A 115,343-nucleotide genomic window follows, 5' to 3' on the forward strand; every position below is an offset into this window, starting at 1 on the left:
AGTTTTTGTGGAACAGGATGTGGACTTGTCGTCGAAGTGGAAGATTCAAAGATTAGCAAAGTCAAAGGATATAAGGAAAACCCATCCAGCCATGGGGAAACCTGTGTAAAAGGGGCGCTCGGGTGGGGGTATATTCATAGTGACCGGAGATTAACTCAGCCGTTAATCAGAAAAAATGGCGAGTTAACACCTGCTAGTTGGGAAGAAGCATTGAACTTGATTGCCACGAAATTTGCAGAGATCAAAGATAAACATGGACCAGATGCTTTCGGTTGTTTTAGCTCATCAAGGTCGACCAATGAGCTGAACTACCTGGCTGGCAAATTCATGCGAACAGTGATCGGGACCAATAATATTGACAGCTGCAACCGAACCTGACACGCTCCGAGCGTCACCGGTCTGGTGACTGTGTTTGGAATGGGCGCTGCTACGGGGTCTTATGATGAACTTGAAGACACCGAAGTGATTGTGGTTTGGGGAAGCAATACGCAAGAATGTCACCCGATCATTTTTAATCATATGCGGCGCGGGATTAAAAAAGGGGCCAAAATGGTCGTCATTGATCCTCGTCAAATTGATCAAACGAAATTGGCTTACAAGTGGCTGCCGGTTCGGGTTGGAACCGATATTGCTTTAGCGAATGCAATGGGGCATGTCATTATCGAAGAAGGGTTGGTTCATCAGGATTTTGTTCAAAAAGCGACCGACCAATTTGAGAAATATAAAGAAGAAGTGAAAACCTATACGCCAGAATTTGCGGAACAAGTGACGGGCGTTCCAGCGGAGGATATCCGGGAGATTGCGCGGCTTTATGCAAAAGCAGATAAAGCTACAATCTGTTGGACATTAGGGATTACCGAACATCATAATGGAACGGAAAATGTGTTTGCACTCATAAACTTAGCGTTGTTAACGGGTCATATCGGCAAGTATGGCTCTGGGTTAAATCCGCTGCGCGGACAAAACAATGTTCAAGGCGGTGGAGATATGGGCGCTTTGCCGAACCGTCTTGTTGGAGGCTGGAATTACGATGATCCTAAAGGAAGAAAACTGCATGAACAAGTATGGGGCACTCCAGTTCCAGAAAAAATCGGCAAGCACCAAACGTTAATGCTTGAAGCGATGGAGAATGAGGAAATAAAAGCAGTTTATGTAATTGGCGAAAATCCGGTTCAATCGGATGCGAATGGAAATCATGTTGAAAAAGTGTTTAAGAATCTTGATTTTCTTGTTGTGCAGGACATCCTTATGACTCGAACGGCGATGCTCGCTGATGTCGTGCTTCCGGCAACAGGTTGGGCGGAAAACGACGGGACGCTGATCAACTCGGAGCGTCGGATTCAACGGGTTCGTCCGGCTCTAAAAGGCCCAGGTGTGTCTCGCCATGATCATCAGATTGTCCAAGATATTGCTAAAAAAATGGGAGCGAATTGGAAGTATCAATGTGCAGAAGACATTTGGGAGGAAATTCGCAAGCTTGCTCCGAATTTTGCTGGTGTCACGTATAAACGGATCGATGAAGAGGGAGGTCTTCAATGGCCATGTCCTGATGAACATCATCCTGGGACCACATATCTCCATAGTCGATTGTGGTCCGATGACGTTGGGATGAAGGCAAAATTTATGCCGACGCATTATCAACCACCTGCGGAAGAACCGGATGCAGAATATCCGTTGATGCTAACGACTGGGCGCAGACTTCAATTTTACAATACCGGAGTTCAAACGCGAGATTATAAAAAAGTGAAAAACGCCGAAGAAGCATTAGAGATTCACGCCGACGATGCGGCGAAATATGGGTTCATAGACGGGGAGCAAGTAAAAGTCAGTTCGCGAAGAGGCAGTCTGGTTACAAAAATCAAAATTAGTAAAAAGCAACCAGTAGGGTTAGTGTTTATGTCCTTTCATTTCCCCGACCAAGCGAGTACAAATGTGTTAACCAATTCCGCAACGGATCCGCTTGCCGGAACCGCTGAGTTTAAAGCTTGTGCTGTGAAGATTGAGAAATGTGCTCTTCTTAACGAACCTGACCATATAGTGGAGTAACAATGTGGGAAAGGACGCATAGAGATCCGTTCCAATTTTCAGTTAAGGTCTAGTTATTGGAGCAATAAGCAATCTGTTTAACCACTTTACTGTTTTCGATCCTTCATTTATAATTTTGTATATTAATAGAAAATTGAATAAAAGCAGTAGGTGCCCTTAGGGGAGAATAGGGAATGAAGTGTAAATCTTCAGCGGTCCCGCCACTGTAAAGGGGAGTTTTATTAGAAATGCCACTGGAATCATTCTGGGAAGGTGAATAAAACAATGATCCTAAGCCAGGAGACCTGCCTATTTGCTACAATATTATAGATAATGGAAAAGTCTGTAGTTTATTTGCGATTGAAATAAACTGCAGACTTTTTTTATTTATAAAGCTCTTTTCTCAAAGATTGTTGCTTTTTAAATAAATTTAGAATAATTAGCTATGATTCCATTCTAAAGTTCGTTACATGATGAGAAAAGAGCTTACTAACTAAGTAGTCACTTAGTGAAATGCTTACTTGACGTTAAAATCACCTTTAGGATCTTAACAACAATTTTACGAGAACAGCTTTTTATAAAAAAGGAGAGACAAGAATGAAATTATTGGAAAACACCATTGATAGAATTGAAAGTTTGGACGAAGAGATGATGGCCAAGGCAAGGGAAAGAGTGGATAACTTGGTTAAGCCTTCTAAAAGCTTGGGGAAATTGGAAGACATTGCTGTCCAGTTAGTTGGAATTACCAGAAAGATAAATCCCGTTATTGACAAAAAAGCAGTCATTGTGATGGCGGCTGATCATGGTGTTTATGAAGAAGGGATTTCAAGCAACCCTCAAGAGGTCACATTCGCACAAACCTTATTGTTCCCAAAAGGATTAACAGGTGTGTGTGCGATCGGTAAGGTTTCAGGGGCGAATATCGTTGCAATAGATATTGGGGTAAAAGGGGAAATCCCAGATGATGCCGGAGTAATCAAACGGAAAATAAAACATGGTACGGACAATATGACAAAAGGTCCTGCCATGACAAGGGAAGAGGCGATCCAATCGTTAGAAGTAGGAATTGAAATCGTGAATCAAGAAACCCAAAAAGGGATCCATTTACTTGGTACGGGTGAGATGGGGATTGGCAACACGACTGCAAGTACAGCCATTTTATCTGTTTTAGGTAATTGCGACCCTTTAGAAATTACGGGCAGGGGAGCTGGGGTTGGTAGAGGTGGTATTGAACATAAAGTAGAGGTTATTAGGAGAGCCATTAGTATCAACAAGCCAAACCCAGCTGATGCGATCGATGTTCTTGCCAAGCTAGGAGGGCTGGAAATCGGCGGAATGGCAGGGGTGATGCTTGGAGCTGCGGCGAATCGAATTCCGGTCGTGGTGGATGGCTATATTTCAACAGTTGCTGCCATAATTGCAGCGTCTATTGAACCGAAGGCGAAGGAATATTTCATCGTCTCCCATGCATCCGCAGAACCAGGAGCTAGAATGGCTAGTGATCTATTAGGAATTGAACCAATGTTAAATATGGGGATGTGCCTTGGGGAAGGATCTGGAGCAGCTTTAGCGTTCCCGATTGTAGAGGCTGCAGGAAGCGTGATCAAACATATGGCTACTTTTGACGAGGTTGGCTTACCAATTTAATGTAGGGTTCGGAACATTACCCAGGGACAGAGACTGTCCCTGGTTCCCATTTTCCTATTTGCCGCTTTTCAATGTGGAAACTTTCGGTTTACTTTTTAAAAGCTCCTTATAACTTTCGCGGTAGTGCCATACTAATATTCCCTCTAGAACTGTAACGAATAAGGCCAATAGAAGCAAATCAGAATCGACAAATAGGTGAAAGGCTACTATATTGACAATGATGCTAGCTAAAATCATTAATGTAAGGGGAACAAACCTGCGAATCAATAAGAAGACCCCAGCGATGATTTCTACTCCTTTCTCTAAAGCCAGGAAATAACCTTCTCCTAAAAACTCCATAGCTTCGGGACTGGTTGGAGCAAATGCTTCAAAGCCAAATAACACAACGTATCCATTTAACCCTGCACCTAAAAAAATGATTCCTAACAACAATTCAGCCAACCGAATCCATGCAAACATCTTTTTTCCCCCTCTATTTTTGAAGTAATAGTTCCTTAAGAGTTTTATTTATTATACATTCTGAAATTTTATAAAACGATCCACACATTCATCTTTATATGCAAATGGATATACAACTAATACAGATTATAAAAGAATTAAACTATTAAGTTTTAAGAACACTTTTGATCATCCTATTAAATGTCGATAAGGTTGTAGGAGTACCTAAGAAAGGACATGGGCATATGTCCCGGTTAATATCGGGATGATAGTGCCTTGTCGTTTCTGAATCTAAAATCAAAATTCGACAATATCTGAGGTTTGCTGTCTTTTTATTATTATTTAGATTATAATAGTTGTGAATATTCAGATGAACTAAAGAAATAAGGAGTATTGATTATGTTAAATTCAGACTTGGATCGGCGGTTAGAACCGCGCATTAAAGAATTATATGAATTACATAAGAAACGTTCTGCCAATATTGATTGGAGCTACCATGAATTTATTCCGTGGGACAAGGCGATGTCATTTAAACGAGTGCCATGGGATGAAAGTCAGGTCACTCTTCCAGAAGGTGTGGTTGTTGCAATCGAAACCGCGTTACTGACAGAAGTGAATTTGCCTTGGTATACTTCGCATTTGGACTACACGTTTAAGAATTCAATGGATGTCATTAATGATTTTGTTCATACTTGGACGGCAGAAGAAGACCAGCATTCGAACTTACTAGAAACCTATTTGTTGGTAACACGAAACGTCAATCCTGCGAGATTGCATGAATTACGAAAGCGGGTAGTTGAAAACGGATGGTTTCCAGACTTCACGAACCCACTGGCGACAATGGCCTATACGTCATTGCAAGAGTTAGCTACTCTCGTTTTCTATAATAATGTAGCTAGAATCGCAGGTCCGCACGACAAGGATTTAGCTACCTTGCTTCGACGTTTAGCGAAAGATGAAGCCCTTCATTATGCATTCTATCGCGACACAGTGAAAGCACATCTTGAGCTTGACCCGAATTTCCTTGTGTTTTTTGAAGATGTGATTATTAATTTCTCCATGCCGGGTGCTGTTATGCCGGACTTTAATGAGAGAATGAAAACCATTGCAATCGATGCGAATTATGGACCGTTGCAATACTTTGATCAAGTATTGGATGTTGTTGTGACGTATTGGGATATTGCGAACTTGCAACCTACGAGCGCAGAGGCCAAACAATCACAAGAAAATATTTTAAACTATCACGGGCGTTTAAAAAGAATCAGAGATCGCCAGTTAGCCAAAAATAATAAGTAGATGTATGAAAGGTTATGAATCATGAAAACAAATTGTGAATTATGTGGAAAAGAAACGAAGGACAAAGTCAGTTATTTAGAACTAGAAACGTGGGAATTTGATTTTTTAAAGAAAGAGCAAAAGGATTTTTACTCGATCTGCTACGATTGTTTTGACAAACATACCAATGATTTTATTGACAAAGAAATTGATCTTGAATTGAGAAAAAAACGTGCTCTTGCAGTGGATAGAGAAATCCAGGAAGAAATTGAAGCGATTCTCGAGGTTGAAAGTTAATTCTTTGGCTATTTCTTGAGGCTCGTGCTGCCTCCAAGTCCATTGTTTTTTCTACTTTTTTCCTAGGTTAACTTGTCGTTGCAGAGTTCAAAAAGAGTCTCCTTATTAGGAGGCTCTTTTTAGGTTGTAGAGCGAAGGGACGGGGGGGAGGTACTGTCCCGGTCTCCTGTGACGCCCTTAGGGAACAAAATTCGTGAGAGTGTTTTGCAACGTAACTGTTGTCCATTCATATTTCGATGACGGAACAAGATACTTTCCTTATTTAGTAAAAGAAAGTTGGGAGTTTTAGGGTAAAATAAATTTAATAGAGTGGTGAAAGGATGTTCTTAAACGAACGGGCAGGAATGTCTTATTAAAAGGCTCTTTTCTCAAACTTTGTTGTTTTTAGAGATAAAAGAAAAAAATCAGCCGTGTTTTCGCTGGAAAGTAACTTTAAATCAGAAGAAAAGAGCCAGCAAACTTAGTATGAACGAAAAAAATTGCTTATTTTGCGTTAAAATCGGCTTTAGGATTTTAACAACAATCTTTACGAAAAGAGCCTATTAAAAATAAGGACAGTATTTTGATTTTATAAATAGGGAGAACACTTTTTATGGGGAAAATAAAGGCATGGGCGAAAAAATTAAAACAGCAAATCTTTGTCCTTTACTTCGCTTACAAAGATGAAAGAGTACCTTGGTATGCGAAAATATTTTCAATTTGTGTTGTAGCTTATGCGTTTAGTCCGATTGATTTGATCCCTGACTTCATACCGATATTGGGATATTTAGACGATGTTCTTATCGTTCCATTAGGTATCTTGTTTGCATTGAAGATGATTCCTACTGAAGTACGATCAGAATGTGAAGAGAAAGCAAAAGAAATGATGAAAAATGGAAAACCGAAAAATTGGGTTGTAGGTTCACTCATTATTTTGTTTTGGTGCATCATTTTGTTGTGGGTTATCCTAAAAGTTTATCAGATATTCAACTAGTGGGTGCGTTGATCCAGGAGGGTCAACGTGTTTTTTTGTTGAAGGACTAATTAAGAGATTCATTAAGCAAGATGTACGTAGTAGTGGTAAAATTATTTTATAATTTTAAAAAATTTAAAATACATGTAGGAGGAAATAGAAAGAATGGGGAAAATAGATTATTCAATTGTAGATGTTTTTTCACAAGGGAAATATACAGGAAATCAACTTGCTGTGTTTAAAAATGCTGAAAACATTTCGAGCCGTGAAATGCAACAAATCGCCAAGGAGATTAATTACTCAGAGACGACGTTTATTTTATCAGATACAAAAAAAGACAATGGTTATGATGTTCGTATTTTTACACCTAATGAAGAGGTTCCTTTTGCTGGACATCCGACGTTAGGAACAGCATATATCATCCAAAATGAAATAGTAGGGGAACCAATAGAAAAACTCGTTTTAAATTTTAAAGCAGGACAGATTCCCGTATCGTTCGATCAACAAGAAGAAATACTATGGATGGAACAGAATCAACCAACATTTGGTCGGATTTTAAATAGTAATCAGGTTTCTGAGGTTTTGAGTTTAGATAAAGAATACATAGATGATCGATTTCCTATCCAAGAGGTTTCGACAGGACTTCCTGTGATCATTGTCCCTTTAAAATCTTTAGAAGCAGTTAAAAACGTTCGAATCAATAAAGAAAAATACTTTGAGTTAATTGAACACACGGACGCAAAAGCCATTATGGTCTTCTCTCCTGAAACCTATAGTGATAATAATCATTTAAACGTTCGAGATTTTGCCGATTATTTTGGGATTCCAGAAGATGCAGCGACTGGAAGTGCGAATGGATGTTTAGCTTCTTACCTAGTAAAATATCGGTATTTTGATAAAGGTGAAATAAATATCCGGGTAGAACAAGGATATGAGATTAGTAGACCATCATTATTGTTTTTAAGGGCTAATGATGAAAACGACAAAATCAGAGTATCTGTAGGAGGAAAGGTAGAAAAAATCGCTCAGGGCGAATGGTTTCTATAATAAAGGCACTTTTTTCAACCTTAAGTGAGTGCGAGAAACAGATTACTTTTTCCCTATTCCAACTATTATTTTGTGAAAAAATGCACTTAACATATTGGGTGCTAGTGAGGAGAGGTGTTGTTACGGCAGCATCTTTTCTTGCTGTAAGAGCCAATGTGAAATAAGAGTTGAAAGAGTAATTCGTAAAAAACTTTTAAAAGGAGTGCTGAAAATATGAAATTAAAGATTTTAGATTCAACTTATTCCGTTGTGAAATTGCCTCCAACTGAGACAATACCATTGTGGGCATTGAACGCCGATGTGTTTTCTATTACCCGAACAGATGAAGAACTGTCTATCGTGTGTCCCTCTGAATGTTTAGCAATAAATGAAGCATTAAAGGATGTTGAAAAAGATTGGAAGTGTATAAGAGTAGAGGGAGTCTTAGATTTTAGTTTAACTGGAATATTAGCTTCATTAGCGAATCCATTAGCCGAGAATAAAATTAGTATCTTTGCAATCTCAACCTTTAATACGGATTATTTACTTATTAAAGCCCATTCAATTGAAAAGGCAAAAGTCGTATTAGAGAATGAAGGTCACATTTTTATCGATTTTTAAAAAGTTTCTTGCACCATTTTCTCTATTTATGAATAACGAATCGACCATTTTGATTAGAGACAGTTTTCTACAATTACGATGATGAGTAAGAAAATGAAATTGAATGGTTAGTCAGAGGGAAGAAAACTCCAATTCAGACGGTGGGACAAAGTGCCTGTCTCTATGTCCCACCGTAAGGAAAAGGTAGGATAATTAATTGTCAGAATATTAATTCTATTGATGGATTTACTTTAACTGTAAAAAATTAGAAGATTTAAATGGTTAGACTGAAATTCATGAGATTCTGGGGGGATGAGGATGAAGAAAAGGCAATTATGGAAAGTGTTAAGTTCGGCTGCATTGGCAGCTACTCTTTTGGTACCGCAAATTGGCTTTGCGGAGGGAGCAAAACCGATTACAGAGGAGACGGCATCTGTACAAGGCTACATTGATTATGAGGAGCTTAAACAGAAGCTTAGTCAAATTGAAAAAACCTCTAATGGGCTGGTAACCGTAGAATCTGCAGGAAAAACGAATCAAGGGAAAGATATTTTCACTGCCAGAGTTGGAGAAGGGGATAAAGTTGTTTTAGTCCAAAGTGAAATTCATGGAAATGAAAAAACAGGGACAGCAGCATTATTGAACATTCTGCAATATTTAGGATCGAGTCAGTCTCCTGAAGCGAAAAAAATTAGGGAAGAAGTAACCATTGTGGCGATCCCGATGATGAACGCAGATGGTTCTGAATTGGATCGACGCGGGAATGTGATGTCATGGGAAGAGGTTGTTGAAGATTTCTCGCAATTGCAAAATGCAAAGCCTACATGGAATTATTACACCCGCACCCTTCAGGGAGATGACTATTCGGGGAATCCAGGCTTCGATGTAAATCGCGATTTCCATCCTGATTTAGACTATGTTCCGGATCCGAAGGACTTTCCTGGTTCCTCAAGCACCCCTGGATGGTATATCACGCCTGAAGCACAAACCGTGCGTGATGTGTACAAGAGTCTGAAAGAAGAGTTTGGAAATGTAGAAGTGTTCATGGATTTGCATCACCAAAACTTCTATACCGTTGAAGGCACGGATAAAGAAGTCACCATGTCGATCTCAGCTGATTTTGTTCCAGATCCAAACTCGGAAAGAGGAGCGAAATACAGTGAGTATGCGGACCAGTTCCGCTTTGACTTTTCACGTCAGCTGAATGTGGCCTTATATGATGCGATACAAGAAAAGGGCAATTCCATCTTTACTAATATTTCCTTGTACGACCAGGGCTTAGATCTTCCGGGTACTGCGTTGGGCGCCTTTTCCTTGAATGGAAGTGGAATCGTCATCTTTGAGGTAAAAGGACAAACCCAAAACTTTGGGCAAAAAATGAAAGGCCAACTCGTTAAGACCGTTGAAACAGGCCTTATGGGAGTGATCAATGGAGTCGCGGACGGCAGTGTATATGAGCTGAATCCGGAAGATTATCAGGATATTCCGAACAGGGTGAGGAAGTAGTTTTTTTTTAAGGCGAGGATGGTGCGGGGAATCTTCATCATCGTATAAAAAGAGTTGCTTATAGCAAAATGGGTTTGTTGTAATACTCAAATATGTAGATTAAATAGCTATTAAAATAAATGGCTCAGTTCACGATACTGAGCCATTTTTACTATCCATTTTTCCGAACACCCTACAATATTCTGCTCCCTATTCACCATAAAAGAGCGGACCCTAGAAGGGGGAGAGTAGTGGTTAATCAATAAGCGGAGAAATTTCCCTTAATTATAAAATGGACATGAAAACAGCTGAAATAGACGGAAAAATTCCGACTATCGACTCGTAAAACGTAAAAATGAGTATTTTTTCTTTGCTTAAGCGGAAAACCTCCGCTTATAGACGCTGTACCGAGCTCATTTCAGCAGGTTAACCGGAAATTCTCCGTTTATTTTAAAACTTTTTGTAAGTAAGATCCGGTCTTCTACTTCCGATTAGTTTCCGTTTGTTTCACTTTTCTTACGTTCAATAAGCTATTGAATGACATCGAGCAATTACCACAAACGATTAAATACATTTACCAGCTAGTGAGGTTTTGCGGCAAGGATCATTTCGAACAATTTCATCAGTATTGAACACACTAATAAGATTGAAAGAATGATTGAGCTCAATCTGTTCCAGATGGTTTAGAATAAATGCCAAAGCGAAGACCATCTTTTTAGTGATAAAATCAAGACAATGTTCATGGAGCTTTTCCTAAAAAAAGGGGGCATTTCGGGGAATCAACCCCTTTTTGAACGACTTCAGCTACAAACAGGCAGTTTCATTCAAGAAGGGAATAAGGTTATAAATCTAGAAAATACATATCATTCGTTGTTTGGAGGTGAGGATAATTAGAATTCATATCCTTGGTGGTGCAGGTTGTGGTAAATCTTTTATCGCTGAAAAATTAAAAGAACAACTTGGTATTCCTCATTATGATTTAGACGATATTTTTTGGGATCATTCTTCAGGAGACTATGGAGTGAAGGCCTCAAAATTACAAAGGGACAGCCAATTACAACAGATTATTGAACAGCATTCTTGGATTATTGAAGGAGTGTATTTTGGATGGTTGGCACCCAGTTTTTCGAGGGCGGATAAAATATTTATTCTTAAAACCCCATTATCGATCCAAGAAGATCGAATATGGAGTAGATATGAAAAAAGAAAATCTGGAGTGATTCAATCTACGAAAAAAGAAACACTTCAAAGTGTAAAAGAGTTAATAAAATGGAATAGAAACTATAACGAAACATCCTTACCGAATTTTATTAATGATAGTGTTTATAATGATAAATTCATTCAAATTTATGATAATGAAGAAATTTTTAATTACATCTCTTAGTTATTAGGTTAATCGAGGCGATGCTTAAAGAAGCATCCCCTTGCCTGTCTAAATCAATAATTCTATTAATGTTGGAGGTTCTAAGGTTACTTTTTAAACTTTTCAGGAAACTGTTTTACAACTCCCGAAGAGATTGTATCTGCCATTAGGATAATGTGTGTGAGTCCTTCGTCAATGGCAACGATTCTTGCTTCCCAATTTTTTGCTAAACTTGCAGTTAAAGGCTGCCTCTTATGCTTCCTGTATAAATCCAGTCTTATTATTCCGCTAAGTTGGGAAAAAATTGTGACGACGAGGTAAGATTTGAGTGATTTCCAGCAATAACTAACTTCAAAACCAAGTTTTTTTATAGGAATAATAGTGTATAATAATCTCAATATGAATAGTGGATGAAGAGGGGCTGGCCATTGAAAATGGACAATGAAAAAGTTTTATATAAAGGGAAACGATATACGGTGATTTATAAATATAGCTCGGGTTACTGGGAGATACGAGAGGAAGGGAACTTCAATCGTATTGAACTCGTTCATCAATCGGAGGTTAAAGGAATTGAGACAGAAAGGGTTCGGTGTGAAAATAGCCAACTTTAATTGCGGTTATCAAAAGGTTATTATCGGCGAGTGGATCACCCTATAATAAATGGAGGAATCGGAAAGGGATCAAATATGAAGGTCATGCTACTCGTAATGAAATTGAAGTAACGCCAATGATGAGCTATTTCTATAGCAAGGACCGATGGTGCAATGATTGTAAGTGTAGTATGATATTTGAACATTTTCACATTGCCTATTTTAATAGATCCTTTATGAACTGGTTTTCCACTCATTTAAAAAACAAGTTAAACATTCGTAATACCGTATATTCAACGATCGGGTACAGTACATTATAATAATAAAAACAAGTCTCTCACATTCTTGCATGCTGAAAGGACAGAATAGAAAATTGAAAATAAGCATCATAATTAAATACAACTCCCCAGCTGGTGAGGTATTGCAGCGAGGATCATTTCCTCTTCAAGGCAAAAGACCTGAGTCGGTAGCCAAAGACTGGTGGAAACAAATTCAAAAGAAAGTGTACACAGAAGGTTTAGTTGAAGTTACGGCGAATGGTGAAGATATAACGGATAAAGTGAGGACCTTACTAGGGAAGTAAGGTTTTTTTATTTTTATACTTTTACTTTCGATAGTTGTATGTAGAGCAAGATGGTTTGCAGGATAACCAGAAAGACTGGTTTGAAAGATAGGAAGAAAACTAATATTTTTGTAGTTTTTAATAAAAAATTTTACTTAACTTCTCCTAAAACCGTAATTTTGAGTCAATTTGGTCCCTAAAAAAAGAATGAAAATTTAAAAAAGGTAGGTTGACATTTTTAATAACGGAGGTATACTAAAAACATAAGTTAACTTAGTAGACAAGTGAACAAGTATATAAGTTAACAAGGGAGTAAGAAAAGTAGTTAATAAGAAATGTAAGCCTTTTAATTCGTATTAATAAGTCATTATTTAAAGAGGTGGCCCAAATGAACAATATAAGCGTCCAGAAACTAAAGGAAAAAGCAATTGAAATGAGACAGACAGCGATCACCATGATACATAAGGCACAATCAGGGCATCCGGGAGGCTCCCTTTCTGCTGCGGATATTATGACAGCACTGTATTTCAAAGAAATGAAGGTAGATCCGGAAAATCCGAATTGGGAAGATCGTGACCGTTTTGTTCTATCAAAAGGCCATGTTTGCCCAATCCAGTATGCGGCCTTGGCATTGAAAGGCTTTGTACCATACGAGACGATTTATACTTTAAGGGAGTATGGTTCTCCATTCCAGGGACATCCAGATATGAAGAAGTGCCCGGGAATCGATATCTCAACAGGATCACTTGGTCAGGGACTTTCCTGCGGTGTAGGAATGGCCATCGCAGGTAAGAGGGACGGCAAGGATTATCGCGTATTCTCCCTGATTGGAGATGGAGAGTGCCAGGAAGGTCAGATTTGGGAGGCTGCCCAGACAGCAGTTAAGTATCAGTTGGATAACCTGGCCGTTTTTGTTGACAACAACAGGCTGCAGATTGACGGCTTTTGTGATGAAATCATGCCGCTTCAGGATTTGGAAAATAAATTTGCCGCATTTGGCTTTGAAACGAAGCGTATTGATGGACATTCTATGGAACAGATTGTTGAAACTCTAGATGAGATTCGCGATGTGAAAAATGGAAGGCCAAAATGCATTGTTCTAGATACAGTGAAAGGAAAAGGAGTCTCCTATATGGAAGACATCGCCGACTGGCACGGAGTTGCTCCTAACAATGAAGAATATCAGCAAGCAATGGCAGAACTCGCAGGAGGTTTAAAATAATGAGTATATTGGAGAAGGACCTCACAGTAAAAAAAGCGACAAGACAAGGTTTCGGGGATGAAATTGTCGAGATCGGTAAGGAAAATAAAGATGTTTATGTTATTGATGTCGATATTGCCAAGTCATGTAAAACAACCGATTTTATTAAGGAGTTGCCAAACCAACATATCAATGTCGGAATCGCTGAACAAAATGCAGCCGGCTTAGCAGCAGGCCTCGCGACAACCGGGAAAATTCCTTTTGTAAGCACTTACGCTGTCTTCGGATCTTTACGGATGGCCGAGCAAATACGTCAAGAGATTTGCTATCCAAACTTGAATGTTAAAATCGCCTGCTCACATGGCGGCCTGACTCCAGCCAATGATGGCGGAAGCCACCAGGCAATTGAAGATATGGGTGTACTACGCAGCATTCCAAATATGACGGTCATTATGGGTGCAGACTATTACTCTACTAGAAAATTAGTTAGGCAGGCAGCAGAAATCTACGGACCAGTCTATCTCCGTTTTACTCGTGATACTGTACCGATGATTTACGGCGAGGATGAGGAGTTCACAATCGGAAAAGCAAAGAAAATCAAAGACGGCAAGGATCTTGCCATCATTGCAAATGGAGATACAGTTCATCTTGCTATTCAAGCGACAAAGCAATTGGAAAACGAAGGCATTTCAGTGAAACTGCTGGATATGCATACGATCAAGCCGATTGACCGCGAAGCAGTCGTGGAATGTCTCGGAATCGGAAAAATCATCACGGTGGAGGACCACAATATTTTAAATGGTCTTGGCAGCGCCGTATGCGAGGTAGTCGCGGAAGAAGGCAACGGTATTGTCAGAAGAATCGGTGTCCAGGATCAGTTCGGGCAATCTGCTCCATATGAAAAGTTGTTGGAGCTGAACGGGATCACGGTCGAAAACATTGTCAGCACCGCGAAGAACTTAGTTAAGTAAGTACAGAAATCAGAAGGGGAGAGAAAAGACATGTTTGAACTAAAAGATAGAGTAGCCATCGTGACCGGAAGTGGATCCAAAAGGGGAATAGGAAGAACAATTGCACTTACGCTTGCACAGCAGGGAGCGGCAATCGTTGTTGCTGACCTGAACAAGGAAGGCATCGAAGATACAGTTGCTGCGATTAAAGAAGCCGGAGGAACAGCACTAGGAGTAGAACTGAACGTTACCAGCAAGGAATCCAATGAGGCCATGGTCGAAAAGGTACTCGAAGTATTCGGCAGAATCGACATCCTTGTCAATAATGCTGGAATTTCCCAAAAAGCAACCGTTGAGGAGATGACGCTTGAAGACGTGACAAGAATCTTCAGTGTGAATATGTTTGGGTTATTCCTTTGCACACAATCTGTATTGAAAACAATGAAAGAACAAAAGTTTGGTAGAATTATCAACTTATCTTCCGTATCGGCCAAGCGAGGGGGAGGAGTCTTTGGAGGAGCCCATTACTCTGCATCCAAGGCCGCTGTACTGGGATTCTCTAAAAACCTGGCCCGTGAAGTTGCGCAGGACGGGATCACCGTAAATTCCGTAGCACCTGGGCTCATCAATACCGACATTTGGAAATCTCTCCCTAAGGAGCAGGCAGATGCGGTGATTAGTGGGATCCCGATGGGAAGACCTGGTGAAACGGAAGAAATTGCTACAACAATTGCTTTTCTAGCTTCAAAGGAAGCCTCCTATATCACTGGTGAAGAGATCGACATTAATGGTGGTTCCCATATGGATTAATGGCTGTTACTAATATGCAGGCCTCCATAGCGGAGTGCCTGTATATAAAAATACAAAAATAGCAACCTGTTACAATTGTTTTTTATGTAAACGGTATCAAATTTGGGTGGGAAAATGGACAATCTATATCTCCTACCGATGATCACTTTCAGAAAGGGCATTTAAGATTACAAAGTCATCGGTCAACGGCTGAACATCTTGATGATGCTCTTGATAACAATCTAGAGCCTTACAGACGAATGAAATTGCTTCTAAGTTAAGGTTGTGCTTGATCATTTTGATTTTTAATTGGGCTTTCTTTATTGAAAAGCAGCAACGGAAGATCCTTTTATTTACTTGAATTTTAAAAAATAATGGAGGGAAAGAAATGCAACAGAAAATGGGAGCCAAACAAGAAACGATTGTCTGTCAAGTGTGTGATAAAGTGATTGAGACAATAGATAGCTGTGAAGGTGTTAAAACATTGTACGGAGTCTGCAAGGACTGCTCGCAATAAACATTTGAACGCAAATTTGTGTGTTAAAAGAACTTCTGATAAAAGGAGCTAGCCGCTGGACATAAAGAAAAACAGCGGCATTCCCGATGAAATTGGAGTTATTAAATGAGCAGTACATAAAGCTTCATAGAGTTTGTTGATTTCAATCTTCACTTTGTCATCCTGGATGACGAGGAGGAAAGCAAGGTTGATCTGTGCTTCTAGCAAGAGAAACAAGCTTCTTTTTTGTAAAATAACTATAGACAAAGTATTAATAGTAAAATATACTGAGCAAAAAGAAAAACTTGTATGACAAGTGTACCAATTTGGTTTATTCTGTCAATGTGGTCGTGGCTTGGATTGCGCCATTATATGCCTGCAAGGAGCCTTTTTGACCTGCCCATTTGACAGCGGTTTCATCTTTAATAATTGCAACTTGTCATGAACGAAGGCATCTAGGGGGGAGAAGAGTGAAAATAGTCCGAAATATTATGGTGTTTGCAACGGTGGCCTTAACGGTAGGTATTTTATATGTGCTGGTTACTACTGGTGAAGCTGCCTCAGATGATGTGGTGACAATCCGCTTTGGCCATGGCTCCGCAGAAACAAATGAAAGGCATACGGCTGTTTTACATTTCAAGGAGCTTGTCGAGGAAAGATCGGGTGGGAAGATGGAAGTTCTTGTCTATCCGAATGAACAGCTTGGCTCGGAAGCCGAAATGATTGAGAGTGTCACATTCAATGATTTGCAAATGGTCGCTGCATCCGCATTCAGCCAATATGACCCGAGAATCGGCATTTTTGAACTACCATACCTTTTTGATTCGAACGAAGAAGCATGGAATACGCTGGATGGCCCAATTGGACAGAAAGTGGCCGAGCCTTTTCTGGAGGACAACTTGAGAATACTAGCATATTTTGAAAACGGTTTCCGCCATGTTACTTCAAATGTTCCCATCGAAAGCCCGGATGATTTGAAAGGCATAAAAATTAGGACACCTGAAATCCCTGTGTTCATTCAGACATTCAAGGCCTTTGGGGCCAGCCCGACACCGATGGCTTTTGGAGAGTTGTACATGGCCCTTCAGCAAGGAACAGTGGACGCACAGGAAAATCCTATTGCCAATACATATGCAAGCAAATTCCAAGAAGTCCAGGATTATTTAAATATGACGGCGCACCAGTATATGCCGCTTCCTGTTGCCATCTCTGAAGAATTTTGGCAATCGCTAACCCTGGAGCAGCAGGAAGTGATTGAATCCAGTGCAAAAGAAACAGCGCAATTCCACAGGGATTTAATAACGGAAAATGAGAACAAGATGATTGAGGACTTGAAAGATGCTGGCATGACCGTCATTGAGCCGGACAAGGAAGCGTTTAGGGCAAAGTCAGAAAGCGTTTATGAAATTTATAGAGGGAAATTCGGGGATGAATTAATAGATACCATCCTGGAAGCCGTACAGTAGTAGCATTTGCATAAAGAAAAAAGGTTTTGAGGTGGGAACAAAATGAAGATAGTAAAATGGCTAGACAAAAGCTTTGAAGAACTCGCTTTAATCATATTGAGCATTTTTACGGTTGTTGTCATATTCCTACAAGTGTTTATGCGATACGTCGTCGGCGATTCCCTTTCATGGTCTGAGGAGATTGCCCGATATGCGTTTATCTGGATGATCTACCTTGGTGTAAGCTACGGGGTCAAAAAGAATAAACATCTTGGGGTGGATGCGTTTTTGCTGTTATTTGAAAAGAAGGGGCAATTAATTATTGGCATTATTGCCAATCTCTGCTTTCTTGTTTTCGCCGTTGTCATCACCTATTATGGCATCGACATCCTTTCTAGGGTTACAAGGGAATCAGCAGCTATGCAGATTTCACTAAAATGGGTGTACGCGGCACCGGTAGTAGGGATGCTGTTGACCTCTGTACGACTTATCCAAAATATCGTCCTGGAGGCCGTAGAGTTAAAAAAAATGAAAGAAGTCCTTAAGGAACGGAACGTCTTAAAGGAGGAAACCGTATGACATCATTTGTTTTATTCGCGAGCTTCTTTTTATTCATGATCTTGTCGGTACCAATTGGAATCGCATTAGGGCTTGCAGGTCTGGTTACAGCGGTTTATTCACCCAATATCTCGATTGCGTTCCTGGCCCAAGGATTGATTACATCGACCGACAATTTTGCTTTATTGGCGATTCCCTTCTTCATCCTTGCAGGTGAAATCATGGGAAAGGGAGGAATTTCGACCAGGCTGTTTGACCTTGCGAACGTATTTGTTGGCCGGTTTACCGGTGGATTTGCTATGGCAGCCGTGATGACATGCATGTTCTTTGCCGCGATATCCGGTTCTGGACCGGCAACCGTTGCAGCAGTTGGGGGAATCATGATACCGGCCATGGTTGCCCAGGGCTATGATAGAAAGTTTGCCACGGCTGTCATCGTCACAGCAGGTTCACTGGGAATCATCATCCCGCCAAGCATCCCGATGGTGCTTTTCGGAATCTCAGGCAACCAGTCGATTGGCGACTTGTTCCTGGGTGGTATCCTTCCGGGGATCTTTATTGGCCTCTGCCTGATGACTTGGTGCTATTATTACTCTAAAAAGAAAGGCTACTCAGGCACCAGTGAGAAAATCACGGTGAAGAGGGTACTATCTTCTATTAACAAGGCAAAATGGTCGCTCCTCGTCCCGGTCATCATCCTGGGCGGTATTTACGGAGGAATTTTCACTCCTACAGAAGCAGCGGTCATTGGAGTGGTGTATGCGGCATTTGTCAGTCTAGTTCTACACCGGGAAGTCAAGCTGAAGGACTTTCCGAAAATTATTGCGGATGCAGCCGTTAGCTCTGTCGCGATTCTGATTATCATTGGGACAGCCAACACATTTGGGACGATTCTAACAATGGAAAGAATTCCACAGGCACTGGCCGATTCATTCCTATCGATTTCAGAAAATCCATTGGTCATCGTCTTGCTCATCATTGTGTTATTGCTCATTATCGGTTGCTTTATCGATACATCCGCAGCCGTCATTATCTTTACACCAATTCTTTTCCCAGTTGCAATCGGAGTTGGGTTGGACCCGATTCATTTCGGAATTATCATGATTGCCACACTGGCGATCGGATTCATTACCCCTCCGCTTGGAGTTAACCTGTTTGTCGGGTCTGGAATATCCGGCGTGGGCATTCCGGCACTGGTACGAGCAACAGTACCGTTCTTCTTTGTCATGCTGGTGAGCTTGGCCATCATAGTGATTCTTCCACAGCTCACTCTTATGCTTTTATAAGGTTCTTTTCTCAAAGATTGTATCTTATTAAAGCGCATATAGAGCTTACAAACTAAGTAGTAACTTAGTGAAAAGACTTATTTCGGGTTAAAAGCGGGTTTAGGATTTTAACAAAAAAGTTTACGAAAACAGCCTTTTATAAAGATGATTGTGAACGAAGTATCCCATTGGGTAACGCTTCGTTCTTTTAATGAGCGTCGGGGCTATGAAACTTGTCCGGTATCTGGGTTAATCAGTAATCCGAAGGAGAACCAGTTATTTTCGTTGCTCTGTACATTAGATATCCGATATAATAGAAACGTTTATAAAGAGCGTTTTCATAGAGTAATACAACATATTGAAAGAAGTGGTTCCTATTAAATTCAATCCTGTTTCAAGTAATAAGTTATACATCCAAATATACAACCAGATTCTTTCAGAGATACAATCTGGTTCATTCAAAATTGGGGATAAGCTCCCAGCAGAAAGAGAACTATGCGAACAATTTGGTGTTAGTCGCGCACCAATCAGACAGGCTCTTAGTGCGCTGGAGTTGAATGGTTTTATTTATTCTCGGCAAGGGGAAGGGGTTTATGTTAAAAATGACCAACCAACCGCGCACTCCACATTTGTACTTGAAGCCATATCTCCAGAAGATATTGTTGAAGCGAGGATGACCTTGGAGCCTCTTATTGCCAAATATGCAGCAAAAAGAGCTACTGCAGAAGACTTGGAAAATCTCCGTTCGACAATTAAAAAAATGGAGGAAGAAACCAACCAGGGCATCTATGTACCAGAGACGGACGAACAGTTGCATAATGGAATTGCGAAAGCTTCCCATAATGATTTATATGTAAATTTTATGGCAGCAATTAGTAATGCCATGAAGCAACAAAAGATGTGGAAGTTTATTCTTGATCGTACAGTAACCCGGGCGGATTATAGGGAAGTTAATTTTAACGAGCATAAAGAACTAATAGAAGCAATCGAGCAGCATGACGAAGCAGAAGCAGAAAGGCTAATGACAGACCATATGCAAAATTTATATGATCGTTATTGGAAATGATTAGGGAACATGATTAGGTGAGGAGCTAAATTTCTTCGGGTTCTTCTAATAGAGGTATTTGAAAGTACCTTAAGGATTGGTATTTTAAACAAATTTATCTTTCAAATTTTTTTCGCGAGAGCACCTATCTATGACTCTAACTTGGGTAGGTGCTCTTTTTATGTGTAAGAAGATGGGGTTAAATGGGATGTTTTACAAAGATACGTTCAATAACGATACGAATGTTAAATATTCAAGGAAATGTTTAGAAATTGGTGTGTGCTACAGTAAAATTACTATTTGGAGCCATGCTGAATGGAAAGATGTTGGATTGGTATTATTTTGAATAAGGATCGTTTGGGGGAAAACAGATGAAACAAAATATCTATGATAATGAAACCTTTTTTAAAGGGTATAACAATTTGCGTAAAAGTGGGGTAAACTATAATGATTTTGTCGAGCAGCCAGCAATAAAATCTGCCATCACCGATCTCCATCAGATAAACGAAAAAAGAAGACCCTCTTTTTTCGTGATCAAATCAAGAAAATGTTCATGAATCTCTTCCTAACAAAGGGAGTTATTCCATAGAAAATTAACCCCCTTAATGAACGGCTTCAGTTAACGGTGAAGGTTTGATCTATAAAATAATAGAGAGCCTTTTGATAAAGTTAAAGAACAGAGGTGTAAAGAAATGGAGATGAGGAGTTTTATTTTACATAGAGATATTCTCTCGGTTGAAGCTCGTATAAACGGAAGCGATTACAGATTCGGTGTACAATGGAAAGCACCTACAAAGCCGTATGGTGATACTTGGGTATTAAAATCCTATGCGAATGTGTTGACTGGTGAGAAGGATTTATCTCAGGAAAAAATCGCTGAGTTTTTAGACACAATCAATGCGAATTGGAATTGGAATATGGATGATTTTAAAAAATAGATGATTGAACGAACGGTGAGAGATATCCAAGACCGCTTTTTGGTTGAATTCCTTCTTGTACAAACGTGGCGGTTTCGTAAAAGAGAAATTTGAGCGATCGAAATAAGTAAATCAAAAGAAAGCCCCTTACAGTGAATTAGCTGAGCGTAAGGGACTTTTTGTTTTTTGAAACTTTATTTGTTGTTGAAGAAGAATCTCTACTCAAAGACAAGACAACAATCATTACAATGATACAAGTTGTTCCAAACCATTGAAATGTTCCAAAAGGTTCTTTTAACCAAAAGACAGTGGTGAAAACAGCGGCTAAAGGCTCCACACTTCCTAGAAGGCTGGTTTCTTTAGCTACTAGGTGTTGCAAACTTTCAATATAAAACCAAAACGCAATCATTGTACCAAATACGATCACAAATACTAGGTATATGGATGATTCTACTGTTAAGGATTGAAAGTCCATCTGCCAAGGTGGATGAACAAAACTTAGCGCAACACTACCGACAATCATCGCCCAACCAACAACCACAAGGGCATCGTATTGTTTGAGTAAAGGAACAGCGTTTAAAGTATAAAATGCTAAAGAGACTCCCGACAAAACGCCCCAAATGATGGCAGGAAGGGGGATGGATAATTGGTTGATGGACCCGTTTGTTAATAAGAAAAAGCACCCAATTAAAGCCAACGAAACAGTCAAAACGTCTCTTCGTGTTAGTACCGCTTGTTTCCGCATAATCAGGTAAATGATAATCATTGCCGGTGCTAAATATTGTAATAATGTTGCAGCGGCGGCATTACCATGATGAATCGAAGCCATATAAGTGTATTGAACCCCAAGCATTCCGAGTAACCCGAATATAATTAATGGAAAGGCTACCCTTCTCGTTTTCCAAACACTCATGATTTGAGAACGATCTTTGAAAAAGAATTGAACAGTTAAAAGTAGAATGCCAGAGATAAGCAATCTTGTTGTAACAAGCCAATCGACATCAATTGCAAAATCTTGAAAAAGCTTTTGTGAAACCGTGCCACCAATTCCCCAAAATAAAGCTCCTGTAATCACAAGCAGGATTCCTTTTTGTCTATTCAAAATTTATCCCCCCTTAAATGCAAAATAGTATTACAATACTTCATATAGTAACGAAATGACCTTTTAAATAATACAAAAATTGAATAAAAAAATAGTACGATATTGAGGTGGAGGTGATTAGATGCAAATTAAAGATTTTACGATAGATCAAAATTTAAAAGAATTAACGGAACACCGTACAGTCGTGTTACCAATGGCATGTTACGAAACAACAATTAATCAAAATATCCATGGACATATCCCACTCCACTGGCATGAAGAATTACAGTTTGTTCTGGTACGAAGAGGGGAAGCGGTTTTTCAAATAAATGAAAGGAAAGTGACGGTTCGTGAAGGGGAGGGCCTATATATTAATAGCAGCTGCCTCCATATGGCACAAGAGAAGAATGGTTCAGGCTGTGTCTATATTTGTTTAAATGTTTCTCCCAGTTTCGTTTTATCCCAAGACCTCTTTACAACGTTTGTACTTCCTTATGTTCAAGCAACTAATCTTTCATATTTACACTTAGTTCCAAAAGAGCTTTGGGCAAATAATATTTTGGACTCTATTGTGAAAATCAATCAGTTGTTAAAGGGAAAACCACCTTACTATGAAATCGATATTAGCTTACAGCTAGCATTGATATGGAAGAACCTAATTATTAATGGTGTCCCATTGGAGTACGAACAGAATGAAATCGTTAAGAATCAACGAATGAGGCAAATGTTAGAATGGATCCACACACATTATGCTGAAAAAATTCTGTTAGATGATCTTGCACAGGCTGGCGGTTTAAGTCGTTCGGAATGCTGTCGATATTTCAAACGAATTTTAAAGAAAACTCCTTTGAATTACGTGACAGATTACCGAATTCAAAAAAGCCTACTTTTGCTACAGCAAACAGAATCCAATGTAACTGATGTTGCCTATAAAGTAGGATTTAATAGTACAAGCTATTTTATTGAAAAATTCCGAAAGTCAATGAACATGACCCCGTTAGCATACAAAAAAGCCAAATGTGACAGATCTTTGTGAGCGGTGAGATTGATTAAAAAGCGTTCCCTTGTCCTAGCATGATGAACCGCCTTTTTTGTTGAAGTCTTTATTGAAGTCTCTTTTCTCAAACTTTGTTCTTTTTAGAGATAAAATGAAAAAAATCAACTGTGTTTTCACTGGAAAGTAACTTAAATCAGGAGAAAAGAGCCAGCAAACTTAGTATGAACGAACAAAAGGGCTTATTCTGCGTTAAAATCGGCTTTAGGATTTTTACAACAATTTTTACGAAAAGAGCCTTATTGAACAAACGATCTAAATTAATGCAACAACCAGATAATATTTTTGAATATTATAAAAGTTTGTTATGCTTAAAAAGACTGAATTGAAACGAGGATTTTAAAAAGATGAGAATTCAACAATAGTAAATAGGAATAAATCAGAAAGAATCAAATTTTGTTCAAGCAAATTCCTATTTGTTATACAAAGCATTAGATGAAAATAGACAGGTTTCAGGGGGAACAGCTATGAACAAAAATTTGCTAAGTAAGATTACAGAGATTCAAAAGAAAATTGATTTTTCAGGTTCAGTATTGGTTGAAGACAAAGAGAAGGTGTTAGTAGAAAAATCCTTTGGTTACAGGAATCGTTCGGATCAATTAAAAAATAACCCTGCGACTCGCTTTGGAATAGCATCTGGATGCAAGCTTTTTACGGCCATTGCAGTTTGTCAACTCGTTGAAAAAGGGAAAATTTCTTTTGATTCAACATTGAGCGATTGTCTTGATATGGAATTTAAACACTTTGATGATAAACTGACTGTGCATCATTTACTAACACATACTTCAGGAATCCCGGATTATTTCGACGAGGATGTAATGGAGGACTTTGAGGAACTTTGGGTGACCACTACCATGTATCATTTAAGAAAGTTAAAAGATTTCTTACCATTGTTTCAACATGAACATATGAAAAATCAAGTTGGGGAATCCTTCCATTACAACAATGCTGGTTACATTTTATTAGGATTAATTGTTGAACAAGCAAGTGGAATTGAATTTTCTGACTACGTTCAAGCACATATCTTCAAAAAAGCGAATATGAAGGACTCTGGTTATTTTTCATTTGATTCGCTGCCTTCAAACACGGCAATAGGCTATATCGATCAACCTGATGGAACTTGGAAAACAAACATCTATTCTTTGCCTGTAAAAGGTGGTTCAGATGGCGGTGCATTCGTAACTGCTTCAGATATGGCTAAGCTGTGGAAAGCACTTATGAATCATCAACTTTTAAATGAAAATTATACAAATAAACTTTTATCAACTCATACACATGTGAATGAGAGTGGCTTTTATGGTTATGGGATTTGGATCAAGAAAAACACAGAAAACAAGATTCTTAAATATCATGTAATGGGATATGATCCAGGAGTTAGCTTTCATTCTGCTCATTATCCTGACATATCCATGAATGTTATTGTTTGTTCGAATAAGTGTGATGGAGCGTTTGAGATCATGAAAGGGATTGAAGAAGAACTGACAAAAACATTGAAGTAGAGAAGATTTAGAATTAAGTAGTTCGGTTGTGAAGTAGAAAACAAAAAATAACGAGTCTTTTAACAAGCGAATTCGCATAGAAATCCGCTAGTTACTTTTTTATTGATATGACAATGGTTACTATAATTTAACATTGAAAATAGCAACAGTCTTATCATAGGTTTTAACAAAAGGAAAACAATTATATTTTCCTAAGTCAAATTCGTGTAAAAAACTAGGTCAAAACCTATGCTAAATGTATAACTAATTTTAGGTATATCAGTGGTAAATAATCTTTGTGGTATATAAAGATTGTGCAATGGTGTGCTTGAACTAACGGGTCTATTTAAAGGAGGAAAGTCTTAAAAAATGGGGGGGAAGGAAGTGAGAAATAAGCGTTTTAAAATAACCCTTATGATAATTTCAACTATTATTCTTTGTTATCATATTTTTAAATTATTTTATCTTTGGTCAGAGATTCCATATCAAATTGCAATACATTTTAGTAGCGAAACGCCAGATAATTGGGGTCCCAAATATATCCTGTTTATCATACCTATTGTAAGTATTTTAAGTTGGTTACTTATTGGTTTATTAGTCAAAAATCCAGAAAGATTAAACTATGTTAATCTAACTGAGGCAAATAAGGAAATTCAATTTCTAAGAGCTGAAAGAGTGATGTTACTGATTCAAAACCTTAGTTTTATATCCTTTATACTAGCTAACGAAGCCTTGCTGAAAAATGCTGTTGGAATGGAGTCTAGTCTGCCTTTCTCAATCGCAATCGTACTTTTGGTTATTTGTTTTATTGCTCCTGTTTACCTATTAATTTGGGCATCAACATTAAAATACTAGAATTATGACTATTATTGAAATAGGCTATTTTCGTAAAAATTGTTGTTAAAATCCTAAATCCGATTTTAACGCAGGATAAGCCATTTTGTGCGTTTATAATAAGTTTACTGGCTCTTTTCTCCTGATTTAAAGTTGATGTCCAGTGAAAACAAAGCTAATTTTTTTCTTTTTATATCTAAAAGCAACAAAGTTTGAGAAAAGAGCCTTGAAATAAAAACTAAACGGGGGCGTTCGTTTAAGAAAAGGTCATTAGATTATAAAAAACGCAGAGGATAAAATGTTAAAACCACTGCGTTTTCTTATTCCGTTGCCTAAATTTATTCGTTTTACCCAGTTCATTCTCTTGTAAATTTGGTTTTCTACCTCTGAACCGAACTACTTAGATTTAGAAGAACCCATCCTTTTTGGGTTCTTTTTTTATGCAGGTAACCTAATAGATTGTGAATTACTCAAGACAAACAAGATCGCTTCCTTTCTATGATAAAACGACCCTGTCCTCCCAAAGACCTAAATGTCTCAATTTTTTTACTCTCCTGTAAAAATTAGGATCGTAATATAAATTTTCCATGTATTTTTATAGGAAATAAATCCCGGGTGTATTTACTTTTCCTCTTCTATTTCTCCTACTTTATTCTTTTCATTTATTGATGTCATTAGGTTCTATTCACTTTTGGTAAAATTTACAAACTTCAATCTAGTAATAACATTTTATTAACATAGGGAAGGTATGCTTGAACTGTTATACATAATCAAATATCGAGGAGGAATTCGATTGAAGAAAGTTTTGAAACCCGTATTGTTAGTGATAGCAGGTTTACTAGTTATCCTAAGCGGCTTGTTCCCGGGAACTTCATCTGCGTTGGCTGCAGAAAACAAAGACCAAAGGACGGTGGTAGATCTAAAAGCGATGACTTTTAATCTGCGATACAAAAATAACAATGACCCTTCACCACATACTTGGGATGAAAGGGTTCCTACTATTAAAAAGCTGATTAACATGGAGAATCCTGATATCATCGGAACACAAGAAGTGTTATATACACAACTACAAGATTTAGAAAATACTTTGCCTAAATATGATTGGATTGGTTTAGGTCGTGAAGGTGGGAATCGAGGAGAATACTCTGCGATCTTTTATAAAGAAAAAGATTACACTGTACTAGAGTATGATCATTTTTGGTTATCCGATACACCAGAGGTTATTGGTTCAAAAACATGGGGAAACAATATTCCAAGAATGGTTACTTGGGCTAAGTTTCTTGATAAAAAAAGCAACCAACAGTTCTATTTCGTCAATACACACTTTGATCATCAATCCGACAATGCAAGAGAAAAAAGTGCAGAATTAATTGTTGAAGTAACAAATGAATTTGATCCTGAGATACCGGTTATTTTAACAGGCGACTTCAATGCTGCTCCAGATAGTCTTCCGCACCAAATTTTAACAAGTGATGGAGCATTTGATGATTTATGGGAAACAGCTGAGATAAGAATCAATGAAGACCTAGGAACATTTAATGGTTTTGATGATCCTACTGGTGAAGGTCCTGACAGACGGATTGACTGGATTCTCGGAAAAGGAAACCTTACAACGAATGAAATTGAAATTGTTAATTATCAGAAGAATGGACAATTTCCAAGTGATCATTTCCCAGTGATGGCTGACATCACCTTAACTTACAACAAATAAGAGAGACAAATATGCCAAGACCATTGATAGAGTTCAATGGTCTTGGCTTTTTAACCTTATTTGTTTGGCTTAGAAATAAAGTTCAATCATTGGATGATTTATAAGAAGGTTAAAAATCATGTTTACTATGCAGTGGTTTATCTTGTTCAGCAATCGTGCGCAATTCATTAATTGGCGCTTACATTGTTCTATTTTATAATGGAAAAGGTTGATGTCATTATGTGAGGCCACATTGGGGGAGATAGAGGTTGATAGTAGTAAGTTCTTGTTTAGCAGGATTAGAGGTTAGATATAACGGCACACATTGTTTGAATCAAAAAATCATGAGACTGATAGAAGCGAAAGAGGCCATTGCTGTATGCCCTGAATTACTTGGGGGTTTTTCAACTCCTAGAGAACCTGCTGAAATAATCGGTGGGAATGGCGAAGATGTATTAGATGGAAAAGCAAAAGTAATCGAAAAATCAGGTAGAGACGTTACGGAACTCTATATTAAGGGCGCTTATCTTACTTTAAAAAAGGCAATTGAAGTAAACGCAACAGTAGTTGTACTGAAAGAGTATAGCCCATCTTGTGGAAGTTCAATGATATATAATGGTGAATTTATAGGAGAGAAAAAAGCTGGGAATGGAGTGACAGCAGCTTTATTAAAAAGAAACGGTATACAAGTAATGTCGGAAAAGCAATTTTCTGATCACTTTGAAGAGATATTATAATTTACCTTCAATGAAAGGGCGCAATTCTTTCGTTTGTAAAAGGAGGGGCTATCCCATTGAAAAAAAGTGATTTGAATAGGAAAAAGGCACCCGAGTAGATTGAATCAGGATGCCTTTTTGTCTACCTTTCACAACACCTTTAAAGTTACAATAAGAAATGAGTCTGACCTCAATTATGATTATTCTTCAACAAAGTCTTTAATAAACGGTTTATATTCCACAACAGAAGATAATTTTATTAACGTAGACGGTTCTCCGAAAGGTAGAGTAGCATCAATAAATTCCTCAAGTATTTTCACTGATTCGGTTACAACTTTAACTAAATAACTATATTGGCCTGCTAATCGATGGCATTCGACTACGACCGGATGTTCTTTACAAAAGTCTCTGAATTTCTTTCCTTGTTTCGTATCGAATAAAATAAAGGCTGTTACATTTTTATTGAGCTTTTCAGGATCAATGATGGCCCGATACCCTTTTATGACTTCTTTATCCTCAAGTTTTTTTACTCTTTCGTTTGTTGCCGGAGTGGAAAGGCCAATTCTCTTTCCTAATTCCGTCATAGATATTCGAGCGTTGTCTTGAAGATGAATAAGAATGCTCTGATCAATTTCGTCCAAGGGTGCCCCCTCCTTCACATTAAAAAATTAAGTTTATCTTCATATTAAAAGTTTAATAGAAAGGAATTTTATTAAAAAACCTTAAAAATACTATGTATTTAGAATAATATACCATATAAAATAAGAGTCAATTAAGGAATAGAATTTTTGATCGAATGGGGAGAGGATTACAAATGGAAACTGTTCAAGCTAGCATTGAAGATCTAGATGGGGTATCAAACTTATTTAATCTGTATCGTATGTTTTACCAGCAGGTATCAGATTTAGAAAGAGCCAAGACTTACATAAAAGATCGTTTAGAAAACAAGGATTCAATTATATTCGTTGTGAAAAATCAACAAAAAATTGTAGGATTTACTCAACTTTATCCCACGTTTTCATCCATATCGATGAAAAGGGCATGGATCTTGAATGATTTGTATGTAGATGCAGAAGCAAGAAAACAAGGAATCGGCGAAATGCTTTTACATAAAGCAAAAGATTTCGCTATTGAAACAGGTGCTAAAAGTATTACGTTGGAAACCGCACCAGATAATGACGTTGCTCAAAGATTATATGAAAAAAATGGATACAAAAGAGACTCTCAATTTTATCATTATGAATTAGCTTTAGCAGAATAAGCTAAAGAGCCAATCGGGCGCCTTTCTTTGCTAAGAAGGCGTTTTTTTTTGTTGTCTGAACACATTTCAGCGATTAATAGGATTAGGGGGGAGTGCGGCTTAAACGAGTTTCTCGACAAATGTAAACAAAAGTTGAGATTAAATTTATCTTTCATTAGTAAGATCATATTCGAAAGAGATTAAAGGAGGTTTATATTTTTGAGAAAATGGTTATTTCCAATTACAGATTGGGTTTCAACAAAACGAGGGATGTGGATGACGATTATCGCTTGGCTAGTCCTGATGGTCGGATTAAGTGCGGGACCAAGGCTTGGTGATTATAAAGTAACGAACTTTCAATCGCTTCCAGATGAAGCACAATCTTTATTGGCTGAGAAAAAGACTGAAGAGATTTTTCCAAATGAGCAAGGAACACCAGGAATTCTTGTATTCCATAATGAAAATGGCAACATCAGTACCGATGAGGTCACACAAATCCTAAATGGAATAATCGAAGAAGATATTAAAGGAATTGAGACGATCCTTGATATAAGCGCACTTCCACCTCAAGCGTTAACAAGCTTTATTTCTGAGGATGGCTCAACGATGATTGTTCCGATGGAATTGGAGCAGGGGCTTGGCAATAACCAATATGCCGAAATCAATGATAAGGCTTCTGCGATCGGCAATAAGATCGCAGCTGAATTTGAAAATATGGCCTTTTATATCACTGGCCCGGCTGGAATTGCTGGGGATACACTTAAGCTATTTGAACAAGCGGATTTTGTGTTATTACTAGCAACGATCGTGATCATTTTAGTATTGCTGATTGCGATTTACCGCTCACCGTTACTTGCATTCATTCCTCTACTTGCAACCGTTATTGTTTATCAGGTTGTGAATCAAAGTGTTGCCTTACTAGGGGCTGGTGGGTTAGAAATCAATAACTCAACAACCTCGATTATGAGTATTTTGCTTTTTGCTGCCGTGATTGATTATTCACTCTTTGTTTTCTCCCGTTATCGTGAGGAGCTTAACAAGGTTGAGAGCAAATATGAAGCAATGAAACTTGCCATGCGTGCAACTGGGGAACCGGTATTTTTTGCTGGAGGCACAGTATTAGCGGCGATGCTAGTCTTATTCTTCGCGAATTTCCGTGATTATCAAAACTTTGCACCAATTTTCGGTCTTGCCATGTTCTTCATCATGTTCGCATCGATCACATTGGTGCCTGCTTTATTTACGCTATTTGGTCGCAGAGCCTTTTGGCCGAAAGTTCCAAAGTACGGCCAAGAAAATGAAGTAAAACACGGAATTTGGGGACCTATTGCCAAGTTTGTGGTGAACAAGCCTGGTATATCCGGAGGAATTGTTGGGATTTTCCTTGTCATTACGGCTTTAAATGTGTTTAATCTTGATTTTGAATTTGATACGGTCAAAAAGTTTCCTAAGGATTTACCTTCTCGAGTTGGGTATGAAATAGTAGAAACAAGATATGACAAAGGGGAACTAGCACCTACAACATTGTTAATACAAAGTGATAAAGCTTTAGGAGAAGAAGACGTAAGTGCTATTACCGGAAAACTACAAGAATATGATGAAATTGCATCTGTACGATTGACTGCACAATCTGAAGACTCTAAGGCGATCAAGCTTAGTGTTGTGTTAGCAATGAATCCATATTCTACGGAAGCGATGGATAGGATTCAAGATTTACGTGAAGATTCACCAAATCTATTAAAGGACGCTTCTATATCTGGCGAAGCATACTTCAGCGGAGTGACTGCAAAACTTGTAGATGAACGAGATGTGAATACAAAGGATATTTTTACGATTGTAGCACTTGAAACTTTATTAATCTTAATTCTCTTATTCGCCCTTACTCGTTCCTTTAAAATGCCTATTTATATGATGGCGACGATTTTACTCTCCTATGTATCTGCTTTAGGACTTGGCATCTTTCTAGTTGATCTCTTGTTTGGTTATGAAGCATTAAGTACTCGTGTACCTGTCTATGCGTTCATCTTCTTAGTCGCATTAGGGATCGATTATAATATCATCCTTGCCTCTAGATTCATAGAAGAGCGGAAGACGCACCGAGTGAAAGAGGCTCTTGAAATTGCCATCCGGAATACCGGTGGTGTCATATCATCGGCGGGGATCATTCTCGCGTCAACTTTTGCAGCGTTGACGACGATGCCAATTGCTGACCTTTTCGTATTTGGTTTTATGGTTGCAATTGGAATCTTAATTGATACTTTCCTCGTTCGGGGAATGCTTCTACCAGCTTTGATATTACGATTTGAAAAAGACAAGCAAGTCTCCCATAATGAACAGTAAAAAAGGATACAAAGGATTTCCTTTCCTTTGTATTCTCCCTTTTAGGAGGTTCCGCTCATGAAGATTCTTGTTGTAGATGATGATGTCTATATTCAACAGCTTGTATCGATCCACTTAAGCCGAGAAGGCTATCAAGTATATAAAGCGAATCATGCGAAAGAAGCCTTGGATCTGTTGGAAGAAAAAACAGTTGATTTAGCCATTGTCGATGTCATGATGCCAGGAATGGACGGGTTTGAATTGACAAAGATCTTATCAACAGACTATGATCTCCCCGTTATCTTGCTGACAGCCAAAGGGCAGATTGATGATAAAGAACAAGGCTTCTTAGCTGGTTCAGAGGACTATATCGTGAAGCCATTTGAGGTAAAGGAACTTCTATTTCGTGTTGCCGTAGTGTTACGGCGTGTTGAACGTGCGATGGAAACGGTCATAAAAGTAGGAAATCTCACGATCGATCGGAAAAACTTTGAATTAATGATCAATCAAGAAACCGTCCTTCCACCCTTAAAGGAATTTGAATTATTAAGTTTATTAGCTTCACGCGCAAATAAGATTACACCTAGAGCCTTTTTAGTTGAACAAGTCTGGGGAGTTGATTATGAAGGCGGAGAACAAACGCTTAATACGCATATAAACCGAATCAGAGATCGTTTAAAAAAATACGATGCATCGGTGGAAATTCAAACGGTTCGAGGGATTGGCTATAAGCTTGGGGTAACAAAATGAAAACTTTATATCAAAAGTTCATTGTTGCAACTCTAGCGATTTTAATCATAAGTGTCACGATTGGGATGATCTTAGCCAATTTTATTTACATGTCTTCGACCAAACAGAAGATGGATCAACAAAATGTCGAGATCGCCCAAACCATTACGTTAAACCTTGAGAGTATGCATTCGGATCAATCTTCCTTAGAACCTTTCTTAGAATCGATTGGAAATCTTGGGTATCAAATCTATGTGGTAAACGAATCCAGGGAAGTGGCTTATTTTGGCAAGCATTTTACAAAGACAAAACTTCCTAAAGAAGCCAAGAAGGTAGTCTTGGAAAAAGAAATCTACCATGGGATGAGCAACTTTTCGAATAAGTTTTTAATGATGGGACATTTCTCAAATGATGTCAAAAATACGGTAGGTGTGCCATTTACCATGAATGGGGAGCAATATGGTTTATTCTTACGTCCCAATAATAAACTGCTCTTTTCTGATATTCATATGATTTTAGCATGGTTTTTTGTAGCGGTTACCGTTGTTAGCATGAGTGGGGTCATCTTGTTTGCTAAGCATCTTATCCAACCGATTACAAAGTTAACAGAAGCGACCAAAGAGATTACACGTGAGAATTTTCTTTATCCGTTAAAGATTGATCGGAATGATGAGCTTGGACAATTAGCAGAAAGCTTTAACAACATGCAGAGGCAGTTACAACATAATGATGAAGCTCGCAAGTCCTTTATCAATAATGTGTCACATGACTTTCAATCTCCACTAATGAATATTCGGGGATATGCGGAGCTTCTACTGTCACAAAATGTAAATGGACATGAATTAAAAGAGTACCTACAGATTATTGATCATGAATCAAAGCGACTTTCCAATCTAACCAAGCAGCTATTGTTATTAACCTCACTGGATCAGAACACGTATCCGATGATGATATCAGAGGTCCAATTGGATGAACAGATAAAACAAACCATCCGCAGGTATCAATGGCGATTACAGGAAAAGGAAATAGAAGTTTCTTATAAACTGTCACCAATTCGGATGAAGGTGGATGGCGAACTGATCAGCAATGTCTGGGACAACTTGATCACGAATGCGATAAAGTATAATGCTCATGGAGGGAATATTTGGATAAGCTTATCTGAAAGTGAAACCTTCATTACGATTATTGTGAAAGATTCCGGAATCGGGATGTCTAAGAAAGACGTGACCCAAATTTTCGACCGTTTTTACCGGGTAGATTCATCTAGAAAAAGTGACGGGACCGGGCTAGGCTTATCGATCGTTAAACAAGTTATTGACCTGCATGGAGGAGAAATCAAGGTTGATAGTGAGGTTGGCGTGGGAACAACCTTTACCATCATCCTTCCAAATAAAGAGAGAAAATTGGAGGAATAAATAAATGGAACAAACATGGAGTATAAGGCTCATTCGTTTTTCAGCGATATTCGGAATAATCGGTACGTTTATTGGTTCTCAAATGTCAGGAAATATGGATTATTCCTTGAGACCCATTCATGCTCATATTCTATTAGTAGGATGGTTATCGGTATTTGCTTGGGGAATTTTTTATAAGGTATTTAAAATTAAATACAAAAAACTTGTAGCGATTCACAGTATCCTTGGTATGCTAGGTGCTGCGGGTTTAACCATTGGAATGTGGATGTATAATTTAAATCCATTTGATCTTAATGAAACCTTTGTCATGGTGTTCTTTATTGTAGGTGGAAGCTTACTTTTACTGGCTTTCTTCTTATTCGTGCTGATCACCTTTTTTGTTGAGAAACAGGAAAACAAATAACCTACCGATAGCTAAGGTAAAATGATGATAAGGATTGAATTCTGTTTTAAGGCATGTCATGCTTAGAGAAAAGCAATCTTTATATAATGAATGCTTTAATGACAGACCAAAGGAGATGGTTTTGAATGGGAAAAGCTCTACCATTCTTAATGTTCCAAGATGGAAAAGCAGAAGAAGCGATGAATTATTACATTTCCATCATTGACGATTCAGAAATAATCAGTATTGCTCGCTATGGAGCGAATGAAGCTGGAGACGAAGGAAGTGTCATGCAGGCGTCTTTTTCCATAAAAGGGCAAGAGTTTATGTGCATTGACAGCAATGTGAAACATCAGTTTACCTTTACACCTTCATTTTCCATTTTTGTTACTTGTGATTCAGAAGAAGAAATCGACACCCTCTATCAGAAACTGATTGACGGTGGACAAGCACTTATGCCAATTGGGGATTATGGTTTTAGTCAGAAATTTGGTTGGCTAAATGATCGGTTTGGAGTATCGTGGCAACTAAATCTTCCGTTGTGAAAGTCTTGACTTTAAACAAATAGGACATTGGAAGCAGGTATTACCGATGAGGGTAATACCTGCTTTTATTTTATGGCTCTTTTCTCAAAGATTGTTGCTTTTTAAAGGAAATAAAGAATAATCTATCTATGATTCCATTCCAAAGAGTGGTTCTTATCTTTTGTTTAACAAACGAGCCCTATTAGGGAGTAAATTTATACAGAATAACGAGATTATTAATTTAAAATAGTTTCTATTTTTACGAGTTCAAAATAAAAAATTAAAAACACAACTTTTATTTCGATAAAACGTCTAAGTATTGAACATGTAGAACAGGAGGGGGTGAGTTTGTTGTCACAGTATAGAAAAGAAGAAATTGCCGATTGGTATGATCAACACAGTAAATCAATTTTAAGCTTTATATTACTAATGGTTAAGGACTATCAACAAGCTGAAGATTTAACCCACGATACATTTGTGAAAGCCTATTTATATTATGATTCTTTTAAAAATCACTCAAGTGAAAAAACATGGTTATTTAGTATTGCTCATAATTTAACGGTGGATTTTTTAAGAAAGCGTAAGCCTAAACTATTCTTGAAAGAATTTTTTCTTTCACAAAAAGACACTAATTTATTGCCTGAAGACATGATTAAATTAAAAGAGGACTCATATGAACTTTATCAAGCGTTAGGGGAGATCAAAGATACATATAGGAAAGTGATCGTTTTAAGAAAGATCAAGGGTTTTTCGATAGAGGATACCGCAAAAATCTTGAATTGGTCTGAAAGTAAGGTTAAATCAACGCTTTACAGGGCGATGCCCGTTCTAAAAAAACAATTAATAAAGGAGGGATTTTTTAATGAAGAAGCGCTACGAAGATACTGAGTTGGATCATCCCTTAAAAGAATTAAATTCCGATTTCATGTGGAAAACATCAAAAAAACAAGAACTAAAAACCCGAATTTTAATAGATATTGAGAAAATGGAGTCTGAGGAGAAGAATAAGGACGCTACGAATACCAAAAAGGGATACACCTTTAACTACAAAAATATTCATTCCAAGCGATTATCAATCGCCGTAGTAGTTTGCTTGGTTATTGGTTCGACGTTATTTTTCACACCCGCATTAGCAGTGATTCAAGAGGTTTATGATAAGATTTTTACGAGTGAACATATAGATGATACAGGTGTTCGGACGGCAGTTAACCAGGGCTATGGCCAAGCTCTTGATCAAACATATTATGATAAGAAACATGACATTACTGTGCATTTTGAAATGGTCGTGATGGATGATAAGGAGACCAAACTGTTAATAACTTATCAAAGTGAACAGACAAATGTACAGAACTATTATCTTGATCTTTTTGAAGGCGATACTTCAATCTACTTGGTTGTGGAAGATGAACGAAAAAAATTAAAGAATGTCGGCTGGGGAAGTAGGTATTACGATCAGAAGAAAAACAAAGTGGCTGAGGCTATATCTTTTGAATCCATCAAAGAATATGAAGGACAGAACATTACTTTAGAAATCGAAAACTTGACCGTATATGATGACAACGGAAGTAGCACCGTTCCTACGATTTGGACACTTAGTTTCACACTCGATCAATCGGCCATATCTAAAAGAGAAACAGTCGAACTAAACAAAGATTTCTCTTTTAGAGGAGAAACATACAAGATTAAAAAGGTAGAGTTTTCGGCGTTAGAAACAAGAGTCATTGTCACGGGATCCGACACGAAAATTCAAACAGATGAAAGTGGAATGGAATACAGGATCATGAGTAAATTAGAACAACAACTTCTTAATGCTAGGAAAATAGATGAAAAATACGGGTATACCGTTGACGATAAAAAATCTGGGGTATTTTTGAAATCAGCAGGCGAAAAAGTGGCCCCAATCTTTAGTAAGGGGGAAGTCGAGGGAGAAAAGGACGAATATATCATGATATTTGGTCCGGTTAAAGATCGCCAAGACAGCATTCTTGAAGTTGGAGATGTTCTTAAAATCCCCTTAACGAAGGATGGAAAAATAGAAAAACTAGCGGAGGATAGTGAAAAAGCATATATTGACGAAGTGTTAGCTGAAAATGGAATTACAGCAGAACCACTAACGGATAATGAAAAGAAAGAAATGGATGTATATCTTGAGAAATTCCCAAAAGATTTTCCAATTAATCGAACGGTAATAGGAAAAGTAAAAAATCATGAAAACACAAAGGTAATCGAAGTGACCATACAAAGATCTGGGGTTCTTAGTGAAATACAGGCTTTAAATCCAGAAGAAGCGGAGAAAGCTAGAAAAGAAAACGGTTTGTCGTTCATTCCGATATTTTTAAATCATGATTAAGCGGGACAGGGGGACAGGTACAATGTCCCGGTTAGCACCGGGACGATGTACCTGTCCCTTTGTCCCATTTATTTCGCTAATCCTAAAATTAACTCTTTATAAATTTCGAAGAATGCAAAGTAGTATTCTTTGTAGACATATTCATCTTTTTTGTGGGCCATTTTTGTTTCGCCTGGACCAAACATCATGAATGGGAAGTTTTCATCTTTCCCGCGTAATAGGTTTGATGCGTCGGTCACTCCTGGCGAACCTTTAACAGCAATGTCTAAATCTAAATGTTTTTTACCAAGTTCTTTCGCAAGATCCACCATTTCAGACTGTCCTGTAGTGAAAACACTTGGTAATGACATCGTCACCTCAACCTGAATATGAGAGCCTTCTTGATTGTATTTATCCGCAGTAGTGTTAAATAAGTCAATTACTTCATCATTATCAAATTCTGGAATCGTCCGCACGTTTATTTCAGCTACTGCTTTTTCCGGAACGGAGTTGACTTGGTTTCCGGCATTAAAGATTGTGGTACTCATCACCAGTTTATCGAGAACTTCATTTTTACGTTCATCGCCATTCAGCTTTTCGTCCACTTCTAAGAGATATTTCATCAATGGATTAATTGCGTTATACCCTTGGTCGGGCATCGAACTGTGTGCAGCTTCACCAATCGACGTAATACGGAAATTAAGGGATCCTTTGTGAGCGTAAATGATCGTGTCATGAGAAGGTTCCGCAACCCATAAATAATCGACATCATCCATGTAGCCTTCATCGTATAATTTCTTCGAACCTGCGCCACCGACTTCTTCACCGGTCGTAGCCATAAAGCGGACCGTCCCATTTTTCAGTTCATTATTTTCTTTGAGTTCAATCATGACTAAAGCAAGGTTGACTAAACCGGCTTTCATATCATTTGTGCCACGCCCGTATAATTTCCCGTCTCTTTCCGTTAATGTGAATGGATTGGAAGTCCACTCGCTTTCATCACCAGGAGAAACGACATCCATATGACCAGAAACGCCAATGACCGGGCTCCCGCTGCCAATTTCAGCTACTAAGTTCACACGTGTGTCTGTCACTGGAACAATTTTAGATTCAATGCCGTATTCAGCAAATAACTCTTTCAAGTAATTGGCCACTTCAATTTCGTTTTCATTAACCGATTTTATCGCAATCAGGTCCGATAAAATCTTTATCTTTTCTTCTTCTGTAAATTGTTTCATCTGAAATGCCTCCAAATTTAAACTGTCTATTAACTGTATTTTACCCAAAAGTGCATGAATAAGTTAGCATTAAAGTTTAAGAGTAATAACATGGAGCAATTGACTAAATGGATGGATATTCACCGTTGACGAAAGAAAATTTGATTGAATCAATATAAGACATTGGTTCCAGAATCTATAGATTACATCACCTTCCGGAAATTTAGAGTTTCATCTAAACAGTCTAGATGAAGAAAATCAACCTTCATTTATTCGAAATCCAACATGCTTCCTATAGTTTTTACTTTTTTTAATTTATTAAGGAAAATCTGTTGACAGTAAAAATAATATTATGGTATTATTAAAAATTTGATAAAAAATAGTATGTGTGTTAAGGTTAAGAAGGTTACCAGATGGAGGTGGATGATTTGTTTCAAATTGGCGATAACATTGTTTATCCAATGCACGGTGCAGGTATAATTAAAGCCATTGAAGAAAAAGAAATCTCAGGGGAAAAAAAAGAGTATTATGTCATTAAAATGTTTAGCAGTGATATGCAAGTCATGATCCCTACGGGTAAAATATTGAATTCAAATATACGCCCTGTTACGGACATAATGGCATTAAAACACATCATACACGTTTTTCAGCATGGAGAATCAGATAAATTACTGCCGTGGAAACAAAGGTATAAAGTGAACACGGACAAAATAAAAACGGGTAAAATACAAGAATGTGCTGAAGTTGTACGTGATTTAATGCGTATGAAGAAAGAAAAAGCACTTAATTCAAGCGAAAAGAGATTGTTAGCTCACGCACATGAAATTTTGATGAGTGAACTGGGATTAATTAAAGGGATTACCGAAAATCAAATAAAAAGTTTCTCTTAAGGGTAATTTAAGATCATTCATTAGAACTCCCAAAAATATCCTGAGTTTTTGGGAATATGTTTTTTGTTAGGCTTTTCTCAAGCTTTGTTGCTTTTCAAAAAAGAAACGTGTGAATATGCGAGGTTATTCAAAAAATAAATACATTTTATGAGAAAAGAGCTTGCATACTCATTTTAAACATACAAAATGGCTACTATTTCGATCGGCTTTAGGATTTAACAACAATTTTTGAGAAAACAGCCTTTTATTAATAGTAAAACCTCTCAAAGACATACAACTTCTTCAACTCACCATTAGAGCATTAACCTCTTTAGTATTTCTACAATCTAATCCATTTTTATTATTAAGTTTTATCAAATAACTCGATAAAATAGTCACTTGGTCTTGTAAGCCTGAATCACACTGGAACGGACTAGGAGCCGTAAGGATGAAAGAGAGGTAGGGCTTTCATTGTTTTAGGCGTACAATATATGATTCAAGTGATTAATTCTAAAAGAAAAACAATTATACTCATCTTTTTCTTAAGAATTTTTACAACTTCTGAGATAGTGAATAGGAATTGTTTAACGTTTTTACGAAAAAGAAAGAAGTGATTGGTAACCGCTAATCAACTACAAAAATGGTATCCAGCATATGGAACCATTTTTTTACTGTCTATCCCCAATGAGCATACAATTTTATTTTACCCAAAAGTCCATGAATAAGTTAGAGAGGGACAGGTGGACAAGTAGTGTCCCTGTATCCTGCCAAAGATAACCAAAAAAACACTTGCAAACAGGAATCATTCCGTTTTATAATGATTACGCTCATAAAAAAGGCTCTTTTTTTTACGGTTTAAATCGTAATGATTATGATTTGCTTGTTAAAGGTATTTGAAAAAGACATACCTTTCACCAAAAATAAATAACCGTATGAAATCGTGACTCAAATTACAGGAGGATATGGGTATGGCAAAAAAATCAAAAATAGTGAAGGCAAAAAAACGTGAGGAATTGGTGGAAAAATATGCAGCTCTTCGTAAAGAGCTAAAAGAAAAAGGGGACTATGAGGCCCTTAGGAAACTTCCGAGAGATTCTTCACCTACACGTTTGAAAAACAGATGTGAGGTTACAGGAAGACCTAGAGGGTATTTAAGAAAGTTTAAAATGTCTAGGATTGCTTTAAGAGAATACGCGCATAAAGGACAAATTCCAGGGGTAAAAAAAGCGAGCTGGTAGAGGATGAGATTTCGTCAGTTGAAAAGTCTTGTGGTAAGCATGATATAGAAAAGGATGGAGGGAGCTAGCATGAAGGCGTTTAATCCAATCTTAATTGAATTTTTGCATCGTAGTGCAATTTCAAACCTCCCAGATCAGAAGCGGGAAATCTATCAGTTTATAGTAAAGATGGAAAATCAATTAGAGGAAATATCTTTAAATGAAACGCAATTTATGAGCTATATGATAGATAACTCTCCATTTAAAGCGGCTGCAGAATATTTTTCAGTGGATATTTTCTTTATAAAGAAAGTAATGGATGAGGCCCAAGCAGAAATTGATAGGATTATGAATAAAAGGTGTAATCGTTTAAAATGGGTTGATTGCACGGACCGAATGAAAAGTCAGCACGGGGAAAAGCAATGGTCATTTCTATTCATTTCCTAACTTACTGTGCCTTAGGAGGAACAGAGGTTGTAGGAAAGTTATTTTACCATTTATTCAATCGTTCTTAATTCATCAAAATAAATACTTCATAAATCGTAATCATTACGATATTAGAAGGAGGATACTTTTTGTATGAATGGCTTGTAATTGGTGGAGGTATCCATGGATGTACGGTGGCGTCCTTTTTGCTTAAAAGAGGAAAGGTAAGGGTTGAAAAGCTTCGTATTATTGACCCTTACGATGAACCAATGTATAAATGGAAGAAAAACACCGAAAAAATTGGGATGAAATATTTACGCTCTCCGTTTGTCCATCATATCGATGTTGACCCCCTTAGCCTTCAGAGATTTGGACAAAAGGAAAAGTGGGGCAGGGAACATTTTTACGGGAGATACAAACGACCATCTCTTGAGTTGTTTAATGAACATTGTAATTCGATTATAGATGAGGTGGGCTTACTACGGTCTTGGTACAGAGGATTTGTGAACTCTATTAAAAATGAACAAGGATTTTGGAAAGTCATGACAGAGGATGGTGCGGCAATCAGAGCCCAAAATATTGTCATATCCATTAGTATAAACAATGCATTAAATATACCTAATTGGGCAAAGCAATTAAAAGCTGATTTACCTAAACAAGTGTTTCACGTTTTTGAAGACAATTTGGCAAACATGACCTCTTTACAGCCTCCTATTATGGTGATTGGCGGAGGAATAACGGCCGCACATCTGACGATTAAGTTATCAGGTATGTTTCCTGGGAAGGTCATTTTAATCAAGCGACATCCATTTCGAATAAATGAGTTTGATAGTAATCCTGGATGGTTAGGCCCAAAATATTTGAGGTATTTTCATAAAACGAAGGACTATGGAGACCGTCGGGTGATGATTCAACAGGCAAGAAATAAAGGTTCTTTAACTAGAGAACTATTCTATCAGTTGAAAAGGCTTGAAAAGGATCATCAGATACAAGTTATGGATGGTGAGGTAAAATCAGCAAATTCGAATAGAAATCAGATTATGTTAAATGTTGGAGAAAGAATAATAAAGGGAAATAGTATGTTATTAGCCACTGGATTTATGCCATCTGTTCCGGGAGGAAATTGGCTTAATCAGGTAATGGAAGACCTTGAATTATCATGTGCAAACTGTGGATATCCAATCGTTAACCAATCTTTGCAATGGAGTCCCCATTTATATGTATCGGGTCCATTAGCCGAACTGGAGGTAGGACCAATTGCTAGGAATATATCTGGGGCTAGGCATGCTGCAGAGAGAATTGTAAATAGTCTATAGCCTGTAAATCGTAATGATTACTATTATCATTTTAGGAGTGAGGAAATGGGTAAAAGAATACCTGTAACTGTATTAAGTGGTTATTTAGGCGCAGGGAAAACAACTTTATTAAACCATGTACTAAGAAATCGAGAAAATAAAAAAATAGCTGTCATCGTGAATGATATGAGTGAAATTAATATCGATGCTGCTCTGGTGAAGAAAGGAGGATTTTCCCGAACAGATGAAAAATTGGTAGAGCTTCAAAATGGGTGTATTTGCTGCACCTTGAGAGAAGACTTAATGATCGAAGTGGAACAGCTTGTACAAAAGGGGGATATCGACTATATCCTAATTGAATCTTCAGGAATTTCAGAGCCAATCCCTGTTGCCCAAACATTTACATATGTTGACGAAAGTCTAGGCATCAACTTAGCAGAACAATGTAGGTTAGATACGATGGTCACTGTTGTCGATGCAAACCGATTTTGGCATGACTTCTCATCAGGAGAGAGCCTTTTGGACCGAAAGCAGGGTGCGGATGAATACGATGCGCGGGAAGTAGTCGATTTACTCATCGATCAAATTGAGTTTGCCAATGTGTTAGTTTTAAACAAGATTGATTTAATCGATCAAGAAAGCATACTCGAACTGAAAGCAGTCCTACGTAAACTTAATCCGGTGGCGAGGATCATAGAGAGTGCCCATTCAAAAATAGACTTAACGGCGATTTTAGATACTGGTTTGTTTGATTTTGAAGAAGCCAGCCAAGGTGCAGGCTGGATCATGGAATTGAATGAGGAACATATACCGGAGACCGAGGAGTATGGGATTTCTTCTTTTGTTTACCGAAGAAAAAGACCATTTCACCCTGAACGGTGGCGAGATTGGCTGGAGGAATGGCCGGTTGAAATTGTTCGAGCAAAAGGTTTCTTTTGGCTTGCGTCCCGTAACAATATGGCAGGTTTATTATCGCAAGCTGGTCCTACCATCACTTTTCAAGGCGCAGGGGAATGGCTAGCGGCCTATCCCGCTCAAGAAAGGGAGAAAATCCTAAGCGATGAACCAGAATTACTTGAAAAGTGGGACGCTGACTTTGGTGACAGAATGACAGAACTTGTCCTTATTGGGGTGAAGATGGACCGCAATGCCATTGAGGAAGCATTAGATCAATGTCTACTAACCGATGAGGAAATGAAAAGTGATTGGTCTAGATTTTACGATAAACTACCGGCCTTTTCGGTAATGGAATAATAAAAGATTTGCCAAAAAAAGAAAATAGAAGGAGGAAGTAAAAAAAAATGAGAGTAAAAATTACATTAGCGTGCACGGAGACAGGAGATCGGAATTATATTACAACCAAAAACAAGAGAAACCATCCGGAGCGTTTGGAGTTAATGAAATACTGCCCACGTCTAAAAAAACATACTTTACACCGTGAAACAAAATAATCATAGGTCGAACAAACTTGGGGAGCTTCTTTTCTACCGTTTTAGGATCACGTTGTTATAAAAGAACGAAGCGATTGGATAGAGACCGTAAACGAGTGGGATAAGGGAAAGTTTAGTTTAGACTGAAAATAGGGTAGAATTAAGGAAAAATCAGTTGGTGGTGAATAGTGAATTGGAACCTAAATGGTTAGAATGGGCAAAACAGCTTCAAGCTATTTCACAAGCAGGATTAACGTATTCTAAAGATGTTTATGATTTGGAACGATTTGAATTGATAAGAGATATGAGTGTTGAGATTTTAGCAGAGTATACAAAAATGGACAATAAAACGATCAAGGAACTATTTGCAAATGAAACAGGGTATGCGACGCCGAAAGTGGATGTTAGGGCTGTTGTTTTTAGAGAGAATAAAATCTTAATGGTCAAAGAAAATAGTGATGGCGGTTGGTCGTTACCCGGAGGTTGGGGAGATATTGGATTCACTCCAAGTGAAGTAGCTGTCAAGGAAGTCAAGGAAGAATCAGGGTTTGACGTGAAAGCAACAAAATTAGTAGCTGTACTCGACAAGAAATGCCATCCTCATCCACCTTCTCCTTATCACATTTATAAAATATTGATTCAATGTGAAATCGTTGGTGGGAAAGCTAGTGAAGGGATTGAAACAGATGCAGTGGAATTTTTCGCTGAAAATGAACTGCCACCTTTATCAATCGATAGAAACACAGAGTCACAAATTCATCTAGCATTTAAACATTTACATAACCCGCAAGAACCTGTCGCTTTTGATTGATCTTCGAGTTGAATGTCTTAACCAACTAAAAGGTTAGTTGAATAAGCGATTGAAAGATAGATAAGAATGAACTCCTTTTGCTTCCATGGCAAAGGGAGTTTTTATTTTATAAAAAGTAGGGGAATCCTCCTTAGTGAAAGATTCCCCTTAGAAAAGTGCCTTATGAATTCATGATTGGTGAAGTTAAAAGAATCATGACGAATGATAGTAAAATTAAATAGATTAGTGAATAACGTAAATTCGCTTGTGCCCATTTCTTCAGATCTTTTGCTCGTGGTCCTTTTATCGCGAGAATAATCCAACCGATTGTTAGGGCAATCGCAAAAATAGTGAAAAACCAGCCTAACGAAACAATCAAAAAGAATGGGAGAGGCAATAATGTGACAATATAAATTAAATTTTGGCGAATTGTCACAGGAACACCGTAAACGACTGGCAGCATCGGGACACCAGCGCGTGTATAATCTTCTAACCTTTTCAACGTGATTGCCAGCGTGTGTGGAATTTGCCAAATGAATAAGATACAGAACATCACGATTGGAACGATATGATTCGCTTGTGTAATTGCTGCCCAACCGATTAAAGGGGTAAATGCCCCAGAGACACTACCAATTATGGTATTCCATGTATATCTACGTTTTGACCAAAATGTATAAAGAACCACATAGAAAAACCAGCCTAAAAATGAATACAGTGCAGCTTCAAAGGTTGTAAAGAACATCATCACCAGTCCAATGATGGAGGTGATGATCCCTGACCATAGAACGGATTTTAAAGAAAAGTTCCCGGTAACAGTCGGTCGTTTTTGGGTTCGGACCATTTTTTTGTCCAAATCCACTTCATACCAATTATTGAGAATTAGCGCTCCTGAAATAACGAGTGTACTGCCGATCATCGTGAGTAGAAAAAGGCCCCAATTATCGATAAAACTTTCGTTAGTAAAATAAAGCGCTAACCAATAGCTAGTAAATACAGGCAATACATTGGCGACTAACACTTTGCCTTTTAATAAATATTTAATATCTATTAATAAGCTGAGAAGTTTGGATGGACTACCTGTTATTGTGTCTAGTGTTGCTTCAGATTGTATATGTGTGTTTTTCATAGACATCCCCTATTTATGTCGTATTTAAAGTGAAAATGAAGAAATGCTGCAAATAACTTAATAATACCATAAAAAGTTTGTTTTATTTGTGACATATTTATGAAATTAGGGACAGAGGGACAGGTACAATGTCCCGGTCCCGCCGCGGGACGAGGTGCCTGTCCCTCTGTCCCATTATTGTTTGACTATTTGGAAAACGTTGCATATACTAATATTCAAATGAACGTTTGAATATGGGGTGGGAATACATGAAACATGAGGATGTTTGTGAAGTCACTTGTTTTGATGAACCAAAAGTGAATCGTGTGAAAGAGTCCATAACTAAACATAATACATTTTCTGTTTCGAAAATGTTTAAAGCATTGGCAGATGATACTAGATTAAAAATTGCGTTTGCATTGAGTGAAGAAGAGGAGCTTTGTGTATGTGACGTCGCCAATATTGTCGGTTGTACAACAGCAACTGCGTCCCATCATTTGCGCTTACTTCGCAACATGGGCTTAGCAAAATATCGCAAAGAGGGAAAATTAGTGTTTTATTCACTAGATGATGATCATGTCAAACAATTGCTTCACCTAGCCTTTACCCATGAAAAGGAGGGAAAGCTCCTTGGATAAAGCAGCCGAGAAATCAACTGAAAAACAAGTATACCGTGTACAAGGGTTTTCCTGATCAGGCTGTGCGACTACGTTTGAAAAAAACGTAAAACACCTGGAGGGTGTGACAGATGCTAGTGTCAATTTTGGAGCTTCTAAACTGACTTTGTATGGAAATGCTTCGATTGAAGAACTTGAAAAAGCCGGAGCATTTGAGAATTTAAAAATAGTACCTGAGAAGGAACGTTTTGAAGAAAAGAAAGAACACTTTTTGAAAAAGCATGCAACGGTGATCACGTCATTTGTTTTTTTACTAATCGGATGGATCTCAGGACAAATCAATGGAGAAGAAAATGTGTCCTCCGTCTTGGCCTACGCAACATCTATCCTGATTGGCGGTTATCGACTGTTTCATACAGGATTGAAAAACCTGTTTCGTTTAGATTTTGATATGAAAACCTTGATGACCATTGCCGTCATTGGTGCAGCCTTCATTGGTGAATGGGGGGAAGGAGCTACAGTTGTCATTTTATTTGCCATTAGTGAAGCTCTCGAAACCTACTCTATGGATAAGGCCCGTCAATCGATTCGTTCCTTAATGGATATTGCCCCAAAAGAGGCGTTAATCAGAAGAGGCAATCAGGAAATGATGATTCAGGTGGATGAAATTCAAATTGGCGACATTATGATCGTCAAACCTGGTCAAAAAATTGCCATGGATGGCATGGTTGTCAAAGGAACTTCTGCTGTAAACCAAGCAGCTATCACTGGGGAGTCGGTGCCAGTGGCGAAAACCACCGATGATGAAGTGTTTGCTGGAACCTTAAATGAAGAAGGTTTACTTGAAGTAAAAGTAACCAAACATGTCGATGACACAACGATTGCGAAAATAATTCATTTAGTAGAAGAGGCACAAGCTGAGCGAGCACCTTCCCAAGCATTTGTTGACCGTTTTGCGAAGTATTATACACCTGTGATTATGTTCATCGCACTGGGTGTTGCGGTCGTACCGCCACTTTTCGGGGCAGACTGGAACACTTGGATTTATCAAGGATTAGCGGTGTTGGTGGTTGGTTGCCCGTGTGCCCTTGTGGTCTCTACTCCAGTTTCCATTGTGACAGCGATTGGAAATGCTGCCCGTAACGGAGTCTTAATTAAGGGTGGGATTCATTTAGAAGAAATGGGATCGATTAAAGCGATTGCGTTTGATAAAACAGGAACGTTAACAAAAGGAGTTCCCGTGGTAACCGATTTCCTTCCTCAACAAGGGAAAGATCAAAAAGAATTATTAAAAATTATCGCAGCATTAGAAAATGGTTCTCAACACCCATTGGCTTCAGCCATTATGAAAAAAGCCGAACAAGAAAACCTTGATTATCAAAGCGTTGAGATCCCCGAATTCACTTCGATTACAGGAAAAGGAATTAAAGGAATCGTAAATGGAGAGTCGTATTATGTAGGCAGTCCAAATCTTTTTGAAGAGCTGCTTTCGAACGGAATATCAGTAGAATTAGAAGAACAAATTTCATCTTTACAAAATCAAGGCAAAACCGTCATGGTCGCTGGAACATCAACTAGTATCCTGGCCTTAATAGCTGTTGCAGATGAAGTAAGAGCAAACAGTCGGCATGTGATACAAAAACTTCATTCCTTAGGGATTGAAAAAACGATCATGTTGACGGGTGACAATGCAGGGACTGCAAAAGCGATTGGAACACAAGTAGGAGTTTCGAATATCAAAGCAGAGTTATTGCCACAAGATAAACTTACGCTGATAAAAGACTTGAGAAAAAAATATGATCGTGTGTCAATGGTTGGCGATGGCGTGAACGATGCACCAGCTCTTGCGGCCTCCACTGTTGGAGTCGCGATGGGTGGTGCTGGCACTGATACAGCGTTAGAAACGGCAGATATTGCCTTAATGGCAGATGATTTGGAGAAGTTACCGTATACAGTGAAATTAAGCAGAAAAGCACTGGCGATCATTAAACAAAACATCACTTTCTCCTTAGGAATCAAACTCGTCGCTTTGTTATTAGTCATACCAGGTTGGCTGACTCTTTGGATCGCCATCTTTGCGGATATGGGGGCAACGCTGCTTGTAACCTTAAATAGTTTAAGACTTCTTCGAGTTAAGGATGAGTGAAAATTGGCTTCCCAGAAATGGGAAGCTTCCTTTAAGGGGGAGAAGATGAAGAATTCCTGGAACTCTTTTGTGTATAAATGGTGGGCACCCGTTTATGAGCGTTTTTTTAATACAGGTATGTTTCTAAAAGCAAGAAACCAAGTATTTTCTGACATACGCCTTAAAGAAGGAAGCAAAATTCTCTTTGTAGGAGTAGGAACGGGGGCGGACTTGCCTTATTTTTTAAATAAAGGATACGACATTACCGCAATTGACTTCTCTAGTGAGATGTTAAGGGTAGCGAAGGAAAAAGATCAGAATGGATCCGTTCGTTTTATGCAGATGGATGCACAAAATCTGGAGTTTGAAAATGAGTCCTTTGATTTTATTGTCGCGAGTTTAATTCTTAGTGTTGTCCCACAGCCGAAACAAGCACTATCTGAGATGGTTCGCGTTTTAAAGAAAAATAGCTCATTTGTTGTATTTGATAAATTCGTGCCTAGAGATCATAAACGAAAGATCAAGCAAATCGTGCTTAGACCGGTTATTAAGTTATTGGGTACAGATATAGGACTGGATTTCTATGAATTGTATCAAGCAGTTGCTGACAAAAGCGAGATTACCAAAGATGAGGATGTCATGATGAGTGGCTTGTATCGAAAAATAATGGGGATAAAAAAGTAAGATTCCACCAAATAGGATAGGTTATCGGTATTGGTTGAAAATATAGATCATAGGAATATATATTTATTTTACAATAATGACTTATTGTTAGGAGATTGGAGGGAGAAGATGGAGTGGTTTTCAGGACTATCCCCTGTTCATCAAGCTCTTTTAGCGACTTTGTTTACTTGGGGGATGACGGCTCTAGGTGCGGCGTTAGTTTTTACAACCAAGTCAGTTAATCAGAAGTTCTTAGACAGTATGTTGGGCTTTGCAGGTGGAGTAATGATTGCAGCTAGCTATTGGTCCCTTCTTGCACCTGCACTTGAGATGGCTGAAGGGGGGAACCTCCCTTCGTGGATGCCAGCAGCGATAGGCTTCCTTTTTGGGGGACTATTTTTATTAATTGCGGATAAAATCCTTCCACACTTACACCCAGATAAACCAATAGAAAGTGCAGAAGGTATTCACCCAATGAAAAAGCGGCGAAGCACTTTACTGGTTCTTGCTATTACATTACACAACATTCCTGAAGGCTTAGCGGTTGGAGTGGCATTTGGAGCTGTTGCAGCGGGTTTTGAATCAGCAACATTAACAGGGGCTATAGCATTAGCAATGGGGATTGGGATTCAAAACTTTCCTGAAGGAGTCGCCGTTTCAATGCCACTAAGGCGAGACGGGCTGTCACGTTCAAAAAGTTTTATATATGGACAGTTTTCAGGTATGGTTGAACCCATTGCTGCTGTAATTGGTGCAATGGCCGTTATTTTCATCGAACCATTGTTGCCATATGCATTAAGTTTTGCAGCAGGTGCGATGATTTTTGTTGTAGCGGAGGAAGTAATACCCGGATCTCAAGAAAAAGGCAATACTGACTTAGCTTCTATAAGTTTGATGATTGGTTTTACAGTTATGATGATCCTTGATGTGGCATTGGGTTAGGTTGTTATACTAAAAAATAATCTATTTAGAAAGAGATAGTCTCCTCACAAAATGAGCAGGCCATCTTTTTTTATGGAATACCCTGTCCTTTTCCGGAATTTCTCTCTATATAAAGAGTGAAAGGAGGTGAGGGACATGGCACAGCAACATATTAAAAACACTCGTCTTACTTTGGTTTATGAAACAGGGTTAAACGAAAAAGGGGAATCGATTTTCAAAGGGAAATCGTATTCCACTATCAAAATGAGTGCGACAGCGGACCAGCTTCATCAAGCGGCTGTTGCTCTTAGTGGACTTTGTGTAAATCCACTTTCTTCTATCGAACGTACAGACAATTACGACGTCATGTAATCTCTAGTTTTGTAGATTGGCAGGAAGGAGGTGATAAAAAATGGCCAAAGTTCTTGAACTCCAATTTGTCACGGATCTTGGAAAAACAACGAAAGTGACCGTGGACAACCCGATTGAGCCGGTGGATCCAGCAGCTGTAAAGCTTGCGATGGAATCGATCATTGCATCGAATGCCTTCTATTCAAATGGAAGTCTAGTGGCAGTCGATAGCGCTCGTGTTGTGGAGCGAAATGTAACAGAATACGAGATTGTGTAAGCAGCAAAGGCCGGTTTCCTCTTGGGACCGGTCTTTCTTGTAAAAAGAAGAATCGTGAAAGGAGGCAAACGATATGCAAGAGTTCATCCCGTTGATCAGTGAAGTAGGCTTTCCAATTGTGGTCACATTATACTTGCTATACCGTATCGAAGTAAAGCTTGATAATGTTGTCCAGTCAATTCAAAACCTGCCGGACCGGATGAAGGAACGGGGGTGATGTGTTTGAGAAAATAGCCTAATAAAAAGAAAACTCGCCATACGTTGTCTCTGGCTTAGGACCCTTTTTGTTAAGGGAGGATATACCGAGGGGAATGGTCGAGTTATTGCTATTTGATAATTTATTGTTTTCTAAGTCTGTTTTGGTAAAGAGTGTTGTTAAAATCCTAAAGCCGATTTTAACGAGTTAGTAGCTATTTTGTATGTTTAAAATTAGTACGCAAGCTCTTTTCTCATAAAATATATCTATCTTTTATAACCTAGCATATTCAGGCGTATCTGTAGTTGTAAAGCAAAAAATTGAGAAAAGAGCCTTATCTAAAAGAAATTATCGTTTTTCCATTACCGCAAAATAATTTTCTTCATTGTCAGCAAAATTAAATACTCTGCCAGTTGGCATATTGATAATCTCTCCTACGGTGATATTTTTATTTGAGAGGTCTTGGTGTAATTGGTCGAGGTTATCTGTAAAAAACATTAAAGAAGGAGTCTCGAGATTTAATCCAGGTGACATTTTCGCAACAAATTCCTTATTATGCAGAATGATGCTCGTTTCTGCATCACGATGAGGAGCAATTTCGATCCATCTGAATCCCTGATCGCTATTTTCTTCAGAAATCACCGCAAAACCTAACTTCTCAGTCCAAAAACTCTTTGCCTCATCTTGATTCTGAACATACAACATAATTTGTCCCACTCTACTTAACACATCTTTCAACTCCCTTATAAGAAGACTGTTTACCTTCCCCATAACTATTCATCGTTTGGCGGTGAGAATCCTTCATTAACTTACGTTATATTTGCTTTACTAAATAGAAGCGAGACTCGATAATTTCGTTCAGTCAATTCAAAACCTAACCGACAGGATGAAGGAACTGTCGTGATGGATGGAAGTAGGGAAGATATACACTAATAAAGTTATTCTTCCTACTTAATTAAAAAACCATTCTATCCATTACTTATGTGAATACCTCTTTTTGATTATTCACTCACATTCTACAATTTTCCAATAATTCGAACTTTCGATTATAATAGGTATATACACCCATGATCGACCTCTTAGAAAGAGTATTCTTTTGGAGGAGATATTATGGAATTTGTAAAAGCAGACAGTTTAAAAAAGCAATTTGAGGTAAAAGGTAGTTTTTATCATTTAGAGATACATGGTCATCGTTTCGAATGTAGAAATTATGCACAGGTATATCGAAAGGATAAGGAAAATCAAAAAGAATATGATGCTGTACTTGTTTTAATGAATCCTGGATTATGCTCACCGAAGAAATCCACATATCCTATTCCGCAAATAAGTCATGGAGAATCCTCTTTAAATTACACCTTCGCGAAAACCGACAATACCCAATACCAAATCATGCGATTTATGAATTTAAAAAATTGGAATAAAGTCCTGGTCATCAATCTTTCTGATATTCGAGCAGGCAATCTAGATGAGTTCAAACGTAAATTAAACGAAGCTAAAAGAGTAGGATTTGATAGACATAGTATATTCTCTAAACAGCGGAAAGGCGAGTTAGAGCAAGTTCTTTCTAATAGTAACTGCCCCATCATTGTGGCTTGGGGTACAGATTCGAGATTTAAAAATTTAGCAGAATGTGCACTTGTCGCACTACCCCGAGATCGAATTATAGGAGTGGAACATGAGATTAAGGGAACACCTTTTTATTATCATGCGAGCCCAACACCATTGAAAGGAAAGATAGAATGGTTAAGTAATATCAATGAAATCATTTTAGGATAGAGCGAAACTAAGAACAAAATAAGGCCACATATCGAGGATGTGACCCGTTGGTGAAAATAGATATCAACCGATCATGTCATTAAAAATAAGATACCAATTAGGGATGGAACAATAGATCTTTGAACAACCACAAAGAGGATATGTACTATCCCTTTATTTGGATAGGAACAGAGTTGCTACCGGAAAGATGTACCGGTCCTACCGTTTGTACCATAATAAAAGTAACAATAGAAATATTCGAAAAATAACCCTAGAATTAGATTAAAATAGGAAATGAAATTTTACATAAAAGGGGAATTCTTATGGATCATGTAGCTTTAATAATAGTGGATGTTCAAAAAGCTTTCGATGATAAAAAGTGGGGAGAGCGAAATAACCTAAGTGCAGAAGAAAACATAAGCAAAATCCTACGTCTATGGAGGGAAAAAGGGTGGAAGGTCATCCATATTCGTCACACATCAGATCATCCAAATTCTGTATTCAATCCAAACAATAGCGGGTTTGCTTTTAAAGAAATGGTTCAGCCTATTGACGGAGAAGTTATCATCACAAAGAAAGTGAATAGTAGTTTTATTGGGACCAATTTACAAGAGTATCTAGAACAAAATGATCTAAAAACGGTTGTCATTACAGGTTTGACCACACCGCATTGTGTCTCTACGACGACAAGAATGAGCGGGAATTTAGGTTTCAACACTTACCTTATTTCCGATGCAACAGCAGCTTTTGGTTTGAAGGACCAGAATGGTACATTTTATGATGCAGAAATGATCCATAATCTATCGTTAGCTACCTTGCACGATGAATTTGCTACCATCCTTACAACAGAACAATTAATCAACGATTTTAGAAAATAAGCGTTTTAGATTGCTTAGCCGCTAGTTATCCTAATCTAGCAGGAGCGTTGGATAGAAAATTCAAGGGGTGTGCGATTGAAGGTGGTAATAGATGATCCTAGTCTAATGAGATATGAATGAATAAGATCAAGGCTGAGAGTAGGAAATCGGGGGGAATTATCGATGGCGAAAAAATCAGAGAAAACATTGAGTGGACTAAAATTAAATTTCTTTCAGTGGACAGAGAATGAGATACGTGTAACCATTCAAAACCCACATGAAGGGAAAAAGGCGTTAATCACTAGCGTTGAGCACACAAATAGACATCATGGGAAAAATAAAGCGAGAACCCACAACAATATTTTTCATTTCTTTAGAGAAGTACTGGAAGCAAACGGGAAGTGGAAAGAAATGAAGGAAACCAATCTTGGAAAGAAAAGAAAACTATCGGAAAAAGATGAAATTGACCTTGAAAATAAGTATGGGTTTATCTATATCACTACGAATCTTATAAATGGAATAAAGTATGTTGGAAAGCATTCAAGAAATGATGAGACATACCTTGGCAGTGGAGTTCGTCTGAAAGCTGCTATTGAAGAACTTGGGGAAGAAAACTTCGAAAGAGAAATCATTGCCTATGCTTATACTGCGGAACAATTAAATGAACTTGAAAAAATGTACATTGATACCTTCAATGCAGTAGAGGATCCAAAATTCTATAACTGCGCTCCAGGTGGAGATGGGTGGTATGGGAAGAAAGAGGAAGAAAAGGGGCTGTTCTCAAAAATGGGATAAAGGCTTGCTCATAAACAAACTTTCTATGTAATGAATAGAAAAAATAATGTTTATCTATACATATTATGTGTTGTTTTGAAGGGAGTAGGGGTTATGAAATTGTTCTGTGACTCGGAGAAATTAGATGACTATTTACTTGAGTTAAATGAAGTTAATTATTCTAATCCAATTATCAAAGAAAAGGCAGATGAACTTTTTCATCATTCTCAAACGGAAATTGAAAAAGCTAAAATCGCTTTTGAATTTGTTCGTGATGAAATTGCTCATTCTTGGGATATCCAATCAGAGCGGGTAACTTGTCATTCATCGGAAGTATTGGACTTTAAAGAGGGTATTTGTTATGCCAAATCACACTTATTAGCGTCTTTATTGCGTTCACAGGGAATCCCAACAGGTTTTTGTTACCAAAAATTGATGTTATTTGATACCCCAGAAAAAGGGTATTGTATCCACGCATTGAATGCGATCTTTCTGAAATCACTTAATAAATGGATTAGGGTCGATGCTCGTGGGAATAAAAAGGGAATTGATGCTCAATTTTCAACTGATGAAGAAAAATTAGCTTTTCCCATTCATGAAGAACTTGGTGAAAAGGATTATCCAGTGATTTATGCTAACCCACATCCAAAAATTGTGGCTGTTTTAGGAGAAAATACGAATGCATTAGAAATGTATAAACACCATTTGCCAAATAGTTTGTAGTTGTTACCCCTAATGGGTGCCTTTCTTTGGTATGGAGATGTGTTTTTTTATGCCTTCATTTTTTTTAAAAGGGTGCGGGGGATTAGTCTATTATACTATATGCCTCAATTTAAACTTAATCACGCTCTCCGTGTCCAAGGGTGTTGGACGATGTACCTGTGTCCTACATGGTTCTACAATATTTTTAAAATTACCTATTTTCAATTTGGTAGATTCTATGATATATTAATACCAATTTAATATAATCAACTTAAATAAGTGCTCACGTTTGTGAGGTAAAAGGGAAACTAGTGAAAGTCTAGTACAGCCCCCGCTACTGTAAGAGCTGATGAAATTACAATACCACTGAGAAATCGGGAAGGTGTAAGAGTAAAAAGAAGCTTAAGTCAGGAAACCTGCTTATTTATGCGAGACTAACTTTTCGGAGGGAGAAGTATAGGTGGGACAATGTTACGATTGTTTTTGATGTTTCAGTATGCTTTTTTTGTGCTGTCATTTCAAATGCCTGTATTCCTTTTAAAAGGAGTGCAGGCATTTTTTAGTTTGTAAGAAAAAATAAACCTTGTCTAGCTTCAATGCCAACCCTTCGAGGTCACGAGCCTCGCAATAACAAAGAGCACCTTTCCAAGGGGCTCGTCTTGTGCCATGCAGGGGGCAAGGCGTTTTGAGATTTTCTAAATGGGAGGTAAGGCTATGAAAAAAGGAAAAATTTTTGTTGTGGGCTTCGGTCCAGGTGATCGGGAGCATATTACAAAACGAGCAATAGATGTCCTGAAACAGAGTGATAGTATTATTGGTTATAAAACATATGTGGAGCTCATCGAACCGTTCGTAACAGCAAAATCCATCGTCAGTACGGGGATGACAGAAGAAGTGTCTCGTGCCCAAGAAGCTGTAAAACAAGCTGAAGCAGGAAACCTAGTCTCGGTGATTTCTAGTGGTGATTCAGGGGTATATGGGATGGCTGGATTAGTGTATGAAGTCCTGATTGAAAAGGGCTGGACTGAAAAAGAAGGAATTGCAGTCGAAATTGTCCCAGGTATTTCAGCGATTCATTCATGTGCGAGTATACTAGGTGCGCCCATCATGCATGATGCCTGCACGATTAGTTTAAGTGATCATTTAACGCCTTGGACAGTGATTGAAAAGCGGATTGAAGCAGCCGCGATGGCGGATTTTGTGATCGCCTTATACAACCCGAAAAGCGGCCGGAGGACACGTCAAATTGTAGAGGCACAAACCATTCTATTAAAATATCGTTCTCCTAACACACCAGTGGGGCTTGTAAAAAGTGCCTTTCGTGAAAATCAGAATGTCGTCCTGACCACATTGGCAGACATGCTTGAACACGATATCGGAATGCTGACAACGGTCATAATCGGGAATTCTTCTACTTTCTTTTATGACAATAAAATCATTACCCCGCGAGGGTATCAGCGTAAATATACGTTAGGGGAAGAGGAACAAAGGTTAAAACCACATCAGCGTTTAAAAAAGGAAGCTGAACCATGGGCATTAAATCAAGAAACAGGGGAAGCTCAGGCAGGTTATGAGCAAATCGAACGAAAAAAACAAGAAGGGAGCTCATTAGATGTTGCCTTAAAGGCTTTATCCATGGTGACGAAAACCGACATAGAAAATTCAATGTTCGTACAACAGCCAATCGAGAATATTTTTGAATTCGCTGTTTCACCTGGTGTTGCCAACAAATTTATCAAGCCAGAGCAAATGCGCGTATTAGCAGAAATCATTGATGAAACAGGGACTCTGGAATATACACCAGATCATCGTTTTTTAGTCAAGATTCCAACAACTGATCCTGAATCCATTATTGAAAAACTTGAACAACATCATCTAATTGTCATGCCAATGGGAGATGTTTTGAATTTAAAAGCTTGTGATTTTTGCTACGGTGAAAAAGCAGAGTCGATTCCATATGCAGAAGAAATTGCATCAAATTTGGGGGGCCTAAAGCTTCCAAAAGAATTACATATTGGATTCAACGGCTGTGGGATGGCCTGTTATCGGGCCGTATTTGATGATATTGGGATTGTGTATCGAAAGAAGAAATTTGATTTATTTATTGGAGCAAAGCCGGTTGGCCGTACAGCCCATGCAGCACAGCCAGTAGCAGAAGGAATTGAACCTGATCAGCTACTGCCGTTATTAACTGAATTGATTGAAGAATATAAACAAAATGCCCATCCAAATGAACGGCTTTTTAAATATTTTAAACGTGTGAAAAAAATTCGGTCATTTATCTATCACGATATGAGCTCCAAAATTAAAGTCGAGCCGGCACCATGTGGGGATTAGGAGGAACAGATGATTTTATTTTTAGCAGGAACAAGTGATGCGAGGGCATTGGCGATTCAATTGCAAAATCAAGGCTATCCTTTATTGGCAACGGTTGTCACAGAATCGGCAGCCGAGAGTTTAACTACCCACCAGATCCCTAATCAAGTGGGGCGGTTATCTGTCGATGACATGACGGCACTGATTCAGAAGCAAAACATGACTTGTGTGATTGATGCCAGCCATCCGTATGCCGAAGAAGCGTCGAAAACGGCGATCGCAGCAGCAAGAGCATGTGAGATTCCCTATATTCGGTATGAACGTCCTAAAGAACAGTTCCTATCTCCACTCATTACGGAAGTGGAAAGTTATGAAGATGCAGCGAAATTAGCCCAATCTCACAAAGGCACGATCATGCTGACAACAGGCAGCAAAACGTTAGAAATCTTTACGAAATATTTAATGCGCGAAGAAATTCGGCTTATTTGCAGGATGCTTCCAAATGTCGGGAACATGGAAAAGTGCAATCAGTTAGGGATTAAACAAAAGGACATTATTGCGATTCAAGGTCCCTTTTCGGAGTCATTAAATAGAGCCCTATGTGAGCAATATGATGTCACTTTATTGATTACAAAAGAAAGCGGCAAAGTGGGAGCGGTTGATGAAAAAGTGACAGCGGCTTTGCAACTAGGAATTCCGGTTATTTTAATCAAACGACCAGCGATTGAATATGAGAATTTATGTGTTTCTTTTGAAGAAGTCACTCAACGATTGGGAGGAATAATTCATGGCAAATACGAACTTTAATACCAAATTTGTGCCGGTAACAGTTGATCCAGACAAAATTTATGATCATAGTTTCGCCATCATTAAAGAGGAAATGGGTGAACATTCATTCACGGATGAACAGTGGTTAGTGGTTCGAAGAGTCATCCACGCTTCAGCAGACTTTGAACTCGGTCGCAGCATGATCTTTACACCAGATGCGATTGAGGCAGGGGTTCAATCGATTCTAGCGGGCCGTCATGTCGTGGCAGATGTCCAAATGATTGAAAGTGGTTCAGGTCGAAAACGATTCCGAAAGCATGGCGGGGACCTTCATTGCTATATAGCCGATGAAGATGTGGCAAAAGAAGCGAAAGCTCAAGGAACAACACGGGCGATTATTTCGATGCAAAAGGCAACTCGTTTACATAAAGGAGGAATCTATGCGATTGGCAATGCGCCAACGGCGTTGTTGGAATTAATTCGGTTAATTAAAGAAGGCTTGGCAAAACCGGACTTAATTATTGGCATGCCAGTTGGCTTTGTGTCAGCAGCAGAATCGAAAGAGGAGTTAGCCTTACTTAAAGGAATCCCATTTATTACAAACAAAGGAAGAAAGGGTGGCAGTACAGTGACGGTTGCTGCACTGAATGCCATTTCGATCATGGCAGATGAACGGGCAAAAGAAACGAAATAAAAAGGATCCTTCCCAAATGCGTCACGGCTATACGACAGGAGCTTGTGCAACAGCGATGACCAAGGCAGCACTAAAAGCACTTATCGAGGGAAAGGTTCCAGATGAAGTCACGATTTATTTGCCGGTAGGCCAGTATGCAACATTTAAAGTATCCGCATTTGAAGTGTCAGATGACTGGGTTATGTGTGAAACAATCAAAGATGCGGGAGACGATCCAGATGCAACCCACCAAGCGCGAATTCAAAGCACTGTTCGGTATTTAAAAGGAGAAGGCATCCATTTAGATGGTGGGGTTGGTGTCGGGCGAGTGACAAAAGCAGGATTACCTGTTCCTGTGGGGGAAGCGGCGATCAACCCCGTGCCGCGCAAAATGATTTATGGTGTAGTTCAAGAAGCACTTGAAAAATTTCAGCTGGATTGTGGAGTTGAAGTGGTGATTTCGGTCCCTGATGGTGAAGAGATCGCTGAAAAAACATTAAATGCGCGTTTAGGCATTATCGGTGGAATTTCGATATTAGGGACACGAGGAACCGTGGTACCATTCTCCAGTTCTGCTTTTATGGCAAGTATCGTGCAGGCAATCAATGTCGCAAAAGAAGCTGGATGCGAGCATTTAGTCCTTACAACGGGCGGACGCAGTGAAAAATTTGCCATGATGCAGTATCGTCATTTGCCAGAAGAAGCCTTTATCGAAATGGGCGACTTTGTCGGTTTTACGCTGAAGAATATCGCACGGCAGAAGATTCCTAGAGTCTCGTTAGTTGGGATGATGGGGAAATTCTCAAAAGTGGCCCAAGGCGTGATGATGGTTCACTCAAAAAGTGCCCCGGTTAGCTTTGAGTTTTTAGCAGGGATTGCCAACAAAGTAGGGGTAGATGAAAAGACGCAGCAAGAAATTTTACAGGCGAATACAGCTTCACAGGTGGGGGAAATGCTTCAAGGAAACGGTGCCTTCTTTGCAGCCCTTTGCAAAAACTGCTGCTACTATGCGCTGAATCATATGGGTACGGACATCAAAGTATCGACAACCTTGTATGCGATGAATGGAGATTGTTTAGGAAAGGCTGAGAAGATTGACAAATTGGATGAAGATGATTGGTATCGGGGATAATGGCGCTGAAGGATTGCTCCCACAATATGTAGAGTGGATCCATGAATGTGATGTCCTTGTCGGTGGGGAGCGTCATTTACAATTTTTCCCGGAATTTAAAAAAGAGAAAAGAGTGATCAAAGGCGGTTTGGCAGCATTAACGGCTAAATTACAGCAAGAAACACGAAAGGTTGTCATTTTGGTGTCAGGTGATCCCCTGTTTTATGGGCTGGGAGGTGTGCTTGCAAAGAAGCTTCCTTTAGAGATTTATCCTTATCCCAGCTCGGTTCAGCTCGCTTTTTCGAAACTACAAGAAAGCTGGCAGGATGCGTATATTGTCAGCCTGCACGGTCGTTCGATAAAAGGGTTGGCACAAAGAATTGATGGGCGCAAGAAGATTGCGATTTTAACAGATGAAACGAATTCTCCTCAGACAATCGCAACCTATTTAAAGCGATTCGGCATGACCGAATATGAGGCCTTTGTGGCTGAAAATCTCCAGGGGGAAAACGAGCGTTGCCGTTCCTTTACCTTAGATGAAATGGAACAAACTTCTTTTTATCCATTGAATGTGGTGATTTTAAAACAGCGTAAGGTTGTCGAACGCGCTTCTCTTGGCATTCCTGATGACGCCTTTCTTCAGCGAAAGCCGGATAAAGGACTCATTACGAAAAAAGAGATTCGAGTTTTAAGTTTACAAGAATTAGAGCTTAAGGAAAATAGTATTGTTTGGGATATTGGAACCTGCACAGGGTCGGTAGCGATTGAAGCAGCGAAAATCGCTCGCGAAGGTGCCGTGTATGCAATCGAAAAAAATGAGGGTGACCTCGACAATTGTTTGAAAAACCAATGTATCCATCGGACCGATTTTACTGCAGTCCTTGGGAAGGCACCTGACCGTTTGGATGAATTTCCAGATCCGCATGCGATTTTTATTGGCGGAAACGGTGGCAATATGGAGCATTTATTGCAAATCTGTATTTCACGTTTACAGCCCAAAGGTCGGCTTGTGATGAATATTGCGACAATCGAAAATCTAGCAGAAGCGCTTCAGCATCTAAAAGCATTAGGCTGTGATGTATCGATTTTGCAGGCGCAAATGTCAAAAAGTAAACCAATTTTACATTTAACACGGTTTGAACCGTTAAATCCAATCTATATTGTGACAGCAAAGAAAGGAAAAGAAAAATGAGAATAGGAACATTATATGGTTTAGGTGTGGGCCCTGGAGATCCAGAATTAATCACGGTAAAAGCCTTTCGCAAATTACAGGAAAGCCCAGTCATTGCTTATCCAAAAAAATTAAAAGGCAGTAAATCGTATGCCCATCGAATTGTGGAAGTCTATATTAACCCGAAAGAAAAAGAGATGCTTGGTCTTGTATTTCCGATGACAAAAGATGAAGATACCCTTCGCACGGAATGGACAAAATCAGTGGAAGCGATTTACCGCTATATCGTTCAAGGAAAAGATGTTGCGTTTGTGACCGAAGGGGACCCGATGTTGTTCAGCACATTTATTCATTTAATGAATGTAATGAAATCGATTCACCCAGATGTCCCGATTGAAACGGTTGCAGGAATCTCTTCGTTTAATGGTTCAGCGAATCGCTTAGGTATTGCATTGGCGGATGGGGATGACCATGTCGCGATGGTTCCTGCTACAGAGGATATAGAAGAAATGCGCCGGGTGATTGAAAGTCACGATGCGATTGTTTTTATCAAAGTAGCGAAAGTTTTAGACAGCATGCTGGATTTATTAGCAGACATGAATTTATTAGAAAATACACATGTCGTGACAAAAGTGACATCAGATGAAGAGGTCATTTGGAAGGTCAATGAACTTAGGGGTGCAGAATTAAACTACTTGTCCTGTATGGTGGTGCGCAAATCATGAAGAAAATTTGGATTATCGGAGCAGGGCCTGGAGACCCGGATTTAATAACGGTGAAAGGTTTAAAGCTTTTAAAAGAAGCGGATGTTGTCATGTACACCGATTCCCTCGTAAGCGAGACGTTAGTAGCAGAAGCAAAGGAGTCAGCAGAAATCATCCGCACTGCAGGGATGCATCTACAAGAAATGGTGGATTGTATCGTTGAACGTGTCAACGCAGGCAAGACGGTTGTCCGTTTACATACAGGAGATCCAGCGATGTACGGGGCAACGATGGAGCAAGTAGCCTTATTGAAGCAACATGAAATTAGCTGTGAAATCGTGCCAGGGGTCAGTTCTGTTTTTGCTTCTGCTGCAGCTGTTGGGGCCGAGCTTACGATTCCCGAATTAACGCAAACGCTTATTTTAACACGGGCTGAAGGGCGTACACCTGTACCAGAGCGGGAAAAATTACAAGCACTGGCAAGCCATCACTGTACAATTGCCATGTTTTTAAGTGCGACATTAACAAAGAAAATTACGAAAGAATTGCAAGCAGCGGGGTGGGCAGACGATACGCCTGTTGCGGTTGTCCAACGTGCTTCGTGGCCAGATCAAAAAGTTGTTCGGACAACACTAGTTGAATTAGATGAAGCCATGCGGGTCAATGGCATTCGCAAGCATGCGATGATTCTCGCAGGCTGGGCGCTAGACCCAGAGATCCATGAAAAAGAGTATCGTTCGAAGCTATATGACAAGACGTTTACCCATGGCTTCCGTAAAGGTGTGAGTGCGAATGATTCGGTTAAATGAAGGGGAAATTGCTGTAATTGAAAAACGTAAACCATATGCCCTCGTAGCCATTACAAAGCACGGGGTGGCACATGCAAGAAGCTACGCGGAAAAATTCCCATATGTGGACCTCTATTATATGAAGAAATTCGAGCAAGGCGACGAAGAGTCTCGTCAAATTCAATTATTTGATGGGACGGTCCGCCTATTATTGCCCGCTTTGTTTCAGCAGTACAAAGGCATCATTTGTGTCATTTCGCTCGGTGCGGTCGTTCGAATGATTGCCCCCCTTTTGATCGATAAAAAGAAAGATCCTGCCGTATTGGTGGTGGATGATAAAGGGCAGTATGTCATTAGTGTATTATCAGGACATATTGGCGGGGCGAATGCCTTAACCGATGAATTTGCCGATGCGATTGGGGCAACGCCTGTTGTGACAACCGCATCAGATGTTCAAAAAACGATTCCAGTCGATTTATTTGGGGCCCAATTTGGATGGATGTGGGAGAGTGAAGAAAAGCTAACACCTGTTAGTGCATCGGTAGTCAATGAAGAGCATGTTGCGATTGTGCAGGAAACAGGGGAAAAAAATTGGTGGACGTATGAGCGAACCATGCCGGAACATTTGAAAATTTATCCTTCGATAGAGGAAGCAATCCTTGCCAAGCCACAGGCGACATTGCTGATTACCGATCGGTTGATGGAGGCAAAGGAAGAGGTACTCCTTGAGAACGGAGTGCTGTATCGTCCAAAATCACTCGTCCTTGGCATTGGCTGTAATCGCGGTACGACCATGGAAGAAATCGAACAAGTCATCTTGGAAACATTAGCGGAGCTGCGGTTAAGTAAAAAAAGTGTCAAAGCGGTTGCGTCCATCGATTTAAAGAAAAATGAGCTAGGCTTGCTTGAATTAACTGCTAAGTATAACTGGCAGTTTGTGACTTACACTCCTGAAGAGCTAAATGAAATCCCAATCGATAATCCGTCGGAAACCGTCTTTAAATACACAGGGGCGTATGGGGTCAGTGAGCCGGCCGCGATGCGCTATGCGAATGCGAAAGAATTATTGTTAGAGAAAAAGAAAAGCGGAAATGTGACCATTTCCATTGCCCGTGTCAACTTTGAGGAGGGAGAAGGATGAATCGATTTGTTCTTGCTGGTTCAGGAAGCGGTGTTGGAAAAACAACGTTTACCATTGGGATCATGCGGGCTCTGATGAAACGAGGTTTAACCGTCCAGGGCTTTAAATGTGGTCCCGATTATATTGATCCCACCTATCATACTGCGGTCACAAAACGGCCTTCTCGAAATATTGATAGTTTCATGATGTCCCATGATACCGTTCGGGCCATTGTCGCTAGAGCAAGCCAAGATGTCGAGGTAGCGATGATTGAAGGAGTTATGGGCTTTTATGATGGCAAATCCCCATTATCAAATGAAGGATCGGCTGCTGATCTTAGTGAAATCACAAAAAGTCCAGTCATTTTAATTTTCAATGCCGCAAGTATGGCAAGAAGTGCGGCTGCGATTGTGAAAGGATTTCAACTGTTAGAGGAACACTCGAATATCGTGGGGGTTCTTGCCAATCAATTAGGAAGTAAAAGCCATTTTGAAATTGTAAAATCGGCGATTGAACAAGAATGTGGGATTCCTGTTATTGGTTATCTGCCCAAAGGAGCAGTCCCGACGTTGCCAAGTCGCCATCTTGGATTGGTGCCAGCAATTGAACGTGGTGATTTAGATTCGTATTTTGATAGACTGGCAGAAGCAATTGAAGAAACAGTAGATTTGGAGCAACTGCTGGACATCACAAAAGCCCAATCTTTGGACGTTCCTGTCTCCATTTTTGATCCACAGCCACAAGGACAAGAAGTACATATTGCCGTTGCCAAAGATGCGGCCTTTAACTTTTACTATGAGGAAAATTTAGAATTGCTACGTGCGTATGGGGCAACCTTGCATTTCTTCTCGCCATTAAAAAATGAGGAAGTTCCCAAAATAGCGCAGGGACTGTATATTGGTGGCGGTTTTCCGGAAGAGTTTGCCGAAAGCTTAGCGAAAAATGAGGCGACGAAGCAATCCATAAGAGCGGCGCTTGAGCGGGGACTGCCAACATTAGCAGAATGCGGCGGTTTTATGTTTTTAACAGAGGAAATTGTGAATCGACAAGGACAAGTCTTCCCGATGGTGGGGGTCATTCCAGGACGTGTGCGGATGCAAGCGAAATTAGCGGCACTTGGCTACCGGGAAATGACTGGTGTTCCAGGCAATTTCTTATTGAATGAAAGGGAGCAGGCAAAAGGGCATGAGTTCCATTATTCAACGTATGAAGGAGAAGATTCATCACCTGCTTATTTTAGTAAAGGCCGTTTTCGAGCGCAACAGGAAGGTTATTTACATAAAAAACTTGTTGCTGGCTATACCCACTTTCATTTTGCTTCAAATCCACAGCTTGTGAAAAATTGGCTGACTACCTGTTTGGAGGGAGAACAATGAATTATTTCCCATTATTAATGAATATTGACTACAAAAAGGTTGTGATTGTTGGGGGCGGACATGTAGCGCGTCAAAAAGTGGAAGCCCTCCTTTCAACAAAAGCGCTGCTGACTGTGATTAGCCCAGCGGTAACCGATCAATTGCAGCACTATATCAAGGAAGGGCTTGTAACCTGGAAAGAAAAAGCATTTGAGCCGTCTGATTTAGACGATGCAGCCTTGATTTTCGCGGTTACGGATGACGAAGAGGTCAACAATGCAGTAGAAGAAGCGACACAGCATTGGCAATTACTCAGTCGGGCGGATGCAAAAGGACGTGTGGATTTTATTAACCCAGCCGTCGTTCGTCGCGGTGATTTTGTTGTAACGGTATCGACATCTGGAGCCAGTCCAGGGCTGACGCGCCAAATAAAGGCGGACTTAGCCGAGCAATACGGAGAACATTATGCGCAGTATGTTTCGTTTTTAAAAGAAGCACGTCAGAAAATTTTAAAATTGTTTACGGGCGATGCGAAAAAACAGCGATTAGCCGAGCTCCTCGATCCGCGAGTTTTAAAGTGGATTGAGCAAGGTGAAAAGCAAAAATGTGACGCCTGGCTACAGCAGTGTTTAGGAGGAAAACAGTGAGCGGGTTTGTCTATCTAGTAGGAGCTGGCCCTGGGGATCCAAAGCTATTGACCCTTCGTGGACTAGAGTGTATTCAGCAAGCAGATGTGATTTTGTATGATCGTCTCGTGAATACAGAATTATTAACCCACAGGAAAACGGGAGCTGAGCTCATTTATTGCGGAAAAGAGCCAGGAAAGCACGGACTGATACAAGATGAAATTCATCGTTTGCTGGTGGAACAAGCCAAACTTGGAAAGCAGGTCCTGCGCTTAAAAGGCGGTGACCCCTTTGTCTTTGGACGTGGGGCAGAAGAAGCAGCGATTTTACGGCAAGTTGATATTCCTTTTGAAATCGTGCCTGGAATAACAGCGGGAATTGCCGCGCCTGCTTATGCGGGTATTCCTGTGACCCACCGTGATCATGCAGCAAGCTTTACGATTGTGACAGGGCATCGCCGCATCGATCAGGAGCAGGATTTTTTAAATTGGCCGGCACTTGCCCAAATGGATACGGTTGCCTTTTATATGGGCATTGGCAATATCGCGTATATTGCGAAAAGTTTAATCACTTATGGAAAAGAAGCAATAACCCCTGTTGCCGTAATTGAATGGGGAACAACCAAAAACCAGCGTACGATTATTGGGAATCTATCAACGATTGCCCAAGAAATTCAAACCCACCGTATCACGAATCCATCGATGATTTTAGTAGGGGATGTGGTTAACGTACGGGATCAAATCGCCTGGTTTGCAGAAAAGGAGCATGAATTATGTTAGAGGCATAAAAAAACCGCCGTGCGATTCGACAATTTGAACCACGTGAGGTCGAACAGAACAAAATTGAGACATTATTAGAAGCCGCCACGTATGCACCAAATGACCGCATGCGTGAGCCCTGGCATTTCTATGTCTTAAAGGGCGACAGCTTAAAACGTTATGAGCAAGTCGCATTGGATTATTTACAAAAACGCTTCCCAACGAAACCACATTTAGTGGAGAGTTCAATGAACGCAATCACCAAAACACCGCTTGTTATTGTAGTGACATCCGCGATTGTGGATGGCGACGAAGGGGCGACAAAGGATAATGCCTTTGCAGTCAGCAGTGCGATTATGTCGATGTGGTTAATGGCCGAACAGTTAGGGCTCGGCATGGTATGGCGAACACGTGGTGTTGGCCTCGTTCATGATACAGCACTACATGATTTTATTGGTGCATCTGACCAAGAGCAATTAGTCGGAACATTGTGCATTGGGTATCCAGCGGAAGAAATGAGTTCCGTTAAAAAGCGAACACCATTTGCAGAAAAAACAACATGGCTATAAGGAGGGGTGGAATGACACGACAGGGGATGGTGTTAGTCTATACTGGCGAGGGCAAAGGAAAAACAACCGCTTCGCTTGGTGTCACCTTACGTGCAATAGGACGTGGCATGAAGGTGAAATATTTTCAATTTATTAAATCCCCTGAACGTACTTATGGGGAACAAATCGCGCTTAGGAAACTTGGGGTTGAAACCGTGCAGTTAGGGGTCGGATTTACATGGACGAAAACACCAGAAGTGCATCGCGAAGCGCTAGCAAAGGCTTGGCAGCTGGTAAAAAAAGAGTTGCAGGATGAAACAACTGATTTATTGGTGTTGGATGAGCTGAATAATGCGTTAGCGATCACCCGGTTTCCCATTGAGGATGTATTAGCTTTATCAGAAGTGGTCGAGGCGATACAAAACCGCCCCAAAACGATGCACTTGGTGATTACAGGGCGCTCTGCCCATCCTTCTATCCTCGCATTAGCGGATTTAGTCTCAACAATCGAGGCAACCAAACACTATTATGCAGAACAAGATGTTCAGGCGATGAAGGGGCTTGAGTTTTAATGAAGGCGATTATGATTCAAGGAACAGCATCGGATGTTGGCAAAAGTGTTTTATGCACGGCACTCTGCCGCATTTTGGTGAATGATGGCTATCGAGTGGCCCCATTTAAATCACAAAATATGGCACTGAATTCCTATATCACGAAGGAGGGGGGAGAAATTGGCCGCGCGCAGGGTGTCCAAGCAGAAGCGGCAAAAATTGAAGCTACAACGGATATGAATCCCATCCTCCTTAAACCAAAAGGGGATATGGTGTCAGAGGTGATTTTACATGGTAAACATTTTGCCAATATGGATGCAATGTCGTATCGCGAACAGTTTGTTGAGCAAGTCATGCCCGAGATCCGTCAATCACTAAAACGCTTAGAAAAACAGTATGAGGTGTTAGTGCTAGAAGGGGCAGGAAGCCCAGCGGAAATCAATTTGAAAAGTCGGGATATTGCCAATATGCGCATGGCCCATGAAACCGATGCATCGGTGATTTTAGTAGCGGATATTGAACGTGGTGGAGTATTTGCTTCACTCATTGGAACATTGATGTTACTGGATGATCAAGAGCGTGCGCGTGTGAAAGGAATCATCATTAATAAATTCCGAGGGATAAAGGAATTGCTCACAAACGGGATTGCATGGCTGGAGGAGGAAACAGGCATTCCAGTACTTGGTGTCATCCCCTATCTGGATGTCCAAATTGAAGCTGAGGATTCAATGGCTTTATCAAGTCTACGCTTAAAAAAGCCACAGCAACAAGAATTTGACATTGATGTGGCGGTCATTCGTTTGCCTCGTATCTCGAATTTCACCGACCTCGACCCATTATATGAAGAGCCAGGTGTCGGTGTCCGGTTTGTATCCTCTTTAAAAGATTTAAAAAATCCTGATGTCATTCTTTTACCTGGATCCAAAAATTCAGTTGATGACTTTCTCTGGTTAGAAGAAACGGGTTTAGCACAAGGAATCTTGCGGATGTCAAGACGAGGAACGCGTATCGTTGGGATTTGTGGGGGCTATCAAATGCTTGGTCAAACCATTTTGGATGAGCAGGCGATTGAAGGCAGTGGAGGTACATATCGAACGCTTGGAATATTACCGATTGAAACCACATTCAGCGAAGAAAAACAAACGGTACAAGTAACGGGGGTCACCTATACAGGTCATGCCATCACAGGTTATGAAATTCATCTAGGTCGCAGTACACCGATTCAACCCGTTCAGAGTTTCGTCCAATTAGACGACGGCAGAGAAGATGGGGTTTATACCGAGCAAGTGATCGGTACATATGTACATGGTATTTTCCAGAACCGCACGTTCACCCGTGATTATTTCAATACCATTCGGGTGGAAAAGGGTTTGGAAGAAGTCTCAAATGAAATTCTTTCAGATTATGACCGACGTGAAGAGGCCTATGAAATGCTGGATCATCATGTACGGAAACATCTAGATATGGAAAAAATATACAACCTCATCCATTCATCAGGAAAGGAATCGGATGACAGGGAGTGAAAGAGCGGGAGACCTCGCAGAAGCAATGCGAAAAGGGCGTAGGAATGTCCGCGGACAGCAAAGTGCTTGAAGTAAAAAGGTTCAGCAGCCACGTTTCCCACAGCTTTTTATTCAAGCTGCGCCAAGGAATAGAAATACTCCAACTAAAATGGTGGACCTAACAGGATCGAGGAAGGGGAAACAAACAGGATAAATACAGAAACCGGTTGTCCATATATGGAGTGGAGATTGAGGAGAAGATTCAATGATAAAAGGATCCCCATTGGAAATTGATTTTGAAAGGTTATGGAAAGAAGCTATGTTCGATTGGCTTGGGAAGATGCCCGAACGAATGGTCAATGATGAGCTAGAAGAGGCCTTTTGGGCACAGTCGATGAAGAAAAAGAAAAACAAACAAACAGATGATTATGCGAAAAAAATCTACGAAAAAATCAAACCGCATATCCCACAGGATGCAAGTTGTATTGAAATTGGACCAGGTTGGGGGAACTATACATTTCCACTTCGGGAGGATGTCAAACGTTTAACGTTGATTGATGGTTCGGAAAGCGTGCTTTCCTATTTAAAACCTTATTTTGAAAACGATGCATCTGTTCAGTTTGTTCATCGGAAGTGGGAAGAAGCAGACATTGAACCACATGATGTCGTAATCGGGGTGAACTGCTTTTACCGTATGTATGAAATGAAGGCGTCGTTGAAAAAAATGAACGCACTCGCGAAAAAGCGTGCCATCATTGGCTTAACAACAGGTCCGATTCAACCACATTACGTTGTTTTAGATGAGCAGTTTGGCTATGACATTCAATATCCGCGCCGCGATTATATTGGGATCGTTAATATGCTGTATCAGTTAGGGATTTATGCAAATTGTGAAATGATCAAGCTGGAGCGTGAGCATCGTTACGACACATTGGCGCACTTATATGAAGCACAAAGCAAAAAAATCCGCTCTCCCCAGTTTGACCGGGCGCATGTGGAAGCATCACTCGAACGTTTGATTGGATTCGAGGATGGCCAGTATGTTTACCGTTATCCATTCTATGCTGCGATCATTAGTTGGGAGCCTGTGAAGGGACATGAGTAAGGTTCGTTTTCTATTTTTAATCTGGGCTTTAATTGGGGGCTTGCTTGCTACGATGACGTTTGCGGTCATGGTCGGTTCAGTTGATCTAACACCGAGTTTGATTTGGGAAGTGCTGCTTCAGAAACTCGGGATACTGTCAGAGGCAGCGGCTTCAAAACCACAGAGCGTGATTATTTGGGAAATCCGTTTCCCGCGTATTGTACTAGCGGCGATTGTAGGAGCAGCACTGTCGATAAGCGGAGCAGCGATTCAGGCATTAGTAAAGAACTCGATTGCAGATCCATACATTTTAGGGGTCTCGTCAGGTGCATCCGTTGGGGCAACATCGGTCATTTTATTCGGTGCATTTGGTGCTCTTGGAGTCTATGCCCTATCCTTTGCTGCTTTCTTAGGGGCCATTCTCTCGGTATTGATTGTGTTTTTTTTAGCACGTGTCAATGGACGGACATCGGTGATCCGGCTCCTGTTAGCAGGGATTGCCGTATCGATGGTCCTCTCCGCCATAACTAATTTTATACTGATGATGTCTAAGCAACAAGGTGGGATTCAAGCGGTTATGCATTGGATGCTCGGTAGTCTAGCAGGAGCGAAGTGGTCAAATCTTGGGATCCCTTTTTTTACGTTGCTCCTCGTCTTTATCCTTCTCTTCAGCCATTACCGGCAACTGAATGCTCTCCTGCTTGGTGAAGAAACAGCTGCAACTCTTGGCATTAGCTTAGACGGGTTTCGGATTTTTATTATCTTGTTTGTCTCGTTACTCACAGGTGTGGTGGTTGCGGTTAGTGGAAGCATCGGCTTTGTCGGTTTAATTGTCCCGCATATTGTGCGCATGATGGTTGGCTCTAATTACAAGTTGGTCTTACCGGTTAGTGCTTTAATCGGTGCCATTTTCTTGGTATGGGCGGATTTGGTCGCACGGACGGTGATTTCACCTGAAGAAATGCCAATCGGAATTATTACGGCAATTTGCGGGAGCCCTTTCTTTATTTGGATGCTTAGACGCCGGAGATATTCTTTTGGGGATGGTGAATAAGGATGTTGCAAGTTAAAAATGTATCATTATCCATACTCGACAAGCACATTTTACATAATCTTACGTTTTCCATCGACCAAGGAAAATTTGTTGGCATCATTGGCCCGAATGGAAGCGGAAAATCGACGATGTTAAAAATCATTTATCGTCATCTTAAACAAACGAGCGGCTTGGTGACGTTAGATGAGAAAGATCTGGGTCATTTCGCACAAAAAAAATTGGCACAGGAACTAGCCGTTGTCACTCAAGAAACACCCGTCCTCTTTGATTTTACCGTAGGAGAGATGGTGATGATGGGGCGAACGCCTTATAAAAAATGGCTTGCCAACGATAACGAGGATGACTTTGCCATTGTCGAAGATAGCATGCGGCTCGCAAACGTACAGCATTTGAAAAACCGTCCTTTCAGTCTCTTATCCGGTGGGGAAAAGAAGCGTGTGATGCTTGCGCGCGCCCTCGCACAGCAGGCGAACATTCTCATTTTAGATGAACCAACCAATCATCTGGATATCGAACATCAGTATCAATTGATGGATTTGGTAAAGCGTCTTCCGATTACAATTGTGGCCGCCCTGCATGATTTAAATTTAGCAGCGGGCTATTGTGATGAATTATTGGTGATGAAGGATGGGGAGCTCTATCTGGAAGGAACACCGGAACAAGTGCTGACAGAGGAGACATTGAAGGAAGTTTTTCATATGCAGGCTGGGATTTCAAGAAACCCATTTACAAAAAAACTTCACTTGTTTTATCATACAGAACGTTAAAAAGGATTGGGGAAATATTGAAAAAGCAAATCATTGGAACATTCGTATTTATAACGGCATTGCTTTTATTATCAGCATGCAAAGGTGAGGAAGCAAAAACAGATGTGCAAGCTGAGCAAACAGCTGAAACTGAGACAGTTGTAATAGAGAATGAAGGGGTAGTTCTTGAATACGAAGAAGCGCCAAAACGGGCGATTTCTTTAAATCAGCATGTGACCGAAATCATGTTAGCACTTGGTTTAGAGAATCGGATGGTTGGGACCGCATACTTGGATCATGACATTTATGAGCCGTTACAAGAAGCATACGACAAGGTACCCGTATTGGCTGAACAATATCCTACAAAAGAGCAAGTGATCTCAGTGGAAGCAGATTTCTTATATGGCGGCTGGGAAAGTGCCTTCAACGAGAAAAATATTGCATCACGTGAAGAATTAAAAGAGTTAGAGATTAATAGTTACTTACAATCGTCATCGATTAAAATAGCGCCAACGATAGAAGATATTTATTCAGATATTCGCAATATCGCAAAAATCTTCCGAGTAGAAGATCGTGGTGAGGCGTTAATTGACCAAATGAACCAAGAGATTGATGGGATTATCTCTCAGCTACCGGAAGTGACAGAGCCATTGGATGTTTTCGTATATGATAGCGGCGAAACGGATGTGTTCACTGCCACTCAAAACTTTATGAATACTCTGATCACGATGGTTGGTGGCGAAAATGTTTTCGCTGATGTGGAAGGAAAATGGGCGACCGTATCAAAAGAGGATGCAGTCGAGCGTCAGCCGGAAGTGATTGTTGTGATTGATTATGGTTCAACAACAGCAGAACAAAAAATAGAATTCTTGAAAACAGATCCCGCCTTAAGCCAAACACCGGCTGTACAAAATGAGCATTTTGTCATTTTGCCATTATCGTCAGCATCTGAAGGGGTTCGGGTAGCAGAAGCACTCGAAATTTTAGCAAAAGGCTTCTATCTTGATGCCTTTTAGGGGCTGAACAGCTATAAAGCAATGTGGGGAAAGCAACAATGAGACAGGTTACAAAATCATTGGAAAAACATCAAAACAGATTCGTATCGGAGTGGCGGATTCATTAGAAGGGGGAGGTCACATTATGACAACTTGGAATCTAGAGCAAATGCAGCGTCATTTACTCATTTGCAATGGGGCAACTTGTATGGGAGCAGGAGCGGAAGAGGTCACAAAGCAGATTCGTGATGAAATCCGTAAAAATCGGTTGGATGAGCAGATTCATACATCGCGGACACGCTGTAATGGCCGATGTAAAGATAAATGCGTCGTTATTGAATATCCAAAAGGGACATGGTATTCGGTTCAACAAGAAGAGACAGCGCGTAGCATTGTTCATGAAGCAGTGGGAGAAGAAGCGATCATCTATTCAATGGAGCACGGTGTACGAAAACGGAGCGAAACCCGGATTAAAGGTATCGATAAATATAAGAAGGGAAACGGATTGATGAAAAAAGCTGTTTTATTTGTTGGACATGGCAGTAGGCTAGAAGCAGGGAATAGAGAGGTTCGCCAATTTATCGAGGAAACAAAAGATTCCATTGATCCAGCCCTTTTAGTCGAAACTTGTTTTCTAGAATTTGCCTCACCGAATATTGAAGAGGGAATTCAACTGTGTGTTGAAAAAGGGGCGGATGAAATCCATGTGATTCCGATCATTTTATTACATGCTGGACACTCGAAATTGCACATTCCAGCAGAAATAGAACATGCGAAAGAGCATTTCCCTGATGTTCGATTTACCTATGGGCAAACAATCGGTGTTCATGAGGAAGTATTTGAAATTTTAAAAACAAGACTGACGGAAGTGGGTTTTGATGTGAATCAGAACCATGAGGATACAGCCATCTTATTAATTGGCCGAGGTGGCAGCGATCCATATGCGAATGGTGATTTTTATAAAATAACTCGGTTATTATGGGAAAAATTAAACGTACCGATCGTTGAAAGTGCCTTTATGGGGGTCACGACGCCAACTGTCCAAGATGGGATGGAACGTTGTATGAAACTGGGGGCGAAAAAAATCATCATGCTCCCGTATTTCTTATTTACAGGAATTTTAATGAAAAGAATGAATCAAATGGCCGAACACTTTAAAGAGACGTATCCGCATGTCTCCATTGAGATTGCATCGTACTTTGGGTATCATCCAAAATTAAGCACGGTCTTATTAGAACGGATGAACCAGGCCATCGACGGTACATCCACAGGGATGCAGGATTTAGAAAACTTCCGTCAATATGCCAAAGAACATGGGTATGAGCATCATCATCATCATTGAGTGACAAGGGGACATTTACTGTCCCTATAGGTAAAACCGAACCATAATTTTTAAACACCTTTAATTTTCTGTTAGCAAACTAGAAACATCCAATTGTTTTAAAATATGCAAAACTAACGAAGCAATAGAATAGGTATTCTCAAGGGTGGTCGGCACATCCCCATTAAGAAAGGGGGTGGTGTATGACAGTTTTTGAATCACTAATGATGGCGATTGCTTTTGCAAGGTTAATCGTTGCCATCCAATCATTTAACCATAAAAAATAATCCACCCTTGAGTTAGAGACTCAGGTGGATTATTCTACCCATATAGCCGACCCCTTTTTGGGAACCGTTTATTGCTAGACTGGACATGTTCGCGCATGTTCGGTCCTTTTTTACTTTATGCTTTAATTAATTATAGTATAACGAAAAACTAGGTAGGGACAGGGGGACATCGTCCAACTAGGGGGTTGTGATCTTTTTCGCAATGATGGAAGTGGCTTTTTTTGGATTCAAGCGATACAAAAAGTCCATTAATTTTGCATCGTTTCTGGCTAATACTCGGTATTTGTTATTTTCCATCCCGCTTATAATAATGACAGCTGCTTCGGTTGGGCTGAGCAACTTATAAGAATGATTGTCGACTTTTCCGATTTCAATTCCAGCGTTCCGGACGAGGTTCGTATCGACGCCACCAGGAAAGACGATGGTCACGCCGACATTGGTATTTCTAAGCTCTAAGTGAAGGCCTTCCGTGAACATTTTAACGGCGGCTTTTGAAGCGCAGTAAATCGATTGAAGCGGTACAGGAAGAAAGCCACCCATGCTGGATACATTGGTAATATGAGCTTCTGGTCGCTCTATAAGGTGGGGCAAGAAGGATTTACACATATAAAGCGTACCGTAAAAATTAACATCCATCACTCTTTGAATTTGTTCATAATCTAGATCATTCACATTGTGAAAAGGTTGAATAATGCCTGCATTGTTGATCACTCCATCAATGCATCCGTGAACGGAGTTGATTTCTTCTGGAAGCTTCTCCACATCCTCTCTGTTAGCCAAATTTGCGAAGTGTGTTGAAATGTTGTCTCCATACACAGTTGCGAATGATTTGATTTCCTCTAGCCCGGATTTATGGATGATGGCTGCGACTTTCGCTCCTTTCTCTAAAAGTTGGCTAACGAGTTCTCTTCCAATCCCGCCCCCAGCACCAGTCACGACGATGACTTTACCGAATACTTTCATTGTATTCCCCCATATTTTCTGTGATGGAAAATGAAGCTAATAAATATATATATGTAGGTTTTTGGTATGACATTCTTTTTCGATTTTCGCAAAAACCTGATTCGAAGGCCCCATCTCTCATTTGATTTGGAGCACTTTTCACATTTTGGGGGGGAATTTAACGAAATCTCAATCAACAACATCCTTAATAAATTCAGCAAGAAACCTAGAAACAACATCATCTTCTTACATAAGGGAAAGTATGGTAATATCATATATAATTAAGAAAATTCTTTAAGATTGGTAATGAATACAATTGCAGAATAGTTGTAGTCTTATAGTTCTATTTAAAATATCGCTAATAATGGAACAATTGTAACGCATCTTTTTAGCGTAACATAAAGACGAATGAGGAAAGGGAGGCTTACTTTTGAATACAAAATACCTAGATTTACTAGCACAAAAATATGATAATGAAGAAAAAGTCGTAACGGAAATTATTAATCTAGAAGCCATCCTTAATCTACCAAAGGGTACAGAGCATTTTGTGAGTGATTTACATGGGGAGTATCAAGCGTTTCAGCATGTGTTAAGAAATGGCTCGGGGAAGGTTAAGGAGAAAATCGAAGACCTTTTTAAAAAGGTATTAACAGAAAAAGAGATTAAAGAATTTGCAACCTTGGTGTACTATCCTGAAGAAAAAATCAAGTTAATTAAGAATGGTTTTGATAATGAAGAAGAGCTGCATCAATGGTATACCGTGATCATTGAGCGGATGATTAAACTGGTTTCTTATGCCTCTTCGAAATATACTCGGTCGAAATTACGCAAGGCATTGCCTAGTCAGTTTGTTTATATTATCGAAGAACTTCTATACAAAGCAGATGAATTCACCAATTTTAAAGATGCTTATTATACAAAAATTGTTCAACAAATTATTTCCCTTGGTCAAGCGGATAAGCTAATTACGGGCCTAGCGTATACGACACAGAGATTGGTCGTGGATCATCTTCATGTTGTCGGGGATATTTACGACCGTGGACCTGAGCCTGATAAAATTATGGAAGCCCTCATTCATTATCATTCTGTTGATATTCAGTGGGGAAATCATGATGTCCTATGGATTGGTGCCTTTGCTGGTTCAAAGGTGTGTCTGGCCAATATTATTCGGATCTGTGCTCGTTATAATAATTTGGATATTATTGAAGATGTGTATGGAATCAATCTTAGACCACTGCTTAATCTAGCGGAAAAGTACTATCAAGATAATCCGGCCTTTCGCCCAAAAATCCAACCAGGTGAAACGATATCAGACGAAGAAAAATTACAGATTACGAAAATTCATCAAGCGATTGCGATGATTCAGTTTAAACTTGAAAGCCCTATCATCAAGAGACGACCGAATTTTGAGATGTCTGAAAGACTTTTACTTGAGAAAGTAGATTTCGATAAAAAAGAAATCAATCTTCGCGGAACTAAGTATTCACTTGAAAATACTTGTTTTGACACCGTTAATCCCTCGCAGCCTGACCAGCTTTTGGAGGAAGAAGCACAAGTGATCGACAAGCTGTTATTTTCTGTTCAACACTCAGAAAAACTCGCAAGACATATGAACTTTCTGATGAAAAAAGGCAGTCTTTATCTGAAATATAACGGAAACTTATTAATACACGGCTGTATTCCATTAGATGAAGATGGAAATATGGAAAAAATGGTGATTGAAAACAAAACCTATGCAGGTCGTGAATTACTGGACATTTTCGAACATTATTTGCGTTATGCTTTTGAACATCCTGAAGAAACAGATGACCTTGCGACAGATATGGTGTGGTATTTATGGACAGGACAATATTCATCTCTTTTTGGAAAAAGAGAAATGACAACCTTTGAACGGTATTTCATTAAGGATAAGACCACACATAAAGAAATGAAAAATCCATATTACTATTTACGTGAAAATGTGGAAACCTGCCGCAACATCCTAACAGAATTTGATCTTGACCCCGATCATGGTCATATTATCAATGGGCATACACCCGTTAAAGAAATTAATGGAGAGAATCCGATTAAAGCAAATGGAATGATGATTGTAATTGACGGGGGCTTTTCAAAGGCTTATCAATCAACAACCGGTATTTCAGGTTATACATTATTATATAATTCCTTCGGCATGCAACTTGTCGCCCATCAGCAATTCAATTCAAAAGAAGATGTCCTACGAAATGGTACAGATGTTTTGTCAGTTAAAAGAGTGGTAGATAAAGAGCTTGAAAGAAAAAAGGTTCTCGAAACGAATGTTGGCGCCGAATTATTACAGGAAATAAGTATTTTGAAAAGCTTGTTGGAATATCGGTATATGAAGCGGGAGAAAGGGCCTAAGGAAAGTGTTTCAATCCAATAGATACGAAAAGGACTAAGTGGGTGTTTTAACATTATGTGTATAAGGACGTCCAAAAAGGAGACAAAGGGGACTTTGTCCTAGCTTGTCTATAAAATCGTGTCTGATGTTGCTATAGGTAAAAAGCCGCTAACTAATTAGTTGGCGGCTTTTTACAATCTTTTTCGGGGTGCTAGGCATCGGTTCAGAACCGTTGCGTTGCTGGTTATTTTTGTTTATAAAGGTCGACAAATGCATTGAAAATCTCGATTCCTTGATAAGAAAAAAGAGAAAGTGCAGTTAGAGAAAACATCCCGATTATAACGAATCGCATCCACATCATATTAATAGCCTCCTTTGATTTTTTAATGTGCATATTTCAAAGGAGCTACTACTACATTATTAGACTGATAAAATACGGCTTGAAGAAAATGGCGTTTTTTATCCGCATGGACATGAATGAAACTGACTTTAATCAGGCTGAGAATCACGATTACTAGGTATGGAACCGTAAAAAAGTAACCGGAATGATCATCAATATCTTGACTATTTTCAAAATAGGAAGATTCAAAGCTTAAAGTATCTAAAACATAGTTGTCATGGTTGGGAATCCCACTACCCATATCAGACTGTACGCCAAATAAATGTGTAACAGTAGGCAGGGCCAATAAGATCATCATGAGTAAAAAACGATTCATAGGTTTCACCAACCTTTTAGGGATTATTACAATATATACAATGGAAATGATTATAACACAAAAAAGATTGAGTGTAATAGGAAAAAGTTTCCTCAGGAGATCGGTGCATTTGTTTGTAGAGAAGCATAGGAGAAATCCGGGTACGATTAATTAGAGCAGCTGTTTCTTGCGCCAATAGATCATTTTTAACTAAGTCTGTTCATACCAGCGGGGAAATGAAAATTGGATGAAGGAATATGTAAGAAAAAGAATTTACCACTTATTCAAGGATATACAATTCCCCTCTAGAAGGAACATTTGGTGAAGAGTGCCAGTCACTGTTCGATAAGAGTCACGCTTTTTTGTTGACTTTATTGTACAAACTGGGAAGAAAAAAATATAAAAAGCAGACCATTTAGAGTAGTCTGCTTCATAATATTAACTTATCTCAAATTAATAACCACCACCGACGTATGCAGAACCGACGATGATTAAAAGGATAAATAGAACGACGATTAGTGCGAAACCAGCACCACTTCCGTATCCTCCACCACTCATATCTAACACCTCCTTATTAGAAGCTAATGTATAATATGATGGTTAAATGTGTTCGATTGGACATGTTAATTAAAACATTCACCTATTTTTTTATATTAATAGTGCACCCTATAAGAGAATTAGTTCAAAGTGCAGGTACGAATGAAATGATTCATGTTTTAAGGATGGTGCTAAAAGAAACATATTTAAATAGAGATCTATCAGAAGGATTGGGTATTTGTGTTACAGCCAAAGACAGTGAATTTGATTTTGTTTCCAGGGTGTTTTTCCCTGAGTTAAAAATAAACGAAGACCCATTAACAGGAGGCGATGTTTTAATAATGAAGTTCGCTCTTTCTTATTGAAGTTATCTGCCAGAAGTGTACAATAAACATTTAAGCATCCTTAACAAAATTGGAAAGTAGTGGAATGAAATGAAGAATTACGATATTATCTTTTTTGATCTAGATGATACGCTGTTTGATTTTCCGAAATCAGAGCAAGAAGCCTTTACTAAAGTTTTTAATCAATATAATATCGTCGATAACTTAAATCTATACAAACAGAGTTACCGAGAGATTAGTAGAAAATTGTGGAGCGATTTAGAAAAGGGAAAAATGAGCATTGATAAACTAGGTTCTGAGCGATTTAGGAGATTATTTCTAGAACATGAACTTGAAATGGACGCAGTTGTATTCAATCAAGATTATTTAAAACTTCTTGGAGAACAATCACCCCTCATCCAAGGAACTGAAAAAGTGATGAGAGAGCTCTCGCATAAACGTCTAGCCGTTATTACTAACGGTTTCACAGAGGTACAAACATCTAGAATAAACAATTCACCGTTAAAAGATACATTTGAACACCTGATTACCTCTGAAACGACTGGATTTCAAAAACCACAAACTGAAATTTTTGATTTTGCTTTTCGTCAGTTACAGATTACAAATAAATCCAACGTACTCATGGTGGGGGACTCGTTGACTTCTGATATTCAAGGGGGAGTGAACTATGGAATTGATACGTGTTGGTACAATCCTAACGATAAGGAAAATCGCACCTCTTTAAAACCTACTTACGAAATCAATAATTTAGAGAGCTTGTTAGAGATTATAAAATAAACAAGGATATTCTATCTTTCTAGCTTAGTCCGATTGCTAAAGTCACCTGCCATTGGTATTTTATACTTCAAAACCGAACCATTCCATTTCTTTCTATGACCTAAATCACCAATCGAGTCATATTCTTCAATACCAGCAGGTAATTTGATGATTATAAAGAAGTTAACTTCCACACGAAAAAAATCGAGTGAAACAAGGGTGGGATTGAATGTGTTAATGAAGCCAAAAAAATTGCAACCGGGAGATTGTGTTGCAACCGTGAGTCCTTCTTGGGGAGGAGCAGGGGAGCCAGAACTTAGATGGCGATATGAACAAGGGGTAAAGAGACTAGAAGAAACTTTTGGACTGAAAGTGATCCCTATGCCGAATAGTTTGAAAGGGGGAGACTATCTTTATAAAAATCCGCAAGCTCGTGCGGAAGATTTGATGATGGCATTTAAGGATAAGAGGATAAAAGCGATCATTGCAAACATTGGTGGGGAAGATAGTATTCGCTTGCTTCCCTATATTGATTTTGACGTGATTCGTGATAACCCGAAAATTTTTATGGGTTACTCGGATGTGACCATTCCCCATTTGTTTTGCCATAAAGCAGGAATTTCTTCTTTTTATGGCCCAGCCATTTTAACCGATTTTGCTGAAAACGTGGAGATGGATCCATATACGATTGAAATGGTGAATCGAACACTTTTTTCAACTGAGGCGATTGGTGAAATTCAACCTGCGAATGAATGGACGAGTGAGCGTTTATTATGGTTAGAAGAGAATAAGGACCGTCGAAGGGCGATGGTGAAAAATTCAGGTTACGAGGTACTTCAAGGATCTGGTGTAGCACATGGACGTTTGATTGGTGGCTGTATCGAGGTTTTAGAGTTTGCCAAAGGAACAGAACTTTGGCCAGAAAAGAAATACTGGGAGAATAGCATCCTTTTCTTTGAAACATCGGAAGAAAAACCGGATCCCAGTTTAATTAGGTATTGGCTGCGAAATTATGCTGCCCAAGGCATTCTACAAAAAGCGAAGGGAATCATATTTGGGAAACCACAAGATGAGAAGTATTATGAGGAGTATAAAGAAGAAATTAAAACCGTCATGAAGGAATATGATTTGGAGGATTTGCCGATTCTTTATAACTTGAATTTTGGTCATACCGAACCGAAATTTATCTTGCCATATGGTGCAATGGCAGAAATCAATTGTGAAAAAAGGACTTTCGCCATTCTAGAAAGTGGAGTGGACTAATTTTTAGAAAAGAAAGCGATAAATTGATCGTATTTTCTTCTTACACAGTAGGACGCATTTCTTGAGTATTTCTATTCATCCACAAAGAAACACCGGAAACTCTTCCGGTGTTTTCTGTTTGAGCTTAAGCAATTCCCGCTTTCATCAGCATCCCATCTAAAGGGCGGTTCATGTTGCTTTCTAGCCATTGGGCGGTATCAATCAGCTTGTTCAAGTCTGTGCCTGTTTCAATTGCCATGCCTTGGAACATATTTACCATGTCTTCCGTACAGGCATTTCCGACTGCTTTTGGCGCAAATGGGCAACCGCCAAGGCCGGCAATCGAAGAATCAAAACGTTGAACGCCAGCCTGGTAGCCTGCTAGAATGTTTGCTAAACCTAGACCACGTGTATTGTGGAAATGCAGACCTAATGATAAATCATTGCCAAACTGTTTATAGAAAGCAGCAACAACGGTCTGAACTTGAATGGGATTCGCCATTCCTGTTGTATCCGCTAAGGTGATTTCTGAACATCCTGCTTCTAAAAATTTCTCAGCCACTGATAGCACTTTTGTTAATGGAACTTCTCCCTCAAATGGGCATCCAAATGCAGTTCCGAGTACTCCTGCTACACCTTTATTGGATTTTGCTCCCTCTTGAATCACTTTCGAAAGTTCTTCAACAGCTTGATCAACGGTTCTCTTCGCGTTTCTTAAATTAAAAGAATCACTCGTCGTTGTCACAACATGAAGAAAGTCAACATCGGTCGTTAGGGCACGCTCAAGACCCGAACGGCTTAAGACGAGTCCGCCATAGCGAATGTCCTCGGATTTTGGGAGAATCTTAAGTAGTTCTTCAGCATCAGCCATTTGCGGAACCACCTTAGGGTTGACAAAAGACACGGCTTCAATATTGCGGATTCCAGCGTCAATCAATTTAGAAATTAATTCCGCTTTTGTTTCAGTGCTGAGAATTTTTTTCTCATTTTGTAATCCGTCACGTGGACCTACTTCACAAATTTCAATCATTTTATTTCCTCCTTAAATAAGTGACTGATTTTAATATCATCTAAATGTTTTAACACATTGTCGCGTCCTTGGAAGATATGTTCGTGCATCGCAATTCGAGCTCGCTCAGGTTCTTTATTTTCAATCGCATTAAAAATAATTTTATGAACTTCAAGAGATTGTTGTAGGTGAAAATCGGTGTACCAATAAAACGAACGAAAGACAATTGGAATGACAACCACTTTTGAAATATGAAAATGAAGATGTTTGTTTTTTGCAGCCGAAACAATGGCTTCATGAAATCTTTGATTCACTTTCACAATTTTACGGATGCTGGTCATATCAGATTGTAAATGGTCATGGATCGCTTGTTCATATAATTCATTTGCGGTTTTTAGTTCAATAAGATCTTCTTCGGTTCGATTAACGGCAGCCTGACTAGCTGCATAGCTTTCAAGCAAACTTCTTAAATCGTAGATTTCTCTGATATCCTCTTTCGTAAAATGTCTGACCCCGACTCCTCTTTTTAAAGGAATAACCAATCCTTCCGCTTCCAATTGTTTGATGGCTTCTCTAATCGGTGTTCTGCTTAAGTTTAGTTCTTTCGCTAATGTTTCTTCACCCAACCGCATCCCTGGCTCATATTTTCCAAGAATGATGGCATCCTTTATAAATTTGTATGCATCCATACCAACACCTCAAGTTTATTGTATACAAAGAATAAATTGTTTTCAATGAATTTTCTGAAAACTACGAAAAAATGGTTGAATTATGGTGAATTCACTACCAAAGTAGCAATTTATCATAAAATTTAAAAAACAGTATTGACTTATTGTATACAAACCAATAAATTTGTATACATAAGTCAGAAAATTGATAAAATTAACAACAACCTTGGGGGGATGAACATGACGGAACATAAATTACCATTGGAAGATTTACGTGTGTTAGAATTGGGAACTTTATTGGCTGGTCCATTTACGGGTAGATTACTAGGAGACTTTGGTGCGGAAGTGATTAAGGTAGAACCACCTGGTAAATCGGATCCAATGCGGGATTGGGGAAAATCAAAAGATGGAGTCGGGCTTTGGTGGCCAATCCAATCTAGAAACAAAAAATCGATTACACTGAACTTGCGTGAAGAAGAAGGACAACAGATTTTAAGAGAATTAGTGAAAGAAGCCGATATACTCATTGAGAATTTTCGCCCTGGAACAATGGAAAAGTGGAATCTCTCCTATGAAACTCTTTCAGAAATCAATCCAAAGTTAGTCATGGTGCGGACATCTGGCTTCGGACAAACTGGACCATATAAAAATCGTGCTGGATTTGGTAGTGTTGGAGAAGCAATGGGAGGGCTTAGAAATGTAACCGGTTTCGAAGACCGTCCGCCATCGAGAATTGGCGTTTCCATTGGCGACACTTTATCGGCTTTGTTTGCAACCATCGGCTGCCTTGTCGCCGTCCATGAGCGGAAGCAATCCGGAAGAGGACAAGTAGTGGATACAGCTCTTTATGAATCTGTTTTCTCAATCATGGAGAGCATTATCCCAGATTATCTCTTAGCAGGGTATATTCGTGAACGGATGGGGAATATTCTTCCTGGTGTTGCACCATCCAATATTTATTTTACAAAAGACAAAACCTATATTGTCATCGGTGCAAATGCAGATGGCGTGTTCCGCAGACTTTGCGAAGCAATGGAACAGCCTGAGCTCGCAGATGACCCTCGTTTTGCGACCCATCATGCAAGGGGAGAAAACATGAAGCTTCTTGATTCGATGATTGAAGAGTGGACGAAAACTTTACCGGCTAAAGAGGTATTAGCGATTCTTGAAGACAAAGGAGTACCTTCAGGCCTCATCTATACGGCGAAGGACATTATTGAAGATCCGCATTATCAAGCAAGGGAAATGATTGTTCACGTCGAGCATCCGCAGCTTGGTGATTTCCCGATGCCAGGAGTGGTACCAAAACTAAGCAGGACTCCAGGTGAAATCAAGCATGTTGGCCCAGAGCTGATGGGGAAACATAACAAAGAAATCTATCAAGGATTGCTAGGGTTTGATGAGGAAAAATTAAAAGAATTAGAGAACCAGAAGATCATTTAAAGGAGGCTGTCAAATGGGCAAAACATTATATCGAAAAATTTGGGAGAAACACCTTGTTGTCGATGAGAAGGATCAGCCATCTGTGTTATATATCGATCTTCACTTGGTTCATGAAGTTACTTCTCCACAAGCATTTGAAGGACTTCGAATTCAAAACCGCAAAGTGCGTAGGCCAGATTTAACGTTAGCGACAATGGACCACAGCATTCCAACGAGAAACCGTTCTTTGCCAATTCAAGATGAAATCGCAAGGAAACAAGTGGAAACACTCGTGGATAATTGCCGTGATTTTGGAATCGAACTTTTTGATTTGAAAAGTGCCAATCAAGGAATTGTCCATGTCATTGCGCCTGAGTTGGGGATTACCCAACCAGGGCAAACCATCGTCTGTGGGGATAGCCATACTTCAACCCATGGAGCATTCGGTGCCCTAGCTTTTGGAATTGGCACAAGCGAAGTGGAACATGTGTTAGCAACTCAAACCTTAAAACAATATCAATCGAAAACACTGGCAATCAATGTAAAAGGCGAGTTGCCACTCGGGACAACAGCGAAAGATTTGATTCTTTCCATTATTGGAAAATACGGGCATGATTTTGCGACCGGTTATGTCATTGAATATCGTGGCGAAGCCATCCGAAACCTTTCAATGGAAGAGCGTATGACCGTTTGTAATATGAGCATCGAAATGGGGGCACGCGCAGGATTGATTGCTCCTGATGAAACTACCTTTGCTTATTTAAAGGGGAAGGAATGTGCACCAAAAGGGACTGAATGGGAAGCTGCATTAACGGAGTGGAAAACACTTTCTACCGATGAAGATGCCACTTTCGATTTAGAAATTGATTTTGATGCAGAGCATGTGACACCTCAAGTCACATGGGGAACAAATCCTGGACAAGTCGTTGGAATCAATGAAAAAGTTCCAAACCCAGCAGAACTTCCTGAAAATCAAAAACGTTCAATCGAAAAAGCGCTCGACTATATGGGACTTGCACCGGAAACTCCGATGACAGAGGTTCAAGTGGATAAGGTCTTTATCGGCTCTTGTACGAACAGCCGCATCGAGGATTTGAGAAAAGCAGCTGCGGTTGTGAGCGGGCATCAAGTCGCTGAAAAGGTAGAGGCACTTGTGGTCCCAGGATCTCAGCTCGTAAAACAGCAAGCGGAAGCAGAAGGACTTGATCAGATTTTCTTACAGGCAGGGTTCGAGTGGCGTGAAGCTGGCTGCAGCATGTGTCTAGGAATGAATGACGATCTTGTCGGTCCAGAGGAGAGATGTGCATCGACATCCAATCGAAACTTTGAAGGTCGTCAAGGAAGAAAGGCAAGAACACATTTAGTGAGTCCCGAAATGGCAGCAGCCGCTGCGATTGCTGGGCATTTTGTTGATGTTCGTAAATGGCCAACAAAGGAACTGAAAGGAGCGAATGTCTAATGCAATCCTTTACGACAGTGACTGGAGTGGTGGCTCCTTTAGATGCCGTGAATGTAGATACAGATGCGATTATTCCAAAGCAATTTTTAAAACGAATTGAAAGAAAAGGGTTTGGTCAGTTTCTTTTCTATGATTGGCGTTATGAAAATGGTCAGGAAAAGCCTGAGTTTGTATTAAACAAAGAGCCTTATCGGAATGCGCCGATTCTCCTTACGAGAAAGAATTTTGGCTGCGGTTCCTCAAGGGAGCATGCACCGTGGGCACTTTCAGAGTTTGGCATCCGCGTGATTCTTGCACCATCTTTCGCGGACATTTTTCATAATAATTGCTTTAAAAATGGAATCTTGCCAATTGTTCTTCCAGAGGAAGTTATTCAGTCTTTATTTCAACAAGCGGAAACTCAACCTGGATTCGAATTATCGGTGGATTTAGCTTCTCAATCTGTAAAAGGCGCGAATGGGTTTAAAGCATCTTTCGAGATCGCACCTTATCGGAAACAATTATTGCTTGAGGGACTAGATGAAGTGGGAGCTACTTTAAAAGCAGAGGATCGAATCACGGAATTCGAAGAGAAGCACAAAGTGTTTTATCAATTGTCGTTTTAAGCTTTCACCGAAACCTTGAATGAATTTACAGAATTTTTAAATAAGGGGGTTGTCATATGAACAAAGATGTGAAAGAACCGATTCGCAAGAAGTGGATTTGGATTGGGCTTGTGCTCATTACCTTAGGGAACGTCCCTTGGTATTTTTCGGACTCCATGGTTGAGCCGTATGTTTTCGGTTTTCCGTTATGGGGATTCATCATTTTAGTCTTTTCCATTATTTTAAGTGCCTATTTAAGTTGGATTTGTTTGACACAGTGGAAAATTGTTGAAGACGAAGAAGAAGCAAACAAGTAAAGGAGGGATAGCATGGGTGAATTAACGTTTGCTGGAGTAGATGGAATTATTATTTTGTCAGCATTTGCGATCATTATGCTTGTCATTGGCTATTTCTCAGGCCGTGGTGAAAAAAATATTCATGAAAGCTTATCAGGGTATTATTTAGCAGGGAAAAATTTGGGAATCATTGCTTTGTTTTTTACACTATTTGCCACACAATATAGTGGGAATACAATTGTTGGATATGCTCCGACTGCCTACCGAACAGGATTTTCCTGGTTGCAGTCGATCTCGTTTATGACGATTATTATTGGTGTTTATTTACTCTTCGCACCTAGATTATATGTGATTGCGAAAAAACGAAATTTTGTTACGCCGACAGACTGGCTTCAACACCGTTTTAACTCAAAAGGAGTCACGCTTCTTGCCATTTTCCTCATGTTATGGGGATTAGGAAACTACTTACTCGAACAATTAGTGGCAATCGGTCAGGCGGTATCAGGGATGACTGGTGGGACGATTCCTTACCAAGTGGCTGTAATAGTGTTTGTCTTCGTTATGTTAGCCTATGAGTGGATGGGTGGCATGAAGGCGGTTGCTTTTACGGATGTCATGCAGGGAATTGTCCTTTTAGTAGGGATTATCGCCTTCGTGGCCGGCGGAATTTACTTAGCAGGGGGCAATTTCGGTTCCATCACTCAATTTATCGCGGAAACGGAACCGGCTAAATTAGCGGTACCAGCGGCGGAAGTGAATATTAACTGGTTGAGTATGCTCGTTCTTGTGGGACTAGGCGCAAGTATCTATCCACATGCCGTACAAAGAATTTACGCGGCAAAAAGCGAAAAAACATTAAAAAAATCATTTGCACGGATGGCATGGATGCCACTAATCACAACGGGTCTGGTTTTTATTGTTGGAATTATTGGAATTAAACTATTCCCAGGGTTAGAAGGGGGCGATTCTGAGCAGCTTGTTGGGTTAATGGCAAATGAAATCGCTTCAATTAATTCCTTTTTCTACTGGATTATGATCATCTTCTTTGGTGGGATTGTGGCAGCAATCGTTTCAACAGCAGACTCTGTCTTACTAAGTTTTTCATCCCTCATTTCGAATGATGTGTATGGGAAATTTATTAACCCGAATGCGAGTGAACACAGAAAAGTAATGGTTGGGAAAATCATTGGGATTATTGCCATCTTTGGGTTGCTTTGGGTTGCTTGGAACCCCCCAGGAACCTTATACGAAATCTTCGTATTAAAATTTGAATTGCTCGTCCAAGTATTCCCAGCATTTGTTCTAGGTTTATATTGGAAAAGATTGGATGGGAAGGCTGTGTTCTGGGGAATGGTCATTGGCGCGATTGTTGCCGGGATCCTTACATTTACCGGAAACAAAACGATTTATGGAATTCACGGTGGAATCATCGGATTAGCACTTAACTTTGTCATCTGTGTGGCTGGTTCATACCTTTCTTCTACCTCTGTTAAGAAAGATCCTGTGCTTGAAGAGGATATGAATGCAGTGAATTTATAAGCTGATTGTTGAAGTGAAACTTCCCTCAGTAGGGTGCCCTACTGAGGGTTCATTGTTAATGCCATGTAAAAGAGGCGAAACGAAATGACAAATTTAATGGTGAAAAATAAGCCGGTATTGATCTCCGAGGCATGGCGGATGCTCTTGTTTCTGTTATTGGCTCAGCTCTTGGTGGCCTTTGTTGGGCGCAGCATCGGACCGCTCGGTGTTCTAATTGGGGAGGATCTATCGCTAAATAAATCGCAAATTGGGATGTTACCGGCTGCACTCTTTTTAGGTCAGGCGTTTGCTTCCGTTCCGGCCGGATTTTTAACGGACCGATTTGGTTCACGGAAACTACTCTTCATTTCTGCTTTTTTCCTTGGTCTAGGTTTTTTAGTGATGACGTTTCTTGGGCAATTTTGGGCCGTGCTTTTCCTTGTCATGCTTGGTGGCATTGGCTATGGGTCGATGCATCCGATTACCAATCGGGGGATTATCGTATGGTTTCCTTTAAATCAGCGAGGAACTGCAATGGGAATCAAGCAGACAGGAGTAACAGCGGGTTCAGCTCTTGCTGGCTTAATTTTACTTCCACTTGGTGCAGTTTATGGCTGGCGGATCGTCTTGTTAGGTGCCTGTATTCTTTTGCTCATAAGTGGAATGGTTTCATACATGTTATATCGCGATCCTCCTGGACAAATGAAATCGAACAATCCGACTGGACTCGTTTCCTTTTATAAATCCATGTTTAATATGTTAAAAAATAAATCGCTCATGCTCGTTAGTTTTAGTGCCATGGGGTTAAACGGTTCACAAATGTGCTTAAATACGTACCTTGTTTTGTTTGTTTATGAAAAGTTTGGGATTTCACTGGTTCTATCAGGGATTCTTTTTGTCATCTCGGAAGTGAGCGGGACATTAGGGCGGATTGCTTGGGGCATGATCAGTGATTTTCTATTTAAAGGAAACCGCATTGTGATTTTATTGATTATTACGGTCCTAACAGCGTTCTCAAGCTTAACGGTCGCATTGATGTCTAGTGCCACCTTCTGGGTGCTGGTTCCAATCTTCATTGTCTTTGGTTTTTCTGTGTCTGGCTTTAATGGCATATGGATGAACCTTGCTAGTGAAATTGTTCCCCCGCAACAGGCGGGGATCTCGAGTGGCGTAAGCATTACGTTTGGTTCGATCGGGGTTATGCTTGTTCCACCGATTTTTGGTTTGATGGTCGATCAGACAGGCAGCTTTACCTTTGGGTGGCTGTTCATTAGTGGGCTGATGGTTCTGGTATTTTTCATGCTTTCTTACTTAGCAATCATTAATAAAAGGGAAAGTAAAATGGGCTAGAAGATCAATCATAGAAGGGAGATTTCAGAAAATGGATTTTAATCCTGCAGAGTTAAGGGAAAAAGAGGTATATAAATTGTTAAGTGGCTCCGTTGTTCCTAGGCCGATTGCTTGGGTGTCAACCATTTCAGAATCCGGTGAACTGAATTTGGCGCCTTTTAGTTTTTTTACGGTTGCATCGCGTAACCCGCCCATGCTTTGTATTTCAGTCGGGCCTGGAGTCGGCGAAAGAGAAGGGACGGAAAAGGATACATTGGTCAATATCCGTTCGCAGAAAGAGTTTGTCATCAATGTTGTTCCCGTTGAGCTTGGAAATCCAATGCAAAAAAGCTCAGAAAATCTACCCACGGAAATAAATGAATTTCAAGCAGCAGGCTTGACACCCATTGACAGCCAGATCGTTTCCGCTAAGCGGGTAAAAGAAGCTCCCATCCAAATGGAGTGCAAACTGGAACAAATCATAGCTCTAGGAACCGATCACTTAATTATTGGCCGGATGGTCCATTATCATATTGAAGACGAATATTATCTAGGAAACTATAAAATAGATCTAGAAAAATTGAATCCATTAGGAAGACTTGCCGGAAGTTTTAGCGAAATGAAGGGACTGTTTCAGTTGCCACGGTAGGTGTCCCGGTAACGATTCTCTTGTTCTACTTAATGCTCTATGCAGAGAAACACCGGAACCCGGTGTTTTTTCTGTTACACAATTGGTTGCATCTACAAAGATCCTAAAATCGTATTCCAACAATAAAGGAATGAAGCATAAAAAAGAATATTTTTATAGAAAGGATGTGCATAAGAATGACAACGATGATCGAAAAGATTACAAAAGCGAAAGCAGGCACGACTGCTCGGGTACAGCCAGATTGGTTTATTCTAACAGAGAATAATGGCTTTGAGATATTGGCGGCGATGGAAAATAGGAAAATAGCATTTCCGGAAAAGGTCATCATGATTTTTGATAGAGATGTACCAGCCAGTACATTTGAATCGGCCGAACTACAAAAGCAGCTGGCTAAATTTGCAAAAAAGCATGCTATCTATTTTTCAAATTCAGCAGGAATTGCCTACAACGTTTTGATGGAAAAGTTTTTATCACCTGGGGAAATTGTTGTATCTACTGGATCTCACTGTTCAATCGTAGGAGCTGAACAAGCTTGGGGCGTGCAGCTTGATGTGCGAGCTTTTGCCGATAGCTTGGAAACAGGATATTTGGATCGTATAGTTCCCGAAACGGTTCAGATTTCCTTGGAAAATGCATTAATCAACGCCGAAATCAAAGACCTTACATTGACTCTGTTAAAAGAGGTAGGGGAAAAAGGCTTTGAAGATAAAGCAGTCGAGTTTTATGGTTTCGGATTGACAAAGGCACAACAAACGGTGCTTTGTTCAATGGCTGGTCAAACAGGTGCAGCCGGTGTTTTCTATTGCAAGCAGGAAGAAGCTGAATCACCGATCTTGTCTTATGATTTATCCAAGATAAAACCAATGGTTGCAAACTCAGGAAGTCTATTTAATATTGAACACCTGAAAAGTGTTGAAGGGAAAGAAATTCATGCTGCTTTTATTGGGAGCTGTACCGGAGGGTCGATAGAGGATTTACGTATTGCTGCTGAAATACTAAAAGACCAGCAGGTTCATTTGCATGTTCGACTCAACATTTGTCCTCAGACGGCTTCTACCTATATTCAGGCGATGAAAGAAGGATTAATCGATATTTTTATCGATTCTGGTGCTCAGATTCTAACGCCAAGCTGCGGAAGCTGTCAGCGCAGTACGGTAGGTGGTGTTGGCCGTGGAGAGGTGATGTTGACGACAGGTGCTTATAATTATAAAGGCTGTTCGGGTGTCAAAGATTCAGAGGTTTATATGGCTTCCGTTGCTGCCGTTGCAAAGAGCGCCATTACTGGAAAAATCACTGTGCAAGAAATGGGGGTAAAACATGGCTAATATACAAAGTGGAAGGATATGGTTGTTGCCAGATGATGTGGATACGGATGTAATTCTCGCGGTTCGACATCTCTTTTTGCCAACTGCTGAAGAAAGAGCAAGACATGCATTAGAAAACTTAATTCCAAACTTTGCAACAGACGTGATAGCTGGGGACGTGATTGTTGCTGGGAAGAACTTTGGTTGTGGGTCATCACGTGAATATGCCCCTGAAGCCCTTTATGATTGTGGGATCTCTTGTATTGTTGCTAAATCTTTTGCACGCATCTTTTATCGGAATGCAATCAATATTGGAATTTCACTTGTTGAGAATGCCGACATTCAGGACGAATGTGAAGATGGCGATTTGATTACGGTCGACCATGAAAATCGGAACATTGAAACAGGGGGAAGAAGATATGAAATGCCAAAAGTGCCCAAACATCTAGAAGAAATTTTTAAGGCAGGTGGGTTGGTCAATTACCATCGAAAACGGAATGCATTGAGTAAGGAGGGGGGCAAATAATGGGGCATACACTTGTAGAAAAATTGATGATTAAAAATACAGGGGATGATTCCATTCGACCTGGTGATATTGTGATCGTCAATCCGGATTGTTATATGATCATTGATGCTTACTCACCGTCTGTGATTAACAAGCTAGAAGAAATGGGTTTTGACAAGGTCCTATGTCCAGAAAAGGCGGTCGTTGTGTTTGACCATTTACTCCCTGTCGGCAATCCAAGCAATGATCCGCTGTTTATCTCAAAGAGTGTAGAACTTCGTGAAAAATATAAGATTCAAACCACGGAAAAAGGAACAGGAATCTCCCATACCCTGATGCATGAAAAGAGATATGCAAAGCCCGGAACGATTGTTACAGCAACAGACAGTCATACCACAACCTATGGTGGTGGAGGCTGTTTAAGTACAGGGATCGGATACAGTGACATGGCGGCTGTCCTCGGTACGGATGAGCTCTGGCTGAAAGTCCCAAATGCGATTAAGATTGTTTTAGAGGGGAAATTAAAGCCGCATGTAACCGCGAAAGACATTGTTTTGAAGGTGGTAGGGGATTTGAAGGCAGATGGCGGTCAGTATAAGTCATTGGAATTTACTGGCCCAGGGGCGCAGCAGCTGTCTATGCAAGCAAGATATACAATCTGTAATATGGCACTTGAGGCAGGAGCCAAGTGTGCCTTGTTTGAAGCCGACGATAAAACGGCTGAATACTTTGACATGGATTTAGATGAGATTCGTTGGATTCAGGTGGATGAGGATGCCGAGTATGAGTCCGTGATGACCTATGACTTAGGACAACTCGAACCTCAGATTGCAAAGCCAAAAGGTGTGGATGATGTTTATGATATTTCTAAAGCCATTGGTACAAAAATCGACGAAGTTTTTATCGGGTCTTGTACCAATGGAAGCATCGAAGATATGGCAGTGGCCGCTGATATTCTTAAAGGGAAAACCATTTCGCCTTATTTGAAACTAGTTGTCATTCCTGCGTCGAATAAAGTTTTTAAAGAATCCATCGAGCTTGGGTACATCGAAACGTTCCTGAAAGCGGGGGCAACGGTGTCGCATCCTAGTTGTGGACTGTGTGCTGGTTTTCCATTTGGTCTATTAAGCGATGGGGAAGTCGTTTTGTCGACAAGCAACCGGAACTTTATTGGGCGAATGGGAACAAAAGATTCCTTTATTTATTTAAGTTCCCCAGCAGTAGCCGCCGCCTCTGCCTTAGCTGGAGAAATTGTATCACCAGATATGTTAGAATTACTCACCCATTAAAAAAGATTGTATTCCACACGACGACTAAAGACGATGATCTTTAGTCGTTTTTTGTTTCGATATTTTAGAATGGGGGATTAAGTTTATAGAGGGAATTAAGATGGTGAAGGATACTACTTAAGCATACGGGGGCTTTAGTTGAATAGAGATCTTTACCGAACGGGCGCAATTCATGAAAAAGAATTGTGCCTTCTTTAGATATAGGAGCAGATTGTTATACTTAGGATAACAGGGCAGATTTGTACAAGAAAGAGTTTAATTAGGATGGAAATGATTATACTATTTATAAACTTCTTAAGGAGTATGAGATTAAATGGTTACTACACCTGACAATTTTGACCACCCAGGAAAATCGTCTAATGGACGAGCTCCTAGATCGCCAATTCCTAACGGACCCTACATTAATGTTTTATTTACAGCTACGATGGAGGCTAATGTGGGACCGAATAGAGATGGTACGAGAGTATTAGAACATAAGCTGACAGCCGAGTCTAAAATGTTATCATGTCAAAAAAGTCTAACTCTTAGGCACGTATGGGATAGAAGTAGATATGACCAGAGTGCTCATAGCCATTTAAAATCAACAGAGATAGATATAAGTTTGCCTATGCCCGAGGAAGTCAAAAGGATTAGGGAAAACTCTAGAAAATACTTTCCTGAGATTAACTTGGTGATATGTTTCGTAGCTGGTGATTATTTTGTTGAGAATGGAAAACAGTCAGACACAGTCGCTTATGCATATAAGAATGCAGGTGATAATCATCATAGTCCATTGTACACTGTATTAATTTGTGACCAAGCTCAGCCCATTGCCTGCGCTCATGAGTTAGGTCATATTTTAAATTATTCTAATAAAAATGGTTTAGCACACGACCCTAATCCACACCCAGATAATCCTGATCATAGTGCTAATCCAAATAATTTAATGTATCCCATTCCAGGATCAATAATCACATCTGAACAATGTAGACAATTTTTTGAAAGCACGATAATCCTTCAGAATTAGTTTTTCTGTATACCTCAGATTTATCTATTAAACTTATTATTAATTTAAATAAAGAAGTCGTTTAATGGGATAATTTAAACATAACTTTCATTAACTCGTTCCTTTTATGGGGGCAGGAAATCTAATCAAGAATAAAGTAACCACAATTCTGATATCGAACCGTTCGCAAAGGCACCTGTTATCAGGTGCCCCCAAACAATTATGAGATTTTTTTCAAAATATTTGCGCCGAATCCACTGTCTTGGTAGGTTTTGACGAGATTGCGTTGTCGTACCGAAAAGCCTAAAATACCTTTGCCCCTGGCCGTTCCACGCGGTACATCATACCAGTATCCGCTGAGTTCCACCGACCCGGTCGGACCGTAAGTTACTTCTCCTTCCAACACATTGGTCCAATTAAGACCACTGCCGTTGTCGCTTAATCCTACCCACCAGATCCGATTGTTATCAAGGTGCCGAATGTAGTATAAGCCTCCATCGTCACCTCGCCAGGTTCCTGTTAAGTCATACGCAGGTTGCCTCCAATAAGGGAGAATAGGTACCTGATTATAGTACATAGCTTGCACTCCTCTATTATCTTTATTATTCGTTACAATATGAGTCCACAAAAAGCAGCTAGCTTCACAACCGTTGCCAAGTCCTGGTAATAATTCCACCGGAAACTTTGGTCAACCTGTCTCCATCACGGGTGAGGACTAAGGTGCCGTAGTTCCTATTCCTTCCACGCGGTACATCGGCCCAATTGCCAGAGATGACCCATGCTCCAACATTGCTATCATAATTCGGCAACCCATGAAACACATGTGTCCAGGTTTGCCCACTACCATTGTCGCTAAATCCTGCCCACCAGACATGGGGGTCATCGTGTCGGATGTAGTACAGGCTTCCATCGTTGCCTCGCCAGACTCCCGTCATATCATTTTCTTGTCGCATTGCTTGTGCATCAACAAAAGGCGCCCGATCCTGCGTATGCCTCCAATGAGTTGGCATGGGTACCTGATTGTAGTACATAAATAGCACTCCTCTATTGGAATATTTTTCTATCCTTACACCATATGCCGACACAAAACAGCTGGACCTAGGCAAATGCTGATTTGAGATGATGCAACTCAATGAGAAGCGGGTCTGGAACCTAACAAAGAAGAGAGAACACTTATTCACTTTTCCACAAAATTATTTAAATCAGTATGAATCCTGTTGAACACGATGTAAGCCGCGATTGTACGAATAACAAGCAGATTCGGAGAGGTTAGCAACATCCATTCTAAGCCAATTTCTATAAAAAAAAGGATTTGTATGTTGGTAGAGTAAAAATGGTCCCGATTTCGGGATTTTTTCGCAACTAACTGAAATGCTAGTAGTGTGGTTGATAGGAAGGACTTTGAATCAAAACAACAGGATCAATACCATCTAGATCGAGCAACGAATGATGTTTTCTACAAAGAAGTGTGCGAGCGCACTCCTTCAACTAAGCATTTCAATGTAAATCATCTTTTCCTCCTGTTATCATAAAAACAAATGAGTATGTAAGACCCTTTTGGATAGGGCGGATCAATACGATACGATTCAAACACATCAAAGCGACATCCACCTAGTAAAATTAAAGAGAAAGAAGTGGTGAACCCATGCCAATAACTAGACCAACAAAATCGATTAACGAAATCCCTTTTTCCGTCCTTGACCTTGCACCCATCGTGCAAGGGGGAAATCCTAGCCAATCCTTCCAACATTCAATCGAGTTAGCACAGTTAACGGAAAAATTAGGCTATAAGCGGTACTGGTTAGCGGAGCACCATAATATGCCTGGCATAGCAAGCTCTGCAACATCTTTAGTAATCGGCCATGTAGCGGCACATACTTCTACGATTCGTGTAGGATCCGGTGGAATCATGCTTCCAAACCATTCGCCACTGGTGATCGCGGAGCAATTCGGAACTCTCGAAGCGATGTTTCCAGGACGAATTGATTTAGGATTAGGACGAGCACCGGGAACGGACCAACGAACAGCCCATGCCCTTCGTGGGGCGAACTACACAAATGGCGATGAATTCCCAGAACAATTAGAGCAACTGCAAGCCTATTTTCAAGGTTCTGGACCGGTACGAGCAATCCCTGGTGAAGGAGCAAATATCCCTATTTGGTTGTTAGGTTCTAGCGGGTTTAGTGCCAGATTATCGGCACAACTCGGGATGCCGTTTGCTTTCGCCAGTCATTTTTCACCTGATAACACACTGCCAGCCCTAAAATTGTATTATGAAAACTTCCAGCCGTCAGAGGAATATAAAGAACCTTACGCAATGGTAGCAGTAAACATCATAGCGGCAGATACGGATGAGGAAGCAGAATTCCTTTCTACTTCCATCAAACAAAACTTCCTAAACATGATGAGGAACACACCATCTCAGTTACAACCACCAGTAAACAATTTGGATGAGCTGATGAGCCCATATGAAAAGGCCGTTTTAGAAAAACAATTACGCTCCACGATCATCGGAAATCCTACCACCGTAAAGAAAAAGCTAGAATCCTTCTTAGACGAGACAAAAGCAGATGAAATCATGGTGAGCACCATGGTCTATGACCAAAACGCCCGACTCTACTCCCACCAACTCGTGGCAGAGATAATGGGGTTATAAGTTTTTATTGGCCTATCAATTAGCATGAGAATTGATAGGCCAATTGGTGTGCTAAAATAAACTTTAACTTAACGATCAGGGGATAGGGTTTATTAACAAAGTTAAAATGAATAAGGAGGAGTGAAAATGGCCGAACATCATTTTCATTTAAAAGCACATTGGCCTGGGCTACGTAATGATATAGGAAATATCGAAGCCGATCAATTAAAGACAAAAATATCGATCCCAAAGGAAATGGACGGTCCCGGTATTGGTACAAATCCTGACGAAATGCTCCTTGGGGCAGCAGCGACATGTTACATTATTACTCTTGCTGCGATGATGGAACGTAGTCAGATCGAGAAAGATGGATTAACGATGGAATCAGAAGCAATTGTCGATGTGACAAATGGTGTCTTTACATATAAAAAAATTATCCATCGGCCAGAAATAGTATTGAAACAAAATGCTTCCGACCGAGACAGACAGGTTGCACAAAAGCTTGCAGAAAAGGCGGAAAAATCTTGTATGATTAGCCGTGCCATTCAAGGCAATGTGGAAATTCAATTAGAAGTAACGATTAAAACTTCTTAATTACCATTGAATGGATTCGTGGAAAGTCCAAACTTCATTGTGATTTTATTAAGGTATTCCAGTAAATAGAGCACAATAGTAATTCAAGGATAGGGTTCTTGATTTTAAAAAATAATCTCCTACTTTCAGGCGGGATGATGGAGGAACTGTTTGTATAGGTGGGCACTACTACATTAATTTGTTTGAGATAACTGTCAAAGCTATTTGAAGCAGCTGGTAGACTGGATTAGAGAACAATCAATCATCTTGTATTTTAAACAATGTAACTGTTACCGGTGTCTTATCATGATGATTTATTTATTGCAATGAAATGAAGATCATTTGGCAATTCATTATTTTCCTATGTTTTTATTGTTTTTACTGTATACTAATAAAGGAACAAGGTTTACTTCAGCAAAATAAGGTATATATATTTGTTGAATCGATTCACTTTTAGACAAGTAAAGTAGGTGAACAAAGTGGGAAAATATCAATTGGATACTAAAGGTCAGGTAGCTGTGACAAAGTTTCATGAAAAACAGAAGCCTACCAAATTTGATAAAAAGCAGCATATTGAAAAATTACGTGCGGAGTATTTGAAAAAGAAGCAAAAACAAACAGATAAATAATCGAAATGAAAACATAAGAAGACTAAAAACTCCCTATGTTTTCTTATTCGAATTTCTTTTTTAAATTTAAAAGATCGCTTGGACATCGAAATCCAAGCGTTTTTGTTTGTTCTTTATCCTGTTGTCTATGGCTCTTTATCGTACAATACAGAAACTCGAGAATACTTGTGACGGCTTGTCACCAGTGGTAATTTCTTGGCCACTTCGGGGCGCGCTAGGCACTGTACGTAAAATTTAGCCTTAGATTACCCATTCTCCAAGCGTATTCCTCTATCCATTTTCTTACACTAATTTTCTGGATTATTCCAATTTTATAGACTCAAGTCTTTGGGATTTTGTGCTTCAGAACCTCTATAACCTCTATAACCTCTAATTACACTATGTGCTAAATTCAAATTTGAAACAGCATGCCCTCGTCCATTATATTGTGGTATTGGATCAATATTGGTGCTCGTGACGGGTTGTTAGGTGAGGGACTTTCGTGTGTACTACTGAGTTATTATTAACAGAACCAAATTTTCCTCTTGAAACGTAGGACCCTTTAGGGTTGATAAGTTCAAAAGATCTAGACATGGGAATACAGGTTATGACACATCGATCATTCTTGATTGACTATAAAAAACCCTTAACCAATAATCGGTTAAGGGTTTTTGCGAATTATTTATTTAAATTCGCAATCGTATAATCGGTTTCTTCTTGTGTGAATTTTTCACCGTAATCAGAAACCAATTGATCTCAGAAAGAATAGGTAGGTTAATGGAACAAAAATGGTCCAAAATATATAGGGGAGCCAAGTTTTGTTATAGAATATTCACATTTGGCGGAACCTTCTCTTACACCGCAAATGGTACGATGAAGGAGTAAAACAATTTGGAGGCGATTGCATGAAAGGCTGGCTATTTTCAGGCACAAATAAACCATTAGAATTAATTGAAAAAGAGGATCCAAAAGCGATTCCAGGTCACGTTGTGATAGATGTGAAAGCGGCGGGTCTGTGCCATTCGGACGTTGCAGCATTACAAGATCCGGGTTGGATGCCACTATTCCCAAATGGTCCTGTTATTATGGGACATGAGTTTGCTGGGGTTGTTATTGAAGTGGGTGAAGGTGTAGAAAATATTAAAGTTGGAGACCGCGTCGGGGCTAACCCAATGGATAGAGAAACGAAAATAACTGCTGGGTACACTTATGACGGCGGTTATGCAGAAAAAGTACGTGTTCCTGCTCAACAATGTGTCATCATTCCTGAAGGAGTGTCCTTTGTAGAAGGGGCAGCTTCAACAGATGCAGGAATTACCGCTTATCGTGCTCTTTTCAGTATTGGACAAGCAAAAGAAGGTACAAAATTAGGAATTATCGGGATCGGTGGCCTTGGTCAATTTGCTTTGCAAATGGCGTTGATTAAAGGTTGTGAAGTGTACGCTACAGATGTTTCTCCAGAAGCTCGAAAACTTGCGGAAGAACTAGGGGCTAATAAAGTTTTCGACACGATTTTAGATATGAAAGAAGCGGAATGTGACGTCATTGTTGACTTTGCTGGTTTTGGACAAACAACTGCTGATGCACTGGAAGCTGTAAGACCACAAGGAACAGTTGTGATTGTTGGTATGGGTAAATTAGAATCCAATATCAACACATATTTAATGATTACCAAAGAAATTAAGCTTTTAGGAAGTAATGGTGGGTCAGTAGAAGACTTAAAAGGTGTTTATGATTGCTTCGCTACTGGAAAAATGAGTCCAACTCTTATCACAATCCCATTTGAAGAGGTCGACAAAGGCTTAGAAAAACTCAAAAATCACGAAGTAAAAGGCCGCTTAGTAGCAGTATTTGAAGAAGTGTAAGTTTTCTTTGTAAGAGAGGTTGTGACAAAACTCTCCTTTAAAATAAAATAGCCTGTGAAATTTTACAACAAGGAAAATTTCACAGGCTTTCAATTTTTTTTTAAAAATAATTATCCTTACTTAGTTTTCTCATTACCCAAATTTGCACCATTATCATGGTTAAATGTTTGGTTTTTAGAAGGAGCAATTTCTTTCGCAATCTCTTCATGTTTCTCCGGTTGTGATTTCAAAGAAGTAAACGCATTTGACATTCTACTTGCTTGCTCGTTTTTAGGAAGGAACTCTTTCGCAATCTCTTCTTGGTTCTTCGGTTGTGATTTCAAAGAAGCAAACGCATTTGACATCCTACTTGCTTGTTCGTTCGTAGGAAGAAACTCTTTCGCAATCTCTTCTTGGTTCTCCGGTTGTGATTTCAAAGAAGCAAACGCATTTGACATTCTATTTGCTTGATCGTTCGTAGGAAGGAACTCTTTTGCAATCTCTTCCTGGCTCTTTGGTTGTGATTTCAAAGAAGCAAACGCATTTGACATTCTATTTGCTTGATCGTTTGTAGGAAGGAACTCTTTCGCAATCTCTTCCTGGCTCTTCGATTGTGCTTTCAATGAAGTAAACGCGTTTGACATCCTACTTTCTTGATCGTTTGAAGGAAGGAATTCTTTGGCAATCTCTTCCTGGGTTTTATGTTTGGCATTGGTTGAAAGCTTCGCTCTAGGGGTATTAGAAAAAATGCTCTTTTGATTAAGGGTTGGCGAAAATTCTCTAGCAAACTCGACCAAATTTGCAAACAATGAACCAAAAGTATTTCCTAGCTTCGATTGACCTTGATTTGTCCGACCGCTTTTTTTATTTTTCTTATGATCAAATATTGACAATGTCATCATCTCCTTAGTACTTAATATGAAAGAAGGAGAGTGTAATTATGTTATGAAAGGTTTGTCAAAACAGCTAGTGCTGAGAATCTTTCATAGTGCTTTCCATTCGATATTTTTCTGAGTTTATTTATAAATTTGTCGTGATTGGTACAATATAATTCCTACAAACATTTTAATTCTTCTAACGGGTACTTTAGCAAAACAATTAATAAACAAATCCGTTAGTTATGGTTTTTTGATATTCCACAATCGGGGAAGGTTATTTAAGAAATAAGCCAGAACCTATCTTGTATGACGAATAGGTTCTTACTTTTGATTTCTTCTCATTTTCGAATTTAAGTCCTGATCATCTATTCCCCAAGTGTTTTCCTCTACCATTCACTTATCCTAATTTTTGTTTGTTCCAATTAAAAAAACTCCGGTCATTGGAAATTTATACTTTAAAATTGAGCCTCCCATTCCTTTCTATTACAAAATTACACTATGTGCTAAATTCAAACCCGAAATTGGTTGCCCTCGTCCAATAGATGGGGGGCGAACTTATAGACTACTCGTAACGGGTTGCTAGGTAGGATACTTCTAGGTGTTATACCCTGTGTTCAAGAAAATGTGAAAGACCGAAATCAACTTTGAGTCCTACAAATTGGACAAACGAATCGAAACCAAGGTCGGCTAATATTAATAGAGGTAACCTATATTGAAAATCGTTTCTCGGTTTTTAAAAAAGAGGTTATTAAGGAGAATATTTGGTAAGGATTAGGTGGCCTATAACTAGGTCACCTTTTTTAGCGAAGAATAAGAGAAGGTCGTATATTATCGGAATCCATTATTGTAAAATAGAGATATCAGGATTAGGTCATTAGGAGGAAACAAAACTTGAATAGTTTCATCGTCATGCAAGGTCAGTCATACCAAGAAGATAAAGAACTTGGAATTATTTGGGTTCCTCTGCAAGATAAGGGAGGATTGGTCCCGCATTCATGGAAGCGAATGGAGGAAGTCTCGAAAGGGGACCGCGTCTTTCATTATGTAAAAGGGAATATCGTTGCGATTAGTATCGCTGAAGAAGAGTGTGGTATAGGAAAAAAACCTACCGTGATGTTAAATGAAGATCATGGGAATGAAGAAGGATATCTGGTGAAACTAGATTACCACGAATTAGATCAACCTCTTAATATACATGAGTATTTTCATGAAATTTGCCCACTACTTCCTGTAAAATATTCGCCTTTCAATCAGGATGCCAATGGGAATCAAGGATACCTTTATCCATGTAATGAAGAACTCGCTATTAAATTACTCGAGATCCTGATCGAAACCAATATTTATCAAGTGAGTGAAGAACAATTAGAATTTGGAATCGATGAAGTCAAAAGCACCGAACATAATACGCTCATTCCGGTGATTACAGAAACAGAGTCGGAAGCGAAAGCGAAGATCCGAATCGGGCAACAATTGTTTAGAAAAGAACTTTTCCCGTTGTGGAATGATAGATGTGCATTGTGTGGGATTGATTTACCGCAATTAGTTAGAGCGACCCATTCTAAGCCTTGGAAAGATAGTACCAATGAAGAACGGGTAGATCCATACAACGGCGTCCTTCTATGTTATAACCATGAAGCACTCTATGATCATGGATTCATAACTTTTGATGGACAAGGTAGGTTGCATATTTCACCTGTGATCAATGAAGAAGAGTATGAAAAGTATGAATTAAACCCAATGACAAAAATTGAACTGCATCCGGAGAATAGGGATTATTTTAAGTGGCATAAGAAGCATATCTTTAAGATGAAATAAGGGGTGTAAGTGAAGGAGATCTTCAAAATGAGTAAATGCTAATGGCCACTAAAAAAGTTCCAATTAAGGAACTTCTTCTAATGGCAACTGGATTGAAAAAGTTATGCTTTGAGGGATAAAAGGGACAGGGTACCATTGTACCGCTTGATAGCGGTCCAAGGTGCCTGTTCCTGTGTCCCAATTACTTCTTATTCGGCTTTAAGATATCAAGCACCATTGGTTTGTACTCCCAGTTAGCAAAAAGAGTTCGTTGGTCATCAAAATGTGGGGAGGTAGGATTCCCGCTTTGACCTGGTGGCAGGATATTAACACTTTTAGCATCGTTTTTCATAAATTCCACGATTTGATTATAGGTTCCACGATTCATGTTAAGAATAGGTCCGACGCCACGTCCACCCAACTGCTGGAAGTTTATTTTAGAAGTCTTCGTTAGCCAATCTTCCATTTCTTTTTCTGGATATTTCTTAATAAGTTCCTCAACAGTACTTTCTAGGCTGTTTTGGACAATTTTATTCAAGTCTAGATCCCCTAAAAAGCTATATTCAGTTGAGAGTTCTTCGTCATCCATTTGAAGGACATGGTAAAGGAGGTCATTTGAATCCCCACCGACTCCCTGCAATTCCTTAAACGCTACTGCCTTAACATGGCTAAGCCAGCTTCTAAAAATTGTTAAACCTGCCTCATCATAAAACTCATCTTCATTCTCGTCAAACTGATACATATCCCAGTTCTCAATAAGATTGGCGGCTTGTTTCGCTTCTGGTGAAAGGGTATTTTGATTCAGTTTGGAGAAAAGGAGCTCCTTAAATGAATAAGCATCCAAGTCAATATGACCGGCCTTTTTGTTCAATTCCTCCATATCCGACCAGGATACTTTTTTCATAGTGTTGAGCTGGTCAATGATAAATTTTGCTCGATGGGTTGGTCCATATGCTGTTTCTGTAAATTCCCAATCTGGACTCGGTTTATTGTTCCAGTTCGCAACATAGCCTTGTGCAGGATTAATCGCCTGAGGCATGGTCTCAAAAGAGTGAATACCTTTCCAGTCTTCCGAACCGTCCCCAATCATCGGCAATCGATGATCCGTTCCTTCCGCTCGGATTGCATTTTGTCCGGTGATCCAATAACCGATGTTTCCTTGTTTGTCAGAGTATAAGAAATTATGAGAGGTTGGTATTTTTTTCGCCGCTTTTTCAAACTGCTTGATGTTGCTAGCACGGTTAAAATCATAAAACCCAACCATGGCATTGATTTCCTGGCCCCAATGAGCGCGCTTTTGTGTATAAGCAACTTTGTCATCCTTATGGACAACCGGTCCATAGACACTTCGATACACTTGATACTCTAAAGGCGCTTGGCCTGCTACCTTGATTGTTTCCGTTCTGACCTCGAAGTCCTTCCATTTTTCTTTATAAAGATACTGATTCGGATTTTCAGGATTTATCTTTAATACAAAGGTATCGATTTGGTCTCCCATCCCTGTGGTGGTTGTCCATGCATAGTCATTCCCGCGGCCAATCAGTGGAACTGGGGCGGCTCCCGCAAATGCCATCCCGACAGAGTTATAACCTGCACCATGGATGCCGATTTCATGAGCGATTTGTGGAACAGAAAATCCCATTTGCGGACCGCCCAGCAACAGAGTTCCACCGGATTCCGAGCGTGAAGGACTGATCACCCAAGCGTTGCTTCCACCTTTAGAAGGGAAGCCATATTCCTTTTCGATTTTCAGTTTCATTTGCTGTTCTTTTTCAAGTTGCTCCGCGACAGATTCACTGTTAGGGAATTGAGTTGCCGAAGGCTTGTTCGCTTTTTTAACCGATTTATCTGTTTGCGTATATAGGGAAGCCGGAGCGGTCGGATCGTTTTTCCAGTAAACGGTTTCAAATACTTTCAGACCTTCTTGTTCTCCAAACTTTTTTTGTAAATTGTTTAATAGAGTAAGCTTGCTCAGTTCTCCACCACCGGTTTCACCAAATCGACGGACCATCAATTGCTGAACCTTAAGAGAATCAAGGACAGTCCATTTCTGTGGTTTGGCACCACGAAATTCAGGTGGTAATGAAGCAGCAGGTGTTGTTTCTATGTAGTGGTTGATGCCATCAATATAGCTAGTAAGTCCTCGTTTTACGTAATCTGGTAGAGAATTAAACTGCTGTAAAGTTTCTTCATCTGTATAGCCATCACGACGAATGACTTGGTCTTGATTTAAATTTCCAGAATTCTCTCCGGCTCCAAAAACCTCAGCCATTTTGCCGCTTGCAACCATTCTGGAAAGTTCAGCCTGCCAGAGCCTGTCTTCAGCCATGGCGTAGCCTGCTCCAAAAAACAACGCGGTATCAGTTTCAGAATAGATATGTGGAACACCAAAGGAGTCTCGGGCAATTTTGATCTGTTGCCCTTGATGGTTTAGTAGTTTTGTCGATTCTACTGCTAGATTGGCAGAGGCTACTGGATTCGCATTAGGCTTTGCATTGCCAACAGTAGGTACGGCCAGTAAACTAGCAGCTATAAAAGAAGTAGATAAAACGAACAGCCATTTCTTTTTCCTCAATTAAACTCCCCCTTAGACTAGGATATTTTTACTATAGCTTAGAACGTATGAAAAATTTGTTGAATAATCATCGAACCCTATTGAATGAGGAAAGAATATTTCGACATTAAAATAGGGTATTTGTGTACCTTGTGTTAAGTGGATCCATACTATGGGAAAAATATCAATTAACGCTAAGGCGTAAAAAATAGAATGATTCTGCAAGGAGGAACAAGAACTCATTAATTGATTTACCAAACATATCTTTACTTATGTAAAAGTAAATACAAGAATAAAAGAGTTAAAGTGTAAAGGAATTGTGCAGGAACGATAAAACTCCTCTTTGACTTAAAACCTGCAGGAGCGGATGAAGAAACGGGGTGATTGATGGTAGGAAGGGTATAAGCTTGTATATATGTAATTGCAATGTTCAAATTGTTTGCAGTATAGCAAGAAAATTAGATAATAATTGGGACTGTTCCTATTTAAAGTAAAGCTTGCAAGGGAACAGTCCCTTTTTATCCTACGATATATTATGTTTATATATATTACTTTCGGAAAGCGAACGAGAAAAGAAATTCAAGCGTTTTTGTTTAGTCTTTCTTTTTTAGGTATTCTACTATCACTTCCAGCACGTCACTTAGACTTATACCAAATTGCGCAGCGGTGGTTGCTGCAGCTTCGTTTTTCGACATTTTATGCTTCCTCATAAGTTTCAGTACGTGTAAAATAATGGTTAATACATTAATAGTATTTTTCATCCTAAAATCCCCATCCTTTTCGTTTTAAATTTGAAATATTTTATAAATTAAATATAAAACACTAACAATTTAATTTGGTGTGCTGAGAGTACACTCATGGGAAGGAAGTTAACGAAGTGGAGAAAAAGAAGCAATTAAACCTGAATAGGGTAAAAGAACAAATGAAAAATAGAAATGTGGTTCATGTTTCATCTTCAACGACTTTAGGATATTCTAGTTTAATCAATACAATTTTAGGTTCAACTGAAGTAAGAAAAGCAATTAAAAGAATTAAAAATGAGACATTTAAAGCAAGTTTGGGACAATACATCTCCCAAATTATAATTTCTAAGGGTTTATCTAATAAAGAAGTCATAGAAAAGGCGGGATTTAGCAAGGATTACTTTTATCAGGTGCTAAATGGGAGGAAAAAACAACCAGGTAGAGACAAAGTACTGCAACTTTGTTTCGGATTAGAGCTAGGAGTTGAAGATTCAAACACTCTATTAAAAAAAGCAGGTCATAACGAATTATATGCAAGAAATGAAAGAGATGTAATTATCATGTTGTGCATAAATAACTCTTATTCATTAGATGAAACAGATGAAATTCTTTTTGAATTACAGCATGATACGCTGATCCCTAATGAATAAGATTGTAATTACTAAGTTAGGCCCTGGTACCGTGCCTGAATCAGTATGATTAAGCATTAACGCTCTTATATAGTGGGAACTGACCCCGATATCCGGAAATGCGATATGGAAAAGCAGTTTAAGAGATATTTAGTTCAAGAGTCGATTTATCAAGGAAATTAATCTATCTGATAGTTGACTAATAATCTTATATTATTCTGAAAATGTAAAGAAAGGAGAACATATGCAAGGAATAAAATTCTATTCAGAAAATGATATGGCTTATGGTTGGGAAATGGAAAAAATAGTAGAAAGGGTTAATACTAATGCAATTGAGTCTAATTGGAGTATTACTGATTTATTAGATTTTTATAATATATTGAAGTACATAAACATTGAAAGATTTAGAAATTATATAGTTCAAGAGACAAGTATTGACATAGAAACTTATATACAGAAAATTAAACAAAAAATTGGTAGATTTGTAGGTCATCAAGGAATAGAATTCGTCAATTTATATGGGGAAATTGATTATGATTACACAGATGATTTCCTTGAAGTTTTTGAAAATTACAAGTTATATAAAAGGATAGATATAAATAATTTTAAACAATTTCTCGAAAGGAAAGATGTACATATTTATTCAATACTCAAGTTTAAAAGATTGACTGAGTATTACGATAAAGCAGTTAAAGATATTTTATTATCTGACCCTAGAAACGCAGAGGTCATTCTTTCAAAGTATCTAAAAGAAGACCAATTATATCTACCACCATCAATGACTGAATCAGATAAGTTAAATCTTATTGATTTATATATTGATTCAGAACTTGTTGATATCAATGAATTGAGAAAGATCATTAACTTTCCAACAAATAAGGGTTTAATCATAAGTGATAAAATCAGATTGCATGCTAAGAGGAAAGCTAAAGAAGAGGAAGAAAAAATCTTTAAAAATGGAGTAGGTATTGAATCGGGAGTTAATATTACTTACTTGAATGACCAAGATGAAGCTGTCTTATATAGTATGGATGGTAGAACAGCAGATATCAAGTTCAGTCGAAAGTGGATTGAGGAAAATGTTGATTATCCTACACTTTGGAATAATTTTATTTATCTATTTGGATTTGTTGATGAAAATATGAGATTAGAACTTGATTCTAAAAAAAGTCAAAGCTCTGCTCTAGAGTCAGTAATAAGATCACAAGCTGACCATTTGTATTTCCAATCATCTTCATTTCGCTTAAAAGAAATGCTATCTAATGCAGAGATATATAGCTACGCTAATGAATTAGATGCTATTGGTATAAGATTGGAAGAGATGATTGAATGGTTTTTTAATGTTTACTTGAAAGAAGAATTCTCCATAGATAATTTTGTAGTTAAAATGCCGTCTAGTGAAGCTACATACTTCGAAAAATGTAGAACTATTCTACCTGAGATAGATAGAATTTTTAAACAGTATAACACGCTGACTGAAGATGGAATGATAGACCAGGAATTAATTCAAATGTCATCTTCAAGTTTTAAGATTAAAGACATTAGGTCATTTAATAAGAAGAAATATGTTTACTCTTTAAGCGACTGGTATAAGAAAGCATCATATTTACTGTTTTCCGACCAGAGTGGAATATTCTATCTACCTAATAAAAAAGGAAAAAAATATAATAATTTTTTTAACTTGATAAGTACTGAAAAGTTAACAAGAGATGATTTTCATGAAAATCAATTGATAAGAATGCAATGGTTATTTGAAAATAACTTAATCTGTGAGAGTAATAAGGGAAACATTGAGTTTGTTGACCGGATGGTCATAATTGTTCTTAAGGAACTCTATTATAAAGAAGTTATGAGTTATTGGAATTATCCTAAGGATATACAAATATTGATAGATGAGTTAAGTAGGCGAGGTCTTGTTGATTTCGAAACCGGTCTTTTCTCAAGGAATGAACAAGATTATCTAGATTATTATCTCAATAAATCGAAATTTACCAATGGTCATGATATACGAAACAAGTATTTACATGGAACAAATACTAATGACGAGAAACAATACGAGATAGATTATTACTTGATTCTTAAACTGTTTGTCATAATCGTTATTAAAATAAATGATGACTTATGTATAAAAGAGAATAATGCTCAACAAGATTCAAAGTGAAAATGAGTAGATAGATATAACTTTATTATTAGTATACATAAGTCATTTCTTAGGTATAATCTTGGAAAATAAGTTCAATAACGATCTCATTCCTTAACCCTAATACTGATTCTAGAAAAAATAAAATCAATTAGTTTTAGGGATATTGGTCCGCTTTTAGAATGATATACAATTATATAATACATGGAAAAGGATAATGTGGTACAAGTACAATGTCCTGAATAATAGGGGCCTGTTCCCTAGAGTAGTTGAAGCATTACTACTCTGGGGGACAGGTCATTTTTTATTGAAGAAAAGGCTTTATTTCAACGAAAGACTAAAAATTTCAGAATTTTTTATACAGAATTGTATACAATATACAGAAAATTTGGTACACTAAAACACAAATGTTGGTATACCAAATTTCTCTGGAGATGAAATTATGAATGAGCACTCGTCTATTATTCAGAACTTACATTCTAAAATTAAACAAGGCATTATTAATCAAGATTTTAAGCCTGGTGAGAGACTACCAGAAAGAGAACTAGCTCAAAAATATAATGTTAGCCGCACACCAATTAGGCAAGTACTGCAGACTTTATCGTCTGAAGGGTTGGTAGAATTCATCCCTTATAAAGGAGCCTTTATAAAAGATTTAACCATAAAGGAATTCAAAGACATCACACAGCTTCGGATGGTATTGGAAACATTTGCTGTCGAAGTGTGTTGTGACCACATTAGTGAAAACATTTTAAAACAACTTGAAGAGATCATAAACAAACAAAAAGAAGCTATTCGAAATAATGATGTGAAAGAGTATTCCCATCTTGATCAAGAATTCCATCATGTCATCGTGAAGGGAACTGAGAATAATGAGTTGATAAATTTGGTAGAGCTATTAAACCAAAAATCTTATTTATCGAGGATTAGAACATTATTTCTACATGGTCAAATGGAGAGGTCATTAATTGATCATAAAAAAATTCTTGAGTGTATTAAATTAGGAGATAAAGAAGGGGCACGTCAAAAAGCTGCAGCACATGTAGACGATGCCTTACAAAAGTATATAAGCGTACACAACATCATCACGAGCCTTAAGTAACTATGAAACTATAAAAATTGTTGATTCCCTTCCGCAACCTGATCAAATTAAAAGGTTGTGAGAGGAATGATATATAACAAAATTATTTTCATAAGGAAGGTGTTAGAGTGAAATCTGTATCTGTTGTACAAGAATTGATGCTTATTAATGGGAAATGGTCTCCTAGTGTAAATGCAAAATTTTTTAGTGTTGAAAATCCCGCTGAGAGGGGCTCTGTGATTGCGGAAGTACCAAGAGCCACTGCAGAGGATGTTGATATTGCCGTAAAGGCAGCACATGAAGCTTTCAAAAGCTGGCGAGAAGTCCCAACAACTGAACGCGGAAAGCTTTTATGGAAAATTGCCGATGCTGTAGAAGCACAAGCAGAAGAAATAGCAAGAACAATCTCCACTGAAACAGGGAATGCCATTCGAACTCAGGCTAGGGGAGAAGTGAAAAGTGTCATCGATATCTTCCGTTATTTTGCTGGTGTAGTAAGTGAGATTAGGGGAAGCACTTGTCCAATCGATAATAATTTAATGGCATATACACAACGTGAGCCGTATGGGGTCGTTGGAGCAATCGTACCGTGGAACGCACCTGTTCAGTTATCCTCCTTAAAGATTGCCCCTGCAATCGCTGCAGGGAACACCATTGTTTTAAAAGCGGCTGAAGATGCTCCACTAGGTGTCTTAAAACTAGCAAGAATTTGTGCAGAATATTTACCACCAGGTGTTGTCAATGTACTTACTGGTTTTGGAGATGAATGTGGGGCACCTTTATCCAGCCATCCACTAATAAATAAATTAACCTTTACTGGTTCCACTGCAGTAGGAAAGACCATCATGCGTACTGCTGCTGATCGGATTATTCCAGTTTCTTTAGAACTAGGCGGTAAAAGTCCTCAAATCGTTTTTCCAGATGCCAATACAGATAAAGTAGTAGATGGAATTATTACAGCCATGCGCTTTGCCCGTCAAGGTCAATCTTGCTCTGCGGGAACACGTCTATATTTGCATACTTCCATTTTTGATAGCTTCGTAGAAAAACTCTCCGCGAAATTAAGTCAACTCAAAGTAGGGAATCCGTTAGATGAAGAATCTGATATGGGTTCAATCATAAACAAAAGACAATTCGATAAGGTAAGTGCCTTCATTGAAGAAGGAATAAAAGATGAAAATGTAGAGTTAATCATGGGCGGACTTCCACCAAAGGATGGTCCATTAGCAAAAGGATATTATCATGTACCAACCCTTTTTGCTACTAAAAATGATAAAACTAGATTGGCTAAAGAAGAAATTTTTGGTCCGGTTCTTTTAATTTTACCGTGGGAGAATGAAGAGGATGTCATCCAAGCTGCAAATAATAGTTCCTATGGTTTAGCTGCTTTTATTTGGACAAATGACACAACAAAGGCATTGAAAACAGCAGGCAAAATTGAATCAGGATGGGTTCAAATTAATCGTGGAGCTGCCCAAATGCCAGGCCTTTCCTATGGCGGTTATAAACAAAGTGGAATCGGCCGGGAGTTTTCCTTAGAGGGAATGCTAGATAGTTATACACAGGTAAAGAGTATCATGATTGATTTTAATGATTAAAACTATATAGATTTGTAAGCTCTTACTTTACCGAATTTGATGTTTTATTACTTAAGAAATGTGGGGCTGTAATAGGTATAGGAATTATTACAGTCCCTAACTTCAAATAGATCCACTGTTTCATAACCTTAAATGAATACAACCAATTTTGTAAGCGCTAACTTAAAAGACGATATACTTTATTTTTTCTATTTAATAAATGAACCTACTATAAGAGGAGTGATTTTTTTGTCAGGTAAAGTGTTAGTTGTTGGAGCAGGAAGAATGGGATTTGGTGTAATCAAAACGTTAATTAGCAAAGGGTATACAGTAATGGTGAGTGATCCGTCAAACGAAGCGGTTGCTCGAGCTGTAAACATTGGGGCCGAAGGGGTAGTGAATTTTGAAGAAGCGATAGGGGAAAGTAGTACGATTATTTTTAGCTTACCAGGACCTGTTCAGGTAAACGAAATGACAGAAAGAATATCTTTACTTGGAGTAAATCATCGTCCGTTGATTATTGACTTAAGTACAATTGATCCGCAGACAGCTATCGATGCAGGGAAAAAATGTCGCTCGAATGGATTAAGGTATATCGAAGCCCCAGTTAGTGGTGGTCCAGGTGGAGCGGAGTCGGGTACCCTTTCCATTATGGTCGGAGCTTCTGAAGAAGATTACCAACAAGTAAAACCGATTTTAAATGACATTGGGAAAAATATATTTTATTTAGGAGACATCGGCACAGCTTCTATTGCTAAAATCTGCAACAATATCGTTGTTGCGACCACGACAACGATTTTAAGTGAAGCATTTATCTTAGCTTCAGCAGGTGGAATTCAGCCAGAGAAGTTAAAAGAAATCCTGGATAATAGCGTTGGAGGGAGTAAAACACTTGAAGTTTTCGGAAAACATCTTGTAAGCGGGGATTATTCAAACCCAACATTTGCTTTAGGGTTAATGCATAAAGATGTTGGTCTATTCTCAGAAGCAATTAAACAATATGGATTAACTTCTCTAATGGGATCGTTAACTTGCCAAATTTATAACGGGGCACGTTCTCAAGGTTTTGAACATGAAGACCACACGTCGATTTGTAAGCTTTTAGAGCAAATAAATAATAAGAAAATCGACAGAAGTATTCCAGTTGTAAAATAAGTGCAAGCAAATATTTCTGAATATTCACACTAATAAACTCCAATAAAACAGTGAAAGGAGATTAAAACCTATGAAAAAGAAACTGGCCTTTGTTCTTTCGAGTACGCTCATGTTATCCATGTTTCTAATTGGCTGTGGAAATACAAATAAAGAAGCTGGAGGAGAATCTTCAGATAAACCGATTGTCATAAAGCTTGGTCACGTTGGCCCTGCTGATACGGACCACCCTTGGCAAAAGTATGTAGATGTTTTTGCTGAAAGAGTGGAGAAAGAGACTGATGGAAAAGTAAAAGTAGAATCGTATCCTGCTAGTCAGTTAGGTGCCGATCGGGAAATGTTAGAGGGAATGCAGCAAGGAGTAGTGGATGCTGGCCTAATTGGGACAATTGCAATGGGCAATTTTGTTCCAGAGTATCAAGTATGGGATTTACCGTATATTTTCCCGAATGATCAAGGGAAGAAAGACGAAATCGTAAACGGACCGATTGGAGAGGAAATTGCTGGATATGCAAGAGACAAGGGGTTTGAAGTAATCTCTTATTGGCACCATAGCAATCGTTCGATGTCAAATTCAAAACGTCCAATCAAGAGCATAGATGATCTAAAAGGCTTGAAAATGAGAGTAGTAGAGAACCCGTCTTCAATGGATTGGTTTGAACGGATTGGCGCGGTTCCAACGCCAATGGCCTTTAATGAATTATATACAGCGTTACAACAAGGGGTTGTCGATGGTCAAGACAATGGTCCTGGCTTAACTTATGGTTCTAAATTTTCGGAAGTACAACCATATTTCACTTACACAGAGCATATCTACAGTGTTCTAGCTTTTATCGTAAGTAAAAAAACGTGGGATAAAATGCCTGAGGATACTCAAAAAATAGTAAAACAACTAGCACAAGAAGTTGGAAAAGAACAAACGAAATATAGCCTGGAGATGGAAGTCAAATATGGTGAAATGATGGAGGAAGCAGGAGTAGAGATACACCGTTTATCTCCTGATGAATTGAAGCGTCTAGAGGAAAGTGCTCTACCAACATATGAAAAGGTGGGCCCGCAAATAGGTGAAGAACTTGTAAATAAAATGCTTGAATACAAGGAGTAGATGATCGATGGAACGCATGAACAAATCACTCATTTATCTAACGGGTATCTTTATGCTGGTATTAACACTATTAGCCAATCTTCAGGTATTAACGCGGTTTATCCTTGAAATGTCATTACCATGGGTAGAAGAGGTTATCCGATATATAATGGTATATTTGGTTTTGATTATGGGTTCCACTGCCATTTACTTAAACTCTCATTTAAATGTAGATATATTGGATCTGGTGATCAAGGGGAAGTTTCTACAAATCTTGCAAAAGCTTAGAGCCGTGCTGATCCTGGTTTTTACAGCTTCCTATGCCTATTTAGCTTATCAGTTGATCATTGATACCATTGAAATGGGGCAGGTTACCCCTGCCCTCCAAATCTCAATGGCTTGGCCATTATCAGCATTGCTACTAGGCGGTGTTATTATGTCAATCAATTGTATCTACTTACTTTTCCCTAAGAAACCTAGAATCAATTCCAATACCAGTGGTACTAAGGAGGGGTAGAAGATGGTTTTGTGGACACTCATTGTATTCTTTTTTCTCGTGATAATCGGGATTCCTATTGCATTTAGCTTTGGCCTCGGTGCATTATTCCATTGGGCTGTATCCGACCCTTCTAATACGATTGTCGTAGTGACCAAAAGCTTTGGTTCCTTAGATTCGTTTTCGTTAATGGCGATCCCTTTGTTTATTCTAGCTGGGGATATTATGAAAGAAGGGGCTATTTCAAGACATTTAATAAATCTAATTAATGGAGTCATAGGGAAAATCAAAGGAGCATTAGCACATGTAACGGTTATTGCCTCATTATTTTTTGGTGCGATTTCGGGCTCTGCAGCAGCAACAGTTGCTGCAATAGGCGGAATTATGATTCCTGAAATGATTAAAAAAGGGTATTCCCGTGAAAATGCCGTAGTGGTATCAGCTGCATCAGGATTTCTCGGGGTATTAATTCCTCCCAGCATCCCCCTCATTATCTATGGGTTTAATGCAGAAGTCTCAATTGCTAAATTGTTTTTAGGTGGAATTGTACCAGGAATACTAATGGCGGTTGGCTTTTTAATTGTCAATCGATTTATGTACAATAAACAATTGAAAAATATTGAGGCGAGCGCTTCATTAGAAGAAGTCATCAATGAAGTTCCAAGAGAGACAATCTCACCGGACCCAAAGGGGAAGAATAGTTTTAAGAAAAACTTAATTAATGCGATTCCTGCATTGTTAATGCCTGTAATTGTTTTAGGTGGGATTTATTCCGGTGTCTTTACACCAACTGAATCTGGTGCGGTTGCGGCGCTATATGGTATCCTCGTTTCTGTCTTTCTTTATCGAAGTATTGGATTAAAGAAACTAGTTTTCATCTCTGGGAACTCTGCACTTATGAGCGCAGTGATCCTCCTCATTATTGGTTTAGCAGGGGTGTTTGGGTGGTTAATAACGACTGAACAAGTTCCAATGAAACTTGCGGAAGCGGTCACGAATATTACGTCCAATCCATACATCATTTTATTAATGTTGAATGTTATTTATCTCATCCTTGGTACATTCTTAGAAACCATTACAGCGATTGTTATCACAACGCCAATCTTTTTGCCGTTAATTTTGGCTGTAGGAATCGATCCTATCCATTTTGGAATCATTCAAACAGTTAATTTGTCAGTCGGATTAATTACCCCACCAATGGCGTTAAATTTATTAATGGCTTCAAAAATAGGAAACATTCCAATATTGCAAACGGTACGTGCTCTAATTCCATATTTTATTGTTGCAATTATTGTTGTGTTAATCGTTACCTATGTTCCTGCTGTTGTATTATTCCTTCCTAACTTATTGTAACTTTAGTGCAAACATTTAGGAAAAAGTATAATGCAAATAAATTCCTCCAGAATGCCTTGTAATTTTAGAATAGGAAAAATGGTTTAAAGTAAATAAAGGGAAGAGAAAGGCAATTTGCTAACCAGGTGAATTGTCTTTTCAACTAGGTAATAATAGGGTCTGTCTCTCAGTGCAGGTAAGCTTTACTGTATCGGGGGACAGGCTCTTTTTTTTGTAGGTGGAAAACAAATCAGAGGAAAGTAGGCTCCATTAATAGGAATCAGCCATCCTACATAGGCAACAAAAATTAATTTATTAAATATTCATAATAAATTGACAATTAAATAAATATTATTTATTATTGTTTTCGGATAAATATTATTTATTTTGGTTGGATATGGAGGAAGGGGGAAAATAGCTGGAATCTAATTTAAATATAGATGATTAATTTTCATCATCAAAGGAATCAAATAGTCAATCAGAAACTTAATCATTCCAATTTAAAGGAGTTGTTGAAGATGGGAAAGAAGTCAGTTATCCTTGCATTTT

115 protein-coding genes, 3 pseudogenes and 2 riboswitches (2 of these 120 only partly in view) are annotated in these 115,343 nt (G+C 39.2%); of the genes and pseudogenes, 101 read left to right on the plus strand and 17 right to left on the minus strand.

The features are described 5' to 3' along the window. The 3 genes and pseudogenes from M3182_RS26330 to cobT all read left to right on the plus strand — a co-directional run. Positions 1-126, plus strand: a pseudogene (locus M3182_RS26330) (hypothetical protein) (its annotated part extends 36 nt beyond the left edge of the window); the annotation flags it as partial. Between the two features lie 6 nt (positions 127-132). Continuing rightward, the gene (gene fdhF / locus M3182_RS26335; protein WP_349775419.1) at positions 133-2,046 is read left to right on the plus strand and encodes a formate dehydrogenase subunit alpha; all 1,914 of its coding nucleotides are present in this window, start codon (positions 133-135) and stop codon (positions 2,044-2,046) included. Between the two features lie 131 nt (positions 2,047-2,177). After that, positions 2,178-2,352: riboswitch (cobalamin riboswitch) on the plus strand. 270 nt (positions 2,353-2,622) lie between these two features. Continuing rightward, positions 2,623-3,672: a nicotinate-nucleotide--dimethylbenzimidazole phosphoribosyltransferase gene (cobT, locus tag M3182_RS03800; protein ID WP_251556580.1), complete on the plus strand. Its 1,050-nt coding sequence runs from the start codon at positions 2,623-2,625 to the stop codon at positions 3,670-3,672. A gap of 54 nt (positions 3,673-3,726) precedes the next feature. On the opposite strand, the gene M3182_RS03805 is transcribed toward cobT, so the two are convergent. After that, complete coding sequence (locus M3182_RS03805; RefSeq protein ID WP_251556582.1) at positions 3,727-4,131, minus strand: hypothetical protein; 405 nt, start codon at positions 4,129-4,131, stop codon at positions 3,727-3,729. Between the two features lie 378 nt (positions 4,132-4,509). On the opposite strand from M3182_RS03805, the gene M3182_RS03810 reads away from it, so the two are divergent. The 19 genes and pseudogenes from M3182_RS03810 to M3182_RS03900 all read left to right on the plus strand — a co-directional run bounded on the left by M3182_RS03810 (position 4,510) and on the right by M3182_RS03900 (position 20,947). After that, a complete protein-coding gene (locus M3182_RS03810; protein ID WP_251437264.1) occupies positions 4,510-5,406 on the plus strand; it encodes an acyl-ACP desaturase in 897 nt (298 codons plus the stop codon). Positions 5,407-5,427: 21 nt separating this feature from the next. After that, the gene (locus tag M3182_RS03815; RefSeq protein ID WP_251437267.1) at positions 5,428-5,682 is read left to right on the plus strand and encodes a hypothetical protein; all 255 of its coding nucleotides are present in this window, start codon (positions 5,428-5,430) and stop codon (positions 5,680-5,682) included. A 592-nt stretch (positions 5,683-6,274) separates the two neighbouring features. Beyond that, complete coding sequence (locus tag M3182_RS03820; protein WP_251556584.1) at positions 6,275-6,655, plus strand: YkvA family protein; 381 nt, start codon at positions 6,275-6,277, stop codon at positions 6,653-6,655. Positions 6,656-6,799: 144 nt separating this feature from the next. Next, positions 6,800-7,681 (plus strand): PhzF family phenazine biosynthesis protein, encoded by an 882-nt coding sequence (locus M3182_RS03825; protein WP_251556587.1) that lies wholly within the window; start codon positions 6,800-6,802, stop codon positions 7,679-7,681. Between the two features lie 213 nt (positions 7,682-7,894). Then, entirely contained in the window at positions 7,895-8,281 is a 387-nt protein-coding gene (locus tag M3182_RS03830; protein ID WP_251556594.1) for an ACT domain-containing protein, read from the plus strand. Positions 8,282-8,578: 297 nt separating this feature from the next. Continuing rightward, positions 8,579-9,766, plus strand: coding sequence for a M14 family zinc carboxypeptidase (locus M3182_RS03835; protein WP_251556596.1), 1,188 nt, complete (start codon positions 8,579-8,581; stop codon positions 9,764-9,766). A gap of 859 nt (positions 9,767-10,625) precedes the next feature. After that, entirely contained in the window at positions 10,626-11,129 is a 504-nt protein-coding gene (locus M3182_RS03840; protein WP_251556598.1) for a P-loop NTPase family protein, read from the plus strand. A 407-nt stretch (positions 11,130-11,536) separates the two neighbouring features. Continuing rightward, entirely contained in the window at positions 11,537-11,719 is a 183-nt protein-coding gene (locus M3182_RS03845; protein ID WP_251437292.1) for a hypothetical protein, read from the plus strand. A 400-nt stretch (positions 11,720-12,119) separates the two neighbouring features. Beyond that, positions 12,120-12,281: a hypothetical protein gene (locus tag M3182_RS03850; RefSeq protein ID WP_251556607.1), complete on the plus strand. Its 162-nt coding sequence runs from the start codon at positions 12,120-12,122 to the stop codon at positions 12,279-12,281. A gap of 358 nt (positions 12,282-12,639) precedes the next feature. After that, entirely contained in the window at positions 12,640-13,482 is an 843-nt protein-coding gene (locus tag M3182_RS03855) for a transketolase (RefSeq protein ID WP_432806684.1), read from the plus strand. Further along, positions 13,482-14,432 (plus strand): transketolase family protein, encoded by a 951-nt coding sequence (locus tag M3182_RS03860; RefSeq protein WP_251556617.1) that lies wholly within the window; start codon positions 13,482-13,484, stop codon positions 14,430-14,432. Before M3182_RS03855 ends, M3182_RS03860 begins: the two co-directional genes overlap by 1 nt. 30 nt (positions 14,433-14,462) lie before the next feature. Beyond that, a complete protein-coding gene (locus tag M3182_RS03865; protein ID WP_251556619.1) occupies positions 14,463-15,221 on the plus strand; it encodes an SDR family NAD(P)-dependent oxidoreductase in 759 nt (252 codons plus the stop codon). 367 nt (positions 15,222-15,588) lie between these two features. After that, positions 15,589-15,717, plus strand: coding sequence for a GapA-binding peptide SR1P (locus M3182_RS03870; protein ID WP_251556626.1), 129 nt, complete (start codon positions 15,589-15,591; stop codon positions 15,715-15,717). Between the two features lie 449 nt (positions 15,718-16,166). Further along, entirely contained in the window at positions 16,167-17,162 is a 996-nt protein-coding gene (locus M3182_RS03875; RefSeq protein WP_251556627.1) for a TRAP transporter substrate-binding protein, read from the plus strand. A gap of 42 nt (positions 17,163-17,204) precedes the next feature. Further along, on the plus strand, positions 17,205-17,720 hold the full coding sequence (locus M3182_RS03880) for a TRAP transporter small permease (protein WP_251556629.1): 516 nt from the start codon (positions 17,205-17,207) through the stop codon (positions 17,718-17,720). Further along, complete coding sequence (locus tag M3182_RS03885; RefSeq protein ID WP_251556632.1) at positions 17,717-18,985, plus strand: TRAP transporter large permease; 1,269 nt, start codon at positions 17,717-17,719, stop codon at positions 18,983-18,985. Before M3182_RS03880 ends, M3182_RS03885 begins: the two co-directional genes overlap by 4 nt. Positions 18,986-19,331: 346 nt before the next feature. Further along, the gene (locus M3182_RS03890; protein ID WP_251557097.1) at positions 19,332-20,030 is read left to right on the plus strand and encodes a FadR/GntR family transcriptional regulator; all 699 of its coding nucleotides are present in this window, start codon (positions 19,332-19,334) and stop codon (positions 20,028-20,030) included. A 350-nt stretch (positions 20,031-20,380) separates the two neighbouring features. After that, a pseudogene (locus M3182_RS03895) lies at positions 20,381-20,494 on the plus strand (SAM-dependent methyltransferase); the annotation flags it as partial. Positions 20,495-20,701: 207 nt separating this feature from the next. Continuing rightward, positions 20,702-20,947, plus strand: a complete 246-nt coding sequence (locus M3182_RS03900) for a hypothetical protein (protein WP_251437303.1) — start codon at positions 20,702-20,704, stop codon at positions 20,945-20,947. A 136-nt stretch (positions 20,948-21,083) separates the two neighbouring features. Here the strand turns inward: M3182_RS03900 and M3182_RS03905 are convergent, their stop codons facing one another. Then, on the minus strand, positions 21,084-22,028 hold the full coding sequence (locus M3182_RS03905) for an EamA family transporter (protein ID WP_251556634.1): 945 nt from the start codon (positions 22,026-22,028) through the stop codon (positions 21,084-21,086). A 121-nt stretch (positions 22,029-22,149) separates the two neighbouring features. Between M3182_RS03905 and M3182_RS03910 the strand changes: the two genes are divergently transcribed. The 5 genes from M3182_RS03910 to M3182_RS03930 all read left to right on the plus strand — a co-directional run bounded on the left by M3182_RS03910 (position 22,150) and on the right by M3182_RS03930 (position 27,800). After that, the gene (locus M3182_RS03910) at positions 22,150-23,043 is read left to right on the plus strand and encodes an AraC family transcriptional regulator (RefSeq protein WP_251556636.1); all 894 of its coding nucleotides are present in this window, start codon (positions 22,150-22,152) and stop codon (positions 23,041-23,043) included. A gap of 485 nt (positions 23,044-23,528) precedes the next feature. Continuing rightward, the gene (locus M3182_RS03915) at positions 23,529-24,560 is read left to right on the plus strand and encodes a serine hydrolase domain-containing protein (protein WP_251556638.1); all 1,032 of its coding nucleotides are present in this window, start codon (positions 23,529-23,531) and stop codon (positions 24,558-24,560) included. A 363-nt stretch (positions 24,561-24,923) separates the two neighbouring features. Continuing rightward, positions 24,924-25,394 (plus strand): DUF1648 domain-containing protein, encoded by a 471-nt coding sequence (locus tag M3182_RS03920; RefSeq protein WP_251556640.1) that lies wholly within the window; start codon positions 24,924-24,926, stop codon positions 25,392-25,394. Positions 25,395-26,166: 772 nt separating this feature from the next. Continuing rightward, positions 26,167-27,084 carry an endonuclease/exonuclease/phosphatase family protein gene (locus M3182_RS03925; protein WP_251556642.1) on the plus strand — a complete coding sequence of 306 codons (918 nt, stop codon included), beginning with the start codon at positions 26,167-26,169 and terminating at the stop codon, positions 27,082-27,084. Positions 27,085-27,332: 248 nt separating this feature from the next. Next, positions 27,333-27,800, plus strand: coding sequence for a 2-thiouracil desulfurase family protein (locus tag M3182_RS03930; RefSeq protein ID WP_251437315.1), 468 nt, complete (start codon positions 27,333-27,335; stop codon positions 27,798-27,800). A 179-nt stretch (positions 27,801-27,979) separates the two neighbouring features. On the opposite strand, the gene M3182_RS03935 is transcribed toward M3182_RS03930, so the two are convergent. Then, positions 27,980-28,420: an Lrp/AsnC family transcriptional regulator gene (locus M3182_RS03935; RefSeq protein ID WP_251556644.1), complete on the minus strand. Its 441-nt coding sequence runs from the start codon at positions 28,418-28,420 to the stop codon at positions 27,980-27,982. A gap of 173 nt (positions 28,421-28,593) precedes the next feature. On the opposite strand from M3182_RS03935, the gene M3182_RS03940 reads away from it, so the two are divergent. The 8 genes from M3182_RS03940 (at position 28,594) to M3182_RS03975 (ending at position 36,738) form a co-directional block, all read left to right on the plus strand. Further along, positions 28,594-29,040: a GNAT family N-acetyltransferase gene (locus M3182_RS03940; RefSeq protein ID WP_251556646.1), complete on the plus strand. Its 447-nt coding sequence runs from the start codon at positions 28,594-28,596 to the stop codon at positions 29,038-29,040. Positions 29,041-29,238: 198 nt separating this feature from the next. Beyond that, positions 29,239-31,359 carry an MMPL family transporter gene (locus tag M3182_RS03945; RefSeq protein WP_251556654.1) on the plus strand — a complete coding sequence of 707 codons (2,121 nt, stop codon included), beginning with the start codon at positions 29,239-29,241 and terminating at the stop codon, positions 31,357-31,359. Between the two features lie 57 nt (positions 31,360-31,416). Continuing rightward, positions 31,417-32,088 carry a response regulator transcription factor gene (locus M3182_RS03950; protein WP_251556656.1) on the plus strand — a complete coding sequence of 224 codons (672 nt, stop codon included), beginning with the start codon at positions 31,417-31,419 and terminating at the stop codon, positions 32,086-32,088. Beyond that, complete coding sequence (locus M3182_RS03955) at positions 32,085-33,482, plus strand: sensor histidine kinase (RefSeq protein ID WP_251556658.1); 1,398 nt, start codon at positions 32,085-32,087, stop codon at positions 33,480-33,482. The genes M3182_RS03950 and M3182_RS03955 overlap by 4 nt, the downstream gene beginning before the upstream one ends. Positions 33,483-33,486: 4 nt before the next feature. Continuing rightward, positions 33,487-33,885 (plus strand): hypothetical protein, encoded by a 399-nt coding sequence (locus M3182_RS03960; RefSeq protein WP_251556660.1) that lies wholly within the window; start codon positions 33,487-33,489, stop codon positions 33,883-33,885. Positions 33,886-34,010: 125 nt separating this feature from the next. Continuing rightward, positions 34,011-34,409: a VOC family protein gene (locus tag M3182_RS03965; RefSeq protein WP_251556662.1), complete on the plus strand. Its 399-nt coding sequence runs from the start codon at positions 34,011-34,013 to the stop codon at positions 34,407-34,409. 330 nt (positions 34,410-34,739) lie between these two features. After that, complete coding sequence (locus tag M3182_RS03970) at positions 34,740-35,276, plus strand: RNA polymerase sigma factor (protein WP_251556664.1); 537 nt, start codon at positions 34,740-34,742, stop codon at positions 35,274-35,276. Beyond that, the gene (locus M3182_RS03975) at positions 35,251-36,738 is read left to right on the plus strand and encodes a DUF4179 domain-containing protein (RefSeq protein ID WP_251556667.1); all 1,488 of its coding nucleotides are present in this window, start codon (positions 35,251-35,253) and stop codon (positions 36,736-36,738) included. Before M3182_RS03970 ends, M3182_RS03975 begins: the two co-directional genes overlap by 26 nt. Before the next feature lie 68 nt (positions 36,739-36,806). Here the strand turns inward: M3182_RS03975 and M3182_RS03980 are convergent, their stop codons facing one another. Further along, positions 36,807-37,955: an ArgE/DapE family deacylase gene (locus M3182_RS03980; protein ID WP_251556668.1), complete on the minus strand. Its 1,149-nt coding sequence runs from the start codon at positions 37,953-37,955 to the stop codon at positions 36,807-36,809. 392 nt (positions 37,956-38,347) lie between these two features. On the opposite strand from M3182_RS03980, the gene M3182_RS03985 reads away from it, so the two are divergent. The 7 genes from M3182_RS03985 to M3182_RS04015 all read left to right on the plus strand — a co-directional run bounded on the left by M3182_RS03985 (position 38,348) and on the right by M3182_RS04015 (position 43,982). Continuing rightward, complete coding sequence (locus M3182_RS03985; protein ID WP_251434296.1) at positions 38,348-38,824, plus strand: CarD family transcriptional regulator; 477 nt, start codon at positions 38,348-38,350, stop codon at positions 38,822-38,824. A gap of 947 nt (positions 38,825-39,771) precedes the next feature. Then, on the plus strand, positions 39,772-40,041 hold the full coding sequence (rpsN, locus tag M3182_RS03990) for a 30S ribosomal protein S14 (RefSeq protein WP_251556676.1): 270 nt from the start codon (positions 39,772-39,774) through the stop codon (positions 40,039-40,041). Between the two features lie 69 nt (positions 40,042-40,110). After that, entirely contained in the window at positions 40,111-40,467 is a 357-nt protein-coding gene (locus tag M3182_RS03995) for a hypothetical protein (RefSeq protein WP_251434303.1), read from the plus strand. A gap of 128 nt (positions 40,468-40,595) precedes the next feature. Next, entirely contained in the window at positions 40,596-41,762 is a 1,167-nt protein-coding gene (locus tag M3182_RS04000; RefSeq protein ID WP_251556678.1) for a SidA/IucD/PvdA family monooxygenase, read from the plus strand. A gap of 45 nt (positions 41,763-41,807) precedes the next feature. Then, positions 41,808-42,995, plus strand: a complete 1,188-nt coding sequence (locus M3182_RS04005) for a GTP-binding protein (protein ID WP_251556680.1) — start codon at positions 41,808-41,810, stop codon at positions 42,993-42,995. 47 nt (positions 42,996-43,042) lie between these two features. Next, positions 43,043-43,192: a 50S ribosomal protein L33 gene (gene rpmG / locus M3182_RS04010; protein WP_251434312.1), complete on the plus strand. Its 150-nt coding sequence runs from the start codon at positions 43,043-43,045 to the stop codon at positions 43,190-43,192. A gap of 172 nt (positions 43,193-43,364) precedes the next feature. Next, complete coding sequence (locus M3182_RS04015; protein ID WP_251556682.1) at positions 43,365-43,982, plus strand: NUDIX hydrolase; 618 nt, start codon at positions 43,365-43,367, stop codon at positions 43,980-43,982. Between the two features lie 160 nt (positions 43,983-44,142). On the opposite strand, the gene cyoE is transcribed toward M3182_RS04015, so the two are convergent. Then, entirely contained in the window at positions 44,143-45,087 is a 945-nt protein-coding gene (cyoE, locus tag M3182_RS04020; protein WP_251556692.1) for a heme o synthase, read from the minus strand. 248 nt (positions 45,088-45,335) lie between these two features. On the opposite strand from cyoE, the gene M3182_RS04025 reads away from it, so the two are divergent. The 7 genes from M3182_RS04025 (at position 45,336) to M3182_RS04055 (ending at position 50,237) form a co-directional block, all read left to right on the plus strand. Beyond that, positions 45,336-45,704: an ArsR/SmtB family transcription factor gene (locus tag M3182_RS04025; RefSeq protein ID WP_251556700.1), complete on the plus strand. Its 369-nt coding sequence runs from the start codon at positions 45,336-45,338 to the stop codon at positions 45,702-45,704. Beyond that, the gene (locus tag M3182_RS04030; protein WP_251556702.1) at positions 45,676-47,829 is read left to right on the plus strand and encodes a heavy metal translocating P-type ATPase; all 2,154 of its coding nucleotides are present in this window, start codon (positions 45,676-45,678) and stop codon (positions 47,827-47,829) included. Before M3182_RS04025 ends, M3182_RS04030 begins: the two co-directional genes overlap by 29 nt. A gap of 45 nt (positions 47,830-47,874) precedes the next feature. Then, the gene (locus M3182_RS04035) at positions 47,875-48,492 is read left to right on the plus strand and encodes a class I SAM-dependent methyltransferase (RefSeq protein ID WP_251556704.1); all 618 of its coding nucleotides are present in this window, start codon (positions 47,875-47,877) and stop codon (positions 48,490-48,492) included. Positions 48,493-48,600: 108 nt separating this feature from the next. Beyond that, on the plus strand, positions 48,601-49,413 hold the full coding sequence (locus tag M3182_RS04040) for a ZIP family metal transporter (protein ID WP_251556706.1): 813 nt from the start codon (positions 48,601-48,603) through the stop codon (positions 49,411-49,413). A gap of 135 nt (positions 49,414-49,548) precedes the next feature. Beyond that, positions 49,549-49,764, plus strand: coding sequence for a DUF1659 domain-containing protein (locus tag M3182_RS04045; protein ID WP_251556708.1), 216 nt, complete (start codon positions 49,549-49,551; stop codon positions 49,762-49,764). A 40-nt stretch (positions 49,765-49,804) separates the two neighbouring features. Beyond that, on the plus strand, positions 49,805-50,020 hold the full coding sequence (locus tag M3182_RS04050) for a DUF2922 domain-containing protein (protein ID WP_251434331.1): 216 nt from the start codon (positions 49,805-49,807) through the stop codon (positions 50,018-50,020). Between the two features lie 73 nt (positions 50,021-50,093). Continuing rightward, positions 50,094-50,237: a YvrJ family protein gene (locus M3182_RS04055; RefSeq protein WP_251556716.1), complete on the plus strand. Its 144-nt coding sequence runs from the start codon at positions 50,094-50,096 to the stop codon at positions 50,235-50,237. Between the two features lie 327 nt (positions 50,238-50,564). On the opposite strand, the gene M3182_RS04060 is transcribed toward M3182_RS04055, so the two are convergent. Next, a complete protein-coding gene (locus M3182_RS04060) occupies positions 50,565-50,945 on the minus strand; it encodes a VOC family protein (protein WP_251556718.1) in 381 nt (126 codons plus the stop codon). A gap of 381 nt (positions 50,946-51,326) precedes the next feature. On the opposite strand from M3182_RS04060, the gene M3182_RS04065 reads away from it, so the two are divergent. From M3182_RS04065 to M3182_RS04175, 23 genes and pseudogenes are all read left to right on the plus strand, one after another. Further along, the gene (locus tag M3182_RS04065) at positions 51,327-51,992 is read left to right on the plus strand and encodes a DUF1643 domain-containing protein (protein WP_251556720.1); all 666 of its coding nucleotides are present in this window, start codon (positions 51,327-51,329) and stop codon (positions 51,990-51,992) included. Between the two features lie 302 nt (positions 51,993-52,294). After that, positions 52,295-52,849, plus strand: a complete 555-nt coding sequence (locus tag M3182_RS04070) for a cysteine hydrolase family protein (RefSeq protein ID WP_251556722.1) — start codon at positions 52,295-52,297, stop codon at positions 52,847-52,849. A 162-nt stretch (positions 52,850-53,011) separates the two neighbouring features. Next, a complete protein-coding gene (locus tag M3182_RS04075; protein ID WP_251556730.1) occupies positions 53,012-53,623 on the plus strand; it encodes a GIY-YIG nuclease family protein in 612 nt (203 codons plus the stop codon). A 93-nt stretch (positions 53,624-53,716) separates the two neighbouring features. Next, complete coding sequence (locus tag M3182_RS04080; RefSeq protein ID WP_251556731.1) at positions 53,717-54,325, plus strand: transglutaminase-like domain-containing protein; 609 nt, start codon at positions 53,717-53,719, stop codon at positions 54,323-54,325. A gap of 239 nt (positions 54,326-54,564) precedes the next feature. Further along, positions 54,565-54,742: riboswitch (cobalamin riboswitch) on the plus strand. A gap of 276 nt (positions 54,743-55,018) precedes the next feature. Then, positions 55,019-56,641 (plus strand): precorrin-3B C(17)-methyltransferase, encoded by a 1,623-nt coding sequence (gene cobJ, locus M3182_RS04085; RefSeq protein ID WP_251556733.1) that lies wholly within the window; start codon positions 55,019-55,021, stop codon positions 56,639-56,641. A gap of 9 nt (positions 56,642-56,650) precedes the next feature. After that, on the plus strand, positions 56,651-57,427 hold the full coding sequence (cobK, locus tag M3182_RS04090; RefSeq protein ID WP_251556735.1) for a precorrin-6A reductase: 777 nt from the start codon (positions 56,651-56,653) through the stop codon (positions 57,425-57,427). Beyond that, entirely contained in the window at positions 57,408-58,082 is a 675-nt protein-coding gene (locus M3182_RS04095; RefSeq protein ID WP_251556737.1) for a precorrin-8X methylmutase, read from the plus strand. Before cobK ends, M3182_RS04095 begins: the two co-directional genes overlap by 20 nt. Then, the gene (locus tag M3182_RS04100) at positions 58,057-59,193 is read left to right on the plus strand and encodes a cobalt-precorrin-5B (C(1))-methyltransferase (RefSeq protein WP_251557099.1); all 1,137 of its coding nucleotides are present in this window, start codon (positions 58,057-58,059) and stop codon (positions 59,191-59,193) included. Before M3182_RS04095 ends, M3182_RS04100 begins: the two co-directional genes overlap by 26 nt. Continuing rightward, positions 59,168-60,364, plus strand: coding sequence for a precorrin-6y C5,15-methyltransferase (decarboxylating) subunit CbiE (gene cbiE / locus M3182_RS04105; RefSeq protein WP_251557100.1), 1,197 nt, complete (start codon positions 59,168-59,170; stop codon positions 60,362-60,364). Before M3182_RS04100 ends, cbiE begins: the two co-directional genes overlap by 26 nt. Then, the gene (gene cobI, locus M3182_RS04110) at positions 60,361-61,068 is read left to right on the plus strand and encodes a precorrin-2 C(20)-methyltransferase (protein WP_251556738.1); all 708 of its coding nucleotides are present in this window, start codon (positions 60,361-60,363) and stop codon (positions 61,066-61,068) included. The genes cbiE and cobI overlap by 4 nt, the downstream gene beginning before the upstream one ends. Then, positions 61,065-61,856 carry a precorrin-4 C(11)-methyltransferase gene (gene cobM / locus M3182_RS04115; RefSeq protein ID WP_251556740.1) on the plus strand — a complete coding sequence of 264 codons (792 nt, stop codon included), beginning with the start codon at positions 61,065-61,067 and terminating at the stop codon, positions 61,854-61,856. The genes cobI and cobM overlap by 4 nt, the downstream gene beginning before the upstream one ends. Next, the gene (locus M3182_RS04120) at positions 61,840-62,976 is read left to right on the plus strand and encodes a cobalt-precorrin 5A hydrolase (protein ID WP_251556742.1); all 1,137 of its coding nucleotides are present in this window, start codon (positions 61,840-61,842) and stop codon (positions 62,974-62,976) included. Before cobM ends, M3182_RS04120 begins: the two co-directional genes overlap by 17 nt. Continuing rightward, complete coding sequence (locus M3182_RS04125; RefSeq protein ID WP_251556744.1) at positions 62,973-64,331, plus strand: cobyrinic acid a,c-diamide synthase CobB; 1,359 nt, start codon at positions 62,973-62,975, stop codon at positions 64,329-64,331. Before M3182_RS04120 ends, M3182_RS04125 begins: the two co-directional genes overlap by 4 nt. After that, a complete protein-coding gene (locus M3182_RS04130; RefSeq protein ID WP_251556746.1) occupies positions 64,328-64,957 on the plus strand; it encodes a precorrin-2 dehydrogenase/sirohydrochlorin ferrochelatase family protein in 630 nt (209 codons plus the stop codon). The genes M3182_RS04125 and M3182_RS04130 overlap by 4 nt, the downstream gene beginning before the upstream one ends. Next, on the plus strand, positions 64,954-65,715 hold the full coding sequence (cobA, locus tag M3182_RS04135) for a uroporphyrinogen-III C-methyltransferase (protein ID WP_251556748.1): 762 nt from the start codon (positions 64,954-64,956) through the stop codon (positions 65,713-65,715). Before M3182_RS04130 ends, cobA begins: the two co-directional genes overlap by 4 nt. Before the next feature lie 8 nt (positions 65,716-65,723). Continuing rightward, a pseudogene (locus tag M3182_RS04140) lies at positions 65,724-66,263 on the plus strand (nitroreductase family protein); the annotation flags it as partial. Positions 66,264-66,274: 11 nt separating this feature from the next. Further along, positions 66,275-66,814: a cob(I)yrinic acid a,c-diamide adenosyltransferase gene (locus M3182_RS04145; protein ID WP_251556750.1), complete on the plus strand. Its 540-nt coding sequence runs from the start codon at positions 66,275-66,277 to the stop codon at positions 66,812-66,814. Next, complete coding sequence (locus M3182_RS04150; RefSeq protein ID WP_251556752.1) at positions 66,814-68,316, plus strand: cobyric acid synthase; 1,503 nt, start codon at positions 66,814-66,816, stop codon at positions 68,314-68,316. The genes M3182_RS04145 and M3182_RS04150 overlap by 1 nt, the downstream gene beginning before the upstream one ends. Positions 68,317-68,560: 244 nt before the next feature. Continuing rightward, positions 68,561-69,400, plus strand: a complete 840-nt coding sequence (locus M3182_RS04155) for a class I SAM-dependent methyltransferase (protein ID WP_251556754.1) — start codon at positions 68,561-68,563, stop codon at positions 69,398-69,400. Continuing rightward, a complete protein-coding gene (locus M3182_RS04160; protein WP_251556756.1) occupies positions 69,393-70,433 on the plus strand; it encodes a FecCD family ABC transporter permease in 1,041 nt (346 codons plus the stop codon). The genes M3182_RS04155 and M3182_RS04160 overlap by 8 nt, the downstream gene beginning before the upstream one ends. 2 nt (positions 70,434-70,435) lie before the next feature. After that, entirely contained in the window at positions 70,436-71,200 is a 765-nt protein-coding gene (locus M3182_RS04165; protein ID WP_251556758.1) for an ABC transporter ATP-binding protein, read from the plus strand. 14 nt (positions 71,201-71,214) lie between these two features. Continuing rightward, on the plus strand, positions 71,215-72,195 hold the full coding sequence (locus M3182_RS04170; protein WP_432806685.1) for an ABC transporter substrate-binding protein: 981 nt from the start codon (positions 71,215-71,217) through the stop codon (positions 72,193-72,195). Between the two features lie 124 nt (positions 72,196-72,319). Further along, the gene (locus M3182_RS04175; RefSeq protein ID WP_251556761.1) at positions 72,320-73,516 is read left to right on the plus strand and encodes a CbiX/SirB N-terminal domain-containing protein; all 1,197 of its coding nucleotides are present in this window, start codon (positions 72,320-72,322) and stop codon (positions 73,514-73,516) included. Positions 73,517-73,959: 443 nt separating this feature from the next. On the opposite strand, the gene M3182_RS04180 is transcribed toward M3182_RS04175, so the two are convergent. Continuing rightward, the gene (locus tag M3182_RS04180; RefSeq protein ID WP_251556772.1) at positions 73,960-74,745 is read right to left on the minus strand and encodes an SDR family NAD(P)-dependent oxidoreductase; all 786 of its coding nucleotides are present in this window, start codon (positions 74,743-74,745) and stop codon (positions 73,960-73,962) included. Positions 74,746-75,154: 409 nt separating this feature from the next. Between M3182_RS04180 and fbp the strand changes: the two genes are divergently transcribed. Next, a complete protein-coding gene (gene fbp / locus M3182_RS04185; protein WP_251434384.1) occupies positions 75,155-77,125 on the plus strand; it encodes a fructose-1,6-bisphosphatase in 1,971 nt (656 codons plus the stop codon). Between the two features lie 341 nt (positions 77,126-77,466). Here the strand turns inward: fbp and M3182_RS04190 are convergent, their stop codons facing one another. After that, a complete protein-coding gene (locus M3182_RS04190) occupies positions 77,467-77,799 on the minus strand; it encodes a hypothetical protein (RefSeq protein WP_251556775.1) in 333 nt (110 codons plus the stop codon). 432 nt (positions 77,800-78,231) lie between these two features. Continuing rightward, a complete protein-coding gene (locus tag M3182_RS04195) occupies positions 78,232-78,336 on the minus strand; it encodes a YjcZ family sporulation protein (RefSeq protein WP_251434392.1) in 105 nt (34 codons plus the stop codon). A 62-nt stretch (positions 78,337-78,398) separates the two neighbouring features. On the opposite strand from M3182_RS04195, the gene M3182_RS04200 reads away from it, so the two are divergent. From M3182_RS04200 to M3182_RS04210, 3 genes are all read left to right on the plus strand, one after another. Continuing rightward, a complete protein-coding gene (locus tag M3182_RS04200; protein ID WP_251556788.1) occupies positions 78,399-78,680 on the plus strand; it encodes a PhzF family phenazine biosynthesis protein in 282 nt (93 codons plus the stop codon). 69 nt (positions 78,681-78,749) lie between these two features. Continuing rightward, the gene (locus M3182_RS04205) at positions 78,750-79,436 is read left to right on the plus strand and encodes a YjjG family noncanonical pyrimidine nucleotidase (RefSeq protein ID WP_251556796.1); all 687 of its coding nucleotides are present in this window, start codon (positions 78,750-78,752) and stop codon (positions 79,434-79,436) included. Between the two features lie 210 nt (positions 79,437-79,646). After that, a complete protein-coding gene (locus M3182_RS04210) occupies positions 79,647-80,678 on the plus strand; it encodes a S66 family peptidase (protein ID WP_251557104.1) in 1,032 nt (343 codons plus the stop codon). Between the two features lie 124 nt (positions 80,679-80,802). Here the strand turns inward: M3182_RS04210 and M3182_RS04215 are convergent, their stop codons facing one another. Together M3182_RS04215 and M3182_RS04220 are read right to left on the minus strand one after the other, a co-directional pair. After that, the gene (locus tag M3182_RS04215; protein WP_251556798.1) at positions 80,803-81,687 is read right to left on the minus strand and encodes a hydroxymethylglutaryl-CoA lyase; all 885 of its coding nucleotides are present in this window, start codon (positions 81,685-81,687) and stop codon (positions 80,803-80,805) included. Further along, the gene (locus tag M3182_RS04220) at positions 81,684-82,355 is read right to left on the minus strand and encodes a GntR family transcriptional regulator (protein ID WP_251556800.1); all 672 of its coding nucleotides are present in this window, start codon (positions 82,353-82,355) and stop codon (positions 81,684-81,686) included. The genes M3182_RS04215 and M3182_RS04220 overlap by 4 nt, the downstream gene beginning before the upstream one ends. A gap of 219 nt (positions 82,356-82,574) precedes the next feature. Between M3182_RS04220 and M3182_RS04225 the strand changes: the two genes are divergently transcribed. The 11 genes from M3182_RS04225 (at position 82,575) to M3182_RS04275 (ending at position 93,695) form a co-directional block, all read left to right on the plus strand. Next, on the plus strand, positions 82,575-83,777 hold the full coding sequence (locus M3182_RS04225) for a CaiB/BaiF CoA transferase family protein (protein ID WP_251556802.1): 1,203 nt from the start codon (positions 82,575-82,577) through the stop codon (positions 83,775-83,777). Between the two features lie 13 nt (positions 83,778-83,790). Further along, positions 83,791-85,215: a 3-isopropylmalate dehydratase large subunit gene (gene leuC / locus M3182_RS04230; RefSeq protein ID WP_251556805.1), complete on the plus strand. Its 1,425-nt coding sequence runs from the start codon at positions 83,791-83,793 to the stop codon at positions 85,213-85,215. Beyond that, positions 85,215-85,820, plus strand: coding sequence for a 3-isopropylmalate dehydratase small subunit (leuD, locus tag M3182_RS04235; RefSeq protein WP_251556808.1), 606 nt, complete (start codon positions 85,215-85,217; stop codon positions 85,818-85,820). The genes leuC and leuD overlap by 1 nt, the downstream gene beginning before the upstream one ends. A gap of 56 nt (positions 85,821-85,876) precedes the next feature. After that, positions 85,877-86,116, plus strand: a complete 240-nt coding sequence (locus M3182_RS04240; RefSeq protein WP_251434430.1) for a hypothetical protein — start codon at positions 85,877-85,879, stop codon at positions 86,114-86,116. A 12-nt stretch (positions 86,117-86,128) separates the two neighbouring features. Continuing rightward, on the plus strand, positions 86,129-87,634 hold the full coding sequence (locus tag M3182_RS04245; protein WP_251556820.1) for a sodium:solute symporter family protein: 1,506 nt from the start codon (positions 86,129-86,131) through the stop codon (positions 87,632-87,634). A gap of 84 nt (positions 87,635-87,718) precedes the next feature. Then, the gene (locus M3182_RS04250) at positions 87,719-88,963 is read left to right on the plus strand and encodes an MFS transporter (RefSeq protein WP_251556832.1); all 1,245 of its coding nucleotides are present in this window, start codon (positions 87,719-87,721) and stop codon (positions 88,961-88,963) included. Positions 88,964-88,994: 31 nt separating this feature from the next. Next, positions 88,995-89,591 (plus strand): flavin reductase family protein, encoded by a 597-nt coding sequence (locus M3182_RS04255; RefSeq protein ID WP_251556834.1) that lies wholly within the window; start codon positions 88,995-88,997, stop codon positions 89,589-89,591. Positions 89,592-89,767: 176 nt separating this feature from the next. Further along, on the plus strand, positions 89,768-90,916 hold the full coding sequence (locus tag M3182_RS04260) for an aconitase family protein (protein WP_251556836.1): 1,149 nt from the start codon (positions 89,768-89,770) through the stop codon (positions 90,914-90,916). Further along, positions 90,909-91,421: a LeuD/DmdB family oxidoreductase small subunit gene (locus M3182_RS04265; RefSeq protein ID WP_251556838.1), complete on the plus strand. Its 513-nt coding sequence runs from the start codon at positions 90,909-90,911 to the stop codon at positions 91,419-91,421. Before M3182_RS04260 ends, M3182_RS04265 begins: the two co-directional genes overlap by 8 nt. Continuing rightward, a complete protein-coding gene (locus M3182_RS04270) occupies positions 91,421-92,689 on the plus strand; it encodes a 3-isopropylmalate dehydratase large subunit (RefSeq protein ID WP_251556840.1) in 1,269 nt (422 codons plus the stop codon). The genes M3182_RS04265 and M3182_RS04270 overlap by 1 nt, the downstream gene beginning before the upstream one ends. 313 nt (positions 92,690-93,002) lie before the next feature. Next, on the plus strand, positions 93,003-93,695 hold the full coding sequence (locus tag M3182_RS04275; RefSeq protein ID WP_251556842.1) for a hypothetical protein: 693 nt from the start codon (positions 93,003-93,005) through the stop codon (positions 93,693-93,695). A 199-nt stretch (positions 93,696-93,894) separates the two neighbouring features. On the opposite strand, the gene M3182_RS04280 is transcribed toward M3182_RS04275, so the two are convergent. Both M3182_RS04280 and M3182_RS04285 read right to left on the minus strand, forming a co-directional pair. Then, entirely contained in the window at positions 93,895-94,251 is a 357-nt protein-coding gene (locus M3182_RS04280) for a hypothetical protein (RefSeq protein WP_251556849.1), read from the minus strand. A gap of 138 nt (positions 94,252-94,389) precedes the next feature. Continuing rightward, a complete protein-coding gene (locus tag M3182_RS04285) occupies positions 94,390-94,584 on the minus strand; it encodes a hypothetical protein (RefSeq protein WP_251556851.1) in 195 nt (64 codons plus the stop codon). Between the two features lie 735 nt (positions 94,585-95,319). Between M3182_RS04285 and M3182_RS04290 the strand changes: the two genes are divergently transcribed. The 3 genes from M3182_RS04290 to M3182_RS04300 all read left to right on the plus strand — a co-directional run bounded on the left by M3182_RS04290 (position 95,320) and on the right by M3182_RS04300 (position 97,511). Further along, positions 95,320-96,330 carry an LLM class flavin-dependent oxidoreductase gene (locus tag M3182_RS04290; RefSeq protein ID WP_251556853.1) on the plus strand — a complete coding sequence of 337 codons (1,011 nt, stop codon included), beginning with the start codon at positions 95,320-95,322 and terminating at the stop codon, positions 96,328-96,330. Positions 96,331-96,456: 126 nt separating this feature from the next. After that, the gene (locus tag M3182_RS04295; RefSeq protein WP_251556855.1) at positions 96,457-96,903 is read left to right on the plus strand and encodes an OsmC family protein; all 447 of its coding nucleotides are present in this window, start codon (positions 96,457-96,459) and stop codon (positions 96,901-96,903) included. 458 nt (positions 96,904-97,361) lie between these two features. After that, positions 97,362-97,511: a hypothetical protein gene (locus M3182_RS04300; RefSeq protein ID WP_251434493.1), complete on the plus strand. Its 150-nt coding sequence runs from the start codon at positions 97,362-97,364 to the stop codon at positions 97,509-97,511. A 657-nt stretch (positions 97,512-98,168) separates the two neighbouring features. On the opposite strand, the gene M3182_RS26465 is transcribed toward M3182_RS04300, so the two are convergent. Beyond that, the gene (locus tag M3182_RS26465; RefSeq protein ID WP_432806686.1) at positions 98,169-98,240 is read right to left on the minus strand and encodes an Ltp family lipoprotein; all 72 of its coding nucleotides are present in this window, start codon (positions 98,238-98,240) and stop codon (positions 98,169-98,171) included. A 155-nt stretch (positions 98,241-98,395) separates the two neighbouring features. Here M3182_RS26465 and M3182_RS04305 point away from each other — a divergent pair, with 155 nt between their 5' ends. Then, complete coding sequence (locus M3182_RS04305; protein WP_251556857.1) at positions 98,396-99,355, plus strand: zinc-binding dehydrogenase; 960 nt, start codon at positions 98,396-98,398, stop codon at positions 99,353-99,355. A gap of 116 nt (positions 99,356-99,471) precedes the next feature. Here the strand turns inward: M3182_RS04305 and M3182_RS04310 are convergent, their stop codons facing one another. Continuing rightward, positions 99,472-100,227 (minus strand): hypothetical protein, encoded by a 756-nt coding sequence (locus M3182_RS04310; protein WP_251556859.1) that lies wholly within the window; start codon positions 100,225-100,227, stop codon positions 99,472-99,474. Positions 100,228-101,103: 876 nt separating this feature from the next. Here M3182_RS04310 and M3182_RS04315 point away from each other — a divergent pair. Continuing rightward, positions 101,104-102,027: an HNH endonuclease gene (locus M3182_RS04315; protein WP_251556861.1), complete on the plus strand. Its 924-nt coding sequence runs from the start codon at positions 101,104-101,106 to the stop codon at positions 102,025-102,027. 181 nt (positions 102,028-102,208) lie between these two features. Here the strand turns inward: M3182_RS04315 and M3182_RS04320 are convergent, their stop codons facing one another. Continuing rightward, complete coding sequence (locus tag M3182_RS04320; protein WP_251556863.1) at positions 102,209-104,581, minus strand: penicillin acylase family protein; 2,373 nt, start codon at positions 104,579-104,581, stop codon at positions 102,209-102,211. Positions 104,582-105,153: 572 nt separating this feature from the next. Next, a complete protein-coding gene (locus M3182_RS04325; protein WP_251556865.1) occupies positions 105,154-105,321 on the minus strand; it encodes a hypothetical protein in 168 nt (55 codons plus the stop codon). Positions 105,322-105,437: 116 nt separating this feature from the next. Here M3182_RS04325 and M3182_RS04330 point away from each other — a divergent pair, with 116 nt between their 5' ends. From M3182_RS04330 to M3182_RS04370, 9 genes are all read left to right on the plus strand, one after another. After that, positions 105,438-105,953, plus strand: coding sequence for a helix-turn-helix domain-containing protein (locus M3182_RS04330; protein WP_251556867.1), 516 nt, complete (start codon positions 105,438-105,440; stop codon positions 105,951-105,953). Positions 105,954-106,176: 223 nt separating this feature from the next. After that, positions 106,177-108,093, plus strand: coding sequence for a hypothetical protein (locus tag M3182_RS04335; RefSeq protein WP_251556868.1), 1,917 nt, complete (start codon positions 106,177-106,179; stop codon positions 108,091-108,093). A 421-nt stretch (positions 108,094-108,514) separates the two neighbouring features. Further along, a complete protein-coding gene (locus M3182_RS04340) occupies positions 108,515-109,174 on the plus strand; it encodes a GntR family transcriptional regulator (RefSeq protein ID WP_251556870.1) in 660 nt (219 codons plus the stop codon). A 107-nt stretch (positions 109,175-109,281) separates the two neighbouring features. After that, positions 109,282-110,751, plus strand: a complete 1,470-nt coding sequence (locus tag M3182_RS04345) for an aldehyde dehydrogenase family protein (RefSeq protein WP_251556892.1) — start codon at positions 109,282-109,284, stop codon at positions 110,749-110,751. Positions 110,752-110,979: 228 nt separating this feature from the next. After that, positions 110,980-111,885, plus strand: coding sequence for an NAD(P)-dependent oxidoreductase (locus M3182_RS04350; RefSeq protein WP_251556894.1), 906 nt, complete (start codon positions 110,980-110,982; stop codon positions 111,883-111,885). Positions 111,886-111,955: 70 nt separating this feature from the next. Next, positions 111,956-112,987: a TRAP transporter substrate-binding protein gene (locus M3182_RS04355; RefSeq protein ID WP_251556896.1), complete on the plus strand. Its 1,032-nt coding sequence runs from the start codon at positions 111,956-111,958 to the stop codon at positions 112,985-112,987. A 7-nt stretch (positions 112,988-112,994) separates the two neighbouring features. Continuing rightward, positions 112,995-113,483 carry a TRAP transporter small permease gene (locus M3182_RS04360; protein WP_251556898.1) on the plus strand — a complete coding sequence of 163 codons (489 nt, stop codon included), beginning with the start codon at positions 112,995-112,997 and terminating at the stop codon, positions 113,481-113,483. A 3-nt stretch (positions 113,484-113,486) separates the two neighbouring features. Beyond that, positions 113,487-114,815: a TRAP transporter large permease gene (locus tag M3182_RS04365; RefSeq protein ID WP_251556900.1), complete on the plus strand. Its 1,329-nt coding sequence runs from the start codon at positions 113,487-113,489 to the stop codon at positions 114,813-114,815. Positions 114,816-115,312: 497 nt separating this feature from the next. After that, positions 115,313-115,343, plus strand: the 5' end (the start) of a protein-coding gene (locus M3182_RS04370; protein WP_251556902.1) for an MBL fold metallo-hydrolase. It continues 962 nt past the right edge of the window; only the first 31 of its 993 coding nucleotides appear in the window; the start codon lies at positions 115,313-115,315; the stop codon falls past the right edge of the window.

The organism is Mesobacillus maritimus (assembly GCF_023715205.1).
GTDB lineage: Bacteria > Bacillota > Bacilli > Bacillales > Cytobacillaceae > Mesobacillus_B > Mesobacillus_B maritimus_C.

What these genes read in the sequence shown, in the direction of transcription:
- cobT (WP_251556580.1), top strand. Translation starts at nt 2,623, where the DNA reads ATGAAATTATTGGAAAACACCATTGATAGAATTGAAAGTTTGGACGAA.
- M3182_RS03805 (WP_251556582.1), bottom strand. Translation starts at nt 4,131, where the DNA reads ATGTTTGCATGGATTCGGTTGGCTGAATTGTTGTTAGGAATCATTTTT.
- M3182_RS03810 (WP_251437264.1), top strand. Translation starts at nt 4,510, where the DNA reads ATGTTAAATTCAGACTTGGATCGGCGGTTAGAACCGCGCATTAAAGAA.
- M3182_RS03815 (WP_251437267.1), top strand. Translation starts at nt 5,428, where the DNA reads ATGAAAACAAATTGTGAATTATGTGGAAAAGAAACGAAGGACAAAGTC.
- M3182_RS03820 (WP_251556584.1), top strand. Translation starts at nt 6,275, where the DNA reads ATGGGGAAAATAAAGGCATGGGCGAAAAAATTAAAACAGCAAATCTTT.
- M3182_RS03825 (WP_251556587.1), top strand. Translation starts at nt 6,800, where the DNA reads ATGGGGAAAATAGATTATTCAATTGTAGATGTTTTTTCACAAGGGAAA.
- M3182_RS03830 (WP_251556594.1), top strand. Translation starts at nt 7,895, where the DNA reads ATGAAATTAAAGATTTTAGATTCAACTTATTCCGTTGTGAAATTGCCT.
- M3182_RS03835 (WP_251556596.1), top strand. Translation starts at nt 8,579, where the DNA reads ATGAAGAAAAGGCAATTATGGAAAGTGTTAAGTTCGGCTGCATTGGCA.
- M3182_RS03860 (WP_251556617.1), top strand. Translation starts at nt 13,482, where the DNA reads ATGAGTATATTGGAGAAGGACCTCACAGTAAAAAAAGCGACAAGACAA.
- M3182_RS03865 (WP_251556619.1), top strand. Translation starts at nt 14,463, where the DNA reads ATGTTTGAACTAAAAGATAGAGTAGCCATCGTGACCGGAAGTGGATCC.
- M3182_RS03870 (WP_251556626.1), top strand. Translation starts at nt 15,589, where the DNA reads ATGCAACAGAAAATGGGAGCCAAACAAGAAACGATTGTCTGTCAAGTG.
- M3182_RS03880 (WP_251556629.1), top strand. Translation starts at nt 17,205, where the DNA reads ATGAAGATAGTAAAATGGCTAGACAAAAGCTTTGAAGAACTCGCTTTA.
- M3182_RS03885 (WP_251556632.1), top strand. Translation starts at nt 17,717, where the DNA reads ATGACATCATTTGTTTTATTCGCGAGCTTCTTTTTATTCATGATCTTG.
- M3182_RS03900 (WP_251437303.1), top strand. Translation starts at nt 20,702, where the DNA reads ATGGAGATGAGGAGTTTTATTTTACATAGAGATATTCTCTCGGTTGAA.
- M3182_RS03910 (WP_251556636.1), top strand. Translation starts at nt 22,150, where the DNA reads ATGCAAATTAAAGATTTTACGATAGATCAAAATTTAAAAGAATTAACG.
- M3182_RS03915 (WP_251556638.1), top strand. Translation starts at nt 23,529, where the DNA reads ATGAACAAAAATTTGCTAAGTAAGATTACAGAGATTCAAAAGAAAATT.
- M3182_RS03940 (WP_251556646.1), top strand. Translation starts at nt 28,594, where the DNA reads ATGGAAACTGTTCAAGCTAGCATTGAAGATCTAGATGGGGTATCAAAC.
- M3182_RS03950 (WP_251556656.1), top strand. Translation starts at nt 31,417, where the DNA reads ATGAAGATTCTTGTTGTAGATGATGATGTCTATATTCAACAGCTTGTA.
- M3182_RS03955 (WP_251556658.1), top strand. Translation starts at nt 32,085, where the DNA reads ATGAAAACTTTATATCAAAAGTTCATTGTTGCAACTCTAGCGATTTTA.
- M3182_RS03960 (WP_251556660.1), top strand. Translation starts at nt 33,487, where the DNA reads ATGGAACAAACATGGAGTATAAGGCTCATTCGTTTTTCAGCGATATTC.
- M3182_RS03965 (WP_251556662.1), top strand. Translation starts at nt 34,011, where the DNA reads ATGGGAAAAGCTCTACCATTCTTAATGTTCCAAGATGGAAAAGCAGAA.
- M3182_RS03975 (WP_251556667.1), top strand. Translation starts at nt 35,251, where the DNA reads ATGAAGAAGCGCTACGAAGATACTGAGTTGGATCATCCCTTAAAAGAA.
- M3182_RS03980 (WP_251556668.1), bottom strand. Translation starts at nt 37,955, where the DNA reads ATGAAACAATTTACAGAAGAAGAAAAGATAAAGATTTTATCGGACCTG.
- M3182_RS03985 (WP_251434296.1), top strand. Translation starts at nt 38,348, where the DNA reads ATGGAGGTGGATGATTTGTTTCAAATTGGCGATAACATTGTTTATCCA.
- rpsN (WP_251556676.1), top strand. Translation starts at nt 39,772, where the DNA reads ATGGCAAAAAAATCAAAAATAGTGAAGGCAAAAAAACGTGAGGAATTG.
- M3182_RS03995 (WP_251434303.1), top strand. Translation starts at nt 40,111, where the DNA reads ATGAAGGCGTTTAATCCAATCTTAATTGAATTTTTGCATCGTAGTGCA.
- M3182_RS04005 (WP_251556680.1), top strand. Translation starts at nt 41,808, where the DNA reads ATGGGTAAAAGAATACCTGTAACTGTATTAAGTGGTTATTTAGGCGCA.
- rpmG (WP_251434312.1), top strand. Translation starts at nt 43,043, where the DNA reads ATGAGAGTAAAAATTACATTAGCGTGCACGGAGACAGGAGATCGGAAT.
- cyoE (WP_251556692.1), bottom strand. Translation starts at nt 45,087, where the DNA reads ATGAAAAACACACATATACAATCTGAAGCAACACTAGACACAATAACA.
- M3182_RS04025 (WP_251556700.1), top strand. Translation starts at nt 45,336, where the DNA reads ATGAAACATGAGGATGTTTGTGAAGTCACTTGTTTTGATGAACCAAAA.
- M3182_RS04035 (WP_251556704.1), top strand. Translation starts at nt 47,875, where the DNA reads ATGAAGAATTCCTGGAACTCTTTTGTGTATAAATGGTGGGCACCCGTT.
- M3182_RS04040 (WP_251556706.1), top strand. Translation starts at nt 48,601, where the DNA reads ATGGAGTGGTTTTCAGGACTATCCCCTGTTCATCAAGCTCTTTTAGCG.
- M3182_RS04045 (WP_251556708.1), top strand. Translation starts at nt 49,549, where the DNA reads ATGGCACAGCAACATATTAAAAACACTCGTCTTACTTTGGTTTATGAA.
- M3182_RS04050 (WP_251434331.1), top strand. Translation starts at nt 49,805, where the DNA reads ATGGCCAAAGTTCTTGAACTCCAATTTGTCACGGATCTTGGAAAAACA.
- M3182_RS04055 (WP_251556716.1), top strand. Translation starts at nt 50,094, where the DNA reads ATGCAAGAGTTCATCCCGTTGATCAGTGAAGTAGGCTTTCCAATTGTG.
- M3182_RS04065 (WP_251556720.1), top strand. Translation starts at nt 51,327, where the DNA reads ATGGAATTTGTAAAAGCAGACAGTTTAAAAAAGCAATTTGAGGTAAAA.
- M3182_RS04070 (WP_251556722.1), top strand. Translation starts at nt 52,295, where the DNA reads ATGGATCATGTAGCTTTAATAATAGTGGATGTTCAAAAAGCTTTCGAT.
- M3182_RS04075 (WP_251556730.1), top strand. Translation starts at nt 53,012, where the DNA reads ATGGCGAAAAAATCAGAGAAAACATTGAGTGGACTAAAATTAAATTTC.
- M3182_RS04080 (WP_251556731.1), top strand. Translation starts at nt 53,717, where the DNA reads ATGAAATTGTTCTGTGACTCGGAGAAATTAGATGACTATTTACTTGAG.
- cobJ (WP_251556733.1), top strand. Translation starts at nt 55,019, where the DNA reads ATGAAAAAAGGAAAAATTTTTGTTGTGGGCTTCGGTCCAGGTGATCGG.
- cobK (WP_251556735.1), top strand. Translation starts at nt 56,651, where the DNA reads ATGATTTTATTTTTAGCAGGAACAAGTGATGCGAGGGCATTGGCGATT.
- M3182_RS04095 (WP_251556737.1), top strand. Translation starts at nt 57,408, where the DNA reads ATGGCAAATACGAACTTTAATACCAAATTTGTGCCGGTAACAGTTGAT.
- M3182_RS04100 (WP_251557099.1), top strand. Translation starts at nt 58,057, where the DNA reads ATGAACGGGCAAAAGAAACGAAATAAAAAGGATCCTTCCCAAATGCGT.
- cbiE (WP_251557100.1), top strand. Translation starts at nt 59,168, where the DNA reads ATGAAGATGATTGGTATCGGGGATAATGGCGCTGAAGGATTGCTCCCA.
- cobI (WP_251556738.1), top strand. Translation starts at nt 60,361, where the DNA reads ATGAGAATAGGAACATTATATGGTTTAGGTGTGGGCCCTGGAGATCCA.
- cobM (WP_251556740.1), top strand. Translation starts at nt 61,065, where the DNA reads ATGAAGAAAATTTGGATTATCGGAGCAGGGCCTGGAGACCCGGATTTA.
- M3182_RS04120 (WP_251556742.1), top strand. Translation starts at nt 61,840, where the DNA reads ATGATTCGGTTAAATGAAGGGGAAATTGCTGTAATTGAAAAACGTAAA.
- M3182_RS04125 (WP_251556744.1), top strand. Translation starts at nt 62,973, where the DNA reads ATGAATCGATTTGTTCTTGCTGGTTCAGGAAGCGGTGTTGGAAAAACA.
- M3182_RS04130 (WP_251556746.1), top strand. Translation starts at nt 64,328, where the DNA reads ATGAATTATTTCCCATTATTAATGAATATTGACTACAAAAAGGTTGTG.
- M3182_RS04145 (WP_251556750.1), top strand. Translation starts at nt 66,275, where the DNA reads ATGACACGACAGGGGATGGTGTTAGTCTATACTGGCGAGGGCAAAGGA.
- M3182_RS04150 (WP_251556752.1), top strand. Translation starts at nt 66,814, where the DNA reads ATGAAGGCGATTATGATTCAAGGAACAGCATCGGATGTTGGCAAAAGT.
- M3182_RS04155 (WP_251556754.1), top strand. Translation starts at nt 68,561, where the DNA reads ATGATAAAAGGATCCCCATTGGAAATTGATTTTGAAAGGTTATGGAAA.
- M3182_RS04160 (WP_251556756.1), top strand. Translation starts at nt 69,393, where the DNA reads ATGAGTAAGGTTCGTTTTCTATTTTTAATCTGGGCTTTAATTGGGGGC.
- M3182_RS04165 (WP_251556758.1), top strand. Translation starts at nt 70,436, where the DNA reads ATGTTGCAAGTTAAAAATGTATCATTATCCATACTCGACAAGCACATT.
- M3182_RS04175 (WP_251556761.1), top strand. Translation starts at nt 72,320, where the DNA reads ATGACAACTTGGAATCTAGAGCAAATGCAGCGTCATTTACTCATTTGC.
- M3182_RS04180 (WP_251556772.1), bottom strand. Translation starts at nt 74,745, where the DNA reads ATGAAAGTATTCGGTAAAGTCATCGTCGTGACTGGTGCTGGGGGCGGG.
- M3182_RS04190 (WP_251556775.1), bottom strand. Translation starts at nt 77,799, where the DNA reads ATGAATCGTTTTTTACTCATGATGATCTTATTGGCCCTGCCTACTGTT.
- M3182_RS04195 (WP_251434392.1), bottom strand. Translation starts at nt 78,336, where the DNA reads ATGAGTGGTGGAGGATACGGAAGTGGTGCTGGTTTCGCACTAATCGTC.
- M3182_RS04200 (WP_251556788.1), top strand. Translation starts at nt 78,399, where the DNA reads ATGTTAATTAAAACATTCACCTATTTTTTTATATTAATAGTGCACCCT.
- M3182_RS04205 (WP_251556796.1), top strand. Translation starts at nt 78,750, where the DNA reads ATGAAGAATTACGATATTATCTTTTTTGATCTAGATGATACGCTGTTT.
- M3182_RS04215 (WP_251556798.1), bottom strand. Translation starts at nt 81,687, where the DNA reads ATGATTGAAATTTGTGAAGTAGGTCCACGTGACGGATTACAAAATGAG.
- M3182_RS04220 (WP_251556800.1), bottom strand. Translation starts at nt 82,355, where the DNA reads ATGGATGCATACAAATTTATAAAGGATGCCATCATTCTTGGAAAATAT.
- M3182_RS04225 (WP_251556802.1), top strand. Translation starts at nt 82,575, where the DNA reads ATGACGGAACATAAATTACCATTGGAAGATTTACGTGTGTTAGAATTG.
- leuC (WP_251556805.1), top strand. Translation starts at nt 83,791, where the DNA reads ATGGGCAAAACATTATATCGAAAAATTTGGGAGAAACACCTTGTTGTC.
- leuD (WP_251556808.1), top strand. Translation starts at nt 85,215, where the DNA reads ATGCAATCCTTTACGACAGTGACTGGAGTGGTGGCTCCTTTAGATGCC.
- M3182_RS04240 (WP_251434430.1), top strand. Translation starts at nt 85,877, where the DNA reads ATGAACAAAGATGTGAAAGAACCGATTCGCAAGAAGTGGATTTGGATT.
- M3182_RS04245 (WP_251556820.1), top strand. Translation starts at nt 86,129, where the DNA reads ATGGGTGAATTAACGTTTGCTGGAGTAGATGGAATTATTATTTTGTCA.
- M3182_RS04250 (WP_251556832.1), top strand. Translation starts at nt 87,719, where the DNA reads ATGACAAATTTAATGGTGAAAAATAAGCCGGTATTGATCTCCGAGGCA.
- M3182_RS04255 (WP_251556834.1), top strand. Translation starts at nt 88,995, where the DNA reads ATGGATTTTAATCCTGCAGAGTTAAGGGAAAAAGAGGTATATAAATTG.
- M3182_RS04260 (WP_251556836.1), top strand. Translation starts at nt 89,768, where the DNA reads ATGACAACGATGATCGAAAAGATTACAAAAGCGAAAGCAGGCACGACT.
- M3182_RS04265 (WP_251556838.1), top strand. Translation starts at nt 90,909, where the DNA reads ATGGCTAATATACAAAGTGGAAGGATATGGTTGTTGCCAGATGATGTG.
- M3182_RS04270 (WP_251556840.1), top strand. Translation starts at nt 91,421, where the DNA reads ATGGGGCATACACTTGTAGAAAAATTGATGATTAAAAATACAGGGGAT.
- M3182_RS04275 (WP_251556842.1), top strand. Translation starts at nt 93,003, where the DNA reads ATGGTTACTACACCTGACAATTTTGACCACCCAGGAAAATCGTCTAAT.
- M3182_RS04280 (WP_251556849.1), bottom strand. Translation starts at nt 94,251, where the DNA reads ATGTACTATAATCAGGTACCTATTCTCCCTTATTGGAGGCAACCTGCG.
- M3182_RS04285 (WP_251556851.1), bottom strand. Translation starts at nt 94,584, where the DNA reads ATGGAAGCCTGTACTACATCCGACACGATGACCCCCATGTCTGGTGGG.
- M3182_RS04290 (WP_251556853.1), top strand. Translation starts at nt 95,320, where the DNA reads ATGCCAATAACTAGACCAACAAAATCGATTAACGAAATCCCTTTTTCC.
- M3182_RS04295 (WP_251556855.1), top strand. Translation starts at nt 96,457, where the DNA reads ATGGCCGAACATCATTTTCATTTAAAAGCACATTGGCCTGGGCTACGT.
- M3182_RS04305 (WP_251556857.1), top strand. Translation starts at nt 98,396, where the DNA reads ATGAAAGGCTGGCTATTTTCAGGCACAAATAAACCATTAGAATTAATT.
- M3182_RS04325 (WP_251556865.1), bottom strand. Translation starts at nt 105,321, where the DNA reads ATGAAAAATACTATTAATGTATTAACCATTATTTTACACGTACTGAAA.
- M3182_RS04335 (WP_251556868.1), top strand. Translation starts at nt 106,177, where the DNA reads ATGCAAGGAATAAAATTCTATTCAGAAAATGATATGGCTTATGGTTGG.
- M3182_RS04340 (WP_251556870.1), top strand. Translation starts at nt 108,515, where the DNA reads ATGAATGAGCACTCGTCTATTATTCAGAACTTACATTCTAAAATTAAA.
- M3182_RS04355 (WP_251556896.1), top strand. Translation starts at nt 111,956, where the DNA reads ATGAAAAAGAAACTGGCCTTTGTTCTTTCGAGTACGCTCATGTTATCC.
- M3182_RS04360 (WP_251556898.1), top strand. Translation starts at nt 112,995, where the DNA reads ATGGAACGCATGAACAAATCACTCATTTATCTAACGGGTATCTTTATG.
- M3182_RS04365 (WP_251556900.1), top strand. Translation starts at nt 113,487, where the DNA reads ATGGTTTTGTGGACACTCATTGTATTCTTTTTTCTCGTGATAATCGGG.